Source organism: Azospirillum sp. UENF 211521, from assembly GCF_058780535.1.
In genome coordinates, this window is record NZ_JBSNCF010000001.1 from 905401 (window position 1) to 1018183 (window position 112783).

The 112783-nt window shown below is 68.2% G+C and carries 101 protein-coding genes, 1 tRNA gene and 4 pseudogenes (2 of these 106 running past the window's edge); 48 read left to right on the plus strand and 58 right to left on the minus strand.

Annotation, left to right across the window (positions count from 1 at the left end; translation table 11 throughout):
* Together ACWPN5_RS04175 and ACWPN5_RS04180 are read right to left on the minus strand one after the other, a co-directional pair.
* A protein-coding gene (locus tag ACWPN5_RS04175; RefSeq protein WP_145689013.1) for a bifunctional riboflavin kinase/FAD synthetase crosses the window boundary here: on the minus strand, nucleotides 1–669 show its 5' portion. It extends 288 nt beyond the left edge of the window; only the first 669 of its 957 coding nucleotides appear in the window; its start codon is at nucleotides 667–669; the stop codon falls past the left edge of the window.
* A gap of 179 nt (nucleotides 670–848) precedes the next feature.
* Nucleotides 849–1298, minus strand: coding sequence for a MaoC family dehydratase (locus tag ACWPN5_RS04180; protein WP_119509160.1), 450 nt, complete (start codon nucleotides 1296–1298; stop codon nucleotides 849–851).
* A gap of 376 nt (nucleotides 1299–1674) precedes the next feature.
* Here ACWPN5_RS04180 and ACWPN5_RS04185 point away from each other — a divergent pair, with 376 nt between their 5' ends.
* Nucleotides 1675–2496 carry an SDR family NAD(P)-dependent oxidoreductase gene (locus tag ACWPN5_RS04185; protein WP_186466165.1) on the plus strand — a complete coding sequence of 274 codons (822 nt, stop codon included), beginning with the start codon at nucleotides 1675–1677 and terminating at the stop codon, nucleotides 2494–2496.
* Here the strand turns inward: ACWPN5_RS04185 and ACWPN5_RS04190 are convergent.
* The gene (locus ACWPN5_RS04190; RefSeq protein WP_145689015.1) at nucleotides 2493–3110 is read right to left on the minus strand and encodes a septal ring lytic transglycosylase RlpA family protein; all 618 of its coding nucleotides are present in this window, start codon (nucleotides 3108–3110) and stop codon (nucleotides 2493–2495) included. The genes ACWPN5_RS04185 and ACWPN5_RS04190 overlap by 4 nt on opposite strands.
* 143 nt (nucleotides 3111–3253) lie before the next feature.
* Here ACWPN5_RS04190 and ACWPN5_RS04195 point away from each other — a divergent pair, with 143 nt between their 5' ends.
* From ACWPN5_RS04195 to ACWPN5_RS04205, 3 genes are all read left to right on the plus strand, one after another.
* Nucleotides 3254–4195, plus strand: coding sequence for an alpha/beta fold hydrolase (locus ACWPN5_RS04195; protein WP_145689016.1), 942 nt, complete (start codon nucleotides 3254–3256; stop codon nucleotides 4193–4195).
* 120 nt (nucleotides 4196–4315) lie between these two features.
* Nucleotides 4316–5329: a DUF6352 family protein gene (locus ACWPN5_RS04200; RefSeq protein ID WP_145689017.1), complete on the plus strand. Its 1014-nt coding sequence runs from the start codon at nucleotides 4316–4318 to the stop codon at nucleotides 5327–5329.
* 98 nt (nucleotides 5330–5427) lie between these two features.
* Nucleotides 5428–5892 (plus strand): bacteriohemerythrin, encoded by a 465-nt coding sequence (locus ACWPN5_RS04205; protein ID WP_492294418.1) that lies wholly within the window; start codon nucleotides 5428–5430, stop codon nucleotides 5890–5892.
* A 249-nt stretch (nucleotides 5893–6141) separates the two neighbouring features.
* On the opposite strand, the pseudogene ACWPN5_RS04210 reads toward ACWPN5_RS04205, so the two are convergent.
* Nucleotides 6142–6441: pseudogene (locus ACWPN5_RS04210) on the minus strand (PRC-barrel domain-containing protein); the annotation flags it as partial.
* 543 nt (nucleotides 6442–6984) lie between these two features.
* On the opposite strand from ACWPN5_RS04210, the gene ACWPN5_RS04215 reads away from it, so the two are divergent.
* A complete protein-coding gene (locus tag ACWPN5_RS04215; RefSeq protein WP_492294420.1) occupies nucleotides 6985–10704 on the plus strand; it encodes a vitamin B12-dependent ribonucleotide reductase in 3720 nt (1239 codons plus the stop codon).
* Nucleotides 10705–10827: 123 nt separating this feature from the next.
* On the opposite strand, the gene ACWPN5_RS04220 is transcribed toward ACWPN5_RS04215, so the two are convergent.
* Nucleotides 10828–11310: a bacteriohemerythrin gene (locus tag ACWPN5_RS04220; RefSeq protein ID WP_145689021.1), complete on the minus strand. Its 483-nt coding sequence runs from the start codon at nucleotides 11308–11310 to the stop codon at nucleotides 10828–10830.
* A gap of 199 nt (nucleotides 11311–11509) precedes the next feature.
* Here ACWPN5_RS04220 and ACWPN5_RS04225 point away from each other — a divergent pair, with 199 nt between their 5' ends.
* Entirely contained in the window at nucleotides 11510–13144 is a 1635-nt protein-coding gene (locus tag ACWPN5_RS04225) for a S10 family peptidase (protein ID WP_492294422.1), read from the plus strand.
* Between the two features lie 111 nt (nucleotides 13145–13255).
* Here the strand turns inward: ACWPN5_RS04225 and ACWPN5_RS04230 are convergent, their stop codons facing one another.
* The gene (locus ACWPN5_RS04230) at nucleotides 13256–15121 is read right to left on the minus strand and encodes a flagellin N-terminal helical domain-containing protein (protein WP_145689023.1); all 1866 of its coding nucleotides are present in this window, start codon (nucleotides 15119–15121) and stop codon (nucleotides 13256–13258) included.
* A gap of 411 nt (nucleotides 15122–15532) precedes the next feature.
* On the opposite strand from ACWPN5_RS04230, the gene ACWPN5_RS04235 reads away from it, so the two are divergent.
* Together ACWPN5_RS04235 and ACWPN5_RS04240 are read left to right on the plus strand one after the other, a co-directional pair.
* Nucleotides 15533–16000 (plus strand): RidA family protein, encoded by a 468-nt coding sequence (locus ACWPN5_RS04235; protein WP_492294424.1) that lies wholly within the window; start codon nucleotides 15533–15535, stop codon nucleotides 15998–16000.
* A 90-nt stretch (nucleotides 16001–16090) separates the two neighbouring features.
* Entirely contained in the window at nucleotides 16091–17290 is a 1200-nt protein-coding gene (locus ACWPN5_RS04240) for a GNAT family N-acetyltransferase (protein ID WP_492294426.1), read from the plus strand.
* A 10-nt stretch (nucleotides 17291–17300) separates the two neighbouring features.
* Here the strand turns inward: ACWPN5_RS04240 and ACWPN5_RS04245 are convergent, their stop codons facing one another.
* On the minus strand, nucleotides 17301–17777 hold the full coding sequence (locus ACWPN5_RS04245) for a nucleoside deaminase (RefSeq protein WP_145689026.1): 477 nt from the start codon (nucleotides 17775–17777) through the stop codon (nucleotides 17301–17303).
* 180 nt (nucleotides 17778–17957) lie between these two features.
* Here ACWPN5_RS04245 and ACWPN5_RS04250 point away from each other — a divergent pair, with 180 nt between their 5' ends.
* Nucleotides 17958–19271, plus strand: coding sequence for a pentapeptide repeat-containing protein (locus ACWPN5_RS04250; protein ID WP_349596266.1), 1314 nt, complete (start codon nucleotides 17958–17960; stop codon nucleotides 19269–19271).
* Between the two features lie 3 nt (nucleotides 19272–19274).
* On the opposite strand, the gene ACWPN5_RS04255 is transcribed toward ACWPN5_RS04250, so the two are convergent.
* The gene (locus ACWPN5_RS04255) at nucleotides 19275–20387 is read right to left on the minus strand and encodes a CaiB/BaiF CoA transferase family protein (RefSeq protein ID WP_492294429.1); all 1113 of its coding nucleotides are present in this window, start codon (nucleotides 20385–20387) and stop codon (nucleotides 19275–19277) included.
* Nucleotides 20388–20538: 151 nt separating this feature from the next.
* On the opposite strand from ACWPN5_RS04255, the gene ACWPN5_RS04260 reads away from it, so the two are divergent.
* Entirely contained in the window at nucleotides 20539–20730 is a 192-nt protein-coding gene (locus tag ACWPN5_RS04260) for a YegP family protein (protein ID WP_145689029.1), read from the plus strand.
* A 92-nt stretch (nucleotides 20731–20822) separates the two neighbouring features.
* Here ACWPN5_RS04260 and clpA read toward each other — a convergent pair whose 3' ends face one another.
* From clpA to ACWPN5_RS04280, 4 genes are all read right to left on the minus strand, one after another.
* Nucleotides 20823–23138, minus strand: coding sequence for an ATP-dependent Clp protease ATP-binding subunit ClpA (clpA, locus tag ACWPN5_RS04265; protein ID WP_137140099.1), 2316 nt, complete (start codon nucleotides 23136–23138; stop codon nucleotides 20823–20825).
* A gap of 8 nt (nucleotides 23139–23146) precedes the next feature.
* Entirely contained in the window at nucleotides 23147–23473 is a 327-nt protein-coding gene (gene clpS, locus ACWPN5_RS04270; protein ID WP_035672033.1) for an ATP-dependent Clp protease adapter ClpS, read from the minus strand.
* Between the two features lie 455 nt (nucleotides 23474–23928).
* Entirely contained in the window at nucleotides 23929–24414 is a 486-nt protein-coding gene (locus ACWPN5_RS04275; protein ID WP_145689030.1) for a phasin family protein, read from the minus strand.
* 268 nt (nucleotides 24415–24682) lie between these two features.
* Nucleotides 24683–25219 (minus strand): phasin family protein, encoded by a 537-nt coding sequence (locus tag ACWPN5_RS04280; protein WP_114859191.1) that lies wholly within the window; start codon nucleotides 25217–25219, stop codon nucleotides 24683–24685.
* 422 nt (nucleotides 25220–25641) lie between these two features.
* Here ACWPN5_RS04280 and ACWPN5_RS04285 point away from each other — a divergent pair, with 422 nt between their 5' ends.
* Nucleotides 25642–26403: a proteasome-type protease gene (locus ACWPN5_RS04285; protein WP_145689031.1), complete on the plus strand. Its 762-nt coding sequence runs from the start codon at nucleotides 25642–25644 to the stop codon at nucleotides 26401–26403.
* A 116-nt stretch (nucleotides 26404–26519) separates the two neighbouring features.
* Here the strand turns inward: ACWPN5_RS04285 and ACWPN5_RS04290 are convergent, their stop codons facing one another.
* Nucleotides 26520–27239 (minus strand): hypothetical protein, encoded by a 720-nt coding sequence (locus ACWPN5_RS04290; RefSeq protein WP_492296350.1) that lies wholly within the window; start codon nucleotides 27237–27239, stop codon nucleotides 26520–26522.
* A gap of 500 nt (nucleotides 27240–27739) precedes the next feature.
* Here ACWPN5_RS04290 and ACWPN5_RS04295 point away from each other — a divergent pair, with 500 nt between their 5' ends.
* On the plus strand, nucleotides 27740–28948 hold the full coding sequence (locus ACWPN5_RS04295; protein WP_247888435.1) for a D-alanyl-D-alanine carboxypeptidase family protein: 1209 nt from the start codon (nucleotides 27740–27742) through the stop codon (nucleotides 28946–28948).
* A 78-nt stretch (nucleotides 28949–29026) separates the two neighbouring features.
* Here the strand turns inward: ACWPN5_RS04295 and ACWPN5_RS04300 are convergent, their stop codons facing one another.
* Nucleotides 29027–29863, minus strand: a complete 837-nt coding sequence (locus ACWPN5_RS04300) for an ABC transporter substrate-binding protein (RefSeq protein ID WP_200477864.1) — start codon at nucleotides 29861–29863, stop codon at nucleotides 29027–29029.
* 106 nt (nucleotides 29864–29969) lie between these two features.
* On the minus strand, nucleotides 29970–30665 hold the full coding sequence (locus ACWPN5_RS04305; protein ID WP_145689035.1) for an ABC transporter permease: 696 nt from the start codon (nucleotides 30663–30665) through the stop codon (nucleotides 29970–29972).
* Nucleotides 30666–30784: 119 nt separating this feature from the next.
* Here ACWPN5_RS04305 and fdhD point away from each other — a divergent pair, with 119 nt between their 5' ends.
* The 13 genes from fdhD (at nucleotide 30785) to ACWPN5_RS04370 (ending at nucleotide 41950) form a co-directional block, all read left to right on the plus strand.
* Nucleotides 30785–31666 (plus strand): formate dehydrogenase accessory sulfurtransferase FdhD, encoded by an 882-nt coding sequence (gene fdhD, locus ACWPN5_RS04310; RefSeq protein ID WP_174441263.1) that lies wholly within the window; start codon nucleotides 30785–30787, stop codon nucleotides 31664–31666.
* Entirely contained in the window at nucleotides 31656–32282 is a 627-nt protein-coding gene (mobA, locus tag ACWPN5_RS04315; protein ID WP_492294434.1) for a molybdenum cofactor guanylyltransferase MobA, read from the plus strand. Before fdhD ends, mobA begins: the two co-directional genes overlap by 11 nt.
* The gene (locus ACWPN5_RS04320; protein WP_145689038.1) at nucleotides 32279–32773 is read left to right on the plus strand and encodes a DUF3305 domain-containing protein; all 495 of its coding nucleotides are present in this window, start codon (nucleotides 32279–32281) and stop codon (nucleotides 32771–32773) included. The genes mobA and ACWPN5_RS04320 overlap by 4 nt, the downstream gene beginning before the upstream one ends.
* 140 nt (nucleotides 32774–32913) lie before the next feature.
* Nucleotides 32914–33495, plus strand: a complete 582-nt coding sequence (locus ACWPN5_RS04325) for a DUF3306 domain-containing protein (RefSeq protein ID WP_492294436.1) — start codon at nucleotides 32914–32916, stop codon at nucleotides 33493–33495.
* A gap of 290 nt (nucleotides 33496–33785) precedes the next feature.
* Nucleotides 33786–34397, plus strand: coding sequence for a TorD/DmsD family molecular chaperone (locus tag ACWPN5_RS04330; RefSeq protein WP_492294438.1), 612 nt, complete (start codon nucleotides 33786–33788; stop codon nucleotides 34395–34397).
* Nucleotides 34398–34573: 176 nt separating this feature from the next.
* Nucleotides 34574–34774, plus strand: coding sequence for a hypothetical protein (locus tag ACWPN5_RS04335; RefSeq protein WP_038529100.1), 201 nt, complete (start codon nucleotides 34574–34576; stop codon nucleotides 34772–34774).
* 15 nt (nucleotides 34775–34789) lie between these two features.
* Nucleotides 34790–37678, plus strand: a complete 2889-nt coding sequence (locus ACWPN5_RS04340; protein ID WP_200479342.1) for a formate dehydrogenase subunit alpha — start codon at nucleotides 34790–34792, stop codon at nucleotides 37676–37678.
* 21 nt (nucleotides 37679–37699) lie between these two features.
* Nucleotides 37700–38296: a formate dehydrogenase FDH3 subunit beta gene (fdh3B, locus tag ACWPN5_RS04345; protein WP_014239715.1), complete on the plus strand. Its 597-nt coding sequence runs from the start codon at nucleotides 37700–37702 to the stop codon at nucleotides 38294–38296.
* Nucleotides 38293–38487: a hypothetical protein gene (locus tag ACWPN5_RS04350; protein ID WP_109068631.1), complete on the plus strand. Its 195-nt coding sequence runs from the start codon at nucleotides 38293–38295 to the stop codon at nucleotides 38485–38487. The genes fdh3B and ACWPN5_RS04350 overlap by 4 nt, the downstream gene beginning before the upstream one ends.
* Before the next feature lie 46 nt (nucleotides 38488–38533).
* Nucleotides 38534–39595: a formate dehydrogenase subunit gamma gene (locus ACWPN5_RS04355; protein ID WP_492294441.1), complete on the plus strand. Its 1062-nt coding sequence runs from the start codon at nucleotides 38534–38536 to the stop codon at nucleotides 39593–39595.
* An 11-nt stretch (nucleotides 39596–39606) separates the two neighbouring features.
* Nucleotides 39607–39996, plus strand: a complete 390-nt coding sequence (locus tag ACWPN5_RS04360) for a hypothetical protein (protein WP_492294443.1) — start codon at nucleotides 39607–39609, stop codon at nucleotides 39994–39996.
* Between the two features lie 100 nt (nucleotides 39997–40096).
* Nucleotides 40097–41101, plus strand: a complete 1005-nt coding sequence (locus tag ACWPN5_RS04365; RefSeq protein ID WP_492294445.1) for a WD40 repeat domain-containing protein — start codon at nucleotides 40097–40099, stop codon at nucleotides 41099–41101.
* A 150-nt stretch (nucleotides 41102–41251) separates the two neighbouring features.
* A complete protein-coding gene (locus tag ACWPN5_RS04370) occupies nucleotides 41252–41950 on the plus strand; it encodes a class II aldolase/adducin family protein (RefSeq protein WP_492294446.1) in 699 nt (232 codons plus the stop codon).
* Between the two features lie 26 nt (nucleotides 41951–41976).
* Here the strand turns inward: ACWPN5_RS04370 and ACWPN5_RS04375 are convergent, their stop codons facing one another.
* The 11 genes from ACWPN5_RS04375 to ACWPN5_RS04425 form a co-directional block, all read right to left on the minus strand.
* Nucleotides 41977–44064 (minus strand): sensor histidine kinase, encoded by a 2088-nt coding sequence (locus ACWPN5_RS04375; RefSeq protein ID WP_492294448.1) that lies wholly within the window; start codon nucleotides 44062–44064, stop codon nucleotides 41977–41979.
* A 192-nt stretch (nucleotides 44065–44256) separates the two neighbouring features.
* A complete protein-coding gene (locus ACWPN5_RS04380) occupies nucleotides 44257–45060 on the minus strand; it encodes a DODA-type extradiol aromatic ring-opening family dioxygenase (protein WP_492294450.1) in 804 nt (267 codons plus the stop codon).
* A gap of 97 nt (nucleotides 45061–45157) precedes the next feature.
* Nucleotides 45158–45637 (minus strand): F0F1 ATP synthase subunit B family protein, encoded by a 480-nt coding sequence (locus ACWPN5_RS04385; protein ID WP_038529084.1) that lies wholly within the window; start codon nucleotides 45635–45637, stop codon nucleotides 45158–45160.
* The gene (locus tag ACWPN5_RS04390) at nucleotides 45634–46284 is read right to left on the minus strand and encodes a F0F1 ATP synthase subunit B family protein (RefSeq protein ID WP_492294452.1); all 651 of its coding nucleotides are present in this window, start codon (nucleotides 46282–46284) and stop codon (nucleotides 45634–45636) included. Before ACWPN5_RS04390 ends, ACWPN5_RS04385 begins: the two co-directional genes overlap by 4 nt.
* 87 nt (nucleotides 46285–46371) lie before the next feature.
* Nucleotides 46372–46596: an ATP synthase subunit C family protein gene (locus ACWPN5_RS04395; RefSeq protein WP_014239727.1), complete on the minus strand. Its 225-nt coding sequence runs from the start codon at nucleotides 46594–46596 to the stop codon at nucleotides 46372–46374.
* Nucleotides 46597–46669: 73 nt separating this feature from the next.
* Nucleotides 46670–47413 (minus strand): F0F1 ATP synthase subunit A, encoded by a 744-nt coding sequence (locus ACWPN5_RS04400; RefSeq protein ID WP_492296351.1) that lies wholly within the window; start codon nucleotides 47411–47413, stop codon nucleotides 46670–46672.
* A gap of 12 nt (nucleotides 47414–47425) precedes the next feature.
* Nucleotides 47426–47788, minus strand: coding sequence for an AtpZ/AtpI family protein (locus tag ACWPN5_RS04405; protein ID WP_014239729.1), 363 nt, complete (start codon nucleotides 47786–47788; stop codon nucleotides 47426–47428).
* A gap of 176 nt (nucleotides 47789–47964) precedes the next feature.
* Nucleotides 47965–48528 carry an SCO family protein gene (locus ACWPN5_RS04410; RefSeq protein WP_492294454.1) on the minus strand — a complete coding sequence of 188 codons (564 nt, stop codon included), beginning with the start codon at nucleotides 48526–48528 and terminating at the stop codon, nucleotides 47965–47967.
* A gap of 112 nt (nucleotides 48529–48640) precedes the next feature.
* Nucleotides 48641–48886 carry a hypothetical protein gene (locus ACWPN5_RS04415; RefSeq protein WP_492294456.1) on the minus strand — a complete coding sequence of 82 codons (246 nt, stop codon included), beginning with the start codon at nucleotides 48884–48886 and terminating at the stop codon, nucleotides 48641–48643.
* A gap of 27 nt (nucleotides 48887–48913) precedes the next feature.
* On the minus strand, nucleotides 48914–51058 hold the full coding sequence (locus tag ACWPN5_RS04420) for a bacteriohemerythrin (protein WP_492294458.1): 2145 nt from the start codon (nucleotides 51056–51058) through the stop codon (nucleotides 48914–48916).
* A gap of 286 nt (nucleotides 51059–51344) precedes the next feature.
* Entirely contained in the window at nucleotides 51345–52082 is a 738-nt protein-coding gene (locus tag ACWPN5_RS04425) for a PhoH family protein (RefSeq protein WP_145679661.1), read from the minus strand.
* 740 nt (nucleotides 52083–52822) lie between these two features.
* Here ACWPN5_RS04425 and minC point away from each other — a divergent pair.
* The 10 genes from minC (at nucleotide 52823) to ACWPN5_RS04475 (ending at nucleotide 62838) form a co-directional block, all read left to right on the plus strand.
* The gene (gene minC / locus ACWPN5_RS04430; protein WP_247888436.1) at nucleotides 52823–53584 is read left to right on the plus strand and encodes a septum site-determining protein MinC; all 762 of its coding nucleotides are present in this window, start codon (nucleotides 52823–52825) and stop codon (nucleotides 53582–53584) included.
* 141 nt (nucleotides 53585–53725) lie between these two features.
* A complete protein-coding gene (gene minD, locus ACWPN5_RS04435) occupies nucleotides 53726–54541 on the plus strand; it encodes a septum site-determining protein MinD (protein WP_035672130.1) in 816 nt (271 codons plus the stop codon).
* Nucleotides 54538–54933 carry a cell division topological specificity factor MinE gene (gene minE, locus ACWPN5_RS04440; protein ID WP_035672133.1) on the plus strand — a complete coding sequence of 132 codons (396 nt, stop codon included), beginning with the start codon at nucleotides 54538–54540 and terminating at the stop codon, nucleotides 54931–54933. Before minD ends, minE begins: the two co-directional genes overlap by 4 nt.
* 241 nt (nucleotides 54934–55174) lie before the next feature.
* Nucleotides 55175–56590 (plus strand): CRTAC1 family protein, encoded by a 1416-nt coding sequence (locus tag ACWPN5_RS04445; protein ID WP_145689050.1) that lies wholly within the window; start codon nucleotides 55175–55177, stop codon nucleotides 56588–56590.
* Between the two features lie 213 nt (nucleotides 56591–56803).
* Entirely contained in the window at nucleotides 56804–57352 is a 549-nt protein-coding gene (locus ACWPN5_RS04450) for a PAS domain-containing protein (protein WP_492294461.1), read from the plus strand.
* Nucleotides 57327–58637 carry a methyl-accepting chemotaxis protein gene (locus ACWPN5_RS04455; RefSeq protein WP_492294463.1) on the plus strand — a complete coding sequence of 437 codons (1311 nt, stop codon included), beginning with the start codon at nucleotides 57327–57329 and terminating at the stop codon, nucleotides 58635–58637. The genes ACWPN5_RS04450 and ACWPN5_RS04455 overlap by 26 nt, the downstream gene beginning before the upstream one ends.
* Before the next feature lie 431 nt (nucleotides 58638–59068).
* Entirely contained in the window at nucleotides 59069–60181 is a 1113-nt protein-coding gene (locus ACWPN5_RS04460) for a methyl-accepting chemotaxis protein (RefSeq protein WP_145689053.1), read from the plus strand.
* Nucleotides 60182–60260: 79 nt separating this feature from the next.
* Nucleotides 60261–61259, plus strand: coding sequence for an N-acetyl-D-Glu racemase DgcA (dgcA, locus tag ACWPN5_RS04465; RefSeq protein WP_492294465.1), 999 nt, complete (start codon nucleotides 60261–60263; stop codon nucleotides 61257–61259).
* Entirely contained in the window at nucleotides 61256–61639 is a 384-nt protein-coding gene (locus tag ACWPN5_RS04470) for a cupin domain-containing protein (RefSeq protein WP_492294467.1), read from the plus strand. Before dgcA ends, ACWPN5_RS04470 begins: the two co-directional genes overlap by 4 nt.
* Nucleotides 61636–62838 (plus strand): aminotransferase class V-fold PLP-dependent enzyme, encoded by a 1203-nt coding sequence (locus ACWPN5_RS04475; RefSeq protein ID WP_492294469.1) that lies wholly within the window; start codon nucleotides 61636–61638, stop codon nucleotides 62836–62838. Before ACWPN5_RS04470 ends, ACWPN5_RS04475 begins: the two co-directional genes overlap by 4 nt.
* Nucleotides 62839–62841: 3 nt before the next feature.
* Here ACWPN5_RS04475 and ACWPN5_RS04480 read toward each other — a convergent pair whose 3' ends face one another.
* Together ACWPN5_RS04480 and ACWPN5_RS04485 are read right to left on the minus strand one after the other, a co-directional pair.
* Complete coding sequence (locus ACWPN5_RS04480) at nucleotides 62842–64026, minus strand: glycosyltransferase (RefSeq protein WP_492294471.1); 1185 nt, start codon at nucleotides 64024–64026, stop codon at nucleotides 62842–62844.
* Nucleotides 64027–64191: 165 nt separating this feature from the next.
* On the minus strand, nucleotides 64192–64593 hold the full coding sequence (locus ACWPN5_RS04485) for a 4a-hydroxytetrahydrobiopterin dehydratase (protein WP_492294473.1): 402 nt from the start codon (nucleotides 64591–64593) through the stop codon (nucleotides 64192–64194).
* A gap of 116 nt (nucleotides 64594–64709) precedes the next feature.
* On the opposite strand from ACWPN5_RS04485, the gene ACWPN5_RS04490 reads away from it, so the two are divergent.
* Nucleotides 64710–65303 carry a uracil-DNA glycosylase gene (locus ACWPN5_RS04490; RefSeq protein WP_492294475.1) on the plus strand — a complete coding sequence of 198 codons (594 nt, stop codon included), beginning with the start codon at nucleotides 64710–64712 and terminating at the stop codon, nucleotides 65301–65303.
* A gap of 6 nt (nucleotides 65304–65309) precedes the next feature.
* Here the strand turns inward: ACWPN5_RS04490 and glk are convergent, their stop codons facing one another.
* From glk to ACWPN5_RS04505, 3 genes are all read right to left on the minus strand, one after another.
* Entirely contained in the window at nucleotides 65310–66284 is a 975-nt protein-coding gene (glk, locus tag ACWPN5_RS04495; protein ID WP_492294477.1) for a glucokinase, read from the minus strand.
* A 10-nt stretch (nucleotides 66285–66294) separates the two neighbouring features.
* A complete protein-coding gene (gene otsA / locus ACWPN5_RS04500; protein ID WP_145689060.1) occupies nucleotides 66295–67692 on the minus strand; it encodes an alpha,alpha-trehalose-phosphate synthase (UDP-forming) in 1398 nt (465 codons plus the stop codon).
* Between the two features lie 463 nt (nucleotides 67693–68155).
* Nucleotides 68156–69034 carry an N-formylglutamate amidohydrolase gene (locus ACWPN5_RS04505; protein WP_492294479.1) on the minus strand — a complete coding sequence of 293 codons (879 nt, stop codon included), beginning with the start codon at nucleotides 69032–69034 and terminating at the stop codon, nucleotides 68156–68158.
* Nucleotides 69035–69266: 232 nt separating this feature from the next.
* Here ACWPN5_RS04505 and ACWPN5_RS04510 point away from each other — a divergent pair.
* Nucleotides 69267–69341 (plus strand) — tRNA-Val (locus ACWPN5_RS04510).
* A gap of 124 nt (nucleotides 69342–69465) precedes the next feature.
* On the opposite strand, the gene ACWPN5_RS04515 is transcribed toward ACWPN5_RS04510, so the two are convergent.
* Nucleotides 69466–71457 (minus strand): methyl-accepting chemotaxis protein, encoded by a 1992-nt coding sequence (locus tag ACWPN5_RS04515; protein ID WP_492294481.1) that lies wholly within the window; start codon nucleotides 71455–71457, stop codon nucleotides 69466–69468.
* A gap of 470 nt (nucleotides 71458–71927) precedes the next feature.
* Entirely contained in the window at nucleotides 71928–74099 is a 2172-nt protein-coding gene (locus tag ACWPN5_RS04520) for a malate synthase G (protein ID WP_492296352.1), read from the minus strand.
* 253 nt (nucleotides 74100–74352) lie between these two features.
* Between ACWPN5_RS04520 and recD2 the strand changes: the two are divergent.
* The 3 genes and pseudogenes from recD2 to ACWPN5_RS04535 all read left to right on the plus strand — a co-directional run.
* Nucleotides 74353–76065: pseudogene (gene recD2, locus ACWPN5_RS04525) on the plus strand (SF1B family DNA helicase RecD2); the annotation flags it as partial.
* A gap of 103 nt (nucleotides 76066–76168) precedes the next feature.
* Complete coding sequence (locus ACWPN5_RS04530; RefSeq protein ID WP_492294483.1) at nucleotides 76169–76552, plus strand: ATP-dependent DNA helicase; 384 nt, start codon at nucleotides 76169–76171, stop codon at nucleotides 76550–76552.
* Between the two features lie 351 nt (nucleotides 76553–76903).
* Nucleotides 76904–77509 (plus strand): cold-shock protein, encoded by a 606-nt coding sequence (locus ACWPN5_RS04535; protein ID WP_145689062.1) that lies wholly within the window; start codon nucleotides 76904–76906, stop codon nucleotides 77507–77509.
* Nucleotides 77510–77596: 87 nt separating this feature from the next.
* On the opposite strand, the pseudogene hcp reads toward ACWPN5_RS04535, so the two are convergent.
* A pseudogene (hcp, locus tag ACWPN5_RS04540) lies at nucleotides 77597–79229 on the minus strand (hydroxylamine reductase).
* Between the two features lie 178 nt (nucleotides 79230–79407).
* Here hcp and ACWPN5_RS04545 point away from each other — a divergent pair.
* The gene (locus ACWPN5_RS04545; protein WP_145689064.1) at nucleotides 79408–80130 is read left to right on the plus strand and encodes a Crp/Fnr family transcriptional regulator; all 723 of its coding nucleotides are present in this window, start codon (nucleotides 79408–79410) and stop codon (nucleotides 80128–80130) included.
* Nucleotides 80131–80275: 145 nt separating this feature from the next.
* Nucleotides 80276–83272, plus strand: coding sequence for a DUF3369 domain-containing protein (locus ACWPN5_RS04550; RefSeq protein WP_492294486.1), 2997 nt, complete (start codon nucleotides 80276–80278; stop codon nucleotides 83270–83272).
* A gap of 50 nt (nucleotides 83273–83322) precedes the next feature.
* Here the strand turns inward: ACWPN5_RS04550 and ACWPN5_RS04555 are convergent, their stop codons facing one another.
* From ACWPN5_RS04555 to ACWPN5_RS04610, 12 genes and pseudogenes are all read right to left on the minus strand, one after another.
* Nucleotides 83323–85314 (minus strand): methyl-accepting chemotaxis protein, encoded by a 1992-nt coding sequence (locus ACWPN5_RS04555; protein WP_492294488.1) that lies wholly within the window; start codon nucleotides 85312–85314, stop codon nucleotides 83323–83325.
* A gap of 214 nt (nucleotides 85315–85528) precedes the next feature.
* The gene (locus ACWPN5_RS04560) at nucleotides 85529–85828 is read right to left on the minus strand and encodes a hypothetical protein (protein WP_492294489.1); all 300 of its coding nucleotides are present in this window, start codon (nucleotides 85826–85828) and stop codon (nucleotides 85529–85531) included.
* A gap of 223 nt (nucleotides 85829–86051) precedes the next feature.
* Nucleotides 86052–86345, minus strand: a complete 294-nt coding sequence (locus ACWPN5_RS04565) for a ferredoxin family protein (protein WP_014239763.1) — start codon at nucleotides 86343–86345, stop codon at nucleotides 86052–86054.
* Entirely contained in the window at nucleotides 86342–87643 is a 1302-nt protein-coding gene (locus ACWPN5_RS04570) for an FAD-dependent oxidoreductase (protein ID WP_014239764.1), read from the minus strand. Before ACWPN5_RS04570 ends, ACWPN5_RS04565 begins: the two co-directional genes overlap by 4 nt.
* A 29-nt stretch (nucleotides 87644–87672) precedes the next feature.
* Nucleotides 87673–88752: an electron transfer flavoprotein subunit alpha/FixB family protein gene (locus ACWPN5_RS04575; protein WP_200479655.1), complete on the minus strand. Its 1080-nt coding sequence runs from the start codon at nucleotides 88750–88752 to the stop codon at nucleotides 87673–87675.
* Between the two features lie 39 nt (nucleotides 88753–88791).
* A complete protein-coding gene (locus ACWPN5_RS04580; RefSeq protein WP_492294492.1) occupies nucleotides 88792–89643 on the minus strand; it encodes an electron transfer flavoprotein subunit beta/FixA family protein in 852 nt (283 codons plus the stop codon).
* 346 nt (nucleotides 89644–89989) lie between these two features.
* Nucleotides 89990–90313 (minus strand): nitrogenase-stabilizing/protective protein NifW, encoded by a 324-nt coding sequence (gene nifW / locus ACWPN5_RS04585; RefSeq protein ID WP_145679128.1) that lies wholly within the window; start codon nucleotides 90311–90313, stop codon nucleotides 89990–89992.
* A 17-nt stretch (nucleotides 90314–90330) separates the two neighbouring features.
* Nucleotides 90331–91224, minus strand: coding sequence for a serine O-acetyltransferase (gene cysE, locus ACWPN5_RS04590; RefSeq protein WP_492294494.1), 894 nt, complete (start codon nucleotides 91222–91224; stop codon nucleotides 90331–90333).
* A 13-nt stretch (nucleotides 91225–91237) separates the two neighbouring features.
* Nucleotides 91238–92384: pseudogene (gene nifV, locus ACWPN5_RS04595) on the minus strand (homocitrate synthase).
* 245 nt (nucleotides 92385–92629) lie between these two features.
* Nucleotides 92630–93835, minus strand: a complete 1206-nt coding sequence (gene nifS, locus ACWPN5_RS04600; protein ID WP_145679125.1) for a cysteine desulfurase NifS — start codon at nucleotides 93833–93835, stop codon at nucleotides 92630–92632.
* Nucleotides 93836–93838: 3 nt separating this feature from the next.
* Nucleotides 93839–94756, minus strand: coding sequence for a Fe-S cluster assembly protein NifU (nifU, locus tag ACWPN5_RS04605; protein WP_137115835.1), 918 nt, complete (start codon nucleotides 94754–94756; stop codon nucleotides 93839–93841).
* 48 nt (nucleotides 94757–94804) lie between these two features.
* Nucleotides 94805–95185, minus strand: a complete 381-nt coding sequence (locus ACWPN5_RS04610) for a HesB/IscA family protein (protein WP_014239772.1) — start codon at nucleotides 95183–95185, stop codon at nucleotides 94805–94807.
* 281 nt (nucleotides 95186–95466) lie between these two features.
* Here ACWPN5_RS04610 and ACWPN5_RS04615 point away from each other — a divergent pair, with 281 nt between their 5' ends.
* Nucleotides 95467–95964 carry a hypothetical protein gene (locus ACWPN5_RS04615; RefSeq protein ID WP_492294497.1) on the plus strand — a complete coding sequence of 166 codons (498 nt, stop codon included), beginning with the start codon at nucleotides 95467–95469 and terminating at the stop codon, nucleotides 95962–95964.
* A gap of 34 nt (nucleotides 95965–95998) precedes the next feature.
* Here ACWPN5_RS04615 and ACWPN5_RS04620 read toward each other — a convergent pair whose 3' ends face one another.
* From ACWPN5_RS04620 to ACWPN5_RS04675, 12 genes are all read right to left on the minus strand, one after another.
* A complete protein-coding gene (locus tag ACWPN5_RS04620; RefSeq protein WP_145689074.1) occupies nucleotides 95999–96589 on the minus strand; it encodes a nitrogen fixation protein NifQ in 591 nt (196 codons plus the stop codon).
* A 68-nt stretch (nucleotides 96590–96657) separates the two neighbouring features.
* Nucleotides 96658–96951: a ferredoxin III, nif-specific gene (gene fdxB / locus ACWPN5_RS04625; protein WP_114860860.1), complete on the minus strand. Its 294-nt coding sequence runs from the start codon at nucleotides 96949–96951 to the stop codon at nucleotides 96658–96660.
* A 172-nt stretch (nucleotides 96952–97123) separates the two neighbouring features.
* Nucleotides 97124–97330 (minus strand): CCE_0567 family metalloprotein, encoded by a 207-nt coding sequence (locus ACWPN5_RS04630; RefSeq protein ID WP_035672275.1) that lies wholly within the window; start codon nucleotides 97328–97330, stop codon nucleotides 97124–97126.
* 10 nt (nucleotides 97331–97340) lie between these two features.
* Nucleotides 97341–97805, minus strand: a complete 465-nt coding sequence (locus tag ACWPN5_RS04635; RefSeq protein ID WP_137102565.1) for a NifX-associated nitrogen fixation protein — start codon at nucleotides 97803–97805, stop codon at nucleotides 97341–97343.
* Between the two features lie 4 nt (nucleotides 97806–97809).
* Nucleotides 97810–98211, minus strand: coding sequence for a nitrogen fixation protein NifX (nifX, locus tag ACWPN5_RS04640; protein ID WP_035672311.1), 402 nt, complete (start codon nucleotides 98209–98211; stop codon nucleotides 97810–97812).
* A 47-nt stretch (nucleotides 98212–98258) separates the two neighbouring features.
* A complete protein-coding gene (nifN, locus tag ACWPN5_RS04645; RefSeq protein ID WP_492294501.1) occupies nucleotides 98259–99659 on the minus strand; it encodes a nitrogenase iron-molybdenum cofactor biosynthesis protein NifN in 1401 nt (466 codons plus the stop codon).
* 5 nt (nucleotides 99660–99664) lie between these two features.
* Nucleotides 99665–101080, minus strand: a complete 1416-nt coding sequence (gene nifE / locus ACWPN5_RS04650; RefSeq protein WP_492294503.1) for a nitrogenase iron-molybdenum cofactor biosynthesis protein NifE — start codon at nucleotides 101078–101080, stop codon at nucleotides 99665–99667.
* Between the two features lie 190 nt (nucleotides 101081–101270).
* Entirely contained in the window at nucleotides 101271–102758 is a 1488-nt protein-coding gene (locus ACWPN5_RS04655) for a methyl-accepting chemotaxis protein (protein ID WP_145689077.1), read from the minus strand.
* A gap of 512 nt (nucleotides 102759–103270) precedes the next feature.
* A complete protein-coding gene (gene nifK, locus ACWPN5_RS04660) occupies nucleotides 103271–104830 on the minus strand; it encodes a nitrogenase molybdenum-iron protein subunit beta (protein WP_200477592.1) in 1560 nt (519 codons plus the stop codon).
* Between the two features lie 30 nt (nucleotides 104831–104860).
* The gene (nifD, locus tag ACWPN5_RS04665) at nucleotides 104861–106300 is read right to left on the minus strand and encodes a nitrogenase molybdenum-iron protein alpha chain (protein ID WP_014239785.1); all 1440 of its coding nucleotides are present in this window, start codon (nucleotides 106298–106300) and stop codon (nucleotides 104861–104863) included.
* A 139-nt stretch (nucleotides 106301–106439) separates the two neighbouring features.
* A complete protein-coding gene (nifH, locus tag ACWPN5_RS04670) occupies nucleotides 106440–107321 on the minus strand; it encodes a nitrogenase iron protein (protein ID WP_014239786.1) in 882 nt (293 codons plus the stop codon).
* A gap of 271 nt (nucleotides 107322–107592) precedes the next feature.
* The gene (locus ACWPN5_RS04675; RefSeq protein ID WP_247888748.1) at nucleotides 107593–108918 is read right to left on the minus strand and encodes a hypothetical protein; all 1326 of its coding nucleotides are present in this window, start codon (nucleotides 108916–108918) and stop codon (nucleotides 107593–107595) included.
* A 255-nt stretch (nucleotides 108919–109173) separates the two neighbouring features.
* On the opposite strand from ACWPN5_RS04675, the gene ACWPN5_RS04680 reads away from it, so the two are divergent.
* From ACWPN5_RS04680 to ACWPN5_RS04700, 5 genes are all read left to right on the plus strand, one after another.
* Nucleotides 109174–110061 (plus strand): NAD(+)--dinitrogen-reductase ADP-D-ribosyltransferase, encoded by an 888-nt coding sequence (locus tag ACWPN5_RS04680; RefSeq protein WP_492294506.1) that lies wholly within the window; start codon nucleotides 109174–109176, stop codon nucleotides 110059–110061.
* A 27-nt stretch (nucleotides 110062–110088) separates the two neighbouring features.
* A complete protein-coding gene (gene draG, locus ACWPN5_RS04685) occupies nucleotides 110089–110982 on the plus strand; it encodes an ADP-ribosyl-[dinitrogen reductase] hydrolase (RefSeq protein WP_200477594.1) in 894 nt (297 codons plus the stop codon).
* 8 nt (nucleotides 110983–110990) lie between these two features.
* Nucleotides 110991–111419 (plus strand): ArsC/Spx/MgsR family protein, encoded by a 429-nt coding sequence (locus ACWPN5_RS04690; protein WP_200477595.1) that lies wholly within the window; start codon nucleotides 110991–110993, stop codon nucleotides 111417–111419.
* A 75-nt stretch (nucleotides 111420–111494) separates the two neighbouring features.
* Nucleotides 111495–112262, plus strand: a complete 768-nt coding sequence (locus ACWPN5_RS04695; RefSeq protein WP_456522571.1) for a class II glutamine amidotransferase — start codon at nucleotides 111495–111497, stop codon at nucleotides 112260–112262.
* Between the two features lie 149 nt (nucleotides 112263–112411).
* A protein-coding gene (locus ACWPN5_RS04700; protein WP_014239794.1) for an FMN-dependent NADH-azoreductase crosses the window boundary here: on the plus strand, nucleotides 112412–112783 show its 5' portion. Its footprint extends 255 nt past the window's final position; only the first 372 of its 627 coding nucleotides appear in the window; it begins with the start codon at nucleotides 112412–112414; its stop codon lies beyond the right edge, outside the window.

A 112783-nucleotide genomic window follows, 5' to 3' on the forward strand; every position in this document is an offset into this window, starting at 1 on the left:
GCCGAAAGCGGGGCGCAGATAGTCGGCCAGCTCGACGTTGGCGGTCGGGAAGCCGATGGTGCGACCCTTGTGGTCGCCATGCTCCACGCGCCCCTCGATCTCCCAGGGGGCGCCGAGCAGCCGGGCGGCCTCGCGCGGGTCGCCGGCGATCAGGGCGTCGCGCACGCGGGTGGAGGAGTAGACGCCGTCCGCATCGTCGGCCACCGGCCCGACCTCGGTCACGCCGAAGCCGTGGGCCGCGCCGGCCTGCCGCAGCAGGGCGGGGTCGCCGCCGCGGCCGTGGCCGAACAGGAAGTCGTAGCCGCAGACGACGTGCCGGACGCCGAGCCCGGCCACCAGATCCTCCTGGATGAAGGCGTCGGCGGTCTTGTGCAGGAAGCTCTCGTCGAAATGGCAGACGAACAGCAGGTCGACCCCCAGCGCCTCGATGTGGCGGGCCTTGACGCGGAAGGGCGACAGGCGGAAGGGGGCGTCGTCCGGGCGGAAGACGGAGCGGGGGTGCGGCTCGAAGGTCATCACCGCCGACGGTGCGCCGAGATCGCGGGCGATCCGCTGGGCGGTGGCGATCACCGCCTGATGGCCGCGGTGCACCCCGTCGAAGTTGCCAAGGGCGACGACGGCCCCGCGGGCGTCCTCCGGCAGGTCGGCGGTGTGTCGGAACAATCGCATGCGTCACGCCCTGATGGTCTGCGGGCCGCGGACGGCCCCCGGAAACGATGGCGGCCCGCCGGGGCGGGCCATGCCATGGGCGTCTTATATAGACCGGTGCCGGCGCGTGGTCTACGCACCGGCGACCGGCACATCGTTTCGATCTGTACAGGCTTGCCCGCCTTGAGGGTTTGGCGGGGTCAGCCGCGCGACGGAACCATCAGCAGGGCCTCGCCCTCGATCACCACCGTCTCGCCGACGGTGCAGACCGTGCGGACGACGACGCGGCGCTTCTCCGGGATCACCTCGGTGACGGTGGCGCGGGCGGTCACCGTGTCGCCGGCGCGGACCGGCGCCTTGAAGCGCACGGTCTGGCTCATGTAGATGGCGCCCGGACCCGGCAGCTTGGTGCCGAGAACGGCGGAGATGAAGCTGACGCTCAGCATGCCGTGGGCGATGCGGCCCTGGAACATGGTGCCGCTGGCGTATTCCTGGTTCAGGTGGACCGGGTTGGTGTCGCCGGAGATGCCGGCGAACAGCACGATGTCCGCCTCGGTAACCGTCTTCGCGAAGGACGCCGTCATGCCGACGGTCAAATCCTCGATGCAGTGGCCCTCGTTGTCCTTCAGGACTTGGCGAACATCATCCATACCGCGGTTCCTTTTCATCAAGCACCGGCCGGAAGCGCCGGCCGTGCGGTGCGACAACACGTATGGTGCAATGCGATATATGCACTGCAACCACGTGATGGCAACACGACTCGCCTGAAAAAGTGAAAAAACCGCTAACCTCTTTCGAAAGAGGAGGCAGTCGACGCGCTCCGCCTATTTCCCACCTATTTCCTGGGTCTCGGCGATTTCAGTTCCGTGACAGTAAAAGTACGGGGCGGGCAGTTAATATGTGTACTGACAATTCGTCTTGCTGCGCCGCGGAATGCGCGGCGGCTCGGGGGCTGACGGCTTGACTTCGCGCCGCGGCGGCCAACCGTCACCTTTCATCCCCCCGAACCGCGATGGAACCCGACCCATGCCCCACCGCTTCGCGCTGGTCACCGGCGGCACCTCCGGCATCGGCGCCGGCTTCGCCCGCGCCCTGCCCACCGACACCGGCCTTCTGCTGGCCGCCCGCAACGCCGAGGCCCTCAACACCGCGAAGACGGAGCTGGAGTCCGCCGGGCGCCGGGTCGAGGTGCTGGCCACCGACCTGACCACCGACGCGGGGCGGGACGCGCTGATCCAGAAGGCCGAGACGCTGGAGATCGACCTGCTCATCAACAACGCCGGGTCCGGCGCCTTCGGACCGGTGCTCGACAACAGCCCGGAGGCGGAGCGGACGACGGTGGAGCTGAATGTGGTGGCGACCACGGTGCTGACCCGTGCGCTGCTGCCCGGCATGATCGAACGGGCGGCCCGCGACGGGCGGCGGGCCGGTCTGATCCTGCTGTCGAGCACGGCGGCCTTCCAGCCGATCCCGTTCCTCGGGACCTACTGCGCCAGCAAGAGCTTCGTCCTGGCCTATGGCGAGGCGTTGGCGACGGAGCTGAAGCGCAAGCCGGTGGATGTGCTGGTGCTGTGCCCCGGCGCCACCCGCACCGCCTTCGGCAAGCGGGCGGGCTTCGCCCTGAACGCGCTGCCGGGGGCCGCCGATCCGCTGGACGTGGCGCGGGAAGGGTTGCAGGCGCTGGGGCGCCGCACGGTGCATGTGCATGGCTTCGGCACCCGCAACATGCTGCGCCCCTTCCTGTGGTCGCGCCACGCGGCGTCGGACGGGCTGGGCGCGCTGCTGGCCGCCTTCGACCGGGGGCAGCGCGCCAGTCGGTCGGTCCGCACACCGCGAGAGGGGGCTTAGCGGTCGGACCCCGAACCGCTCTGCCGGTCGGCGGCGGACGAACCCGAGAGGGCGGCGCCGCTGCCCTTCTTCTGCGAGCCGGGCTGTTCCGCCACCTGCGTCTGGTCGGCCTTCTCGGCCTTGGCCTCGACCTTCTCCTTCACGGCCTCGGTCGGCTGTTCGGACGGCTTGGCCTCGACACGGACCGGGGCCACGCCGTCCTCGATCATGTCGAGCTGCTTGGCGGCCTTCTTCGACAGGTCGATGACCCGACCGTCCACATAGGGGCCGCGGTCGTTGATGATGACGTCGATGCTCTTGCCGTTGTCCTGGTTGGTCACGGTGACCTTGCTGCCCAGCGGCAGCTCGCGCGAGGCGGCGGTCGGCTTGTTCTGGTCGAAGCGCTCGCCGCTGGCCGTCTTCTTGCCATGGAACGAGCCGCCGTAGAAGGACGCCTCGCCCTCGTGGACGAGCACCGGCTCGCCTTCGTCCGTGCGCTCCACGGCGATCGGCGGCACCGACGCGTCCTTGGGGCTTTGCGCTTTTGAGGAAGGCTGGGCCTGGGCGGCGGCCATGGGGGACAGGGTCAGGGACAGGGCGCAAAGCGCCATGGACAGTGTACGCACCATGTGCATTCGAATGTACCTCCCAATGGACCTCGACAACACCTGGGGGAGGACGGGGGTTCCACTGGATGGCCGGCGGATGGCCGCCGGACGCTGGACCCGCGCCGTGCGTTGATGCTTCAATCGTCCCGTCAGCGAGGGAGAGCGCAGGAATGGCCGTGAGCGTGGCGGATCTGGGTGTGGAGCCACGGTTCGGCTGGGTGACAATGGCGGACGGGACGCGGCTGCGCACCGCCCATTGGACGGCCACCAAAGTCCCGCCGCGCGGCGCCGCGCTGCTGCTGACCGGCCGGGCGGAGTTCATCGAGAAATACGCCGAGACGGCGGGGGAGATGCTGGCGCGTGGCTTCGAGGTCTTCGCCTTCGACTGGCGCAACCAGGGCCTGTCCGACCGGCCTCTGCCCAACCGGCAGATCCATCACCTGGACAGCTTCGACACGCTGGCCGGCGATCTCCACGAGGTGGTGGAGCAGCTGGTGAGGCCGCGGCAGCGCGGGCCGCTGCTGCTGGTCGCCCACAGCATGGGCGGGCTGGTCGCCCTGATGGCCCTGCTGCGCGACCCGGCCCTGTGCGACGCGGCGGTGCTGACCGCGCCGATGTTCGACATCTTCACCGGCCCGGTGCCGCGCCGCATGGCGGTCTGGCTGGCCGAGCGCCTCTGCGCCCGCGGGCGGGCCGCCGAATACGCCTTCGGCCAGCACGACTACGATCCGGTGGAGGGGCTGTTCACCCCGGTCAACCCGATCACCTCCGACCCCCGCCGCTACGCCACCTACCACGACGCCTTCCGTGACCGGCCCGAGCTGCGGGTGGGCGGGGTCAGCTTCGGCTGGGTGCGGGCGGCCCTGCGCGCCTCCGACCACATCCGCTTCACCGCCCCGCTGGAGCGGGTGACGACTCCCATCCTGCTGCTCAGCGCCCCCGCCGACGCCGTGGTCCGCTCGGAGGCGCACCGGCTGGCCGCCGCCCGGCTGGGCAACGCCGTGCTCAAGGAGCATCCCGACGCCAAGCACGAGCTGCTGATGGAGCGCGACGACGTGCGAGACCGGGTGTGGGCGGATATCGACGCCTTCCTGGCGGCCCTCCATCTGTAAGTCGGGCATCCGTAAGCCGGGCTGTGCTAGGTCCTTGGTATGGGCGCCTGGGTATGGGCGTCCGCGCGCCCACATGAGGGACGCTTTGCGACCGCTTTTCTGTTCAAGGGTCTGCCTTCCATGTCCGATTTCTGGAAAGAGTCCGGTTTCCATCTGCTGACGCGCGACGCCGACGGTTGGCTGACGGTCACGCCGGACTTCCTGCGCGCCTATCTGATGCGGCCGGAGATGCGCCCGCCCGAGGACGCCTGCGAGACCGAGCACACGCTGTTCGCCGGCCTGCTCGACGATCCCGCCCGCCCCGTCCCGCCGGGCATGGTCGAGGCGCTGGCCGACGCGGACGCGCGGGAGAACTGGGCGGTTTGGCTGGGCTTCCGCGACCGGCTGCTCGCCGCCGGCACGGTCGAGGGCTGCTACCTCCGCCTGTTCCGCGAGGGCGCGCGGGGCGTGCCGGGGCTGTTCATCGACCAGATGGCCCACGTGATCCTGCGCAACCTGCTGGACGGCACGCCGTCGGGCCTGCGCGCGCGGGCGGGGGAACTGTTCTTCCGGCCCCAGACGGTGTCGGTGGACGATGGGCGCGTCCGGCTGGCCGACAGCGAGACGGTGGAGATGCTGGCCGCGACCGGCGGCTTCGGCAGCCTGGGGCGGCTGGTGGTGGAGGCCGGGACCGCCCCGCGCTCCGTCGATCTCGACATCCTCGACGAGACCAACCACCCCCACTATTGGGCGCGCGACTCGCGGCACGACACCGTGCTCGATGTGACCTTCGCCGCGGCCGGGCTGGACGCGCTGTGCCGCGTCCTGGAGGGCTGGGTGGCGCATTTCCTGGGGGTGGCGGTGTCGATCCATCCCGTGCAGCGGATCAGCGACGAGCGCTGGGTTTGGCATGTCGGGCTGGACGGGGAGGCCACGGCGATCCTCAACGACCTCTACAACGGAGCGGAGGTGGGGGAGGACCGGCTCGCCCGCATCCTGTCGCTGTTCCGGCTGGAGTTCGCCGATCCCGCGGCCATGCGCGCCGACATCGCCGGGCGGCCCGTGTATCTGGCCCTGGCGATGACCGCCGACCGCAAGCTGCGCCTGAAGCCGCAAAATCTGCTGGTCAACCTGCCGCTGGCCCAGATGAACTGACCGATAATCCTATAACCGTACTTTCGGTGTGACTATCTGCCGCCCCGGCTGCGGGTGGGCGACGGCTTATAAGGATGTTTCCTGAAGGGGGAAACGTCATGCAATTAAACACAACGCAGCCGAAGACGATGAAGCCGAACCTTGCCGACCCGCGCTGGCAGACGATGGAGTGGCAGAACGGCTTCGGAGTCGGGAACGCCGTGATCGACGCCGACCACAAGCGTCTGTTCGAATTGTTCAACGAATTCGTCACCGCGGTGAACGAGTTCCGCGCCGACAGCGAAATCCAGGATGTGCTGGGGGACCTGCTCGACTACACCGACACGCATTTCGACCGGGAAGAGACGCTGATGCGCGAGCACGGCTATCCCGATTACGCCGCCCACAAGGCGCTGCACGACAGCTTCGTCCGCCAGCTGCACGACGTGAACAGCGCTCTGGACGCGGGTGGGGAGAAGGGCGCCTTCGTGCTGGGCTTCCTCGCCAAGTGGCTGTCGGGCCACATCCTGGGCGTCGACATGAAACTGGGCGCCTACCTGCGCGAGCGCGGCGTGGAGGCGTAAAAGGCAAAGCCCCTCCCCCGGGGTGGGAGAGGGGCTTTGCCGCCTGATGGTTACTGCTTGTTCGAACTCGCCGCTGTGCTTCGGGCCGCGGTTCAGCGAAGTCATGCTGTCGTTGTACTGGAACTCCGGCATGTCGCGCACGCTCGCCTGGGTGACGTCGCGCAACGTGATCGGGCCGTTGCCCGGCAGCACGTCGGCCAGCGCGATGTCGGCCGCGATCTCCTTGCCGCCGATGCCGAGGAAGCCGCCGCTCTGGATCACCAGGAGCTGCGCGTTGCCGTCCGGGCCGAGAATGACGTCGGTCACCTTGCCGACCTTCTCGCCGTCCGCCCCGATCACCGTGCGGCTCATCAGATGCTCGACGCTGGCGCCGCCCGTGGCGTTGCCTGTGGGGCCGGCCGGCCGGGCGCTCTGGCCCTGGTCCATGATGACCGAGTTGGGGGCCTGGGAGCTCGGGGCCTGGGTGGAGCCGCCGGTGCCGGTCTGGGCCGCGGCGGCGCCGGTCATCAGCGCCAGGGCGGACAGGGTCGCGATCACCGTCTTGTGCATGGAAGCTCTCCTCGTTGCACGAAACCGACCCTTCCAACCGGGGAAGGCGGGAAAGGTCACGCGGGGAGCCCTGTGACATCCTGCGGCTGATATCGTGCGGCGACTCGGGACGCGCTTTGAGATGCCTCGCCACGGGGCCGGTCCAGCGGGCAAAAGTGGGTCTGCGGGTGTGGGAGCCGGAGAAGGGCGTACCGCCGATTCGCCCCCCGTGGCTCCTGCGGTCGGAGGGGGCCGGCGACCCCGCGAAAGTGACGGATTCCTTACAGAAATCGGGCGCCGGAGGCGTTCGGCGCGGGACTAGATGTGGGGGTGGGGTGATTTTTCCCGGGAACCGCCGGCGGCTTGGTCCGTTGACCTGACGCGCCATATCTAGGAGGTGGCCCCGCGTCAAGCACACAATATCTTGGGCCGGGCCTTGCTTGGTCCAAAGCTTGAGGCTAGGATGCGCACCAACATACAGGGTGTTGCGTTCGTCAGCCAGCGCGAGCTGCGCCGCACGGAGCGCGACACCTTTGTTCGCCAGCCAGAGGGAGCACGAGTCACATGCGGGTCCAGCGTCGTTTCACGAAAGAGGGTCAGGATGCTTACGCCGCTCTCGGCTTCCGCCGCACGACGAGCGAGATCCGCAACCCTGACGGCTCTGTGGTCTTCCAGCAGACGGACATCGAGGTTCCCGAGAATTACAGCCAGGTCGCCAGCGACATCCTGGCCCAGAAGTACTTCCGCAAGGCCGGCGTTCCGGTCGCCCTGAAGGCGGTCGAGGAGAACACCGTCCCGTCCTGGCTGTGGCGCAAGACCGCCGATGAATCGGCTCTGGCCGCCCTGCCGAAGGAGAAGCGCTATTCCGGCGAGAAGTCGGCCAAGCAGGTCTTCGACCGTCTGGCCGGCACCTGGACCTACTGGGGCTGGAAGGGCGGCTATTTCGACACCGAAGCCGACGCCCGCGCCTTCTTCGACGAGATGCGCTTCATGCTGGCCGCCCAGATGGCGGCCCCGAACAGCCCGCAGTGGTTCAACACCGGCCTGCACTGGGCCTACGGCATCGACGGCCCGAGCCAGGGCCACTTCTACGTCGATTTCAAGACCGGCCTGCTGACCTCGTCCGCCTCGGCCTACGAGCACCCGCAGCCGCACGCCTGCTTCATCCAGTCCGTCGCCGACGATCTGGTGAACGAGGGCGGCATCATGGACCTGTGGGTTCGCGAGGCGCGCCTGTTCAAGTACGGCTCGGGCACCGGCTCCAACTTCTCCCGCCTGCGCGGCGAGGGTGAGAAGCTGGCCGGCGGCGGCAAGTCGTCGGGCCTGATGAGCTTCCTGAAGATCGGCGACCGCGCGGCGGGCGCCATCAAGTCGGGCGGCACCACCCGCCGTGCCGCCAAGATGGTCACGGTGGACATGGACCACCCGGACATCGAGGCCTACATCGACTGGAAGGTGACCGAGGAGCAGAAGGTCGCCGCGCTCGTCACCGGCTCCAAGATCTGCCAGCAGCACCTGACCACGATCATGGCCGCCGCCCAGGACGGCCAGGACCCGAAGGTCAACAAGGAGCTGAAGAAGGCCATCGTCGCCGCCCGCAAGGCGCAGGTGCCGGAGAACTACGTCCAGCGCGTGATCCAGTTCGCCGGCCAGGGCTTCACCAGCCTCGAGTTCAAGACCTACAACACCGATTGGGATTCGGACGCCTACCTGACGGTGGCCGGCCAGAACTCGAACAACTCGGTGCGCATCTCCGACGACTTCATCCAGGCCGTCCTGAACGACGACGAGTGGAAGCTGATCCGCCGCACCGACGGCACGGTCCATCGCACGCTGCGCGCCCGCGACCTGTGGGACAAGGTCGGCTACGCCGCCTGGGCCTGCGCCGATCCGGGCGTGCAGTTCGACACCACGATCAACGACTGGCACACCTGCCCGGCCTCGGGGCGCATCAACGCCTCGAACCCGTGCTCGGAGTACATGTTCCTCGACGACACGGCCTGCAACCTCGCCTCGCTGAACCTGATGTCGTTCCGTCTGAAGGACGGTTCCTTCGACGTCGAGGCGTTCGAGCACGCCTGCCGCCTGTGGACCATGGTGCTGGAAATCTCCGTGCTGATGGCGCAGTTCCCGTCCAAGGAGATCGCCCAACTTTCCTACGAGTTCCGCACGCTGGGCCTGGGCTTCGCCAACCTCGGCGGCCTGCTGATGTCCTCCGGCCTGCCCTACGACTCGGCGGAAGGCCGCGCCTACTGCGCCGCCATCTCCGCGGTGATGACCGGCGTCGCCTACGCCACCTCCGCCGAGATGGCGCAGGAGCTGGGCGCCTTCCCGGCCTATGAGCAGAACCGCGACCACATGCTGCGGGTCATCCGCAACCACCGCCGCGCCGCCTGCGGCGAGATGGAGGGCTACGAGGGCCTGTCGGTCAAGCCGGTGCCCTTCGTCGCCGACGAGTGCCCGGAGCAGGAACTGGCGATGGCCGCCGTCCGCGCCTGGGACATGGCGCTGGAACTGGGCGAGCAGCACGGCTTCCGCAACGCCCAGGCCACGGTGGTCGCCCCGACCGGCACCATCGGTCTGGTCATGGATTGCGACACCACGGGCATCGAGCCGGACTTCGCGCTGGTGAAGTTCAAGAAGCTGGCCGGCGGCGGTTATTTCAAGATCGTCAACCGTCTGGTGCCGGAGGCCCTGCGCACGCTGGGCTACACCGCCGACGAGATCGCCGCGATCGAGCGCTACGCGGTCGGCCACGGCACGCTGAAGGGCGCCCCCGGCGTCAACCACGAGACCCTGGCCGCCAAGGGCTTCCCGGCCGAGGTGCTGGAGAAGCTGGAGGGCAACCTCGCCACCGCCTTCGACATCAAGTTCGCCTTCAACCGCTGGACGGTCGGCGCCGACGTCATCGTCGACACGCTGGGCATCCCCGCCGAGCAGATGGACGCCCCGGGCTTCGACCTGCTGACCGCTCTCGGCTTCACCAAGGCCGAGCTCGAGGCGGCGAACACCTTCTGCTGCGGCGCCATGACGCTGGAAGGCGCGCCCTTCCTGAAGGACGAGCATCTGCCGGTGTTCGACTGCGCCAACCCTTGCGGCCGCATCGGCAAGCGCTTCCTGTCCTGGGAATCGCACATCACCATGATGGCCGCCTCGCAGCCCTTCATCTCCGGCGCCATCTCCAAGACCATCAACATGCCGAACACGGCGACGGTCGAGGAGTGCAAGGACGCCTACCTGCTGTCCTGGCGCCTGGGCATCAAGGCCAACGCGCTGTACCGCGACGGCTCCAAGCTGAGCCAGCCGCTCTCCGCCGCCCTGCTGGACGACGAGGAGGACGCGGTCGAGGAAATCGTCGAGGCGGCGAACGCGGCCCGCACCCAGATGGTGTCCGAGCGCATCGTCGAGAAGGTTGTGGAGCGGATCATCGAGCGCAAGCGCACCGAGCGCGAGCGCCTGCCGCACCGCCGCAAGGGCTACACCCAGAAGGCGACCGTCGGCGGCCACAAGATCTACCTGCGCACCGGCGAGTATGAGGACGGCCGCATCGGCGAGATCTTCATCGACATGCACAAGGAGGGCGCCGCCTTCCGCTCGCTGATGAACAACTTCGCCATCGCGGTGTCGATCGGCCTGCAGTACGGCGTGCCGCTGGAAGAGTTCGTGGAGGCCTTCACCTTCACCCGCTTCGAGCCGTCGGGCATGGTGACCGGCAACGACACCATCAAGATGGCGACCTCGGTCATCGACTACATCTTCCGCGAGATCGCCATCTCCTACCTGGGCCGCACCGATCTGGCGCACGCCACGCCGGAGGATCTGGTGCCCTTCACGGTCGGCAGCGGCGACAAGCAGGGCGACCTGCCGGAGACCGGCGCGGTTCAGCCGTCGGACATCGTCCGCAAGGTCGCGTCCACCGGCTATGTCCGCAACAACCTGCGCGTCCTGAACGGCGGGCAGACCCAGCGGGTCTCGGCCGCGGCGGCCCTGGCCGCCACCGGCACCGCGGCCCAGGCCACGGCGTCCGCCGCCCACGCGGCGGTGGCCTCCAGCCCGGCGGTCGGCGCCGCGGTGGTCCATGCCGGCGGCACGGCCCCGGTCGGCGGCACCACCGGCACGGCTTACGGCGGCAGCAACAGCGACCAGCGCTACGACCGCATCCGCGAGGCCCGCGCCCGCGGCTACGAGGGGGATCAGTGCGGGGAGTGCGGCAACATGACGCTTGTCCGCAACGGCACCTGCCTGAAGTGCGACACCTGCGGCTCCACCACGGGCTGCAGCTGAGGCCAGCCGGTTCCATCCCCGGCATGGCGTGGAAAAGGGGAGGTCCTCGGACCTCCCCTTTTTTCATGCGCACTTCGATGCGGCCTTTTATGCGGGCTCCGGTGAGAGCGCGCTCCGGCGGGGTCAGACCGGGATGTTGGGGAAGACGCGGCCGGACAGTTGGGCGTCGGCCAGTTCCGCCGGGACGGCGTCGCGCTCCTTCAGCCAGCGGGCGAACTGGCGGTCGGCGGAGTTGATGTGCAGCATCAGCCATTGCGGCAGGAAGCTCGCCAGATACTCGGCGATGTTCTCCTCCGGCACGTTGCCGGTGGTGAAGGCGTGCAGCTGCTCCCAGGCCAGGGAATGCTGGACGAGATGGTCGGCCAGGAAGGGATAGCCGGCCTCCTCCATCACCTTCTGCTCGCTGGCGAAGTGAATCTCCGTATAGACCACCGCGTCGGCCAGTGTCCGATAGACTTCCTTGCGGGAGCGGCCCTCGGCGACGGCGGTGTGGAAGGCCTGGACCAGTTCGATCCACTGCTTGTGCTGCTCGTCGATGTCCTCGATGCCCAGCGCAAGATCCTCGCTCCAGACGAGATCCTGAAAATTCTCGGTGGGCATGTCCATGATCGAAATGACTCGGCTTAAGGTGGTGGGAGTTTGGGCATCATAGTCCGGGTCGTATGTGCATCAATGGTTTGAATTGAGATAAATTGTCGCGGTTTCGGCGGTGACCCGCGACGCGCGCCGAGGCTCCGCGTCCTTGCCGGAGGCCCGTTGCGGGTCAATATGCGGGCCAGTGACGACACAGCCGACGGGATGCGCCATGCGCCGTGCCATGAACCGCCGCCTCCGCCTTTTGCCGCTGCTCGCCGCGCTGGCGCTGCCGCCGCTCCACGCCGCGACGGCCCAGGACGCGGGGTCCCAGACCGCGCCCGCCCAGAATACGCCAGCCCAGAATGCCCCAGTCCAGAATGCCCCAGTCCAGACTGCGCCGAAGCCGGCGGAGCGGCCCGGCGGGTTCGACGCCCAGCGCAGCGAGACCAGGCACCAGCTGCCCCTGCCGTCCGGTCCGCTCGCCTACACGGCGGTGGCGGAGTTCCTGCCCCTGCGCGACGGCCAGCGCGACGAGGCGGCGGCCCGTGTCTTCACGGTCACCTACACACTGGACGGGGACGCACGGGAGGATGCGCCCCGCGGCCGGCGGCCGGTCGCCTTCGTCTTCAACGGCGGGCCGGGGGCGTCCTCGGCCTATCTGCATCTGGGCGCCCTGGGGCCGAAGGTGGTCGGCTTCAACGAGGACGGGTCGCTGACCCGCCCGCCGGCCCCGCTGCTCGACAACCCGGACAGCTGGCTGGCCTTCACCGATCTGGTCTTCGTCGATCCGGTCGGCACCGGCTACAGCCGGGGCATCCGGCGTGACGGTGGCAAGGAGGAGGGCGCGCGGCGGGAGGAGGATCCCGGCAAGCGTTTCTGGTCGGTCGACGCCGACAGCCGGGCCATGGCCGAGATCGTCCGCCTCTGGCTGACCCGCAACGGCCGTTGGGAGTCGCCGAAATTCCTGGTGGGGGAAAGCTACGGCGGCTTCCGCATCGCCAAGATGGCCAACCGCCTGATCGGCGACACCGGCATTGCGGTCAACGGGCTCATCATGGTGTCGCCGGTGGTCGATTTCGCCACCATCCGCGGCGGAGGCGGGCTTCTGGTGCCGGCGCTGCGGCTGCCCTCCTACGCCGCCTCGGCCGCCGCCAACGGTCTGGTGTCCGGCACCCCGGAGCAGGCGGCGGCGGCGGCGGAGCGCTACGCGCTCGGCGGTTATCTCACCGGGCTGGCCGGGCTTGACTACCGCCGGGCCGGCGCGGCGCAGGGCTTCTTCGCCGAGGTGGCGCGGACCACCGGCCTGCCGGAGGAACTGGTGACCCGCTTCCGCGGCGAGATCCCCACCGATGTCTTCGCCCGCGAGCTGCTGCGCGGGAAGGGGCGGGTGGCCAGCGTCTATGACGGCACCTTCACCGCCGCGGACCCCGACCCGTCGGCGGCGCGCCTTCCCTTCGATCCCTTCCTGAAGGGCACGGTGCCGACCTACACCACCGCCTTCGCAGCCTATGCCCACACGTGGCTGGGCGTGCGGACGGAGGTGCCGTTCGACCTGCTCAGCGACCGGGTGAACCGGGGCTGGGAGTGGCCACGCTCCGGCCAGCCCAGCGCGGTGGACGACCTCCAATCCGCCCTGACCCTGCAGCCGGCGCTGCGGGTGCTGATCGCCCATGGGCGCACCGACCTCATCACCCCCTACATGGCGTCGCGCTGGGTGGCGTCCCGTCTGGAGTTGCCGGAGGGGCAGGCCGACCGGGTCGCCGTGACGGTCTATGAGGGCGGGCACATGATGTACACCCGCGCGCCCGAGCGCGCGAAGCTGGCCGCCGACGCGCGGGCCCTGGTCGAGGCGGCGCTGCGGTAAGGTCGGCGGGCAGCCAATGGAATGTGACCAAAAGAAACAGGCGCCCCGGTCGGGGCGCCTGCTGCGCAATGCCTTTGCCTTGGCCTGTGGTCGCCGGCTGGACCTTTCCGGTTAGAACAGACGCAGGATCGACTGCTGCGACTGGTTGGCCAGCGAGAGGGCGATGGTGCCGAGCTGCTGACGGGTCTGCAGCATCAGCAGGCTCGCGCCTTCCTCGTTCTGGTCGGCCAGCGTCAGCTTGTTGGCGCCTTCGACCAGCACGTCGCTGAACTCCTTGGTGAAGGTCTCGCGGGTCGTGATGATGTTCAGGTTGGTCGACAGCGTCTGCGAGGCCGACCGCAGGGTCTGCTTCGCGTAGTCGATGCTGGAGACCGCCTTGTCGATGTCGGCGCGGTCGGTCCAATCGTTCTGCGCGTAGTCCAGACGCAGGCCCTGGCCGCTGGTGGTCAGGTTCTGGGACTGCACCGTGATCGCGTTGGTGTTGCGCTCGTTGAGCTGCACCGTCAGATCGTTCGAGGTGTTGGCGTCGGTCACCTGCACCGAGACCAGGTTGGCCGCGGAGTTGGCCGCCGCCGCCTGCTTGATGCTCTTCTGATCGACGTTGAAGCGCACCGTGCCGGTGTCGAACGCGAAGGAGTTCTCGCCTTCCGACAGCTTGCCCTCGCCGCGCTTGGACATGCCGTCGCGGGTCACCGTGGCGCCGTTCAGGTTGCTGACCTGTATCTGGATGTCGACCTTCTTCTCGATGACCGAGATGCCGTTGCCGTTGTTGGCGGCCTGCTCCAGAAGGTTGCGGTCCACCGTGAAGGACACGATGGTGCCCGACGCGAAGCTCTCGGAGATGCGCTTGGTCAGGGCGTTCTCGGCCGTCGCCTTGACGGTCATCTCGCGAGCGGCGTTGGTCGTCGTCGCGCCCGACAGCGTGATCGTGCCGGTCGAGCTGGTCGTGACGGTCTGGACGTCCTTGCCGCTGAGGCGGCCGTTGGCGCCCAGCGCGTTGTTGATCGACGCCTTCAGCTGGTTGGCGATGTTGATGCGGGCGGTCTGCCCGATCGACACGTCGCCGGCGGTGGCGGTGTAGGTGAAGGTCTGGTCTTCGACGGTGATGGTGAAGCTGTCGCCGGCCTCGATCGTGCCACCCATCGACACCTGGGTGATCTGCGCGGTGCCCGACTTGGCCGCGGTCGTCGTGTTGGCAGCCATGGTCTGGCTGTTGTCGAAGTAGGTGATCGTGCGCGACTCGTTGCCGTCCGTGATGATGAACGACCGCTCGCGGCCCTTGGCGCCGCGGACCTCGATCTGCACGTCGGAGAAGCTGCCGAGCGAGGTCGCCATCGTGCCGGAGAGCTTCAGGCCGACCAGGCCGTGGGCCATCTCAGCGCTGTTGATCTCGCCGGCCGCGCCCTCGATCGAGCCGTCGCCCTTGACGCGCACCGTGTAGGTGTCGGTCGACACGACGTTGGTGACGCGGGCGTTCTCGATGCCCTGGATGGTGTTGACGGCGCGGCGCGATTCGCTGGTGGAGTCCAGGCGCAGGCCGTTGCCGGCCAGCAGGTTCTTGCCGGCATAGCCGCTGTCGCCGGCCAGCTTGTCGATCTGCTCCTTCAGCGCGTTGAACTGGGCGGACAGCGTCTTGCGGGTGGCGACGGAGCCGGCGTCGGTGCCGAGCGCGGAATAGGCGGCGGTGGTCAGGCCGCGCGCCTGCTCGATCATGCTTTCGATCGCGGTCACGCCCTTGTCGGCGGCCTTGATGGTGCTGATCGACTGACCCATGGCGTCCTTCAACGACGACAGGTCACCGGCGCGCTGGGTCAGGCTCTTCGCTGCGAAGAACGAAGTCGGGCCGTCGAGCGCCGAGTTGATCTTGTTGCCGGTCGAGAGGATGTTCTGCTTGACACCGATCTTGTCGTTCACGCTCTGCAACTGCAGCAGATTCGTGCGCATTGACGCGGTGAGGGTGACGTCGTTGATGGCCATGGTTCCAAGTCTCCTTCTGAGGCTCGCCCCGCGGCTGGTGCTTGAAACCGAAGCGAGGCAACGTGCATTTGCGCGTTCCTCCCCTATCAAGACCCGTGCCAGTTCCTGAAAAACTCAATAAGCCATTGATTTTGCGTTGGTTAATTGCGGGTTGTGCGATGCCTCGGCGATGATCGGCCGGACATCCCTTCCCATGCCGGTGGAAAGTTTTGCCGGGCAGAAAGGGTGTTGCGCCCCGGAGTCCGGGACAAAACTACCCAGTTGGGGGAGGTGCCGCGGGCGCCGGTAAGCTCTTGGTGCCGGCCGGGGAGGGGGCTATCGTCGGGGTATGGCGCCCAGCGGGCGCCACCGATTGGGCCGCCAAGCATCGAAGTGTTCCCGGCGCCCGCAACAAAGACGGAGGGATGAAGCATGGCCGGACGCATCGAGGCGCGGCTTCAGGAGTTGGGGATCGAGCTGCCGCAGGCGGCGGCCCCGGTGGCGGCCTATGTGCCCTTCACCCTGTCGGGCAACACGCTCTACGTGTCGGGGCAGGTCACCGTGTGGAACGGCGAGCGCCGCTTCATCGGCAAGCTGGGCCAGGACTTCACGGTGGAGCAGGGCCAACAGGCGGCGCGGCTGTGCGCGCTGAACATCATCGCCCAGGCGAAGGCGGCCTGCGGCGGCAACCTCGACCGGGTGGCGCGCGTGCTGCGTCTGGGCGGCTTCGTCAACGGCACCCCGGACTTCCACGACCAGCCGCTGGTCATCAACGGCGCGTCGGAGTTGATGATGCAGGTCTTCGGCGACGCCGGGAAGCACGCCCGCGCCGCGGTCGGCGCCCCGTCGCTGCCCGGCAACGTGGCCGTCGAGGTGGACGCCATCCTCGAACTGGCCTGATCCAACCTTCGGATCGGGGGGAGGGGCGGGCCTCTTGCCGCGGCGCGGCAAAGCGCCCACCTCCCTCGGCGTACCCGCGAAGGAGAGAGCATGCCCGACGGCAAGGACACCGGCCCCGGCGCCGACCCGGAGGCCGGGGGGACGATCACCGTCAAGGTCCTGACCGGCATCGGCCAGGCCGATCCCCGGGAATGGGACGCCTGCGCCGGGCCGGACAACCCGTTCCTCAGCCACGCCTTCCTGCTGGCGCTGGAGGAATCGGGGTCGGCCATCGGCCGCACCGGCTGGCAGCCCAGCCACCTCGCCGCCCTCGACGGGGCGGGGCGGATCATCGGCGCGGTGCCGCTCTATCTGAAGAACCATTCCTACGGCGAGTATGTCTTCGACCACGCCTGGGCGCACGCCTATGAGCGGGCGGGCGGGCAGTATTACCCGAAGCTGCAATGCGCCGTGCCCTTCACCCCGGTTCCGGGGCCGCGCCTGCTCGTCCGGCAAGGGGCGGGGGAGGCGGTCGCCGGCGCCTTGATCCAGGGGATGGAGGAGGTGGCGCGGCGCTACGGCGTCTCCTCCGTCCATGTCACCTTTCCGGAGGAGGCCGACTGGCGCCGTCTCGGCGCGGCCGGCTGGCTGCTGCGGGAAGGCGTGCAGTATCATTGGGAGAACCGCGGCTACGCCAGCTTCGACGATTTCCTGGGAACGCTGAACAGCCGCAAGCGCAAGGCCATCCGCAAGGAGCGGCGCGAGGTGGCGGAGAGCAGCGTCCGGCTTCACAGCCTGACCGGCGCCGACCTGAAGCCGGAGCATTGGGACGCCTTCCACCGCTTCTATCTGGAGACCGCCGACCGGAAATGGGGCGGCGGCTATCTGAACCGTGCCTTCTTCCGGCTTCTGGGCGAGACCATGGCCGACCGGGTCATGCTGGTGATGTGCGAGGACAACGGGGAATGGGTGGCCGGCGCCCTGAACCTGATCGGGGCCGACGCCCTCTATGGCCGCAACTGGGGCTCCGACGGCAGCTACCGTTTCCTGCATTTCGAGGCGTGCTACTACCGCGCGCTGGACTTCGCCATCGAGCGCGGCCTCGGCCGGGTCGAGGCCGGCGCCCAGGGGGAGCACAAGATCCAGCGCGGCTATCTGCCGGTGCCGACCTACAGCGCCCACTGGGTGGCCGACCCCGGCTTCCACCGCGCCATCGCTGACTACCTGCGCCGCGAGCGGCCCGGCGTCGCGGCGGAGCGGGAGGCGCTGATGGAGCTGTCCCCCTACCGCCAGGATGGCGCATCGGAATGATTGCGGCGGATCAGTAGGGAACGCGGTCGGGCCGGGCGGCCCATTCGTCGAAGACCGCGCGCGCCTCGTCGGCCAGCAAACGCTGCATGGGGACCGCCCGCTGTTCCAGCGGCAGGGCGATTTCGGTGTAGAGGAAGGCGTCGTCGAAGCCGATGGCCGCCGCGTCGTCGCGTCCGTTGGCGTAGACGATGCGCCCGATCCGCGCCCAGTAGATGGCCGACAGGCACATCGGGCAGGGCTCGCAGCTCGTGTAGACGGTGGCGCCGGCGAGGCTGAAGCTGCCGAGGTCGCGGCAGGCGTTGCGGATGGCGACGACCTCGGCGTGCGCCGTCGGGTCGTTGCTGGAGGTCACGCAGTTCCAGCCCTCGCCGATGATCCGGCCGTCCCGCGCGATGACCGCGCCGAAGGGGCCGCCGGCGTTGCCCTGCATGTGTGTGCGGCTGAGCGCGATGGCGCGGCGCAGGCAATCGGTATCGAAACTCGTCATGATTTCCCTCTCCCAAGCCCCAACCGCGTTGTGGTTCAATCGTTTAGTGACTGTTCGACAGCCTCGGCCCGGCATGCGCACGGGGCATTGCAGGGGCGGCGGACGATTGGGGATTTCCCCTTTACTGCCCCTGCGCAAGGCGTAGTGTGGGCGGGACCAGCCGACCGACGGACCCGCCCGATGACCGACCGCACCATGGATTTCCTGAAGCAGGTGCGGGACCATCTATTCTATCTCAAACTGAAGCCGGGCGGGGTGCGCCTTCAGGCGAAGGGCGTCGATCTGTCGAGGCTGCGCCTGAAGGGCTTCAATCTGCAAACGGCCATCCTCACCCAGGGCAATTTCTCCGACGCCCAGCTCGAGGAGGTCAGCTTCGCCATGTCCGACCTGTTCGGGGCGAATTTCAGCCGGGCGAAGCTGGTGGGCTCCTCCTTCGCGCGGGCGGACCTGCGCGGGGCGAACTTTCTGAAGGCCGACCTGACCCGCACCGACTTCGAGGGGGCCGACCTGCGCCCCGGCCAGATCATGGTGCACCGCGTCGGGCGCGACGAGGATGAGGAGGAGCGGCGGCCGGCCAACCTGAAGGACGCGCGGCTGGACGGCGTCAGCTTCAAGGGCGCCGACCTCAGCCACGCCGAACTGGCCAACGCCTCGACGGCCGGCGGCGACTTCAGCAACGCCAACCTGTTCGCCGCCAATCTGGCCGGTGCCGACCTGACCGAGGCGAATTTCAGCGGGGCCAAGATGAAGCGCGCCGTGCTGAACGGCGCCAACCTGACCCGCGCCGTCCTGCGCAACGCCGACCTGCGCGAGGCGACCCTGCGCAACGTCGATCTGACCGTGGCGGACACCCACGGCGCCAACCTGAGCGGCGCCGTCTACATGCGCAACGCCGACGCCCTGCCGACGCCGGTGCGCGGCGTGCTGGACGCCCACATCCTGTGGATCAACAGCGGCGGCGGGGCCGGGCTGCGGGCGGACTTCACCGGGATGGACCTGCGCGGGCTGGATCTGACCGCCTGCGACCTGTCGGGTGGGGTGTTCCGCGACGCCAACCTGGACGAGGCCCGGCTGTCCAACGCCTCGCTCTCGCTGGCCGATTTCGGCGGGGCCAGCCTGCGCCGGGCGCGGCTCGACCAGGCGGTCATGACCGGGGCGAACCTGAGCGGCGCCGACCTGACCGGGGCGGACCTCCACGGCGCCGACCTCGGCATGGTGGACCTGCGCAACCCGGACGGCACGCCGACCGGGCGGAGCTGGCCGGCCAACCTGACCGGCGCCACCCTGACCGCCGCCGACCTGCGCGGCGCCCGGCTGACCGGAGCGAAGCTGGCCGGCGCCAGTTTCGAGATGGCCAACCTCGCCTCGGCCGACCTGCGCGGCTGCGACGATGCGGCGGCGAACCTGTCGAAGGCCAGCCTGATGGGCGCCCGTAGGGGCCCGCTGGAGACGCGGCCGCCGCGCGACGGCGGCGGCCCCCTCATCGCCCTGTAACCGTTACTTCCAGTCGGCGAGCACCGCGGCGGCGGTGGAATCGCGCAAGGGCGCGCGTTCGGGCGGGGTGCCGCCGTCGACGCGCAGGCCCATCAGGGTCTCCACCAACGGCTCCGGCCCCGGCGTGACGCGGATCTGGCCGCGGGCGGCGATGTGCGGGTGGTCCGGCATCTCCGCCAGCGTCGGCAGCGCCTCGAAGCAGCAGTCCACGGGGTCGAGCAACCCCTTCCAATCGGCGAGGCTGCGGCTGGCGAACAGGGCGTCCAGCTCCGCGATCAGGTCGCTCTGGGGCAACGGGTCACCCTGCCGGGCGGTCCAGTCGGGCCGTCCCACCGCCTCGCAGAAGCCTTGCCAGAACTTGGCCTCCAGCGCCGACAGGGTGGCGAAGCGGCCGTCGGCGGTGCGGTAGATGCGGTAGCAGGCGGCCCCGCCGGACAGCAGCGCCTCGCCGCGCCCCGGCACCTCTCCGCGGGCGTCGGCGGTCAGGTTGAAGCCCTGCCAGCCCAGCACAGTCTCCATGATCGACAGGTCGAGGAAGCAGCCTTCGCCGCTGCGCTGGCGCCCGAACAGGGCGGCGACCACCGCCAGCGCCGCCTGCTGGGCCGAGGCGAAGTCGGCGACCGGCGGGTGGCTGATCGAGGGGCGGTCGGGCGTGCCCGAGGAGTCCAGGCCGCCGCCGACCGCCATGTAGTTCAGGTCATGGCCGGCCCGCCGGGCGTAAGGACCGCCGCTGCCCCAGCCGGACAGGCTGGCGTGGACCAGCCCTGGGTTCAGCGCGCGCAGCCGGGCGTGGCCCACCCCCAGCTTGTCCAGCACGCCGGGGCGGTAGCTTTCCACCAGGGCGTCGGCCCCGACGATCAAGGTCTCGAAGGCGGCGCGGTCGCCCTCGTCCTTCAGGTTCAGGCGGATGACCGTCTTGCCGGCGTTCAGCAGCTTGTAGGCGGCGGTCGTGCCGTCGGCGTCGGTGGGACCCATCCGGCGCAGCGGGTCGCCGCTCGGCGGCTCCACCTTCACCACTTCGGCGCCGAGGTCGGCCAGCATCTGGGCGGCGTAGGGCCCCGGCAGATACTGGCCGAGGTCGATGACGCGCAGTCCGCTCAGGAAGGGCAGGGGCATGGTGCGTTTCCTTGTTCTTCGTTTTTGGGGGTCTGTCTGGTGGCGCCGCCGGGACGAGTGTCCGCGATGGGGCGTCAGGAATGCAACCGTCCGCCCTTCACATTCGTGCCGCCTCCACCGTCGATATCAGACCGATGGTGAGGAGGAAAACATGTCCACGGCCAAGGCTTCCAAGTACAAGGTCTACAAGGATCACCGCAACGAATGGCGCTGGACCTTCCACGCCGCCAACGGCGAAGTCATCGCCGTCAGCAGCGAGGGCTACACGGCCGAGCGCGATTGCCTGCACGGCATCGTCCTGATGAAGGCGTCCAACGACGCGGTCGTCGTGGTCGAGGAATGATGGTCGAGGAATAACCGCCCGGCGGCCCGCCGACCGGACAAAAAGAAAGGGGGCCTTGCGGCCCCCTTTTTCGCGTTCCGTGCGAGCCGGCGTCATTCCGCCAGTTCGTGCACGACCTCGTCCTCGTCCTCGTCGCCGGAGCGCCGCTTGCGCGACCCCTCGGTGTACTCGAAGGCGGGCTTGTCGTCCTTCACGGTGACCTTGACCAGACCGCCCTTGGCGAGCTTGCCGAACAGCAGCTCCTCCGCCAGCGGCTTCTTCAGGTGCTCCTGGATCACGCGGCCCAGCGGACGCGCGCCGTAGAGCGGGTCGTAGCCCTTCTTGCCCAGCCACTCGCGGGCCTGATCGTCGAGTTCGATCGTGACGCCGCGGTCCTCGAGCTGCGCCTCCATCTGCATGATGAACTTGTCCACCACGCGGTTGATGACCTCCTGGGTCAGCGGCGCGAAGGGGATGATCGCATCCAGACGGTTGCGGAACTCCGGCGTGAACAGCTTCTCGACCGCTTCCATGTCCTCGCCGACCCGACGCTCGCGCTCGAAGCCGATGGCCGGCTTGGCCATGTCCGAGGCGCCCGCGTTGGAGGTCATGATGAGGATGACGTTGCGGAAGTCCACCGTCTTGCCGTTGTGGTCGGTCAGCTTGCCGTGATCCATGATCTGCAACAGGATGTTGAACAGATCCGGATGGGCCTTCTCGATTTCATCGAGCAGCAGCACGCAATGCGGATGCTGGTCGATGGCGTCGGTCAGCAGGCCGCCCTGGTCGAACCCGACATAGCCCGGAGGGGCGCCGATCAGGCGGGAGACCGTGTGCCGCTCCATGTACTCCGACATGTCGAAGCGGGTCAGCTCGATGCCCAGCGTGAGGGAGAGCTGGCGGGCCACCTCGGTCTTGCCGACGCCGGTCGGGCCGGTGAACAGGTAGTTGCCGATCGGCTTCTCCGGTTCGCGCAGGCCGGCGCGGGCCAGCTTGATGGCGGAGACCAGCGCGTCGATGGCCTTGTTCTGGCCGAAGACCATGGTCTTCAGGTCGCGCTCCAGGTTGAGGAGCGTCTCCTTGTCGTCGCGGCTGACCGACTTCGGCGGGATGCGGGCGATCTTGGCGACCACCGCCTCCACGTCCTTGACGGAGATCTTCTTCTTCCGCTTGTTCTCCGGCAGCAGCATCTGCGCGGCGCCGACCTCGTCGATGATGTCGATGGCCTTGTCCGGCAGCTTGCGGTCGCCGATGTACTTCGCGGACAGCTCCACCGCCGAACGGATCGCGTCGTTGGTGTAGCTCACCCGGTGGTGCTTTTCGTAGTAGGTCTTGATCCCCTGGAGGATCTTGATCGCATCCTCGACCGTCGGCTCATTGACGTCGATCTTCTGGAAGCGCCGGACGAGCGCCCGGTCCTTCTCGAAATAGTTCCGGTATTCCTTGTAGGTCGTCGAACCGATGCAACGCAGCGAGCCGGAGGCGAGGGCCGGCTTCAGCAGGTTCGAGGCGTCCATCGCACCGCCCGAGGTCGCACCGGCGCCGATGACCGTGTGGATCTCGTCGATGAAGAGGACGGCACCTTCCGTGGCCTCCAGTTCGGAGACGACGGCCTTGAGGCGCTCTTCGAAGTCGCCGCGGTACCGCGTACCGGCGAGCAGGGAGCCCATGTCGAGCGCGAAGATGGTGGCGCCCTTCAGCACCTCCGGAACCTCGCCATGGACGATGCGGCGGGCCAGCCCCTCGGCGATGGCGGTCTTGCCGACACCAGGGTCACCGACATACAGCGGGTTGTTCTTCGACCGCCGGCACAGGATCTGGATGGTCCGTTCGACCTCCTGCTCCCGTCCGATCAGCGGATCGATCTTCCCGCTGGCCGCCTTCTTGTTCAGGTTGACGCAATAAGCCTCTAGGGCTTCGCTGCCTTTCTTCACGACCTTCTCCGCCGCCGCGTCCTCGTCGGCTCCGGTAACGCGCTTCGCTTCCGAGCGGCCCGGGGCCTTCGCGATTCCGTGAGAGATGTAGTTCACCGCGTCGAAACGGGTCATCTCCTGCTCCTGCAGGAAATAGACCGCGTGGCTTTCGCGTTCAGAGAACAGGGCGACGAGCACATTTGCTCCCGTCACCTCTTCACGCCCCGACGACTGGACGTGGATGGCCGCGCGTTGCAGCACCCGCTGGAAGCCAGCCGTCGGCTTGGCATCATCGGGCCTGTTCGTGATCAGGTTCGCAAGCTCGTTGTCGAGGTAATCCGAGAGTTCGGCGCGCAGTCGGTCCAGATCGACCCCACAAGCGCGCAAGACGGCCATGGCATCGGCATCCTCGGTCAATGCGAGCAGCAAGTGTTCGAGCGTCGCGTATTCGTGCCTGCGCTCGTTCGCATGGGCCAGGGCTCGGTGCAGCGTCTGTTCCAAGTTACGCGACAGCATCTGTGGCCTTAATCCTTTTCTAGCGTACATTGCAGCGGGTGCTGGTTCTGGCGCGCAAAGTCCATCACCTGCGTGACTTTCGTCTCCGCCACTTCGTAGGTGAACACGCCGCACAAGCCCACACCCCGCCGGTGCACATGCAGCATGATCCGCGTAGCCTCCTCGCGCGACTTGGCAAAGAAGCGCTCCAAGACATGAACGACGAATTCCATAGGTGTGTAGTCGTCGTTCAACATCAAGACCTTATACATCGAGGGCTTTTTAGTCTTAGGCTTGGTTTTGATAACCACGCCCGTGGTGGTGCCCTCGTCGCCGTGCTTGTCGTTTTCGGCCATGGTCTCAACAGGTCAACATCGCGATGTACGTCGCATGAATGATATGAGAACTCCGGGCGCGGTGGGAAGGGGCCGTTTTCGGTGAGTCCCCATTTGGGAGAGGCCCATTCGGAACAAGACCTGCCCGGCTACCCCGGAATTGGTGGATAAACCCGTGCGCTGCGGCGGAATGGCCGCACCGTCGTGCCATAAATGGCACGGCCGGCATCCTGTACATGTCCACCGCACCCAAAACAAACAAGCCCGGCGGTCGAAACCGCCGGGCTCACCCGGAACTTCACAATGCCGTGAGGCGGCAGGATTTAAAGCGGTACCGCCTTGCGCCGTCCGCACCCCCGGACGGTAGCGTCCCGGGGGCGACGGAGGTGGGAGCCGCCCCGGCCTCGCGGCCGGGTCTGTGGAATTGCTGGCTCCGGGACATTTTGTCTCAGGCTGACGTCTGGGACCGGCCGGGATCAGGCGGCCTTCGCCGCGACCGGCTTGGACAGCGTCTCGACCGTGACTTGGAGGCGGTCGTTGATCGGCGCGAAGGCGTCCTTGGCGGTCTTCAGCGACAGCTCCTGCAGCTTGGCGCTCTCCTTGACGAAGGTCTCGAAGCTCGCCTTGGCGAAGCTGCTCTGCAGCTCGACCAGCTCCTGGACGGTCTTGACGGCCAGCAGGGCCTTGCCGGTGGCGGCGCTCTTCTCCAGCGAGGACTGGGTGAAGGAGGCGACCTGCTTGCCGGCTTCCTCGGCGCCCTTGGCGACGATGGTGCCCGACTTCACGACGGCGTCGACGTTGCCCTTGGTCAGGGCGGTCAGCTCGTCGAAGCCCTTGAGGAGCTGGGCGGAGGCCTTCTCGAACTGCTCCTGCTGGGCCTTGACCAGGCCGTCCACGTTCTGCTTGGCGGCGGAGACGGCGTCTTCGAAGGTCTTGGTGGCGGCGGCGAACTTGTCGGTCATGGAACGGCTCCTCGAATTTCATCGGGTTGACCCGCGCCGGACCCACCGATTGGCGACCGCGCGGATGATCCGACCAGCGACCCCGTGGTTTCGGGCGTCGGGTCGATGCTGCAATGCAACATGACTAAACTTAGGGCAGGCGCTTGCGCTTGTCAACGGGATTTTGTGCGGTGCACAAAAACTTTGGCGCGTCCCGGAGGCCCCCTTTGCGCGCGGAGCCCGGCCGTCGGGGGACGGCCGGGCTCCGTGGTGTCGCCGTGCCGGCGGATCAGGCCGCGATCGGCTTGGACAGGGTGCTGACGGTGACCGACACGCGGTCCTTCAGCGGGGTCAGGGCCGCCGTGGCGACGCGGGTGCCGATGCCCTGGAGGCGGGAGGACTCCGCGACGAAGGCGTCGAAGCTGGCCTTCACATACTCGCTCTGGAGATCGACGACCTCCTTCAGCGACTTGGCGGTCAGCAGGGCCTTGCCGGTGGTGACCGACTTGTCGAAGGAGGCCTGGGCGTAGGCGGTCACCTCGCGGGTCAGCTCCTCCGCGCCCTGGGTGGCGATGCTGCCGCTCTGGATCAGCGCCTCGACGTTGGCCTTGTTCAGGGCCTGCAGCTCGGAGGAGATCTTCAGGAGCTGCGCGGACAGCTTCTCGACCTGCTCCTTGGTGGCGGAGGCGGTCTGCTCGAACGTCTTCGCGGCCTGCTCCTGGCCGGCCTTGACGAAGCCCTCGACCTGCTCCTTGGCCTGGGCGGCGGCGTTCTCGAACGCCTGGGTGGGGGCGGGGGCCGGCTTGGCCTTCGTCACGGTCGTCATGCCTTGCGTTCCTTCCTTCGTCGAAGCCCGGCGCGCAATACCCGGACCGGCGGACCGTCCGCCAGCGGGGCGCAGACCGGCTGCGTTGGGTGTGGTCCGGAGCGATGCCGGACCGGAAAAATGCTGCACTGCAGCAATGGCTAAACTATGGGCAGATGTCCGTGGAGTCAACAAAGAATCTTGTGCGTCGCACAATATATCAGTTGAGCCCGGTCCCTTTGCTTGGTCGGTACGGCGACAGCTCCACCGTTCCGCCCCTTGGGAAATCCGATCCACTTCGGCTCGACTGGGCGGAGCCTTTACGAAAGCTTTACCGCCGATCCTGCCCAATCATACTCTGCCCGCCGAAGGGACGCGCTTCGGCCAAAGGTCAGACCAACCGCGGCGGAACGTCGCAGCTTTCAGTTCGGGAACGTTCTTTCATGACCTATTGCCTCGGCATCAAGACCCGCGACGGCCTGATCGGCCTGTCCGACGGGCGCATCACCAGCGGCTCGCAGCTCTCGTCCGCGCGCAAGGTGACCATGGTGGGCAGCGGCGGCGACCGCTTCTTCATCCTGAATTCGGGCCTGCGCAGCGTGCGCGACAAGACGCTGGCCTACCTGCGTCGCGACATGTCCCGCCGCCGCGGCGAGACCTACCCGACCATGCTGGACGCGCTGTCGGCCTTCACCGCCTGCCTGCGCCAGGTGGCGGCGGAGGACAAGGAGGCGCTGGAGGCGTCCAAGCTGGCCTTCAACCTGCACGCCATCATCGGCGGACAGCTCGCCGAGGACCGCGAGCCCTACATGTTCCTGGTCTATCCGGAAGGCAACTGGATCGAGGTGGACGAGCGCACGCCCTACCTGTCGATCGGCGCCACCGCCTACGGCAAGCCGATCCTGGACCGCGCGCTGTCCTACAGCACGGACATGCAGACGGCGCTGAAGATCGCCTACCTGTCGTTCGACAGCACGCGCTTCTCGTCCAACGATGTCGGCTTCCCCATCGACATGGTGACCTTCAACGCCCAGGAGCGGCTGTGGCGCCAGTCGAACTTCGACTACGACGATCTGGTCGAGCAGCGCCTGTGGTGGAACCGCAACATCACCGAGTTGGCCCGGCGCATGCCGGACGGTCCGTGGGTGGACACGCTGCTGGCCGCCGGCGCGCGTGCGGATGTCGCTGAGGAAGAGGTGGTCTGAGGTGTGAAGCCTTGCCCCCTCCCTAACCCTCCCCCGCTATCGCAGGGGAGGGGACTGATCTCCCTCTCCCACGCAGCGGGGGAGGGCCGGGGAGGGGGCGATGTCAGCCCTGCCCGCTACTTCCCGGCGAACAGCCACGTCCCGAAGGGAGCGGTCGGCCCGATCAGCCCGTCGCGGCCCACCTGCACTTCGAACACCACGCCGGCGCTGTCCACCTGCCCGCCGGTCGGCAGGGTTCGCGGCGCGTCCTGCGGGCGCGGCAGGGCGGGGTAGGGCACGCCGGTCCCCTGCGCGCTGCCGTCCAGCTCCTTCAGCGGCCCGTCGAAGCGGATGTCGGAGAAGCGGTCGGACGGGTAAGGGTAGGCGTTGAAGAACCAGCTTCCCCGCCGGCAGCCGTTGATCAGCCAATAGACGCCGTTGGACGGCAGGCGCACCCCGCTCGGCGCCGGCTCGAAGGCGCCGCTCTCGTAGAGGCGCAGGACGAACAGGGCGAACTGGCGCGGCGAGAGCTGGGCCTTGGCGACCGGGCCGCGGGCGACCGCCGCCGGGTCGTCCAGGTCGATGCGGGCGAGGTCGGTGGCCTCCAGGACGCGCGCCTCGACCAGCGCGCCGCCGGTGCCGCGGTCGCCGACGATGTCGTAGGTCCGCACATGCTTCTGGTAATCGGCGTTGAAGACCAACCGGTAGCGGTCGGTCTCCCCCTTGGTGCAGGCGGCGCGCAGGTCGTCGCCGTTGAGGTAGCTGACCCAGGTGAGCTTGCGCGCCACCGGGTTGTCGGTCGGCCCGACCGAGGCGCAGCCGGCGAGAAGAACCGCAGCGGCCACCCCCAGCCCCATCACCGTCGCAATCCGTCCTCTACGTCCGTCCCGTGGGGCAGCGCGCGGAGTCGTCGGGCGTCGCTCGGGCGGGCGGGTCATGAGGTGCCTCGCGTCCAGTCGGGAGGGGGAAAAGGTCCTGCGCTTCCGGGAAGATGGATCGGCGGTCGCGCTCCTTCAACGCGGTTCGCCCCCGACGGGTCCACGCCTCATCCAATTTCGTCACAGCGCCACCGAAGAAATCAAAGCGGCAAATTAACGAATTGTCGCTAGACACTGATTTCCATGGAATTTACCATTGCGCCAAACAGCAAGTATTAGCCTTTGGCGGGGGCATCATGAACGTAACGGGCCAGACCGTTCGAAGCCTGCTTTTGGCGTTCGCTTGGAGCGGGCGCGAAACGGAGGGGGAACAGGCCACAGAACGTTTGGCGAATGGACGTTCGACTCTGAGAAGTGCCTTCAGCATTACCCCTTTCGTTCGGGGTCTGTGCGGCCGGGGGCTGTGCGGTGCCCTGGCGGTGCTGGCGGTGTCCGTCCTGGCGCCGCTGCCGGCGCTGGCCGCGAAATACGCGGCGATCGTCGTCGACGCGCGCACGGGTGAGGTGCTGCACGAGGAGAACGCCGACACCCTGACCTACCCGGCGTCGCTGACCAAGATGATGACGCTGTACCTGACCTTCGACGCGCTCGACGAGGGGCGGCTGCGGCTGGATCAGGCGCTGCCGGTCTCGGCCTGGGCGGAGGCGCAGTCGCCGACCAAGCTCGGGCTGCGCGCCGGCAAGACGCTGCGGGTGGAGCAGGCGATCCTCGGGCTGGTCACCAAATCGGCCAACGACGCCTCGGTCGTGCTGGCGGAGGCGCTGGGCGGCAGCGAGGCGAAGTTCGCCGAGATGATGACCCGCAAGGCCCGCGAACTGGGGATGCGCAACACCGTGTTTCGCAACTCCAACGGCCTGCCGAACATGCAGCAGGTGACCACCGCGCGCGACTTTTCGATCCTGTCGCGGGCCATGCTGTCCGACCACTCCCGCTACTATCCCTATTTCAGCCGCCGGGCCTTCGTCTATGGCGGGCGCAGTCTGAACAACCACAACCGGCTGATGTCGCGCTACGAGGGCATGGACGGCATCAAGACCGGCTACACGGTGGCCAGCGGCTTCAACCTCGCGGCGTCGGCGGTGCGCGACGGGCGCCGGCTGGTCGCCGTGGTGCTGGGCGGCAAGTCGGCGGCCTCGCGCGACGCCCGCATGGAGGCAATCCTCGACAAGGCGTTCGACAAGCCGAGTCGCGGCTCCGAGGCGCCGGTCGTCGCCCGCGCCGGGGACGAGGACGCGCCGCGCGCCACCGCCAAGGGCAGGCCGTCGGCCAAGCCGGAGACCATCGCGCAGCTCGCCTCCACCGTCTCGACCCCCGCCGCCGTCCGTCCGCCGGCCCGCGCCCGCGACGAGGACGCCGACACGAAAGTCGACGGGTCGAAGTGGGGCGTGCAGGTCGGCGCCTTCTCGACGCGGGAGGCCAGCAAGCGGGCGCTCTCCCAGGCGACCAAGCAGGCGCCCTTCCTGCTGCGCGCCGCCAAGCCGGCGGTGACCCCGGTGAAGGCGAACGGCGCCACCGTCTACCGCGCCCGCATGGTCGGGCTGGACGAGGGGACCGCCCGCAAGGTCTGCTCGGAACTGACCCGCAGCGGCCACCGCTGCGTCCCGGTGTCGCCGAACGAGAAGCTGTAAGCCGTCTCTTTTCCGCCACATGAAAAAGGCGCAGCCGTGAGGCTGCGCCTTTTTTCGTGTCCGTGAAGTGGAGGCCGGTCAGGCGCCCGGCTCGTTGGCGTTCGGGAAGAACAGCGAGTTGCCGTTGATCTTGTAGTCCGCGATGGCCTGCTGGCCCTCGGCGGAGACCAGCCAATCGACGAAGGCCTGCCCGTCGGCGGCCTTGACGTGGCTGAACTTGGCCGGGTTCACCAGCATCACGCCATACTGGTTGAACAGGCGCTTGTCGCCCTCCACCAGGATGTCGAGGTCGCCGCGATTCTTGAAGCTGAGCCAGGTGGCCCGGTCGGTCATGGCGTAGCCGTTCACCGCGGCGGCGGTGTTCAGCGTGGCGCCCATGCCCTGACCGATGGCGCGGTACCAGCCGTCACCCGTTGTGGGATCGACGCCGGCGGTCTTCCACAGCGCCTGCTCCGACTTGTGGGTGCCGCTGTCGTCGCCGCGCGACACGAAGGGGGCCTTGGCGGCGGCGATGCTCTTCAGCGCGGCGGACACGTCCTTGCTGCCGCCGACCTTGGCCGGGTCGGCCTTCGGCCCGACGATCACGAAGTCGTTGTACATGACCGGCTTGCGCTCGGTGCTGAAGCCCTCGGCGACGAACTTGTCCTCCGACGGCTTGTGATGGACGAACAGCACGTCGGCGTCGCCGCGCTTGGCGATGTCGATGGCCTGGCCGGTGCCCTTGGCGACCACGCGGACCTCGATCCCGGTCTTCTCGGTAAACTTCGGCAGGATCGACTTGAACAGCCCCGAATCCTCGGTCGAGGTGGTGGAGGCCACGGTGATGAAGCGGTCGGCGGCGGTGGTCGGCTGAACGGAGCCGAGCAGCAGAGCCGCCGCGGCGGCGCATCCCAGCACGAAAGAACGGCGCAGCATCGGACTATCCCTCTCCAGATTCTCGCCCGCCTTGGTTGCGGGCTGTGGCGGCGACTATGGGAAAGTTCGAATGGCTTTGCAAATTTTCCAGAATCGTGGCGGCGGCTCAGGCCCGCCGCGTCTCCCGCACCATGGCGGCGGCGAAGTTCACCGACAGCGACAGCGTCATCAGGATGACCCCGAGGCCGAGCGCCAGCGGCAGGTCGCCCTTGCTGGTCTCCAGCGCGATGGAGGTGGTCATGACGCGGGTCACCCGGTCGATGTTGCCGCCGACGATCATCACCGCCCCGACCTCGGCCGAGGCCCGGCCGAAGCCGGCCAGCACGATGGTCAGCAGGCTCCAGCGCGCCTCCGACAGCAGGGTGAACAGGGTGGTCACCGGCCCGGTCCCCATCACCCTAAGCAGGTCGCCATACTCCACCAGCAGATCCTCGACGATCTGGCGGGTCAGGGCGGCGACGATGGGGACGATCAGCAGGGTCTGGGCAACGATCATCGCGGTCGGGGTGAACAGCAGCCCCAGCACGCCCAGCGGGCCGGAGCGCGACAGGATCAGATAGACGATCAGCCCCACCACCACCGGCGGCAGCCCCATCGCTGTGTTCAGGAACAGGGTCACCGCGCGCCGTCCGGGAAAGCGGAAGGCGGCGACGGCGGCGCCCAGCGGCAGGCCGATCAGGGCCGACAGCAGAACGGCGGTCAGGCTGACGCGCAGCGACAGGCCGACGATCCCCACCAGACCGGGGTCGAAATCGGCGATCAGGTGGAAGGCGGTGACGAAGGCCAGACCGAACTCATGCATAAGGATACTCGTGCATACCAAGCGCTCGCGCGTCAAATCGGGGCCGCATCGCTTCCGTCTTGCGGGAGGCGATCATCCGCCGCTTGCCCCGGCGCGCAATCTTCCCCACTCTTCCGGTCATGGACCTCTCGGAATTCACCATAAGGCCGGACCCGGCGAATCCCAAGCTGACGGAGCGCGTTTCCGGGCTGGATCAGGACGGGCGCCCGGTGGAGGCGTCGGTCACCGTGGAACGGCCGCTGACGCTGTACCTGAACGGGCAGGAGATCGTCACCATGATGACGATCGCCGACTACCCCGATTATCTGGCGGTGGGCTATCTGCTCAACCAGAACATGCTGAAGCGCGACGACCGGATCACCGGCATCGACTACGACGAGGAGATTGACACCGTCGTCGTCCGCACCGAGCGCGCCACGAACTACGAGCAGAAGCTCAAGAAGAAGACGCTGACCTCCGGTTGCGCCCAGGGCACCGCCTTCGGCGACGTGATGGAGACCTTCGAGTCGGTGCGGCTGAACCCCGACGCGCGGCTGAAGACCTCTTGGATCTACGCCCTGTCGAAGAAGATCAACCTGACCCCCAGCCTGTATCTGGAGGCCGGGGCGATCCACGGCTGCGTGCTCTGCCAGGACGACCGCCCCCTCGTCTACATGGAGGACGTCGGGCGGCACAACGCGGTGGACAAGGTGGCGGGCTACATGCACCTGCACGGCGTGCCGGCGCACGACAAGATCTTCTACACGACCGGGCGCCTGACCTCGGAGATGGTCATCAAGACGGTGCAGATGGGCATCCCGATCCTGATCTCCCGCTCCGGCTTCACCGCCTGGGGGGTGGAGCTTGGGCGGCAGGCCAATCTGACCATGGTCGGGCGGGCCAAGGGCAAGCGCTTCCTCGCCCTGGCCGGCACCGACCGGCTGGACTTCGACGCCGACCCGGCGTCGGTCGGCGACGAGGGCGGGCGCCACCAGCGCAAGGGGAGCCGCGATGACGAGTGAGGGCATTGCCGGCGTGCTGCTGGCCGGCGGCCTGTCGCGGCGCATGGGCGGCGGCGACAAGAGCCTGCGCACGCTCGGCGGGCGGAGCATCCTGGAGCGCATCGTCGCCACCGTACGCCCGCAGGTCGGGCCGCTGGTGCTGAACGCCAACGGCGACCCGGCGCGCTTCGCCGCCTTTGGCCTGCCGGTGGCGGCGGACGTGGTGGAGGGCTTCGCCGGGCCGCTGGCCGGTGTGCTGACCGGGATGGAATGGGCGCGGGCCAACGCGCCGGACTGCCGCTGGCTGGCCAGCTTCGCCACGGATGCGCCTTTCATCCCCAACGATTTGGTCGCGCGTCTGGCGGCGGCGGTGGAGCGCGAGGGCGCCGACCTCGCCTGCGCCCGCTCCGACGGGCAGGAGCATCCGGTCTTCGGGCTGTGGCGGGTGGACCTCGCCGACGACCTTCGCCGCGCCATGGTGGAGGAGGACATGCGCAAGGTGGACGCCTGGACCGCCCGATACCGTCTGGCGGTTGCCGACTTCGCCACCGATCCGGTAGACCCCTTCTTCAACACCAACCGTCCCGACGATCTGGCAGAGGCGGAACGGCTGATGGCGGCGGGACTGGTCCGATGAGTGAAGCGCTGAACAGAACCGAGACGATGGCCCTGGGCATCGTGCTGGAGCGCCGCAAGGGCACCAGCGCCTGGGCGGAGTGGGCGTGGCGCCCAGTCTCGGTGATCCCCGGCGCCCCGCCGGTCGATGGTCCCTGGCGGTTGCTGCGCGAGGGGGAGGGCTGGGCGCACTTCCACGCCGCGACCCTGCCGCTAGAGCTGTTCCGCAGCGACACCGAAGGCTACAAGCTGAACCTGTCGCAGGAGCCGCCGCGCCTCTGGGTCGTGCTGCGCCCGGACGAGACGGGCGAGCCGGGGGGCGTCGTGCCCTTCGTCGTCACCGCCTCCGCCCACGAATGCGAGGCCTATCAGGTCAGCGGCGTGGAGATGGTGGAGACGGTGCCGATGCCGCCGGAGGTCACGGCCCTGGTCCGCGACTTCACCGAGCAGCACCATGTGGATGTCCCCTTCGTGAAGCGCGAGCGCAAGCGGCACTTCCCGAAGCAGGGGTGATGAATTCTTGATGGGGCTCCGGCGCCGCGCCCTCCTCCCGGCCTCCCCCGCTTCGCAGGGGGAGGAGCTGATTCCCTCCCCCGCCCAGCGGGGGAGGGTTGGGTGGGGGCAAGGTCTGGCAATCCCCGAGACACACCGACATGACCGACGAATCCTTCCTCTCCCGCTGGTCCCGCCTGAAGCGGCAGCCCGTCGCCCCCGCCCCGGAACCGGCCCTGGAGCCTGTGCCGTCGCCGCTGGCCGAGGAACCGGCCGCGCAACTCCCGGTGGACGCAACGGCCGAGCCGGCCGAGACCGCGCCGGAGTCCGATGACCCGCTGAAGGACCTTCCCCCCGTGGAGGAACTGACGCTGGAGTCCGACTTCACGCCCTTCCTGCGGGCGGAAGTCCCGGACGACCTGCACCGGCAGGCGCTGCGCAAGCTGTGGACCTCCGACCCGGTTTTCGCCAACGATGACGGGTTGAAGGACTACGCCGACGACTACGCCAGCCTGTTCACCGGGTCCTCGCCGGTGAAGACGCTCTACCGCGTCGGCAAGGGCTTCCTCGACGCCGCGGAAGAGGCGGCCGAGAAGGCGGAGCAAGGAGCCGGCGGGGCGGCCGAGGACGGCAACGTCGATGAAGACGGGAAAGAAATCGTGGCGCTTTCCGAAGGTGCGGAGCCCGAGCAGGTCCCCTCTGCTTCGCAGGAACCGGGTATCGATATGATAAAAAGAGCATAGCGCCAGTCCAGTCCAAGTCGCGGTAAGCACACTTCTGAGTCAACCTTTGTTGACAAACACCGCGAATCTGCCCTTTAATAGCCCGATCCTGAACGTTAAGCCCCTGATATGGCGAGGCTTTTCGCAGGTGCAATATGAGGTTGTCGGTCCAGGGCGTCTCGGGCGCCGGCCCATGACGCCGTGAGCCTGCAACGGGCGAGCCAATGCGCCGCCGTTGTCGCGACGGGTGGGGCCGGGTGCCGGAGTTTTGCCGATCTGGTCCTTTCGTCGTGTCGGGAGGGATGAACGCCGTGTCCGTGACCGGTGAACACGATCCGTCGGCCCTGCCGCCGGAAGAGATGCAGCGGGCGCAGCTCTACGCGCTGCTGGCGCATCTGCTTGCCCGCCCGCCCGGCGGGGAGTTCCTGGCCGCTCTGTCGGCGTTGGACGGCGACGCGAGCCCCCTCGGGCAGGCGCTGCGCGGTCTGGCCGAGGCCGCCCGCGGCACGGACGCCGCCGCGGTGGAGGAGGAGTTCAACACCCTCTTCATCGGCGTCGGCGGCGGCATCCTGTCCCCCTACGGGTCCTACTATCTCACGGGTTTCCTTCACGAAAAGCCGCTGGCCGAGCTGCGCGGCGACATGGCGCTGCTGGGCATCGCCCGTGCCGACGACGTGAAGGAACCCGAAGACCACATCGCCGCCCTGGCCGAGATGATGGCGGGTCTGATCACCGGAGCCTTCGACGCCCCGGCCGATCTGGAGGCGCAGCGCCGCTTCTTCGACCGCCACATCGGCTCCTGGGCCGGCCGGTTCTTCACCGATCTGGAATCCACGCCGTCCGCCGCCTTCTACCGCGCGGTGGGCACGCTGGGTCACCGGTATCTGGAGGTCGAGGGCAAGGCCTTCGACATGGCGGCATGATCGGGCGGCGTGACGGGGCGGCCTGACCGCACACCGGCACCGCCGCCGAACAGACAGCCAAACAACGAGACCGGTCCACGACAAGGCCGGTCCGGAAACGCTCAAAACAAGGCCCGGAAACCGGGCGTCCCATCGGTCTTCAGTCTCGGGGAAGCCGCGAAGAATAGGGTGAAGCTATGACGGACAAGAAGGAAAAGACCACGCTGGCGCGGCGCGACCTGTTCCGCGCGGCTGGATTGGGCGTCGGCGCGCTGGGCGCCGCCGCCGTGGGCGCCGTGGCGGGTGCGGAGCCGGTGCAGGCCGCCGAGCCCGCCCCCGCCCAGGGCTACCGCGAGACCGACCATGTCCGGACGGTCTACGAACTGAGCCGCTTCTAAGAAGGACCGCCGCACATGCTGACAAAGAAGAAGGCGGCTGCTTCCGGCGGCCGTTCGCTGGCGAAGATGGTTTCCGGCTTGACCGGCAACACCGTCGACCGTCGTTCGTTCCTCCGCACCTCGGGCATCGCCGCCGGTGGCGCCGCCATCGCCGCCACCATGCCCTTCGGCATGGTGAAGAAGGCCGAGGCGGTGACTGCCACCCCCGCCGCGGGCGCGCCGGTCAAGCTGGTCAAGAACGTCTGCACCCACTGCTCGGTCGGCTGCACGGTCACCGCCGAGGTGCAGAACGGCGTGTGGATCGGCCAGGAGCCGAGCTTCGACAGCCCGATCAACCTGGGCGCCCACTGCGCCAAGGGTGCGGCGGTGCGCGAGCACGCCCACGGCGATCGCCGCCTGCGCTACCCGATGAAGATGGTGGACGGCAAGTGGACCCGGATCTCCTGGGACCAGGCCATCCAGGAGGTCGGCGACAAGCTGCTGGCGATCCGCGAGAAGTCCGGCCCGGATTCGGTCTTCTGGCTCGGCTCGGCCAAGCACAGCAACGAGCAGGCCTACCTGATCCGCAAGTTCGCCGCCTTTTGGGGCACGAACAACGTCGACCATCAGGCCCGCATCTGCCATTCCACCACCGTCGCCGGCGTGGCGAACGTGTGGGGCTATGGCGCCATGACGAACTCGTACAACGACATCCAGAAGTCGCGCGCGATGTTCTTCATCGGCTCCAACGCCGCGGAGGCCCACCCGGTCTCCATGCTCCACGTCCTGAAGGGCAAGGAGCAGAACAACGCCCCGCTGATCGTCGCCGATCCGCGCTTCACCCGCACCGCGGCCAAGGCCGACGAGTACATCCGCTTCCGCCCCGGCACCGACGTCGGCCTGATCTGGGGCATCCTCTGGCACATCTTCGAGAATGGCTGGGAGGACAAGGAGTACATCGCCAAGCGCGTCTACGGCATGGACGAGATCCGCGCCGAGGTCGCCAAGTGGACTCCGGAAGAGGTCGAGAAGGTCACCGGCGTTCCGGGCTCGCAGCTGAAGCGCGTCGCCCGCACGCTGGCCTCCAACCGTCCGGGCACGCTCGTCTGGTGCATGGGCGGCACGCAGCACCACATCGGCAACAACAACACCCGCGCCTACTGCGTGCTCCAGCTCGCACTCGGCAACGTCGGCGTGACGGGCGGCGGCACCAACATCTTCCGCGGCCACGACAACGTGCAGGGCGCCACCGACTTCGGCGTCACCTCGGACTCGCTGCCCGGCTACTACGGCTTGGCGGAGGGCGCGTGGCGCCACTGGGCGCGCGTCTGGGACGTCCCGTATGAGGAGGTCCTGGCCCGCTTCAAGGACAAGAAGCTGATGGAGGCCACCGGCATCCCGGTGTCCCGCTGGTTCGACGGCGTCCTGGAAGCCAAGGAGAACATGGACCAGCCCGAGAGCATCAAGGGCATGGTCTTCTGGGGTCACGCGCCGAACAGCCAGGTCCGCCTTCCGGACATGAAGAAGGCGATGGAGAAGCTGGAGCTGCTCGTCGTTGTCGATCCGTTCCCGACGATGACCGCCGTCCTGTCCGACCGCAAGGACAACTTCTACCTGCTGCCCGCCGCCACCCAGTTCGAGACGGTCGGGTCGCGCACCGCGTCCAACCGCTCGGTCCAGTGGTGCGACAAGATCATGGAGCCGCTCTTCGAGGCGAAGACGGACCATGAGATCATGTACCTGTTCGCCAAGAAGTTCGGCTTCGCCGAGCCGATGTTCAAGAACATCAAGCTCCACGGAAACGAGCCGGACATCGAGGACACGACGCGGGAGTGGAACCGCGGCATGTGGTCGGTCGGCTACACCGGCCAGTCGCCGGAGCGGCTGAAGCTGCACATGCAGCATCAGGCGACCTTCGACAAGACCACGCTGCGCGCCAACGGCGGCCCGTGCGACGGCGACTATTACGGCCTGCCGTGGCCCTGCTGGGGCACGCCGGAGATGAAGCATCCGGGCACCGCCAACCTCTACGACACCTCCCTGCCGGTCGCCGAGGGCGGCGGCGCCTTCCGCGCGCGCTTCGGCGTCGAGCGCAACGGCGTCACGCTGCTGGCCGAGGGCTCCTACCCGGTCGGGTCGGAGATCAAGGACGGCTACCCGGAAGTCACCTACGCCATGCTCGACAAGCTGGGCTGGACCGGGGAGCTGACCGAGGCCGAGATGGCCGTGATCAAGAAGATCGGCGGCGAGAAGATCGGCGCCGTGTCCTGGACCACTGACCTGTCGGGCGGCATCCAGCGCGTGGCGATCAAGCACGGCCTGAACCCGCCGGGCAACGCCAAGGCCCGCTGCGTCGCCTGGAACTTCCCGGACCCGGTGCCGGTGCACCGCGAGCCGCTCTACACGCCGCGCCGCGATCTGGTCGCCGAATACCCGACCTACAAGGACACCAAGTCCTGGCGTCTGCCGACGCTCTACAAGTCGATCCAGGACCGCGACGTGTCGAAGGAGTACCCGATCATCCTCACCTCCGGCCGTCTGGTCGAGTATGAGGGCGGCGGCGACGAGACCCGGTCGAACCCCTGGCTGGCCGAGCTGCAGCAGGACATGTTCGTCGAGATCAATCCGTTCGATGCCAACAACGCCGGCATCAAGGACGGCCAGATGGTCTGGGTCGAGGGTGCGGAGCAGGGCAAGGTGAAGGTCAAGGCCATGCTGACCGAGCGTGTCGGCCGCGGCGTCGCCTTCATGCCCTTCCACTTCGGCGGCCATTACCAGGGCCAGGATCTGCGCGCCAAGTACCCGCAGGGCGCCGACCCGATCGTGCTGGGCGAGGCGGCGAACACCGCCACGACCTACGGCTACGACTCGGTCACGCAGATGCAGGAAACCAAGACCACCCTCTGCCGGATCTCGGCGGCCTGAAGACGCTAGGAGTTCATCACCATGGCCCGCATGAAATTCCTCTGCGACGCGGACCGCTGCATCGAATGCAACGCCTGCGTCACCGCCTGCAAGAACGAGCACGAGGTGCCCTGGGGCATCAACCGCCGCCGCGTCGTCACCATCAACGACGGCAAGCCGGGTGAGCGGTCGATCTCGGTCGCCTGCATGCATTGCTCCGACGCGCCCTGCAAGGCGGTCTGCCCGGTCGACTGCTTCTACCAGACCGAGCAGGGCGTGGTCCTGCACAACAAGGACCTGTGCATCGGCTGCGGCTACTGCTTCTACGCCTGCCCGTTCGGCGCCCCGCAGTACCCGCAGGCCGGCAACTTCGGCACCCGCGGCAAGATGGACAAGTGCACCTTCTGCGCCGGCGGCCCGGAGGCCGACAACACGGACGCGGAGTACAAGAAGTACGGCCGCAACCGTCTGGCCGAAGGCAAGCTGCCGCTCTGTGCCGAGATGTGCTCGACCAAGGCCCTGCTCGCCGGCGACGGCGACAAGGTGTCGGACATCTACCGCGAGCGCGTGGTCGCCCGCGGCTTCGGGTCCGGCGCCTGGGGCTGGGGCACCGCCTATCAGATGAAGGCGGGGTCGTGACCGTGATCCGCCGCACCGTCTGTGCGATGGCGCTCCTTCTCGTCACCCCGCTTCTGGCGGGGTGCAACGAGGAGGAGCAGGCGCGCCCGATCCATCTGGAGAAGGGCGTCTACCGCGGCGCCGCGGACAGTCCTCTGTCCGCGGATCAGGTCCAGGCGCTCCAGCAGCGCTCGGCCGGCCAGCGTTTCTGAGAGGGCGTTTCCGATGGGCGCTGTTCTCAAGGGAAGGGCTGACGCAATGACGTCGAATCATTCCAAGGGCGGGCCGGCCAGGGGCTGGCTCCGGTCGCCGTTCCAGATCGTGCTTCTGGGTGTCGTCATGCTGGCGCTGACCCTGGTCATGGCCAACGTCTCGGCCGCGTCGGCGGCGGAGGCGTTCCCGCCGGTCGCCAGCCAGCCGGCCGACGGCACCTCCAAGACCGACATGTGGCGGGGGATCCGCTCCGGCGAGCAGGGCTATGTCTCCATCCCCAACAAGAGCGCCGGCGTGCTGGTGCAGTCGGAAGGGGAGCTGTGGCGTTCGGTCCGCAACGGCCCGCTGTCCACCTACGGTGGCTGGGTGCTGGGCGGCATGATCGGGCTGCTCGTCCTTTTCTTCCTGGTGCGTGGGCGCATCCGGATCGACGGCCAGAAGACCGGCCGGACCATCCAGCGCTTCAACGCCTTCGAGCGGGGTGTGCACTGGCTGACCGCCGGCAGCTTCGTCATCCTGGCCTTCACCGGGCTGAACGTGCTGTACGGGCGCTACACCGTGCTGCCGCTGCTGGGGCCGGAGGCGTTCGCCACGATGACCCAGTACGGCAAGTTCGCCCACAACTACCTGGGCTTCGCCTTCATGCTGGGCATCCTCCTCATCTTCGTGATGTGGGTGAAGCACAACATCCCGGAGCGCAACGACATCACCTGGGCGCTGAAGGCCGGCGGCCTGTTCAGCAAGGGCGTGCATCCGGCGGCGAAGAAGTTCAACGCCGGCCAGAAGGTGATCTTCTGGGCGACGGTGCTGGGCGGCGCGGCGCTGGGCTTCACGGGCGTGCAGCTCCTGTGGCCCTTCTCCTTCGCTTCGCTGGCCGACCTGCAGCTCTATCAGCTGATCCACGCCGCGGTGGCGGTGGTGCTGACCGCGGTCATCATCGCGCACATCTACATCGGCTCGGTCGGCATGGAAGGCGCCTTCGACGCCATGGGCACGGGCGACGTCGAACTCCAGTGGGCGCGCGAGCACCATTCGCTGTGGGTTCAGGAGGTGACGGGAGAGACTCCGCGTTCGCACCACGGCCGCCACCGCGCGCCCGCCGAGTGAGGACACCAACCATGCGTTCCTTCCTGATCGGCCTGCTGCTGGCCGGGGCGCTCGCCGCTCCGGCCGCCGCCCAGCCCTCCGACCAGACCTCTCCGGCGGCCAAGCCGGCGGACGAGGTGAAGCGGATCGTCGAGCAGACCTACAACGTGCAGGTCCTGCGCGTGACCGAGGCGGCGCTGGAGGACGGCACCGCCGTCTACAAGGTCGCCGCCATGATGCCGGGGACCGCCGGCAATGCCGCCTTCATGGTCAACACCCTGACCGTGGACGCGGCGACCGGCCTCGCGCTTCCGCCCTTCCGCCACCACGCGGCGGGCTACAGCCTGCCCCAGGGCGGCAGCTACGAGCCGAACCGGACCTCCAACAACCCCGCGGTCGCCCGCGGGCACACCTGGCGCTGAGATTGCCGGGCGCCGAGAACGTCCCGCGTTGACACCTGTTACCCCCTGACCGGTGGCTGCGAGGCCGCCGGTCTTTTCCTTTTCGGGAGGCGGTTTGGGCATGGTGAGAGGGCGTCATCCGGGGAATCCACCGTGCCGCACCCGCCGCCGGCTGCTCGCGCTGGCCGCCGCCGCTCCCGTCCTTGCCACCCCTCTGCTGTCCCGCGCTGCCGACCTGATCGGCCATGGCGCCATGGTCAACGCCGTCGCGGTGTCGTCTGACGGAACCCGCGTCCTGACGGGGAGCTGGGATTATTCGGCCATCCTCTGGGACCTCGCCTCCGGTTCCCAGATCGCCTCCTTCCACGAGCACGCCGCCGGCGTCACCGCGGTGGCCTTCCTGCCGGACGGCACGCGCGCCCTGACCGGCAGCCGCGACGCCGCCATCATCCTTTGGGACCTGGAGAGCGGGCGGCCGCTGCGCCGCTTCGAGGGGCACACCGGCACCGTGGCCGATCTGGCGGTAGCGCCGGACGGCCGCAGTTTCGCCTCCGCGGGCTGGGACTTCGTCATCCGCGTCTGGGATCTGGAAAGCGGAGCCGCGCTGCGGGTGCTGGAGGGGCATGGCGCCAATGTGAACGCCGTGGCCTACACCCCGGACGGCGGCCGGCTGGTCTCCGCCGGCTACGACTTCCAGATCCGCGTTTGGGACGCCGCGACCGATCAGGAGAAAGCGGTTCTGGAAGGGCATGAGGGCAGCGTGAACGGTCTGGCCCTGTCCCCAGACGGACGGCTGGCGGCCACGGCGTCCAGCGACGAGACGGTGCGGCTGTGGGACCTTGAGGCCGGCATCCTCCTGCGCACGCTCTATGGGCACAGCGGCTTCGTCACCTCCGTCGCGGTCTCGCCCGATGGCAGGACCCTGCTGTCCGGCGGTGGAGGCGACCGGCGCGTCCGGTTGTGGGACACCGCCACCGGGCGGCAGCTCGCTTCCTTCCGCGGCCATGAGAAGCCGGTTCTGGCGGTCGCCTTCACCCCGGACGGGCAGGGCGCCCTGTCCGCCGGCTACGATGCGGTGGTCCGCCATTGGGACTTGGTGAGCAAGGCCGACGCCGAGCGCCCATGATCCTCTTTCGGATGGCATGATTAGCCCTCTCCCCGGAGGGGAGAGGGGAATTGGAACATGCCTCAGTTCCCCCACCGAGCGTCCTTGACAGGCACCGTTCACCCATGGCCCGTTCGGCACTCCGTCGTTCCGGAATCGAGACCACCGCCCATGACCAGCCTGTCCCACCCGGCGCCGCGCCGCGCCATCATCGAGACCTGCCTTGCCATGAACGGGGCGGGCGTCAACCAGGGAGCCTCGGGCAACCTGTCGGTGCGGGTGGAGGGCGGCTTCCTGATCACGCCCAGCAGCCTGCCCTACGACGAGACGGCGCCAGAGGACATCGTGGAGATGGGCTTCGACGGGACCTATGTGGGCCGGCGGCGGCCCTCGTCGGAATGGCGCTTCCACCGCGACATCCTGAAGGCGCGGCCCGACGTCGATGTGGTGCTGCACGCCCATTCGACCTTCGCGACGGCGTTGGCCGTCCATGGCCGGGGCATCCCCAGCTTCCATTACATGGTGGCTCTGGCCGGCGGCGATTCGATCCGCTGCGCGCCCTACGCCACCTTCGGGACGCAGGAGCTGTCCGACCACGCCGTCGCGGCGCTGGAGGGGCGGCTGGCCTGCCTGCTGGCCAACCACGGCATAATCGTGCTGGGAAAGACGGTGAAAGGCGCGCTGGCGCTGGCGGTGGAGGTGGAGACTCTGGCCCGCCAGTATCTCCACGCCCACCTGCTGGGCGAGCCGGTCATACTACCGCCCGAGGAGATCGCGCGCGTCGCCGAGAAGATGCGCCGCATGAAGTATGGCCTGCCGCCCGACGAGGGTGCAGCGCTGGAGGACACCGCCCGCCCGCGCGAGGCCTGACGGCTGACGGCTGACGGCTCCCGGCGTCAGGAGGCCAGCTGGGCGACGGGGCGCAAGGGGGCGACGGTGACCAGCGGGCGCTTGGCCGCCCCGGCGGTGCCGACCTGGAGCGGGCGGTCCTCCGCCGGGGGCTGGTAGTAGGCGGGCAGCGCCACCGTGACGCGGGTGCCCTGACCGGGCTCGCTCGCCACCTCGATGTCGCCGCCGAGCATGGCGGCGTAATGGCCGACCAGCGTCAGGCCGAGCCCGGCGCCGCGCCGCTTGGCGCCGCTGCCGCCCTGGCCCGCTCCACCTTGCACGAAGGGCTGGAACAGCCGGGCGGTCTGGCTGGTGGCGAAGCCGCTGCCGCTGTCGCTCACGGTGAAGCGCAGCCAGGGCTCGCCGTCACGCTCGACCCGCTCGGCGGCCAGCCGGACGGCGCCGCCCTGGGTGAATTTGCAGGCGTTGTCCAGCAGGTTGAGGAGCGTCTGCCGGACCTTGCCGAAATCCGAATACATCTGGCCGAGCGCCGCAACCTCGGCCTGGAGCGTCACCTCGTTGCCGTTGAGGTCGGCGGCGGGCAGCGTGCGCTCCCGCGCCTCGATCAGCAGCCGGTGCACGTCGAAATCCTGAAGCACGACGTCCATGTTGCCGGCCTCGATGCGGGCGTAATCGAGAATCGCGTCGACCAGGGTGAGCATCTGCTCGCCGGTCCACTGGATCTGCTCAATATCGGTCGCCAGTTCCCCGGCGCCCAGCCGGTGCAGCTCGCCCATCAGGGACTGGCTGGAGGCGACGATCGCGTTGAGCGGGGCGTGAAGCTCCTGACCGATGTTGACCAGAAAATGGGTCTTCGCCTCGTTGGCGGCGTCGGCGCGCTCCTTGTCGCGCAGCAGCTGGCCGTGCCGGTCGGCGGCTTCCTGGCGCTGACGCTCCATCTCTGCCGTGTTGTCGCGCAGGATGCGGACGGCGCGGGCCATGGCGGCCACCTCGTCGGCCCCGTCGTCCAGTGGCAGGGCGACGTCGGTCCGCCCGGCGGCGAGCGAGGTCATCGCGGCGGCCATGCCGGCGACCGGACGGGCGACCCGGCGGTTGACGAACCAGACCATCGCCAGACCGGCCAGCGTGACGGCCAACGCCGCCCACAGAGCAATGCGCAGCGTGCGCCAGGACTGGTCGGCCAGACCGCCGCGCAGTTCCGCCGCGACGGCATCGTTGCGCTGGCGGATCTCCGCCGCGTGGGCGGCGACGGCGGCGGCGTTGGGCGTCAACCGCTCGGCGCGCAGCCTGTCCTCGTCGGCCAGGGAGGCCTCGATGCTGTCCAGCACCCCGTCGATGCCGGCCAGCGCCGCCTCCACCTCGTCGATGGTCTGGCGGGTGCCGGGGACCCAGAGGTAGCGGTTCATCTCCGCCAGCTTGGCGCGGGCGTTGCCCAGCTCGGCGCGCATGCGCAGCGAGTCGCGGTCGTCGCGCCGCGCGACGTAACGGCCGAGATGGTCCTGCATCATCAGGATGGCGACGGTCGCGTCGCCGGCCAGCGCCGCCGAATCGACGCCGCCCGCGTCCTTCAGCCGGCCCAGCCCGGCGCGGATCTGGGAAATCTGCGGCTCCAGCACCGACTCGGTCAGGCGGGCGCGCTCGCCGCGCAGGGCGACCAGCGCCTCGAAACCGCTCCAATAGGCGTCCAACGCCGCGCGCGCGCCCTCCACCGAACGGCGGTCGGCAGCGTCCTGCGCCATCCCGGCCAAGGCGCTCAACCGTTCCAGCAGGCCGTCGCGGCGCAGCCCGGCGTCGAGCAGGCTCTGCTGCTCGCCCTCGGCCAGATGGTCGCGGACCGAGACCTCCAGGTCGCGCAGGCCGATGTCCAGGTCGGCGGCGGTCTGGGAGGCGTCGGCGTAGCCGGAGAAGGTGCCGACCTCGCGGCTGACTCCGTAGAGCGAGGCCACACCGATCAGCGCCAGCAGAAGGACCAGGGCCAGGACCACGCCGAAGCCCAGCCCGACGCGCGCGGCGAGCGTCAGCTCGTCCAGGCGGCGCAGGAGGCCGAGCCCCGGGTGGGAGCGCGCGAGGCGGGCCGGGGCACCGGGGGAGGAGGGGGCGTCGCCGGACCGGGGCAGGGTTCCGTTCCGCGTCACGCCACGTCCCGTACGCGCTGTCGTTGGTAAGCCACGAGATCCGGCCGAAGGTTGCGGGCGGGAAAAGCCCGGCGTTGTCAGAAACCCCTCCGTGTGCACGGACGGATGGCGCGGATTGTAGCTTGGCGCGGCAGCGGCGCAAACAGACAAGTGCGTAAGGTTCAGCCCCCTTTAAACATCTCCCGCAGGGCGTCAGGCCGCGCCGTGGAAGGCGTAGGCTTGCATGCCGATGCTGCCATGCTCGAACCCGGTGTGAAGCCGCTCCGTTCGCACCGCGTCCCCGGCGGCCCCGAAGGCCACGGGCAGCGGCAGGAAATGCTCGTCGGTGGGATGCGCCGCCTTGGCCTGCGGGCAGAGCGTCTTCCAGCCGGCCAGCGACGCCTCGTCGCCCGCCGTCAGCACCCCGTCGAGCCAGCCGGCGAACTCCTCCGCCCAATCGGCCACGTCACTCTGGCCGAAGCGGAAGTCGCCGAGATTGTGGACGGCGCCGCCGCTGCCGAGAATCAGAACGCCCTCTTTCCGCAGGGGCGCCAGGGCGCGGCCGAGCGCGATGTGGTCGGCCGCAGTGGCGCCGGGCTGGACGGAGAACTGGGCGACCGGGATGTCGGCCTCCGGATACATCAGCATCATCGGGACCCAGGCGCCGTGGTCGAGCCCCTGGCTCGGGTCCACGGTGGCGCCGGTCAGCGCCCGCACGCGGTCGGCCAGCGCCGGGGCGCCGGGGGGCGCGTAGCGCATCGCGTAGAGGGCGCGGGGGAAGCCGTAGAAATCGTGGATGGTGTCCGGCTGCGTGGCGCCGCTGATCGCCGGGCTGCGGGTCGTCCAGTGCGCCGACACCGCGATCACCGCGCTCGGGCGGCCCAGCCGCTTGCCCAGACCGGCCAGGAAATGGCGGCCCGGCGAATCCTCGATGATCAGGGTGGGGGCGCCGTGCGAGACGAAGACGCTGGGGAAGGCGGACGAGGGCAGGGCGGTGGCCGGCTGGGTCGTGGTCATGAAAGGGGCTCCGGGTTGCCGGACCATTCGACCAAAGAAAAACCCCGGCGCCTAGGCCGGGGTTTTTCGAAAGACTGTTGCCGGTGGGGCAACGATCTCAGTGCAGGTGCTTCGGCAGCTCGGCGATCGACTGTTCGATCAGCTTGTCCGCCTGGGCCGGCTGGATGCCGGTTTCCAGGATGCGGCGGCTGGCGTCCATGGCGATGTCGACGGTCAGGTTGCGGACCTCGGCCAGCGCCCCGGCTTCCGCCTGGGCGATGCGGTCCATGGCCTGAGCCTCGCGGCGCTTCAGCGACGCTTCGAGATCGGCGCCGGCCTGCGAGCGGAGACGGTCGGCCTCCTCGCGGGCGTGGGCGATGATGGCCTCGGCCTCCTTCAGCGCGTCGCGCTGACGGCGCTGGTAGTTGGCGAGCAGCGCCTGGGCGTCTTCACGCAGGCGCTGGGCCTCGTCCAGCTCCGCACGGATCTTCTCGGCGCGGGCGTCGAGAAGGCCGGTGATCGCGCCGGACGCCTTCTTCCACACCAGGGCGGCGAAGATGATGAAGGCGATGGCGACCCACATTTCAGGCGTGTTCATGACCGGCGCTCCTCGATCACGGCGGCGACCGCCGCATCGGCCTGGGCCGCGTCGACGTTCAGCCCGGCCAGACGGCCGGCGACGTCGCGGGCGATGTCGGCGGAGATGGCGCGGACGTTGGCGATCGCCTGCTCCTTGGCCGTGGCGATGTTCGCCTCGGCGCTGCGCAGACGCTCGGCGTTCTCGGCGTTCAACTGGGCCTGACGGGCGTGGTTGTTCGCGTCGATCTCGGCGGCCACCTGGGCGATCAGGGCCTGGGCTTCGGAACGGGCCCCGGCGAGGGACTGATCGACCTGGGCCATGGCGGCCTCGGCCTCTTCCTTGAGCGAAGCGGCCTTGCTCAGGTCGCGCGAAATGCGCTCCTGGCGCTCCTCCAGAACCTCGGCCACGCGCGGCAGCGCTTTCTTGGACAGGAGGTAGTAGAGGGTGATGAAGGTCAGCGCCAGCCAGAAGATCTGGGTGGGGAAGGTGGCGGGATTGAGCTGCGGCAGGCCGCCGGCGGCGTGCTCGCCGCCATGGGCGGCTTCCGGCGCGTGCTCCGCCGCCGCCGCCAGGACGTTACCGGCAAGCACGGTCAGAGTGGCGAGCGAGGCGCCCGCAGCACCCGACCAGCGGACCAGCCGTCGCTTGGCCAACAGGTTCGGCATGGATCGGTCCCCCTAGGCAAGAATGCGGCGCCGAAACTTCGAGAGCCCGGCGCCGCGTCAGAGCGAAATTGAAAGTTCGCTCCGGCCTTAGGCGAACAGGATCAGGAAGGCGATCAGCAGGGCGAACAGCGCGACGGCTTCCGTCAGCGCGAAGCCCAGAATGCCGATCGGGAAGACCTTCGGCTGGACGGCCGGGTTGCGGGCGATCGAACCGATCAGGGTCGAGAAGATGTTGCCGATACCCAGGCCGACGCCGGCGAGGGCGATAACGGCCAGACCGGCACCGACGTACTTGGCGGCTTCAGCTTCCATGGTACTCATTCCTCTAGGTAAGGGTGAACTGTGGTGGAAAAGGTAACGAGGTGATCCGGGTTGGCGCTGGTGCTCAGTGCAGTTCCAGCGCGTCGCGGATGTAGAGGCAGGTCAGGATCGAGAAGACGTAGGCTTGCAGGAACGCGACCAGGAACTCGAAGCCGGTCAGCGCGATGTTGAGGGCCAGCGGGACGAGGCCGGCGAGGAAGCCGACGGCGCCCAGGCCGCTGATCATCATAACCGTGAAACCCGCGAACACCTTCAGCATGGTGTGACCGGCCATCATGTTGGCGAACAGTCGGATCGACAGGCTGACGGGGCGCATCAGGTAGGAGATCACCTCGATCGGGATCAGGATCGGGGCGAGCGCCAGCGGCGCGCCGTGCGGCATGAAGAAGCTGAAGAAATGCAGGCCGTGCTTCATCAGGGCCAGGACGGTCACGAACACGAACACCGTCGCCGCCAGCGTGAAGGTCACGATGATGTGGCTGGTGAAGGTGAAGGTGAACGGGATCATGCCGACGAGGTTGCCGAACAGCACGAACATGAAGATCGCGAAGACGAACGGGAAGTAGGGGCGGGCGTCATGCCCGGCGTTGTCCCGAACCATGTTCGCGACGAATTCGTAGAAGATCTCGGCCAGCGACTGCAGGCGGCCCGGAACCAGGGCGCGGCCAGACATGCCGAAGACGAGCAGCGCGTAGATCAGCGCGACCGCCACGACCATGAAGAAAGCCGAGTTCGTGAAGGACACGTCATACCCGGCGATCACGATCTGGAGGATCGGGTTGATCTGGAACTGGTGCAGCGGATCCAAGGTCGTCCTCACTCAGTGTGCGTCGCCGTTGGGGCGCTCGTTGTCATCCTCACGGGCCCGGCGGTAGCCGGGGGCTAATCCGAGCCCGGTGATGGCCCGGTAGACATTCAGAATTCCGGCCGCCGCGCCGAGGAAGAACATGACGATCAATCCCCAGGGCGCCGTTCCGAGCCAGCGGTCGAGCAGAAGCCCGCCACCGACGCCAACGATCATGGCTGCGACCAGCTCGGTTCCGATTCGAAAGGCGATGCCGAGAGGACTTTGCGGCAGCCGGTGATATTTCCCCGGACCGCTCTGCGATTCCTTCCCTTCACGCGCCTTCTTCAGTCGGGCGTCAAGCTCTGCCAGAGACGGCGGGGGCTTTTCGTCGCTCATGTCGCTTCGTTGTCCCCGTTGTCTCGCAGCCACGCGAAAGCGGCGAGACCATACGGACAGGGCACAACCCTGTCAAGTCGCAAAACCCTTAATACAAGTGCTTGAAAACCCAACAAAACCGCGCCGAAACCTTGGTATTACCGGGTCAAAGGGCGCGGCTCCGCTCATGTTTTCCGTCAGCCGGCAATGCGGGTGCCCAGATCCTGGGCCACGCGGTCGGCGGTGGTGCCGGCCGGATACACCCCGAGGAAGCGTCCGTCGGGGCCCATCAGGTAAAGAAAACTGGAGTGATCCATCAAGTAATCCTCCGGCTTTCCGCCTTCCTGAGGCGCCTTGGCGTAATAGACCCGGTAGGCCTTGGCCGCCGCCTTCACCTGCTCCGGCGTGCCGGTCAGCCCGACCAGATTGGGGTGGAACAGGCCGACATAGTCCTTCAGATGCGCCACCGTGTCGCGCTCCGGGTCGACCGAGATGAACATCGGCTGCACCTTGTCCGCCTGCACGCCCAGCAGGTCCATGGCGCGGGCCATCGTGCCCAGCTCCGTCGGGCAGACGTCGGGGCAGTAGGTGTAGCCGAAATAGATCAGCAGATATTTGCCGCGATAGTCGGCGTCGGTGACCGTCTTGCCGTCCTGGTCGGTCAGGGTGAAGGGGCCGCCGATGGGCACGCTGCTCTGCACCGTGCTGGAGGCGTTGTCGACCTGCCACCAGGCGATGCCGGCGGCGATCACGAGCCCCACGACGGAGGCGGCGGCGATGCGGATGAGTTCGGGCTTTCATGACCGACTGGAATGGGGCGGCGCACGGTTCAGGTCAAGAGGACAATCTGCCCAAGGAGCGAGCGCCGCGCGCTCACCAGAGGCGCCGCGCGGCCCAGCGCAGCGCCAGCGCCGCGGGGGCCGCCGCCAGCGCGATCAGCGCTAGGGTGGTCACGGTCAAGGTGCCGGTGGCGGCATAGACCGCGGCGGCAGCGATGCCGCCCGGCAGCAAAGCGAGGAGCAGCCAGGCCAGGCGGGGTTTCCAGACGGCGAAGTCGACCGTGCCCTTGGCCATCAGCCAGGCGACTCCCTCGAGAAGAGCATCGATGATCATGTCCATCGGGACTGCGGCCTCGTGTCCGGTTGCTCACGCCGCCTTGCGCGCCGGTTCGCCCGGGTGGGCCAGATGATGTCCGATCCGCTTGTCGAAGCGCTGGATGTGGCCGGTCAGCCAGTCGCGGAAGAGGGCCAGCAGGTCGTCGCCGACCCGCGGCTCCCCGGCCTCGAAGCGCTGCTTCAGCTCGGCCACGCGCTTGCGCAGGGCGTCGTGCTGCGCCTTGTGCTGAACGAAGTCGGGATAGCCCGACCGCTGCATCACCCGCTCCTCCTCCTCGAAATGCAGGACGGTGTAGGCGACGAGCTGGTCGATGGCCGAGCCGATGGCCTGCGGCACTTCGCCACCCCGGATGCGCCGGGCCGCCCGGTTGATCAGCGCCACCAGGATCATGTGGTCGTTGTCGATGTCCTCCTGCCCGACGGCCAGCGTGTCGTTCCAGGGCATGAAGACCTCCTCGCCGGCGGGGGCGAAGAGGGTGGCCAACTCCGCGCTGTTGATCGCCTCCACATTGACCAGGAAGGCGTCCACCAGGGCGCGCAGGGCACCGGCCTGCTGCGCCAGGCTCTCGGCGGCGTCGAGCAGGCCGTTGGCCGCTTTCTCCGTTTCCAGCGCGGAGACCGAGACCTCGTCGATGCTGGTGGAGACCTGCCGCGTGCCCTGCGCCGCCTCTCCCGCGCTGCGGGCGATCTCGCCGGTCGCCGCGCCCTGCTGCTGGACCGCGGCGGCGATGGAGGTGCCGATCTCGTCGCTGCGGGCGATGATCCCGGCGATCTCGCGGATGGCGGTGACGGCGCCCTGCGAGGCGTGCTGGACCTCGCTGATCTGGGCGGCGATCTCCTCGGTCGCCTTGGCGGTCTGGCCGGCGAGGTTCTTCACCTCGCCCGCCACCACGGCGAAGCCCTTGCCCATCTCGCCGGCCCGCGCGGCTTCGATGGTGGCGTTCAGCGCCAGCAGGTTGGTCTGGCTGGCGATGCTGGTGATGAGGTCGGCGACCTCGTTGATCTTCTGCGCGGCGTGGCCCAGCCCGTCGATGCGCTCGCTCGCCTGGCGGGAGGCGGTCACCGCCTGCATGGAGATGTGCGATGAGGTGGCGACCTGGGTGCCGATCTCGGCGATGGCGCTGCTCAGCTCCTCGGCGGCGGCGGCGACGGTCTGCACGTTCACCGAGGCCTGCTGCGACGCCCCGGCGACCGACGCCGCCTCGCGCATGTTGCGGTCGGCGGTGTCGGACAGCGAGCGCGCCGTGTTCTCCAGCGCCTGCACCGCCAGTCCGACCGCCCCGACCATGGCGGAAACCGTGGCGTCGAACCGCTCGGTCAGCCGCTCCAGGGCGCGGGCGCGCTGCCCGGTCACCCGGTGCTCCACCTGCTGACGCTCCCAATGGCGCCGCAGGTCGATCTGGTTGTTGCGGAAGACCTCCAGGGTGCGGGCCATCACGCCGATCTCGTCGCCGCGCCGCGTGCCGGACACCGTCACCGCGGTGTCGCCGCCGGCCAGCGTCTGCATCACCCCGGTCATCGCGTGCAGCGGGCGGACGATGGCCCGGCTGACCAGCAGGGCGATGCCCGTCGCCGCCAGGGCGATCAGCAGCCCCAGCCCGCCGAGGAACAGGGCGGCCTCGCGGAAGGCGGCGGCCACGTCGTCCACATAGATGCCGGACCCGATCAGCCAGCCCCAGGGTTCGAACCCGCGCACGTAGGAGATCTTCGGCACCGGCTCCGCCTGACCGGGTTTCGGCCACAGATAGTCGACGAAGCCGCCCTCCGCCGCGACGCCGACGCGGGTCATCTCGACGAACAGCAGCTTGCCGTTCGGGTCGGCGGTGCGCGACTGGTCCTGCCCGTCCATCTCCGGGCGGATCGGGTGCATGATCATGCGCTGCGCACGGTCGATGACAAAGAAATACTCCGAGCCGGCGTAGCGCAGCCGGCGCAGCGCGTCCTTGGCCGCCGCCTGGGCGGCGTCGCGGGTCAGCGCGCCCTTGCGCTCCATCGCCTCGTAATGGGCGACGAGGCTGTGGGCGACCTCCACCACGCTGCGCGTCTTGTCCTGGCGGTCCTTCATCATCTCGGCCCGCAGGCCGAACAGGCTGACGGCGGCGATCAGGGCGAGCCCGACGGCCGCGACGCCCAGGATGACGGAGATCTTACCCTTGATGCTGATGCGCTCGAACACCTGACGATCCTCCGGAATTTTCTTGTTTCGGCGCGCGCGCCGGGTCCGGACGGGGCGGAAACCGTCCGGTAATTCTGCTAAATTTTTTGTTACTTTTGCTCCGGGGTCCTGATCGTCGTCAAGACGCATCAACCCAGGGTGAGAAAAGGTCGCGGCCATCCCGTCAAGCGTTCGAAAAGACAGGCATTCTGCGCCGCAAAAATGGAAAGGGAGGCCCGCAGGCCTCCCTCAGTTGTGCGCGGCACACCGATGGCGATGCATCGGGGGCCTTCGTTTGCCGGCGTCTTCAGAGCACGGTCAGCATGCTGGCGACCAGGGGATGGCGGACGATGTCGGTGTCGCTCAGCCGGACGACGGCGATGCCCTCCACCGCCTCCAGCCGGCGCGCGATGTCGGCCAGACCCGACAGGTTGTCCAGAAGGTCCGTCTGGTCGGGGTCGCCGGTCAGGACCATGGTGGAGTGCCAGCCCAGCCGGGTCAGCAGCATCTTGATCTGGGCGTAGGTGCAATTCTGCGCCTCGTCGATCACCACGAAGGCGTTGTTCAGGGTGCGTCCGCGCATGAAGCCGACCGGCGCGATCTCGATGGTGCCGTCGGCCATCAGCGCGCGCAGGCGCTTGGCGCCCAGCCGCTCGCTCAGCGCGTCGTAGAGCGGGCGCAGGAAGGGAGCCATCTTCTCGTGCATGTCGCCCGGCAGATAGCCGATGCTCTCGCCCGCCTCGATGGCCGGGCGGGAGAGCACGATGCGGTCGACCTTGCCCTCCTCCAGCGCCTCCACCGCGGAGGAGATCGCCAGATAGGTCTTGCCGGTGCCGGCGGGGCCGAGCGCCACAACGAGGTTATGGTCCTTGATCGCCTCCATCAGCCTCTTCTGGTTGGGGCTCTGGGGCTTGACCTTGCGGAGATAGCTCTGGTCGCGGCGGTCGTCGCCGCCCACGGGGTCCCAGCCGGCGGCGGGGAACAGTGGGTGGACCGTCGACTCGGACGCTGAAACGGCGCTGCCTTTGGTCTGGCGTTTGGCCATATCGCTCTCCTAACGTCACGTTGGTGGGCGGCGGCTCCGGGCACAAAAAAACCTCCCGCGAGCGGGAGGTCGTCGATGCTGCTGTGCAGCAAGGTGGCCGGAGTCTGGCTTGCCGGTGCGAGGCGTGCGTCCCGTCGGCTGCGCCCGTCATGGGGTGCCGGCGACAATCGGACACTCGGGAACGAAGCAGGATGCAAGCGGACCTCTTCGTCTGAATAGGAACCTCACATCACAAACATAGGTCGCGCGGCGGCGAAGGTCAGTCGAAATTGCGGGCATCGCAAAAGATTCACACAAGATGTTGTGGATGAGCCTCAGAGAGCGGCGGGGCGGCGACGGGCTACCGCCAGAGGCCGAGGGAACCCGGAGCGGCCGCGACGAAGGGATGTGCCGGTCGATCGCAAACCATCTCTGCGGGTGTCGCGGCGAGGGAAAGATGCCGCAGCGCGAAAAGGGCATAGTTCCGCAAAACCCTTTGCCCGGCGAATCGAGTTCCATTACCATACTTTGTGGTGAGACCTTTCGCTGACGCAACACATGGACCTCCAGCCCGGACGGGGATGCCCTGTTCCGGCCCGTGGCGCGTGTGTCCGGCGGTTGTCACTCCATCGGCGCCGGGAAAGGCTTGAACGGATGGGGTCCGCGCCGCTAGAACCCGGGTGGTTGACCCTTCCGCCCTGGTGCCTGGCCGATGGCCCCAGACATGCGGACGACACGGATTCGGCAGGAACACAAGCAGGATGGCAGCGGTGAGCAGCGCCAGGCAGGGTGCCGATCGGGACGGTCCGTTCCAGTTGCGGGGCAATTCCTTCACCATGATGGTGCTGAAGGTGAATGATCCGGCGTCGCCGGACTTCTTCACCCAGCTCGCCGTCAAGGTCCGACAGGCGCCCAATTTCTTCCGCAACGCCCCCGTCGTCCTCGATTTCGAGGAGCTGACGGAGGACACCCCGCGCTTCGACATCGCCGCCCTGGTGACCAACCTGCGCGCGCTGTACCTGCTGCCGGTCGGCTTCCGGGGCGGCCCGCGCGCGGTCCACGAGGGGGCGCTCGCCGCCGGGCTGACCCCGATGCCCGCCGGGCGCGCCGCCAAGCTGGAGTCCGCCGCGCCCCCCGCCGCCGACCCGCAGGCCGGCGCCGCCGCGATCCCGGCCCCGCCGCCCGAACCGATCTACCGCCCGGCGCTGCTGGTGACCGAGCCGGTGCGCTCCGGCCAGCAGATCTATGCCGAGAAGACGGATCTGGTCATCACCGCCCCGGTCTCCCCCGGCGCGGAGGTGGTGGCCGACGGCAACATCCATGTCTACGGCGCGCTGCGCGGGCGGGCGCTGGCCGGCGTGTCCGGCGACACCAACGCGCGCATCTTCTGTCACAGCCTGGAGGCCGAGGTCGTCTCGGTGGCCGGGCTGTACCGCGTCAGCGAGGATTTCGGGAACGACGTGCTGAAGAAGCCGGTGCAGATCTTCCTGCGCGACGGCTATCTTCACATGGAGCCCCAGTGATGACGCTTTTGAGCGCTTTCGGTCGAACGGCCCTCTGTGCGAGGACGGTGTCACGCAAAGCGTGCCCGGCACAGACCCCGATCTGCGTAACCCGGTAACCGGACCTTGGCGGCAACATTTAGGAACGTGGGAGAAGCTCCGTTGGGCAAGATCATCGTCATGACTTCCGGCAAGGGCGGCGTCGGCAAGACGACCTCCTCCGCCGCTTTCGCGACCGGACTCGCCTTGCGCGGCTTCAAGACGGTCGTCATCGATTTCGACGTCGGGCTGCGCAACCTCGACCTCATCATGGGCTGCGAGCGGCGCGTGGTGTTCGACTTCATCAACGTCATCAACGGCGAAGCGAAGCTGAGCCAGGCGCTGATCAAGGACAAGCGCATCGACAACCTGTCGATCCTGCCGACCTCGCAGACCCGCGACAAGGACGCCCTGACCCGCGAAGGCGTGGAAAAGGTCCTGAACGAACTGTCCAAGGACTTCGACTACATCGTCTGCGACAGCCCGGCGGGCATCGAGCGGGGCGCCTTGATGGCGCTGTACTTTGCCGACCACGCGGTGATCGTGACCAACCCGGAAGTCTCGTCGGTGCGCGACAGCGACCGCATCCTCGGCGTGCTGGCCTCGCGCTCGCGCCGGGCGGAGCAGGGGCTGGAGCCGGTGACCCAGCAGCTCCTCCTCACCCGCTACGACCCGGAGCGGGTGGAGCGCGGCGAGATGCTGAAGGTCGACGACGTTCTGGAGATCCTGGCGATCCAGCTGCTCGGCGTGATCCCGGAGAGCCAGGCCGTGCTGCGCGCCTCCAACGTCGGCATGCCGGTCATCCTCGACGAGGCGTCCAACGCCGGCCAGGCCTACCTGGACGCGGTTTCCCGCTTCCTGGGCGAGGATGTCGAGCACCGCTTCGTCACGCCGCAGAAGAAGGGCCTGTTCAGCCGCCTCCTCCGGAGGTCCGCATGAGCATCTTCAGCTTTTTCCGGTCAGCCCCGCGCGCGTCAGCCGTCCAGGCCAAGGAGCGTCTCCAGATCGTCATGGCGCACGAGCGCGCCGGGCGGACGGGGCCGGACTATCTGCCGATGCTCCAGCAGGAGCTGCTGGCGGTCATCGCCAAGTACATCGACATCGACCAGAACAAGGTCGAGGTGAAGCTGGACCGCGGCGGCGATTGCTCGACCCTGGAGCTGAACATCGAGCTGCCGGCCCGCGAGGCCGCCGCCAAGGCGCTGAAGGAAAGCGCCAAGCTGGCGGTGGCCGGCAACCGCCCGGCGGCCAAGGACGGCGACGAGTCCGACGCGGTCAAGCTGGCCGCCGGTGGCTCCCTGACCAACGGCGGCGTCAAGAAGCGCCGCTGAACGTCCCGTGTGTCCGGTGAATCGATCCCGCCGCAGCCGGCCCGCTGCGGCGGGATTTTTCATGCCCTCCGGGAGGGTCGCCGCGCGGTCATAGGCCGCAGCTCCCGGCCGGGCTGGACTTCCGTGCGGGTTTACCTCCGCCGTTCGAAGAGGTATCAACGGATGAGAGCCCGTCAGGGACCGGCCCTCACCGGCCAAACCCTCACCGGGCAGCGTTGCGGCAGTGAGGGAGTGGCGGCCGATGTTCTTCGAATGCTCGCGGCTGATCGACGGCAACCAGCCGCGCCTGTCCAACGGCATCACCGTGACCGACGTCGACGGTGACGGGGCATTCGAGCTGGTGGTCACGGGCTACGCCACCAACAACCTCATTCTCAAATGGGACGGCTCCCGGCTGGTCGACATTGCCGGGCCGCTGCTGGCCGACCCGTCGGGCTGCGCGGTGGCCATCGCCGCCGCCGACGTGGACGGCGACGGGCGGGAGGAGCTGTATGTCCTGAACTCCGACCGGGCGAGCGGCCCGAAGGAGATGGGCGACCGGCTGTTCGCCTGCTTCGGCAAGCACTGGCTCGACCTGCTGGCCCAGCCGGAGAACGCCGGCATGGCGAACCGCGTCGCCGGACGCTCGGTGATCGCCATGGACCGGCACGGCCATGGCCGCTACGGATTCGTCGTGGCGGCCGACGGCGGTCCCTTCCGCCTGTTCGAACTGAGCCGCCGCGGGCGGCTGGAGGATGCGGCGGAGGACGCGGGCATCGACCTGATCGGCGCCGGGCGCGGGCTGCTCGCCCTGCCGTTCCTGTCCGACCGCGTCGACCTGTTCGCCTGCAACGAGGGTGGGCCGAACTTCCTGTTCCGCAATCTCGGCGACGGCACCTACGAGGAGATCGCCGAGGAGCGCGGCGTCGCCGATTCGCGTTTTGCCGGGCGGGCGGTGACCGCGGTGGACGGGCCGGGCTATGGCGGGTTCGGGCTGCTGGTCGGCGCCTGGGAAGGGCCGCAGCGCCTGTTCGTCCAGCGCTCCGGCGGTGGCTTCGTCGACGAGGCCGATCCCGAGATGTCCTTTCCGGGCCGGGTGTCCAGCGTGATCGCCGCCGATTTCGACAACGACGGCTACGAGGAGCTGTTCTTCAACCTGCACGGCGAGCCCAACCGCCTGTTCGCGTGGCGCGACGACCGCTGGCAGTCCATCGACCTCGGCGACGCGGCGGAGCCCAAGGGGCTGGGCACCGGGGCGGCGGTGGCCGACATCGACGGCGACGGGCGGCTGGAACTGCTCGTGGCCCACGGCAACGGGATCGGCGCCGGGCACGGTGGGGGGCATGGCGGCGGGCATGGCGGCGGATCGCCGCAGCCCCTGTCGCTCTACCGCACGGCGGCGAACCACAACGGGTGGCTGCGCGTGCTGCCCCTGACCCCCTACGGCGCGCCGGCGCGCGGCGCCGTGGTCACCTGCACGGCCAACGGGCGGCGGCAGGTGCGCTCCGTCTGCGCCGGGTCGGGCTATCTCTGCCAGATGGAGCCGGTGGCCCATTTCGGGCTGGGCAGCGCCCGCGGGGTGGAGCGGCTGGAGGTGCGCTGGCCCGACGGCATGACGGCCATCGTCGAGAATCCGCCCATCGGCCGGCTGCTGACCGTTCCCTATCCGCCGGAGTGAGCGGGCGGCGCCGATGGTGCGTCCGGGAAGCGGTTGAGCTGAATTATATTTCCGTCCGGCAATAAATTTAATCTTTTGTATAACTCGTCGGGTCTTTACTTTGCGGCGTCCGCCAGGGCCCGACGGGAACGCGCGGACGGGGAGATGTACGCCCTGTAACCGACCGCGAACCAATAAGGGGGCGCCGGGCTCTCGGCCCGCGACCGCAGGCACATGGCACACAGCGACGTTCTCAGCCCCGGCCCCCGCGACCGGACGCTGACCGGGGTCGAGCGGTTCTTCGACACCGACGAGGTCATCGTTTCCAAGACCGACCTGAAGGGCCGGATCACCTACGCCAACCGGGTGTTCCAGCGCGTCGCCGGCTACAGCGAGGCGGAGCTGATGGGGGCGCCGCATTCCATCGTCCGCCATCCGGACATGCCGCGCTGCGTGTTCAAGCTGCTGTGGGACACGCTGGGGGCGGGGCAGGAGATCTTCGCCTATGTCGTGAACCGGGCGCGCAACGGCGACCATTACTGGGTCTTCGCCCACGTCACCCCCAGCTGCGACGTCAACGGCCGGCTCGTCGGCTACCACTCGTCGCGCCGGGTGCCGGACCGCAGCGCCATCGACAAGGTGGTGCCGCTCTACCGCACGCTTCTGGACATCGAAAACCGCCACGAAGACCGCAAGCAGGGCATGAACGAGGCCTTCGCCACCGTTGTCGGGCTGCTGACGGAGAAGGGGATCGGGTATGACGAATTCGTCTTCTCTCTCTAAGGCGTTCGGCCTGGGGGCGGTCGCCGCGCTGTTCGTCGCAGCGCTGTTGGTGACCGATGCGCTGGACGTCGGCGGCGCGCCGCTGCGCCTCGCGATCGGGGCCGCGGCGTTGGCCGCGCTGGTCGGCGTCATGCTGTGCATGGTGCGCGCCCGCGCCGCGGTGGGGCAGGCGGTGGCCGTCTGCCAGGCGGTGTCGCGCGGCGACTTCGAGGCGCGGGTCGTCAATGTCCGGGAGAAGGGCGACCTCGGCGAGCTGATGCACGCCCTGAACGACTCGATCGACCGCACCGACGCCTTCATCCGCGAGGCCACCGCCTCGATGAGCTACGTGTCGGCCAACAAGTATTTCCGGCGGATCGTGCTGAAGGGCATGCAGGGCAACTTCCTGCACGCCTCGCGCACCATCAACACCGCCACCGACGCCATCGCCGCCAAAGTGAAGGGCTTCGCCGGGGTGACCGACCGCTTCGAGACGCAGATCCGCGCGGTGTGCGAGCAGGTGTCCGGCACCGCCCACCAGCTGGAGATGTCGGCCCGCACCATGGAGACCGACGCCCAGACAGCCACCGGCAAGGCGTCCTCGGTCGCCGCCGCCGCGTCGCAGACCGGTTCCTCGGTCGGCAGCGTTGCCGCCGCGACGGAGGAGCTGTCCGCCTCCATCCGCGAGATTGCCCGCCAGGTCGAGGAGGTCGCCAAGGTCGCCGCCAACGCGGCGGGCGAGGCCGAGCGCTCCAACGCCCTGATCGCCGATCTGTCGGGCGCCGCCAAGACGGTGGGCGAGGTGGTCACCCTGATCAACGACATCGCCAGCCAGACCAACCTCCTGGCGCTCAACGCGACCATCGAGGCGGCCCGCGCCGGCGAGGCCGGCAAGGGCTTCGCCGTGGTGGCGCAGGAGGTCAAGCGGCTGGCCGACCAGACCGCCAAGGCCACCGGCGACATCGCCGGCCAGATCGCCGGCATCCAGTCCTCCACCGACGTGGCGGTCGCCTCCATCGTCGGCATCGGCCACACCATCCAGGACATCAACCAGATCGCCGGCGGCATCGCCGCGGGCATCGGGCAGCAGGGCTCGGCGATCCAGTCGATCGTCAGCAACATGGATCAGGCCGCCGCCGGCACCCGCGCCGTCACCGAGGACATCCAGGACGTCACCACCGCCGCCGAACGGACCAGCGGCACCGCCCACGAGGTGTTCGCCGCGTCGGAGCGGATGACCGTCCAGGCCGACCGCTTGACCCGCGAGGTGCAGCTTTTCCTGGACGAGATGCACAAGGTCGCGTGACGCTTTTTTGTGCAATGTCCCATTGTTTGTCCGAAAAATTGCACTTGCTTATAAGGTAGGCATTGATTAGCGACCCGGCATTTGCTTGTATGCTAAGCAGTGTCGGGGCGGCGCAATGGGTCCATGCGACCTTTTGCCTCATTTTTTAGGAGAAACCGGTGTTTTTGTTGCGGCGCACGCGGTGCGCGGGGTGCGGTGCGGCAGGGCCGGTGCCGCGTGTGATTGTTCGGACTCCATTATGACGCCGAATTCATCACAATTTCGAAACTGACATCTCGAAAACGTTGAGGCCAATCCCGGGAGTTTGCGTGAAAACGCAGGCTTTCCAGGGCTTTGCGCGTCCTGATGGTTTCAAAAGGGCGGTTGGCACAGCGTTTGATGGTTAGACGTCTAAAAAAGATATCCCACCCAAACTCACAGAGGTGCTCGGGATGAGTGTGGCCGGAAACGAACTGTTCGAGCTTTCCCGGGGCGTCCTGGATGTCGCCTCCCGGAAGGTGTCTTTGATCGAAGACATCACCCGCCGCACCAAGATGCTGGCGATGAACGCCCTGATCGAAGCGTCGCGGGCGGGCGACGCCGGGCGGGGCTTCGCAGTGGTGGCGAACGAAGTCTCCGAGATTTCCAAGCAGGTGAACACCATCACCAAGGAGCTGCGGTCGGAGATCGTCTCCCGCGTCGATCACCTGACCACCACGGGCAGCGCCATGGTGCAGGAGATGCACGGGCGGCGTCTGGCCGACCTGTCGCTGAACATGATCGAGATCATCGACCGGAACCTGTACGAGCGGTCCTGCGACGTGCGCTGGTGGGCGACCGACAGCGCCGTGGTGGACTGCGCCGCCGACCCGACGGAGGTGAACCGCCAGCACGCCTCCCACCGTCTGAGCGTCATCCTGGAGTCCTACACCGTCTATCTCGACCTGTGGATCGCCGACCTGAAGGGCGAGGTGATCGCCACCGGCCGCCCCGGCCGCTACCCCGGTGCCCAGGGCGCCCGCGTGGGGGATGAGGGGTGGTTCCGTCAGGCGCTGGCCACGCGCAACGGCGGCGAGTTCACGGTGGGCGACGTGTCGCGCAACGGCCGCCTGGAGGACCGTGTGGTCGCCACCTACGCCACCGCGATCCGGCGCGGCGGCGAGGCGGACGGCGATCCCATCGGCGTGCTGGGCATCTTCTTCGACTGGGAGCCGCAGGCCGCGGCCGTCGTCCAGGGCGTGCGGCTGGAGGATGAGGAGCGCTCCCGTTCGCGCTGCCTTCTGCTCGACGCCCGGCACCGGGTGATCGCCTCCTCCGACGGGCGCGGCATCCTCAGCGAGACCGTCCAGCTCCGCCGCAGCGGGGAGAGCATGGGCCATTACGCCGACGGGACCGGACGCACCTACGGCTATGCCCTGACGCCGGGCTACGAGACCTACAAGGGGCTGGGCTGGTACGGGGTGATCGTGCAGGACCCGGACCCGCGCCAGCAACAGACGCCCGGGCCGGCAACCGCAGGTATGAATGGACGGATGGGAATGAACGGGGCCGGGCTTCACGGGTAAGGCTGGCATTCCCACCCTGCTCTGGTCATCGCGGCGGGTTTGCTTACACTTCGGGTCCGCCGCGTTGCTGGAGAGTTTCATGTCGTCCACCGCCCGCCGTCTTTACGTCCGCCGCGATACCTTCCCCATCGCGGGGACCTTCCGCATATCGCGCGGCGCCAAGACCGAGGCCGAGGTCGTGGTCGCCGAGGTGGTCGAATCCTGCAAGCGGGGCCGTGGGGAGTGCGTGCCCTACGCCCGCTACGGGGAATCGCTGGACGAGACGGTCAAGACGCTGGAGTCCCTGGCCGGGGCGGTGGCGGACGGGCTGGACCGCGAGCGGCTGCGCGCCCTCCTGCCGCCGGGGGCCGCGCGCAACGCGCTGGACTGCGCGCTGTGGGACCTGGAGGCCAAACAGGCGGGCAAACCGGCGTGGCGGCTCGCCGGGATGCCCGACGCGCCGAAGAAGCTGACCACCTGCTACACGCTGAGCGTGGACGAGCCCGCGGCGATGGCCGCCTCCGCCAAGGCGCGGGCGGCGGACCATCCGCTGCTCAAAATGAAGCTGACCGGGGAGGGCGACCTCGACCGCGTGCGCGCGGTGCGCGAGGCCGCCCCGGCCACCCGCCTGATCGTCGACGCCAACGAGGCCTGGACGCTGGAGATGCTCCGCCGCTTCGCCCCGGTGCTGGCCGATCTGGGGGTGGAGTTGATCGAGCAGCCGCTGCCCGCCGGCGAGGACGAGGCGCTGCGCGGCATCGATTGCCCGGTGGCGCTGGGCGCCGACGAATCCTGCCACGGGCTGGACTCGCTCAGCCGGTTGAAGGGCATCTACCGGGTGGTGAACATCAAGCTGGACAAGACCGGCGGTCTGACCGAGGCGTTGCTGCTGAAGCAGGCGGCGCAGGAGTCCGGCTTCGACATCATGGTCGGCTGCATGGTCGCCACCTCGCTCGCCATGGCGCCCGCTGTGCTGCTGGCCCAGGGCGCGCGCTACGTCGATCTCGATGGCCCGCTGTTGCTGGCCGAGGACCGCACGCCGGCCCTGCATTATGACGGCGGCACGCTGTGCCCGCCAGCCCCCGAACTCTGGGGATGAGCGTCCCGGCCGGCAACCTGCTGGCGGGCCTGCCGGACACTTCGCTTCCGGACGAACTTTTCACGACCCTGGCGGAAACCGCCGCGTCCTCCGGGGCGGTGCGCATCGAGCGCATCCTGTCCACCGGTCAGGCGACCCCCGACGGATTCTGGTACGATCAGGACTGGGACGAGTTCGTGCTCGTCGTCCAGGGCGCGGCCCGGCTGCAGCTCGACGGCGAGGCGGAGCGCGCTCTTGGCCCCGGCGACTGGATGATGATCCCCGCCGGGCGGCGGCACCGCGTGGCCTGGACCGATCCGACGGCCCCGACCGTCTGGCTGGCGGTGCACATCGGCGAGAAACAACCACCGGAAACACCGGGGCAGGGGGAGAACGCATGACCATCGACATCGCGCGCGCCCGCGCGGAGACGCCGGGCACCCGGCACGTCGTCCACTTCAACAACGCCGGGGCCGCCCTGCCGCCGCAACCGGTGCTGGACGCCGTGACCGCGCATCTGGCGCTGGAGGCCACCATCGGCGGCTACGAGGCGGCCGAGCACGCCAACGGCCGGCTGGAGGGCGTCTACGACTCCGTGGCCCGCCTGCTCGCCTGCTCGCGGGAGGAGGTGGCCCTGGCGGAGAACGCGACCGTGGCCTGGGGCATGGCCTTCAACGCGCTGGCCGCCCTGCCGGGGGACGGTTTCCGGCCCGGCGACCGCATCCTGACGGCGCGCGCCGAATACGCCGCCAACCTGATCCCCTTTCTGCAAGCCTCACGCCGCACCGGCGTGACGGTCGAGGTGATCCCCAGCGACGAGACCGGCCAGACCTCCGTCGCGGCGCTGGAGGCGATGATCGGGGAGCCGGGGAAGGGCCCGGTCCGGTTGATCGCCATCACCCACATCCCGACCAACGGCGGGCTGGTCAATCCGGCCGCCGCCATCGGGCGGGTGGCGCGGCGGCACGGCATCCCCTATCTGCTCGACGCCTGCCAGACGGTGGGCCAGATGCCGGTGGACGTCGAGGAGCTGGGCTGCGACTTCCTGTCGGCGACCGGGCGCAAGTTCCTGCGCGCGCCGCGGGGCACCGGCTTCCTCTACGTCCGCAAGGACTGGCTCGATCGCATCGAGCCGTACACGCTCGACCACAGCGGCGGCGCGCTGGCCGGGCCGGACCGCTACACCATGCGCCCCGACGCCCGCCGCTTCGAGATGTGGGAGAGCAACACCGCAGCCCGGCTCGGTCTGGGGGCGGCGGTGGATTACGCGCTGTCCTGGGGGCTGGAGGCGATCCGCGACCGCGCCTTCGCGCTGGCGGACAGGCTGCGGCACGGTCTGGGCGCGCTTCCCGGCGTGACGGTGCGCGATCTCGGGGCGGAGCGCTGCGCCATCGTCACCTTCACGGTGGATGGCCATGAGCCGCGGGCGATCAAGGCCGCTCTGCGCGGGCAGGGGATCAACCTCTCGGTGTCCTCCGCACCCTCGACCCCCTTCGACATGGAGGCCCGCGGCCTGACCGAGGTCGTCCGCGCCTCCCCCCACTACTACAACGACGAGGCGGAGGTGGAACGGTTGCTGGCGGCGGTGAAGGCGCTGTAGGCGCTACAGCACCGACTCCACGACGTCGGCCACCCCGTCCGCGTAGCGGTCCCAGGTCAGTCCGGCCAGGAAGGCGGCGCCCGCCCGCCCGATGGCCGCGGCGCGGGCGCGGTCGGCCCACAGACCCTCCAGCGCCGCGACGATCTCGTCCACGTCGCTCTCGCCCCAGCCGTCAGCGCCGAAATCGGTCCGGATGGTGCCTTGCCGGGTCAGCGGGACGCAGCGGTCCGCCCCGATCAGGTCGAGGTGCCCGGTGTTGGCCGACAGGATGGCGGGGATGCCGCAGGCCATGCATTCCATGGCGACGAGGTTGGTCCCACCCTCGCCGCGGTTGGGGAACAGGCCGACGTCGACCTCGCGCAGGATGCGGGCCATGTCGGCGTTGGGCACCGGGCCGAGGTCCATCACCTGATCGGGCGGCACGCCGTTGGCGACCGCCCAGCCCGCGCCGTCGAACTGCCCGTTGTCGTGGAAGGGCACCGGCGCCACGGCGGGGTTGGCCTCCAGCGAACGGGCGCTTTCCGGCCAGGGGTTGTGCCACGCCGTCAGCAGCAGCGCCTCGGGATGGCGCTCGGCGAAGGCGCGGAAGCCGAGCAGGGCGAGGTCCTGCCCCTTGCGGAACTCCGGCTTGCCGCCGGAGAAGACGACGAAGCGGTCCTTGAACCAGCCGATCTTGGGAGCCGGGTGGAAATGGGTGGGATCGACGCCCTGCAGCACCGTCCGCACCCGCCCGATCCCGGCGCCGGTCAGCACCCGCTCGACGAAGCTCGACCCGGCGACGATGGCCGCGCAGTGCTCCGCCCGCGCCCGGCCTTCCGCGTCGATGGCGCTGTCCTCCAGATAGCAGACGCCGACGGTGGGCTGGCCCTTCACCGTCACCCCCTCCACCGACCGGCTGCCGACGAGGTTGTTGCCGAGCCCGCGCAGCACCGGCACCGACACGCCGATCTCCTGCCCGGCGTGGGGCGCGATCTGCCGGCACAGCGCTTCGGATTCGCGGACGAAGCCGGCCATGCGCCGCCATTCCAGAGGGGACAGCGCGATGTCCTCCAGCCGCAACGGCAGCGAGCAGACCGGCACCAGCCGCCCGCTGCGCGTCCAGCTCAGCGCCAGTTGCAGCCCATTGACGCCCCAGCCGCTGTAGCTGGACAGGCCCCATTGGATGACGGTGGGCTGCGCGTTGGGCATGGGGCGTGCTCCGGGTTGGTGTTCCCTCTCCCCTCCGGGGAGAGGGTGGCCCGAAGGGCCGGTGAGGGGGATGCGCCTGGGCCGGACGTACCGCCACGCGCACCCCCTCACCCTAACCCTCTCCCCGGAGGGGAGAGGGGAAAAAGTTGAGGGGAGAGAGGAAAATCACCCGCGCCGTGCGGTGGGGGAGACGTCGCCTATGGATTCCGACACCGGGGCGTAGGGTTCGTCCATCAGCCCCTCGACCTTGGCGGCCATGATGAAGTCGTTCTCGTGCAGGCCCTTGATCTTGTGCGTCCAGAAGGTGACGGTGCAGTGGCCCCAGCCATAGAGGATCTCGGCGTGGTGGCCCTCCGCCTCGCACAGGTCGCCGACGCGCATCGCGAAGTGCTGCGCCTCGCGGAAGTTGGCGAAGCGGTAGTCGCGCTCCAGCCGGTCGGGGTCCGGCCTGATCGACCAGCCGGGGACCTGCACCAGATAATTTTCCGCCATGGCGCGGTCCATCGGGGGAATGCCGCCGCGGCAGGGTTCGCAGCTCTTTCCCGCCAGCTCCTGGTGTGTCGCCATCTCGCGTCCTCCGGTGTTGTTGGTCTGGACTCCTCGTTTTGAACAATGCTGGGGCCAAAGCCTCCCAAGGACAAGCCTCCCGGCGGCAAGCCTCACGACCAGCAAGGGACGCGCGCATGACGGACCTGCCCTTCGCCGATTACCAGCAGCCCACCAAGACCAGCGCCGGGCCGCGCCTCGCCATCGTGGGGGAGGCGCCGGGGGCGGAGGAGGCGCGGCGGGGCGTGCCCTTCGTCGGGCGCAGCGGCCAGCTCCTCGACGAGACGCTGAAGGCGGCGGGGGTGGAGCGGGCGGAATGCCTCGTCGCCAACGTCTTCCGCCACCAGCCGCCGGGCAACAAGGTCGGGCATTTCTTCGCCTCGCGCACCCGTGCCAGGAAGGAGGGGCGGGCGCTGGACGAGCGCTGGGGGCCGTTCGGCACCTCCGACTGGGTGCTGGCGGAGTTCTCCGGAGAGATCGAGCATCTGCAGCGGACGCTGGAGGGCTTCGCCCCCCGCGTCATCGTCGCGCTCGGCCGCACGCCGCTGTGGGCGCTGACCGGGCTGAACGGGATCATGCAGCTGCGCGGCACCGTCCAGCCGTGCCGCCTCGTGCCGGGGGCGGAGGTGGTGGCGACCTTCCACCCCAGCTACATCCTGCGCGGCCAGCTCGCCGAGCAGCCGACCTTCCTGGCCGACCTGAAACTGGCCGCCTCGCGGCTGACGGCCTGAGCGCCGTTACGCCCGCTCCGCGGCCTCGGCCAGACCGAGGAAGGCGGGAAGCTCGTGGATGATGACGTAGGTCGGGATGGGGGCCAGGAAGTCGCGCATCCGGCCCTTCTCCATGAAGCGCTTGCGGAAGCGGGAGTGGGTGAACAGGGTGCCCAGTTTCGGCACGATGCCGCCCGCGATGTAGATGCCGCCCCGTGCCCCCAGCGTCAAAGCGAGGTTGCCCGCCACGGTGCCGAGCATCGCGCAGAACATCTCCACCGCCTCCACGCAATGCGGGTTGGTGTTGGCGGTCGCGGCGTCGGACACCTGGGCCGGGGTGAAGGGTTCCGGCTCCTGGTGGTCGAGGACGCACAGCGCCTGATAGAGGTTGACCAGCCCCGGCCCGGACAGCACCCGCTCCGCCGACACATGGTCGAAGCTCTTGCGGAGCTGGGCCAGCACGGCGCTCTCGCGGTCGCTGACCGGCGCCATGGTGACATGGCCGCCCTCCGCGGCCAGCGCGGTCCAGCCTTCGGGACCGGGAACCAGCCCCGACACGCCCAGCCCGCTGCCCGGCCCGACCACGCCGACGACGCGGCCCGGCACCGGCGCTCCCTCGCCCACCTGACGGACGTCGGCGGCGGTGAGGCGGGGCACCGACAGGGCGACGGCGGTGAAGTCGTTGATGACGGCCAGCCGCTCCAACCCCAGCTTGCCGCGCACCTCGGCCGTGGAGAAGGACCAGCCGCGGTTGGTCATCAGCACCTCGTCGCCGGTCACCGGGCCGGCGATGGCGAAGGCGCCGCGGCTGGGCCGGGCGTCCGGCGGCATGCCGCCGAGATAGGCCAGCGCCGCCGCCTCCAGCGAGGGGAAGTCGGCGCAGCGCAGAACGCGCGAACCGTGGATGCCCGTGCCGTCGATCAGGCCGAAGCGGGCGTTGGTGGCGCCGATGTCGGCGACCAGGGTGACGGGGCCGGAAACGGCATTGCTGTCTGTGGTCATAGAATCAGTTTCACCCGTACGGCGCGCGCGTCAAGGCATCGACGTAGCTTTCCCGCCACCAGCCGATGTCGTGGCTGCGCAGGATGCGCATCATCGCGGCGTGGCGCTCCTTGCGCTCGGGCAGCGACATGGTCAGGGCGCGCTGCAGGGCGTCGGCCACCGCCTCGATGTCGAAGGGATTGACGATCAGCGCCGAATCGAGCTCCCGCGCCGCCCCGGCGAAGCTGGACAGCACCAGCACGCCGGGGTCGTCGGCGTCCTGGCAGGCGACATACTCCTTGGCGACGAGGTTCATGCCGTCGCGCAGCGGGGTGACCAGCCCGACATGGGCGGTGCGGTAGAAGCCGGCCAGCACGCGCCGCCCGAAGCTCTTGTTCAGGTAGCGGATCGGCACCCAGTCGAACTCGGCGAAGCGCCCGTTGATGCGGCCCGACAGCTCCGACAGCTCGCGCTTGATGGCGATGTATTCCGGCACGTCCTCGCGGCTCGGCGGGGCCACCTGGAGGAAGGAGACGCGGTTGCAATGCTCCGGATAGGTCGCCAGGAGCTGTTCGAAGGCCTGGAAGCGCTGCGGCAGGCCCTTCGAATAGTCCAGCCGGTCGACCCCGATGATCAGACGCCGCCCGACGAGGCTTTCCTTCAGCCGCTGGGTGTGGCGGGAACGCACGGCGGTCTCGGCGATGCCCACCAGATTCTCGGTGTCGATGCTGATGGGGAAGGCGCGGGCCAGCAGCGTGCGGCCGAAGGCGTGGATCAGCATGCCGCCCTCGGGGCCGCGGTCCTCGACCTCGCCGTCCAGCTCCTGCCGGATGTAGTCGGCGAAACCGCGCAGATCCACATGGGTGTGGAAGCCGACGAGGTCGTAGGCGCACAGCTCGCGGATCAGCTCCCTGTGATTCGGCAGGGCCACCAGGATTTCCGGGGCGGGGAAAGGCGTATGCAGGAAGAAGCCCATGCGCTGGGTGCAGCCGCGCTGGCGCAATTCCTCGCCGAAGGGGATCAGGTGATAGTCGTGGACCCACACCATGTCGTCGGGGCTGAGCAGCGGGACCAGCTTTTCCGCGAAATAGCCGTTGACCCGCTTGTAGCCTTCGCGCGTGCGGCGGCTGACCTCGATCAGGCCGACACGGTAGTGGAACAGCGGCCACAGAGTCTGGTTGGCGAAGCCGTTGTAATATTCCTCGAAGTCGCGGCGGCTGAGGTCCAGCGTCGCGTAGGTCAGGCGCCCGACGTCGGTGCGCCGGGGCTCGCTCTGCGACTCCTCCTCGACCACCGTGCCGCTCCAGCCGAACCAGATGCCTCCGGTCTTCTTCAGCGCGGCCAGCACGGCCACGGCGAGGCCCCCGGCGGCTTGCTTGCCTTCATCAATGGGGGCGACGCGGTTGGATACGACGACCAGTCTGCTCACGTGGGTGGTTCTCCGGTGCCGGACGGCCGCGTGGTTGGGCGGCCGAATGGCGCGTGTCGGGGCGCACCCCGGGACGCGCAGGGACAAAACGACCGTGTGGGGGGTTGGTTCCCTATCGGTCGAATGGGTTATGCCGAAGGGCCGGGGTGGGTTGGCGGACGCGCCGCCAGCCCCAGATTGTGCGGGAGCAGGACCGGGATTCTGTGTGCAATGCAGCATAAGCGGCTGTTTGCGCCACGACGAAGCTTTGTCTTAACTTTGGTTAAACCATTGAATGACATGCAAAAACATTTTCCCTCTTGATCCCTGAGCGGGACGTCATCATATTGTGCAGTGCGGCATTGATCGTGTCTGCGACACGGGCGGTGCCGTAACGCACTTCTTGGGCGTTTCCTCCCTAAACTCGGGCCGGGGCCTTTGCCCCGGCCTTTTTTTGTGCGCCGTCCAGGGCGGGGAAGGTTGGTCAGCGCGGCGCAAGGGGGCCGGGCGGCAGATGGGCGATGTTGTCGACCAACTCGTGCATGTGGCGGGTCAGCACGGTCAGGAAGGGCAGGCGCGACAGCGTCGCCTCGTCCATGTAGAGGTCGCGGCTGATCTCGATCTGGAGCGCGTGGATGCCCTGGCGCGGGCGCCCGTAATGGCGGGTGGTGTAGCCGCCGGCGTAGGGCGCGTTGCGGCTGACCGTATAGCCCAGGCCGCGCAGGAAGCGCTCCGCCGTCTCGGTGACCGCGGGTGCGCAGGAATTGCCGAAACAATCCCCCAGCACGATGTCGCTGCGCCGGTTGTCGCGGTCGCCCAACCCGGGGGAGGGCATGGAATGGCAGTCGACCAGCACCGCGTGGCCGAAGTGGGCGCGGGTGTCCTCGACCAGCCGGCGCAGCGCGGTGTGGTAGGGGGTGTAGCATTGCTCCACCCGGCGCACCGCTTCGGAAAAGCGCAGCTTGCCGCGGTAGATGTCCTCGCCGTTGGCGACCACCCGCGCGATGGTGCCCAGCCCGGCGGCGACGCGCGGCGAGCGCGTGTTGACGTAGGGCGGCAGGGCGTCCGCGAACATCTCCGGGTCCAGCTCGTAGGCCTCGCGGTTGACGTCCAGGAAGGCGCGGGGGAACAGCGCGCGGATCAGCGGAATGCCCAGCGCCGGGGCGCCCGCGAAGATCTCGTCGACGAAGCAGTCTTCCGACTTGCGCAACGCGCGCGGGTCGAGCCGCGCCGCCGCCAGGAACTCGGCCGGGTAGCGGTTGCCGCTGTGCGGCGAGGCCAGCACCAGCGGCTTGGTCTGTTCGTCCGGGGCCAGAAGCTCGAAGGCCGGCTCCGGTGTGGCGGCGTCGACGGATGCATCCATGGCATGTGATGTAGTGGACCCGGACGGCTCTGTCACGCACCGTCCCGCTCACGCCCCAACAGAGGGAGGGGCGGAGCGTCCCGTTGGCGGAAAAATACGACGGGTCCGTCGCCGGGCGGCAAAAAAGTGAAAACGAGGCTTGCCAGACCCCCGGGATGATGGTACACCCCACGCCCACGCCGGACGGGACGCAAGACGGATGCCGAACCCCGAACCGACCGGCGGCACGGATGGGCGCGTAGCTCAGCGGGAGAGCACTACGTTGACATCGTAGGGGTCACAGGTTCAATCCCTGTCGCGCCCACCATCCTCGAAGGCCGGAACCCAGACGGGTTTCCGGCCTTCGCCATATCCGGGCCTTGCCATTCCGCCGGGCCTCGCCATTCTTCTGGGCGGACGGCCCCCGCCCCGCCGGGCGAGGGCCTTGCCCGTCACGCCGCGTTGCGGTGCGGCGCCAAGCCGCGCGCCAGGGCCGCCAGATCACGCTCCAGCACCGACTGGTCGGCCTCCGGCAGGCTGAACTTCACGTGCAGCTGTCCCGGCTCGCAGGACTTCACCAGGAAGGGCACGGGGCGGGACAGGCCGGAGGCCCGCAGGGTGCCGGGCGTGCCAACCGTCATCATGGGCGCGTCCAGGATCATCGCACCGCCGGACGACAGGTTGACGATCCGCGCCGCCTTTCCCGTGCCGGCGCCGGCGCCGTCAATGGTGCAGGGCAGGTCGACCCGCAGGCGCGGCTTGTGGCGGCGGTCGACGTCGCTGGTCGCGGTTCGCACCACGCGAACCAGGACGCTTTGCAGGTCGTCGATGCTCCGCGCCACGTCGTCGGCGACGGCGCGCATGCCGCCGGCCCGCTCGCCGGTCTGGTTGGCCTCCTCCGACACCAGAGCGATCCGGCTGGACACCTCCTGGGCGGCGTGGCTGGTCTCGTTGACGGTGCGGGCGATTTCCCGGGTGGCGGCGTCCTGCTCCTCGACCGCCGCGGCGATGGAAGAGGAGATGTCCGACACCTGATCGATGCTCGCGGCGACCTCGCTCACCCGATCCACCGCCTGCCGGGTGACCGACTGCACGTCGGTGATCAGCGCCGCGATCTCCTCGGTGGAACGCGCGGTCTGGCTGGCCAGGTTCTTTACCTCCCCGGCGACGACGGCGAAGCCCTTGCCGGCCTCGCCGGCGCGCGCCGCCTCGATGGTGGCGTTCAGCGCCAGCAGGTTGGTCTGGCTGGCGATGTCGCCGATCAGCCGGGCGACGGCGCCAATGCGCTCCACCGCCGTCGACAGATGCGCGATGATCGCGCTGGCGGAGCCGGCCTTCTCCACGGCGCTCCCGGTCACCGCCACCGAGGCGGTCACCTGCCGGCCGATTTCCTGGATCGAGGCGGACAGCTCGTTGGCGGCGGCGGCGACCGTCTGGGCGTTGGCCAGGGCCTGGCTCGCCGCGGCCGCGACGGTCTGGGAGTTGTCGCTGACCATCCCGGCGGAGGCGGCCATCGCCTCGGCGTTGCCGGCCATCTCTCCGGCGTGCCGGGCCACCTGCTCAACGGCGGCGCGGGTCTCACGCTCCACCGTGTCGGCCATGGCGGCCAGCGCCTGGCGCCGCTCCTCCTCGCCGGCCTCGCGGGCGCGCTCCTGTTCGGCGCGCAGGCGCTCGTTCTCCAGGCCGGCTTCGCGGAAGACGCGCACGGCATCGGCCATCTGGCCGATCTCGTCGCGGCGCCCCTCGAATCCGACTTCCGCCCTCAGGTTGCCGGCGGCCATGCCGGTCATGGTCAGCCGCATCCGGTCGATCGGGCCGATCACCGCCCGGCGCAGGAAGACGATGGAGGCGACGATCAGGAGCAGCGCCGCGGCGGCGGCGGCGATCAGCAGGGTTTCCAGCGTGGCCGTGGCGGACTCGATGTCGGTCACCGCCGCATCGAGGCCGCCCAGACGCTCCTCGCGGACCTGCTCCATGGTGGAAAGGAGCCGCTCCATCTCCTTGTCCATGCTCTCGGCGACCGCGTCAAACTGTCCCATCATGGCGTTCCCCGCCGACGGGCCGCCCTCCACGTAGGTTTGGGACATGCGCCGGCCCAGCTCGTAGAAGGGCGGAAAGGCGTCGCGGGTGGCGGCGATGCTCCGCACCATGTCCGTCAAATCCAGTTCCTGGGCGATGGCGTGGGCGTTCTCGGCGTGCTGGGTGAAAGCCTTTGCGAACTCCTCGGCCTTGGCGGGCCCGTCATCCAGACCGTCCAGCCCGCGGGTCGCCGACACGTCCGTCAACCACTGCTGAACCTGCGCCACATCGTAACGGATGTTGGCGATCGACTCGCTCAGCGGCACGATCTTGCGGCTCACCGCGTCGACGGTCTGGCGGACGTGGGAGAGATGGCGCTCCTGCAGCGATGTTTCTTTCCCGACAAAGAACGTTGCGATCGCCATGACGGAAAAAACGAACACAGAGGTCAGCGTTGCCTTTCGTCTGATGGTCATGGCGTGCAAGACATTCATAACAATGCTCCATTCCATATATTGCCGAGTTCTGCCTGCGGGCGACGGCTGTTTCGATGGGACAATTCATTCAATCATGCATGAAATCAAGTTTATCGTTGTTCCTATTACGAACACAAGGGATGCGCTTTCCATATGATCGAGTCTTAAAACTGGCATGATGTGCTGGTTCTTGGTAATTGGACGCTCGACGGATGATGTTCGTTCAGGAAAATATTATTTGGTGTCATTGTTTTTTTTGTTTGTCGTTCAATGATCGGTATTTCCCGTCTGTGAGGCCTCATTTCATGTCTCGCCCCCGGTCATTCCGTTGCTGGCGCGCAAAGAAAAAGGCCCTCCCCCGCGAACGGGGAAGGGCCTCCGGAAAAGGGCCTGCGATGCGCGCCGGTTGACGCGCCGGCTTAGCCGGTGGTCTTCGCCTTGGCCTCGATGCGGCGGCGGTGCAGCACCGGTTCGGTGTAGCCGTTCGGCTGCTCGCGGCCCTTGAAGACGAGGTCGCAGGCGGCCTGGAAGGCGACGCTGCCGTCGAAGTCGGCGGCCATCGGGCGGTAGAGCGGATCGCCGGCGTTCTGCTTGTCCACCACGGCGGCCATGCGCTTCATCGTCTCCATGACCTGCGCCTCGCTGGTGATGCCGTGGAGCAGCCAGTTGGCGATGTGCTGGCTGGAGATGCGCAGGGTGGCGCGGTCCTCCATCAGCCCGACGTTGTTGATGTCCGGCACCTTGGAGCAGCCGACGCCCTGGTCGATCCAGCGCACCACGTAGCCGAGGATGCCCTGGGCGTTGTTGTCCAGCTCCTGCTGGATTTCCTCTTCCGACCAGTTGGGGCGGTCGGCCAGCGGGATGGTCAGGATGGCGTCCAGGCTGGCGCGCTCGCGGCGGGCCAGCTCCTCCTGGCGGGCGGCGACGTTGACCTGATGGTAGTGCAGGGCGTGCAGCGTGGCCGCGGTGGGCGAGGGCACCCAGGCGGTGTTGGCGCCGGCCTGCGGGTGGACGATCTTGGCGGCCAGCATGTCGGCCATGCGGTCGGGCATCGCCCACATGCCCTTGCCGATCTGGGCGTGGCCCTTCAGCCCGCAGAGCAGGCCGGTGTCGACGTTCCAGTCCTCATAGGCCTTGATCCAGGCGGACGACTTCATGTCGTTCTTGCGGATCATCGGGCCGGCTTCCATGGCGGTGTGCATCTCGTCGCCGGTGCGGTCGAGGAAGCCGGTGTTGATGAACACCACGCGCGCCGCCGCGGCCCGGATGCACTCCTTGAGGTTCACCGTGGTGCGGCGCTCCTCGTCCATGATGCCCATCTTCAGCGTGTTGCGCGCGATGCCCAGCGCGTCCTCGACGCGGGCGAACAGCTCGTCCGCGAAGGCGACCTCCTCCGGCCCGTGCATCTTCGGCTTCACGATGTAGACGGAGCCGGCGCGGCTGTTGAGGCGGGGGCCCTTGACGTCGTGCAGCGCGATCAGCGAGGTGATCATGCCGTCGAGGATGCCTTCCGGCGCCTCGCTGCCGTCGTTGAGCAGGACCGCGCTGTTGGTCATCAGGTGACCGACGTTGCGGATCAGCATCAGGCTGCGGCCGGGCAGGGTGATCGTCTCGCCGTTGCGGCTGGTGTAGCTGCGGTCGGGGTTCAGCCGGCGCTCCACCGTGCCGCTGCCCTTGGGGAAGCTGGCGGTCAGGCTGCCGGTCATCAGGCCCAGCCAGTTGCGGTAGGCCAGCACCTTGTCCTCGGCATCCACGGCGGCGACGGAGTCCTCGCAGTCCTGGATGGTGGTCAGGGCGGATTCGAGCACGAGGTCGGCGACGCCCGCCGCGTCGGTCTTGCCGATCGGGTGGCTGCGGTCGATGCGGATTTCCATGTGCAGGCCGTTGTCGGCCAGCAGGATGGCGGTCGGGGCGGACGGCGCGCCGTTGTAGCCGACCAGACGCTCCGGCTCGGCCAGGCCCGTGCTGCGGCCGTCCTTCAGCGCGACGACGAGGCGGCCGTTGTCCACCGTGTAGCCGGCGGCGTCGGCGTGCGACCCGTCGGACAGCGGGGCGGCGCGGTCCAGCACGTCGCGGGCGAAGGCGATGACCTTCTCGCCGCGCTTCGGGTTGTAGCCGGCGGTGCGCTCCGCCCCGTCCGTGTCGGGGATGGCGTCGGTGCCGTAGAGCGCGTCGTACAGGCTGCCCCAGCGGGCGTTGGCGGCGTTCAGCGCGTAGCGGGCGTTCATCACCGGCACGACGAGCTGCGGGCCGGCGGTCGTGGAGATCTCCGGGTCGACATTCTCGGTCGTCACGGCGAAGTCCGGGCCTTCCGGCAGGAGATAGCCGATCTCCTTGAGGAATTCGGTGTGGGCGGCGCGGTCCAGCGGCTGGCCGCGGCGGCTGCGGTACCACTCGTCGATCTGGGCCTGCAGCGCGTCCCGCTTGGCCAGCAGCGCGCGGTTGCGCGGGGCCAGATCGTGGAGGATCGCGTCAAGGCCCGACCAGAATTGCTCCGGCGTCACGCCGGTGCCCGGCAGGGCTTCGTTCTCGATGAAGCGGTGAAGCTCCGTGGCAACTTGCAAGCCGCCAACCTGAATGCGTTCCGTCACCATTGCTGCTCTTTCCTTCCGAAGTCGTAGACACCGCGGTTTTTCGGTTTGTCGTTCTTTGGCTGACGTTTTTTTCACCGCAATCCCGCTCCGGCGCGGTCCGTTCGGTCCGGTGTCCGGCGCGGGATTCGCGCGACAAGGTACACATTCGCGGCGTCGCGGTCTTCCCCGGAATTGACTTGGCGAATTGCCGCGCTACGGCGGTTGCGCGGGGAACTCCCCCAAAGGCCTGCCAGCACCTATGTTGGGTGGCATGAGCATATCCGGCCATGCACCCCCGGCGGCGGGCACGCCCGCGCGGGAGCCGCTGTCGGGGCTGGTGGAGCGGGTGACCTTCCACAGCCCGGAGACGGGATTCTGCGTGCTGCGGCTGAAGGTGCGCGGGCAGCGCGACCTCGTCACGCTGGTCGGCCACGCCGCCACCATCGGCGCGGGGGAGTTCGTGCAGGCCAGCGGCGTCTGGGTGAACGACCGCAACCACGGGCTTCAGTTCAAGGCCGACTTCCTGCGCGCCACCCCGCCGACCACGGTGGAGGGCATCGAGAAGTATCTCGGCTCCGGCCTGATCCGCGGCATCGGGCCGGTCTACGCGAAGAAGATGGTCAAGGCCTTCGGCGAGGCGGTGTTCGACGTGATCGAGCAGGAGCCGGACCGGCTGCGGCAGGTCACCGGCATCGGGCCGAAGCGGGCGCAGCGCATCATCGCCGGCTGGGCCGACCAGAAGGTGATCCGCGAGATCATGATCTTCCTGCACAGCCACGGGGTCGGCACCTCGCGGGCGGTGCGCATCTTCAAGACCTACGGGCCGGACGCCATCCGGCTGATCACCGAGAACCCGTACCGGCTCGCCCGCGACATCCGCGGCATCGGCTTCAAGACGGCGGACGCGGTGGCCGCAAGGCTGGGCATCGAGAAGACCGCGATGATCCGGGCGCGGGCCGGCATCGGCTACGCCCTGGCCGAGGCGACCGACCAGGGCCATTGCGGCGTGCCGGTGGCCGAGCTGATCCCCATGGCGGTGAAGCTGCTGGAGATCGACGCCTCGATTCTGGAAACGGCGGCGGAACTGGAGCGGCAGGACGGCGCGGTGGTCGCCGACAGCCTGGGCGGCGAGCCCTGCCTGTTCCTGGCGAGCCTGCACCGGGCGGAACAGGCCATCGCCGACCGGCTGCGCCGTCTGGCCGGCGGTCCGCTGCCCTGGCCGGAGATCGACGCGGAGAAGGCCATTCCCTGGGTCGAGGCGAAGGCCGGGATCACGCTGGCCGAAGGGCAGCGCGAGGCGCTGCGCCAGGCGGCGACGTCGAAGCTGCTGGTCATCACCGGCGGTCCGGGGGTCGGCAAGACGACGCTGGTGAACAGCATCCTGACCATGCTGAAGGCCAAGAACGTGTCGATCGCGCTGGCCGCCCCGACGGGGCGTGCCGCCAAGCGGCTGAGCGAGAGCACCGGCATGGAGGCGCGGACCATCCACCGCCTGCTGGAGACCGACCCGCAGGCCGGCGGCTTCAAGCGCGACGAGACCAACCCGCTGGACTGCGACCTGCTGGTGGTGGACGAGACCAGCATGGTCGACGTGCCGCTGATGAACGCCCTGCTGCGCGCCGTGCCGGGGCGGGCCGCCCTTCTGCTGGTCGGCGACGTGGACCAGCTGCCCTCGGTCGGGCCGGGGCAGGTGCTGGGAGACGTGATCGGCTCCGGCGCGGTGCCGGTGGTCCGGCTGACCGAGATCTTCCGGCAGGCGGCGACCAGCCGCATCATCGTCAACGCCCACCGCATCAACGCCGGCCAGATGCCGGAGATGCCGAAGGCCGGGGAGGACAGCGACTTCTACTTCGTCGAGGCGGCGACTCCGGAGACCGGGGTGGCGAAGCTGATCGAGATGGTCCGCGACCGCATTCCCCGCCGCTTCGGCGCCGACCCGGTGCGCGACGTGCAGATCCTCTGCCCGATGAACCGCGGCGGCCTCGGCGCGCGGTCGCTGAACATCGAACTGCAGAGGGTGCTGAACCCGCCGGGCGAGTCCCGAGTTCGAGCGATTCGGCTGGACCTTCGGCCCTGGCGACAAGGTCATGCAGGTCGAGAACAACTACGACAAGGAGGTCTACAACGGCGACCTCGGCATCGTATCCGCCGTCGATACCGAAGAAGGGACGCTGACCGCCACCTTCGATGGCCGTCCGGTGACCTATGATTTCGGAGAATTGGACGAGATCGTCCTCGCCTACGCGACGACGATCCATAAGAGCCAGGGGTCCGAATACCCGGTGGTCGTGATCCCGGTGGTGACCCAGCATTACACGATGCTTCACCGCAACCTGATCTATACCGGCGTGACGCGGGGCAAGCGGTTGGTGATCATGCTCGGCCAGCGCCGCGCGCTTGCCATGGCGGTGCGTGGGACGCTGGGGCGGCGGCGCTGGACGAAGCTGGGGGAATGGCTGTCGCCTCTATGACTCTTGGCGGAAGACAACCATGTCGGGATTTTGTCACAGGCGTATGCGCGCGGGGTTTGCGGCGCCTGCCCCGGTGTGCGGAGCATCCGTCGTCGCGCGCTGTGGAAAATTTCCTAAGCTGTTCAATTGACGAAAGAAACCGCCGTCTTTCCGAGGGCGGGGCAGGCGCGCGCGTCCAGGGTCCGCCGGGCGTGGCACCGGGCGCCTTCGGGACCGGTACCCCTTCCGAACGGACGGAGTTCCCCCTGGCCGAATGTCGCAGGAAAGGGCGTCTGGCCTTTGGCGTGCTTGACGGACGGCTCGTACCCTGTGACAAAGATAATTCGGCATCCTCTATGAGCTTGAAGACACATGTTCGACCGCCCGCCCCGCCAGGGCTACCGCGCTCCCGAGATCACCAAGGCCAACGTCACCGCCACTGTGAAGTGGTTCAACCCCACCAAGGGGTTCGGCTTCGTGTCACCCGAGGACGGTTCGCCCGACGCCTTCCTGCACGTCTCCGCGGTCCAGGCCGCCGGCTATGACGCGCTCGACGAAGGCGCGACCATCGTTTGCGACCTCGCCCGCGGCCCGAAGGGTCCGCAGGTTGCTTCCATCCAATCCGTGGACACCTCCACCGCGTCCCGTTCGGCCCGTCCGGCCCGTCCGGGCGGCGCCGGTGGCTTTGGCGGCGGCGGTTATGACCGTGGCGGCTACGGCGGCGGCGGCGGTTACGACCGCGGCGGCTGGGGCAACGACGCCGGCGGCGGCGAAGAGGTCGACGGCACCGTCAAGTGGTTCAACGCCGACAAGGGTTTCGGCTTCATCACGCCGAGCACCGGTGGCAAGGACGTCTTCGTCCATGTGAACGTTCTGCGTCGCTCCGGCATGCAGACGCTCCAGGAAGGCGATCAGGTGCGCGTGACCGTCCGCCAGGGCCAGAAGGGTCCTGAGGCCGGCAAGGTCGAGTACCGCTAAGCCCGTCTTCAGCCTCTGAAGAACGGACTTTGAAGACCGGCCGGGGCGCTTCCGCAGGGAGGCGCCCCGGTTCGTTTCCAGGGTCCTCTACGCGGCCAGACCCATGGCCTTCAGGTCATCCTCCACCGTGCCGATCGGCATGATGTTGTAGGCGTCGACCAGAACCTTCAGCACCGCCGGCGTGACGAAGGCCGGCAGCTTGGGGCCGAGGCGGATGTTCTTCACCCCGAGGTGCAGCAGCGCCAGCAGGACGGCCACCGCCTTCTGCTCGTACCAGGAAATCACCAGCGACAGCGGCAGCTCGTTGACGCCAACGCCGAAGGCGTCGGCCAGCGCCTGGGCGACCTTCACCGCGGAATAGGCGTCGTTGCACTGGCCCATGTCGAGCAGGCGCGGCAGACCGGCGACGGTGCCGAGGTCCTGATCGATCACCCGGAATTTGCCGCAGCCCAGCGTCAGCACGACCAAGTCCCGGGGGAGGGCGGCGGCCATGTCGGTGTAGTAGCTGCGGGCGCTCTCCGCGCCGTCGCAGCCGCCGATCAGGGTGAAGTGGCGGATGGCGCCGCTCTTCACCGCCTCGACCACCGGACCGGCGACTCCCAGCACGGCGTCGTGATGGAAGCCGACGGTGTGGTGGCGCTCCGGCGAACTCGTCGCCGAAGCCCTCGGCCGCCAGCGCCGCCGCGATGACGGGCGCGTAGTCGTGCCCCGCGATGTGGGTGACGCCCGGCCAGGCGACGAGGCCGGAGGTGAAGATGCGGTCGGCGTAGCCCGGCGCCGGCTGCTGGATGCAGTTGGTGGTCATCAGGATGGCGCCGGGGAAGGCGTCGAACTCGCCGCGCTGGCGCTGCCACGCGCCGCCGTAATGGCCGGCCAGATGCGGGTGCGCCTTGAGCGCCGGATAGCCGTGGGCGGGCAGCATCTCGCCGTGGGTGTAGACGTTGATGCCGGTGCCGGCGGTCTGCTTCAGCAGCTCCTCCAGGTCCTTCAGGTCGTGACCCGACACCAGGATGGCCTTGCCCCTGACGTGGCCCATCCGCACGGGGGTCGGCACCGGGTGCCCGTAGGTCCCGGTGTTGGCGCCGTCCAGCAGGGCCAGAACCGACACGCTCATCGCCCCGGTGCGCAGCGATAGCTCCAGCAGCCCCTCGACGGTCGGCGCGTCCTCGGCCAGGGCGGTCAGCGCCTCCGTCATGAAGGCGTAAACGCCTGGGTCCTCGCGGCCGAGCAGGCGGGCGTGGCAGGCGTAGGCGGCGGCTCCCTTCAGCCCGTACAGCACCAGCTCCTGCAGGCCGGCGAGGTCGGGGCCGTGCGCCGCGATCCGGCGGTCGATGGAAACCTCCCGGCCCTGGGCGATCAGTCCCTCCAGATCGGCGGCGGGCGCCCAGGCGGCGGGGCCGTCCAGCGTCCCGGGACAGCGCTCGGCGTGCAGAGCGCGCAGCTCGTCGCGCAGGGCCGCGGCGCTGCGCAGCAGCGTCTCCAGCCGGGCCGGGTCGAAGTTGACGTTGGTCACCGTGGTGAACAGGGCGTCCAGAACGAAGGCGTCCGCGTCGTTCCGGTGAATCCCCATCTTGCCCAAACGGTGCGCATACTGCGAGATTGCCTGGGCGGCGTGGACCAGCAGGTCCTGTAAAGCGGCGGTGTCGGGGGTCTTGCCGCAGGCCCCCTGGACGGTGCAGGCGGTGCCCCGCGTGGTCTGTTCGCACTGGTAGCAAAACATTCGGATGTCTCCCGCTGGGTGCGTGTCTCTGTTCGTTGAGCATCCTTGGGGGCGTCGGTGCGGGAGGGCTTGACCACGGTCAAGCCGGACGGCGCGGAACGGCAACCGCTGGTGCGGCGGAATGTCCTGTCCATCGGGAGACGGCACCGAGGGGAGGTTTGACGAGGTGAGGGAAGGCATGAGGAACGATCCGCCGGGCTTCCGGCCCCAGGACGCCGCGACGCTGCGGTCCAACGCGCTGTTCGGGCGGCTGCCCGACCGGTCGCTGGAGCTTCTCGTCAGCACCGCCCAGGTGCGCACGGTGCCGCGCGGCACCACCCTGTTCGTCCAGGACGAGGAGGCCGACCGTTTCTTCGCGCTGCTCGACGGCTGGGTGAAGCTCTACCGCCTGACCCGCGACGGGGCGGAGGCGGTGGTGACCATCGTCGCCCCCGGCGAGACCTTCGCCGAGGCCGCCATGTTCGCCAGCGGCAAGTTCCCGGTCTGCGCGGAGGCGGTCGCCGACTCGCGCGTCATGACCCTGACGGCGGAGGGCTTCGCCCGCTGCCTGCGCGAGGACGACCAGATCGCCTTCGCCATGCTGGGGTCGCTGTCGGTGCGGCTGCGCCACCTCGTCCAGCAGATCGAGCAGCTGCAGGTCCAGCCGACCGCCCAGCGGGTCGGCAGCTTCCTGCTGCGCTTCTGTCCGGAGGGTGGCGGCGCCACCAGCTTCGCTCTGCCCTTCGACAAGGCGCTGGTCGCGCGGCGCCTCGGCATGCAGCCGGAAACCTTCTCCCGCGCTCTGGCGAAGCTGCGCGGCGTCGGGGTTGAGACGCAAGGGGGAACGGTGTCCGTCGCCGATCTGGACGCGCTGCGCCGCTTCTGCAACGCCGAATCCGGCGGTGGCGACCACTGCGGCTGACGGCCGGGGCGCAGTCCTGGGTTGTCGGTGACGGCGGCGTCCCGCCGATGAAGGGTTGTGGCGGGCCGCAGGAGCATGTTCACGCGCGGCGGCGCTGTGATATCCTCCCGCGACCGAAGGCTGTCGGCGGTGCGGAGTGAGTTCGATGAGCGACGAGTTTCTTTTCGCCGACGACGAGCCGGGTATCGAGGCCGAGACGGCGAAGGAAACGGCGCCGGAGCCCGCCGACCCCTGGATCATCCTGATCGTCGACGACGATCCGGCGATCCACGCCACCACCAAGATGGTCCTGCGCGGCTTCACCTTCGAAGGCCGCCCGGCGCAGTTCCTCTCCGCCGGTACCGCGGCCGAGGCGCGCAGCCTGCTGGAGCAGAACCCGGCCATCGCCGTGGTGCTGCTGGACGTGGTGATGGAATCGGACGACGCAGGCCTGCGGCTGGTGCGCATGATCCGCAGCGAGCTGAACAACCGGCGCGTGCGCATCATCCTGCGCACCGGCCAGCCGGGGCAGGCGCCGGAACGCGACGTCATCCTGAACTACGACATCAACGACTACAAATCGAAGACGGAGCTGACGGCGCAGAAGCTGTTCACCTCGGTCGTCGCCGCCCTGCGCGGCTATCAGGACATCACCGCCATCGAGGACCACCGCCGGGGGCTGGAGCGAATCCTGGACGCCTCCTCCGCCCTGCTGGACAAGCGGACCATGGCGGAGTTCGTCCGCGGCGCGGTGTCGAAGATCGCCGAGATCTGCCCGCCCTGCGACGGCATCGCCCTGTGCAGCCGCTGGACGGAGGAGGAAACCGGCGGCGCCGCGCGCGATCCGCTGGTGCTGGGGGCCGGCGGCATCCACGCGGCGGCGGAGGGCAAGCCGGTGCGCGCCGCCCTGCCGGCGGAGGCGGCGGAGGCGGTGACCCAGGCGCTGGCCGACGGACGCAACCGCTACGAACGGGAGCGCAGCCTGCTGGTCTTCCGTTCCACCTCGCGGCACCACGACACGGTGTTCCACATCAGCCACCGGCGTCCCCTGACCGAGGACGAGCGACGGCTGCTGGAGGTCTTCTGCTCCAAGATCGCGGTCGGCTTCGACAACGTGCATCTCTACGAGGAGCTGAGCGCGCTCAACCGCAACCTGGAAAGCCAGGTGGCCGACCGCACCCGCGAACTGGTCGCCGCGACCGAGGCGGCCGAGGCGGCGAGGGCGGAGGCGGAGGCGGCCAACCAGGCCAAGTCGCTGTTCCTGGCGACGATGAGCCACGAGATCCGCACACCGATGAACGGCGTCCAGGGCATGCTGGAGCTGCTGGAATACACGCCGCTGACCCCCGAGCAGCAGGAACTGGTCGCCGTCGTGCGCGATTCGGCGGGGGCGCTGCTGACCATCATCAACGACATTCTGGACTTCTCGAAGATCGAGGCCGGGCGGCTCGACCTGGAACGGGCCCCGGTGTCGCTGTCCGCGGTGGTGGAGGGCGTGGCCGAGACGCTGGCCCCGGCGGCGCGGCAGAAAGACCTGACCCTGCTCACCTACGTCGATCCCGACCTGCCGCCGCTGGTCATGGGCGATTCGGTGCGCATCCGGCAGGTGCTGTTCAACATCGCCGGCAACGCCGTGAAGTTCACCCCTTCCGGCTCGGTGCGCATCCGGGCCGAGCTGGCGCGTTTCGAGGAGGGACGGGCGACCATCCGGATCACCGTGACCGACACCGGCATCGGCATCGCCAGGGAGGCGCAGGCGCAGCTCTTCCGCCCCTTCACCCAGGCGGAGGCCTCGACCACCCGGCGCTTCGGCGGGACCGGGCTGGGGCTGTCGATCTGCCGCCGTCTGGCCGAGCTGATGGGCGGCGCGGTGGGGGTGGCGAGCGAGCCGGGCCGCGGCTCCGCCTTCTGGTTCACCTTCACCGCCGATCTCGCCCCGGACAGCGACGCCGTGGGTGTCGCCGCTCCGCCGCTGGCCGGGCTGTCGGTGCTGCTCCTGGCCGCCGACGCGGAGGAGCGGCAGTGCCTTGCCCGCTACCTGAGCACCGATGGCGCGGTGCTGCTGGACGCGCCGGACGCGGCGGCGGGGGGGCGGGCCCTGCCGCCCGGCACGCCTTGCGACGTCGTGCTCACCACCGCCGAGACCGATCTGCCGGTGCTGGACACCGCGGCGCCGGGGCTGGGGCGCGGGCGGGTGCTGCTGGGCGGGCGCGGCGCCTTGATCGACGCGGTCGCTCTGGCGCGCCCGGTGCGCCGCGGCCATCTGGTGCGCGCCGTGCTGGCCGCCGCGGGCCGTGGTCCGGCGGTCGAGGCCGAGGCGGGGCATCCCGGACCGGTCACGGCGTCCCTGATCGCGGAGGGTGACGCGCGGTCCCCCCGCATCCTGGTGGCCGAGGACCACCCGACCAACCGGCAGGTCATCCAGCGGCAGCTCGCCCTGCTCGGCCAGACGGCGGATTTGGCCGAGGACGGCGTCCAGGCGCTGGCCCTGTGGCGCGAGGGCGATTACGCGCTGCTGCTGACCGACTGCCAGATGCCGGAGATGGACGGCTTCGAGCTGACCCGCCTGATCCGCGCCGAGGAGGCGGCGAACGGGGGTTCCCGCCTGCCCATCATCGCGGTCACCGCCAACGCCATGGCCGGCGAGGCGCAGCGCTGCCTGTCCGCGGGGATGGACGACGCCCTGTCGAAGCCGGTGGAGATCGGCCAGCTGCGCCGCCTGCTGGACCGCCATCTGCCGTCCCGCCCCGCCGCCGCACCAGCGCCGGTTGCGCCCCCGCCCGCCGTGGTGGGGAACTCCGATTCCGACGCCCTGCCTATCAGTGCGCCGCCCATCGATGTGGGAGTCCTGGCGACTCTGTTCGACGGCGACATGGAGTTCGTCGGGCAGTTGCTTCAGGAGTTCATCGTTTCCAACAGCGCCAGCCGCGACCGTCTGGTTGCCGCCCACGCCGCGGAGGATTGGGACGGCGTGCGGCAGGCCGCCCACAAGCTGGCCGGATCGTCCCGCACGGTGGGCGCGCGCGAGCTTGCGGCGGCGAGCGACGCCATCGAGCTGGCCTGCGTGGACCGCCGGCTGGACGGCATCGGCGCGCTGGTGACCCGCGTCGACCATGAGCTTGGCCGCGCCGCCGCTTTCATTCATGGCATGGCGCCGGCTTAGCGAGCCGTCGCCATGCCCTTCGGTCGATCAGGCGGTTCCCGAACGGTTCCTCAAGCGGCCATCGGCCGAAGGGCTCGGTCGCGGACCAGCGCATTGAACCGCTGTTCGAACACGGCCTTCGCCTCGTCCGGCAACTCGAAACGGACGTGGCAGCTCTCGGCCCCGACCGTCACAACGGTGAAGGGCAGGGGCATGCCGAAGCCGTCGATGTGCAGCGTGCCGCGCGAACCGCTCATGGCGCCGTCCCAGACCTGCAGCGCCGCGCCGCTGGAGGACAGGTTGTGCAGGCGGCAGATCCGGTTGCCGGCGGGGGTGTCGGCGTGGGCGGGCAGATCCACCGAGTAGCGGGCCTCGCGGCGGCGGTCCACCTCGCTCATCGAGGTGCGGACGACACGGACCAGGATGCCGCGCAGTTCCTCGATGCTTCCCGAGACGTCGTCGGCGATGACGCGCACGTCGGCGGCGTGGTCACCGGTGGCCTTCGCCTCGCTCGACACCTCGGCAATGCGGCGGGAAACCTCGCGCGCGGCTTCGGCGGTCTGGTTGACGCTGCGGCTGATCTCCTGGGTCGCGGCAGCCTGCTCCTCCATCGCGGCCGCGATCGCTCCGGCCACCTGATCCACTTCGCCGATGCTGCCGGTGATGGTGGAGACGGCGGCCACGGCGCCGCTGGTCGCCGCCTGGATCTCGCCGATCTGCTGGGCGATGTCCTCGGTCGCCTGTGCGGTCTGGCTTGCCAGATTCTTCACCTCGCTGGCCACCACGGCGAATCCCTTGCCGGCCTCGCCGGCCCTTGCGGCCTCGATGGTGGCGTTCAGCGCCAACAGATTGGTCTGGCTCGCGATGTTCTGGATAAGCTGGGCGACATCGCCGATCCTCTGCACCGCGTTGGACAGCGACTGGATGGTGCCGCGCGCCAGATCGCCGTTCTCCACGGCAATTCGGGTGATGCTGCTGGCCTGCGCCACCTGGGTGCCGATCTCGCGGATCGAGGCGGCCAACTCCTCCGAGGCGGCGGCGACGGTCTGGGCGTTGCGCAGGGCCTGCTCCGCCGCGGTGGCCACGGACTGGCTGTTCGCCCCGACCGCGCTCGCCGACTGGGCCATGGCAGCGGCGTTGCGTTCCATCCGCTCGGTGCGTTCGGACACTTGATCCACGGCGTTGCGGGTTTCGCGCTCCACCGTTTGCGCCATGTTCTCCAGCGCGTCGCGCTTGGCGATCTCGGCCTGCTCGCGTTGGCGCTCCTGCTCCCGGCGCATGCGCTGGTTCTCCAGCCCGTTGGCCTTGAACACCTCCACCGCTTGGGCCATCGCGCCGATCTCGTCGCGCCCGCCGGTCGCCGGCACGATGGTGTCATAGTCACCGCCGACGATGCGCCGCATCGTCTCGGTGAGCCGCGCCACCGGCCGTACGACGCGGAGCACCACCACCGCCATGCCCAGGATCACCATCACAGCGCCGATCCCCAGGAGCACCAGGGAGGTTACATTGGCGGTGGCGTGGGTGGCTTGAGCCTCCGCGTAGCGCTCCCCGGCGACGCGCACCTGAAGGTCGATGAGTTGGCTGATGCCGTCGGTGACGGGGTCAATCGTCTGGTACAGTTCGTTCTTCACGTAGGCGTCGAGGGCAGCGGCGTCCCGACCCGACAGGACGCCGATCAGCCGTTCCACCGCCGCGTCGGCTTTGGCCATTTCCGGCTTGATCCCATTCACCAGCGCCGTCTCTTCCTGGTCGAGGTTGGTGCCGAGATAGGCGTTCCAGCGCTCGCGAATGTCATCCTTGGCCTTGCGGATGGAAGACAGGCTTTCGTTCCAGGTGAAGTTGCCATTGCGCGCCTTGTGCGAGGCATCGACGATGAAGACGGCATAGGCGTCGGAGATGATCTTGAGGTCTCGCAAGGGCAGAACGCGCTCATCGTGGACCGTGCGGAGATTCCCGTTCGCCACGTTGAGCGCGCGCAACCCTGCCAGATCGCTCAGCGCCAGCAGGGCGCCCAGCAGGCTGAGAACCGAGAGCAAAATGAATTTGATGGTGAATCTCATGAAGCGCTCCCTTTGTGCAGCGGATTCGGATCCGCCTGCGTCCGTTTCTTTTCGAGCGCCAATGTGAGCTTCAATAAGTAAATAAATTCAAAAGGCCGCCGCCATTCCTTCGTTGTAAGCGGTCATGTGTTGGGCATCAAGCGGCGGCCTTTTTGATATCTATCCTGCGTTATGCTTTGTATTGGTCTTTGTCATAGGAAGGGTTTGGAAAATTTCAGTGAACCTTTATTTCGTTGCCGCGGTCCCGGCGATAAATGTGCACATGGTAGGCGGCCATCGGATTGCCCCGGACATATTCGACCAGCCGCCGCTCCGTGTCCGGCGTGGCGTTGCGGATCAGCATCTGCCAAGCTGGCTCCATGGTGGCGCGCTGCGTCTCGTTGTGCGGCAGCATGATGAAGCCTGCCCATTCCGGCCGGAAGTCAGCGAGATAGCTTTCGGCATAATGCCGCATCATGGATGCGTCATTGACGTTGACCGACTTCATGTTCTCGAAGCAGACACGAAGCTGCATGTTCCGTCTCCCTCGTTTCGCGAGTCTCGATACAACGGATATGTGCAGTGTTCGTCCCTTCCGCACCCATCCGACGGCTGAAAATTCGGGTGGGACCTGCCGCGCTCCCGCCATGAAGAAAACCCCTCCCCGCGGAGCGGGAAGGGGTTTCAGTCATGGCGGATAGGAGAGGGAGACGACCGGCGGAGCAGCGGCGAAAGCCGTAGGACCGCCGGTGCGTTCCTCAACCAAACTTATAACTGATGCCGTAGCCGCCCCGTGGGTAGTCCCACTGAATATTTTCCTTGTCCTGGCAGACCACGCGGCAGGTGCCGCATTCCAGGCAGCCATCGGTGGCCAGCGTCACGCTGCCCGTCTCGTTCTTGCTGTAGCAGGCGGCCGGGCAGCAGACGGTGCAGGCCTGGGACTCGCAGGACTTGCAGACCGCATCGTTGCGGATCTGGATGTGCGGCCGGCTTTCGTCGACGATGTAGCGGTTCTGGTACAGCTTCTCTTCGATCTTGACCACGATGCTCATCGCACGGCCCTCACCAGCTTGATTGCGTCGCCGACCAGACCCATGATCGAGCGCTTCTTGACGAAGGACTTCATGATCTCCTTCTCCTTCGTCCTCTTGTCGACGCTGTCCACGGTGAACCAGCTGTGGGCCGCGGCGGTCAGCGTGTCGGGATAGGCGCCGAAGAACTGCTTGTTCTCGTGCATGATGCCCGGCAGGTTCCGGTACTTCTTCAGGTCCTTCATGATGAAGCTGTCGTCCAGCTTCTTCTTGTAGGCGGCGAGGTTGGCGGCGTTGAAGGGCTTGCCGGCCTGCTTCAGCTCGATCACCGTCTCCGCCGCCATGCGGCCCGACGCCATGGCGAGGTTGGAGCCCTCGCGGTGGGCGGCGTTGTTGAAGTGGGCGGCGTCGCCGACCACCATCCAGCCGTCGCCGTAGAGCTGCGGCACCGCCTTGTAGCCGCCCTCCGGGATCATGTGGGCGGCGTATTCCTTCATCTCCGCCCCTTCGATCAGCGGCTTGATGACGGGGTGGTTCTTCAGGTCCTCCAGCATCTTGTAGGGCGGGATGGCGCCCTCCTTGAAGTCGGAGATCAGGCAGCCGATGCCGATCGTCAGCGATTCCTTGTTGGTGTAGAGGAACGCCGTGCCGACCATGCCCTTGGTCACCTTGCCCATGATCTCGATGACCACGCCCTCTTCGTCCTTCAGGCCGAAGCGCTGCTGGATCAGTTCGGGATCGATGAACAGGATTTCCTTGACGGCCAGCGCGACGTTCTGCGGTGCCAGCTCCTGCTGGAAGCCGGTGCGGCGGGCGAGCAGGGCGTTCACGCCGTCGGCCATGATGACCACGTCGGCGTGGATCTCGCCGCCCTCGCGGTCGGTGCGCACGCCGATGACCTTGCCCGAGGCGTCGCGGATCAGCTCCGTCACCGTGGTCTCGCAGATTTGCAGGCCGCCGGCCTCGCGGATCTTTTCGGAGAACCACTTGTCGATGTTGGCGCGGATGATCGTGTAGCGGTTCGGCTTGTCGCTGTTGAAAGCCTCCGACCGGTAGTTGGTGCCGATGTAGTTGTCGTCGCCGAGCAGCCAGACGCGCTGTTCGATGATGTGGCGCTCGGTCGGGCAATCCTCGCGGAAGTCCGGGATGATCTTCTCCAGCTCGGCGGCGTACATGATGCCGCCCTGGACGTTCTTGGCGCCGGGATACTCCCCGCGCTCGAGCTGAAGAACGTTGAGGCCCTGCTTGGCCAGCGTGTAGGCCGCCGCGTTGCCGGACGGGCCGGCACCGATGACGATGGCGTCGAACTTTTCGACCATGTCCTGTTGGCTCCTTATCGTCCGGTTGCTTAGCCGGCCAGCCGGTTGACCGACAGGCGCTTGCCGAAGGCGTCGGTCAGGGCCGGCAGGATGGTCAGCGCGTCGCCGACCAGCCCGAGATGGGCGAAGTCGAAGATCGGCGCGTTGGGATCGGTGTTGATGGCCAGGATCAGGTCGGACTTCTCCATGCCGACCCGGTGCTGGATGGCGCCGGAGATGCCGGCGGCGATGTAGAGCTTCGGGCGCACCGTCTTGCCGGTCTGCCCGACCTGACGGTCGAAGCCGGTCCAGCCGGCCTGGACCAGCGGACGGGTCACCCCGACCTCGCCGCCCAGAACCTTGGCGAGGTCGAAGACCAGCTTCAGATTCTCCGGCTTGCCGAGCCCCTTGCCCGCCGCGACGATGATGTCGGCGAAGGCGAGCTGCGCTTCGTTCTGCTCGCGGTCGGCGATGAAGCTCAGCACCTTGGTGATGACGTCAGTCTCGCGCAGCGCCGGGAACACCTCGACCACGCGGCCGGTGCGGTTGTCGTCGCGGTCGGGCATCGACATCACGCGCGGCCGCACCGTGGCCATCTGCGGCCGGTAGGCCAGCGTCTGGATGGTGCAGAGCAGCGTGCCGCCGAAGGTCGGGCGGGTGGCCGCTAGCGACCGGTTGTCCATGTAGATGTCCAGCTCGGTGCAGTCGGCGGTCAGGCCGGTGGCGAGCGTGGTGGCGATGGCGCCGGCGAGGTCGCGGCCCAGCGTGGTGGCGCCCAGCAGCACGATCTCCGGCTTGTAGGTGTTGACCACGTCGGTCATCACCCGGGTGTAGGGATCGGTGCGGTAGTCGGCCAGGACCGGGTCGGTCACCTTGTAGACGACGTCGGCGCCGTAGGTGAAGGCGTCGCCGCAGATGGCGTTCAGCTCCGGGCTGTCGGCGCCCAGGACCACGGCCCCCACCTCGACCCCCAGCTTGTCGGCGAGCTTGCGGGCCTCGCCCACCAGCTCCCACGACACGGAATGGACGGAGCCGCGCTCCTGCTCCACGATCACCCAGATGCCCTTGTATTCCTTCAGGTGCTCGGGCAGTTGGAACTTGCGTCCCTGCGGCTTGCTTGGTTCGCTCATCGGGATGTCTCCGGCGGAGGATTCGTCAGGAACGGCGCGTCACAGCCCAGCGGCGGCGCGGGCGAGCAGCTCGTCGGCGAGTTTCGGCTGGGCGCCGAAGATGGCTTCGACCGCGGCGGCGGCCTGGGCCTCGGCGGTGGGGGCCTCGGCCTCGACCATCGTCGCCTTCTGGGCGCGCGGCTTGGGCACGAAGACCTTCGACACGACGGTGGGTGAGCCCTTCAGCCCGACCTTCGTCTCCTCGGCGCCGGTGGTGTCCTTGCTCCAGGTCTTCAGGCCGTAGCGGGCGGCGCGGAACATGTCGTCCATCTTGCCGAAGCGGATGGTGTTCGTGCCTTCCAGCATGGTGATCATGCAGGGCAGGGCGGTCTTCAGCACCTGCACGCCGCCTTCGGAGCGGCGGTGCACGACGATCTCCCGGGCGCCCTGGTCGATCGATTCGATCTTCGTGATGTAGGTGAGCTGCTGGAAGCCCAGCCGCGTGGCGATGCCCGGACCGACCTGCGCGGTGTCGCCGTCGACCGTCTGCTTGCCGCAGAAGACCAGATCGACCTGTTCTTCTTCCGACAGCTTCTTGATGGCGGAGGTCAGCGCGTAGGAGGTCGCCAGCGTGTCCGACCCGGCGAACTTGCGGTCGGTCAGCAGCACCGCGTCGTCGGCGCCCAGCGACAGCGCCTTGCGCAGCGAGGTTTCGGCCATCGGCGGCCCCATGGTCAGGACGGTGACGCGGGCGCCGACCTTGTCCTTGATCCGCAGCGCCTCCTCCAGCGAGAAGAGGTCGAAGGGGTTGATGATGGCCGGGACGCCCTGACGCATGATCGTGTTCGTCACGGGGTGGATGCGGATCTGGGCGCTGTCGGGCACCTGTTTGATACAGACAACGATGTGCATCCCGGTCTCCTTGACATTCCGCCGCCTGTCGCGCGGCGTGGCTACGGCCCTATCAGCAAGCGGCGTGCCAGTTCCGATGATCTTGATTAAGTTACTGGTTTTCATAGATTTTATGGCTGTTGAGAGATTGTCGCAAAAACGACAAAGGGCCGACGTGTCGGCTTCTCAACAGGGGTGTACGCCGCGGCCCGACGCGATCCCGGAGCCCCGTCCGCCCTCTGTCGCCTACCGGACAAACCCGACAACGGCCGCCCGTGGCGGGGACGGCCGGAAAACAGAACGGCCCACGGACGCTCGCCGGTGGGCGGGTCCGCGGGCCGTTCCGGACACGAAGGACGAAAGGGGGTCAGGTCGGCAGCAGGGAGTCCAGCGGCACGAAACGGTCGGCCATCCGCTTGGCCTCGTCCTGGTGGACCTTGAAGGTCTTTTCGGCGATGGCGTTGGACACCACGAAGTCCTGGTAGGCGCGCTGCAGATGGGCGCCGTAACGGGCGGCCATGCCCTCGTCGTCCAGACCCTCCATGCCGGTGTCGGCGGACAGATAGTCGTGGAAGCGCTGCAGGATGTGCAGACGGTTCACGTTGACCACGCGCTGTTCGTAGCTGACGCCGAGGAAGCGCAGGAAGTCCTCCGCGGTCTCCAGATCCTCCAGATCGTCCTTGAAGCTCATGGCGGGGTCCTTTCCGTTCAGATGACGTAGTGATCGGCGCGCGCGCCGGTGTCGGAAGAATGAGGGTCGGGGTGTTCGTGATGGCGGTCGCCGCAGGCGTCCTGGTCGCACAGGTTGCCGCAGCTCCGGCAGACGATGCCGTCGAGCGGCAGATCGTCCAGCCGGATCGCGCTCAGCGGCGGGGCGGGGTGGAGCGGGGCGGGGCGCGTGGCCTCCTCCGCCGCGTGGGCCTCCAGCCGGGCCTCGATGCGGTTGATGTGGTCGATCAGGCAGGCGATGGCCTTGCCGACCGGGTCGGGCATCAGGTGGTGGTCGAGGTCGATGCCGTGGGCGGCCAGCCGGCGCTGGGTGTCGGGGCGGACGACGCGGCCGGGGATGCCGACCACCGTCATGCCCTCCGGCACGTCCTTGGTCACCACGGAGTTGGCGCCGACGCGGCACTGGGCGCCGACGGTGATCGGCCCCAGGATCTTGGCGCCGGAGCCGACCAGCACGCCGTCGCCCAGCGTCGGGTGCCGCTTGCCCTTGGTCCAGGAGGTGCCGCCGAGAGTCACGCCGTGGTAGAGCGTCACATCATCGCCGACCTCCGCCGTTTCGCCGATGACGACGCCGGCCCCGTGGTCGATGAAGAAGCGGCGGCCAATGGTGGCGCCGGGGTGGATGTCGATGTTGGTCAGGGCGCGGGCCAGATAGGACAGGAAACGCGCCGGCCAGCGCAGCCCCCGCCGCCACGCCGCGTTGGACAGCCGGTGGCACACCAGCGCGTGGATGCCAGGGTAGCAGGTCAGCACGTCGAGGACGTTGCGCGCCGCCGGGTCGCGGTCGAAGACGCAAGCGACGTCCTCGCGCAGCAGCCGCCATAGGCTGGTCTCATTCATGGCGAGGTCCGGGTGGGCGTCGATCGCGGCCATGGGGTCCTCCGCATCACGAGGAGACGACGCTCCAGCGGGTGGCATCGTCGTGGAAGGCGCGCAGTTCCTCCGCCGTCGGGGCGCGCTTGGCGCGGGTGGCGAGCGCGCGGACCCGCGGCAGCACCGCCTGGGCGGTGGCGTCGTCGCAGGCGATGCCGAGCTGGCCGTAGGCCATCTTCACCCCGGCCGTGCCGGAATGCTTGCCCAGCACGATGCGGTGCTCGCGCCCCACCTCGGCGGGGTCGAAATTCTGGTAGGTGGCGCGGTCGCGCAGCAGCCCGTCGACGTGGATGCCGGCCTCGTGCGTGAAGACGGCGTCGCCGACGATGGACTTGTTGACCGCCACCGGCCGGTTGGAGGCGCGCTCCACGAGGTCGGAGATCGCCCCCAGCGTGCGGGTGTCCACCCCGCAGTCCTGCCCGTAGAGCACCTTCAGCGACACCACCACCTCCTCCAGCGGGGCGTTGCCGGCGCGCTCGCCCAGCCCGTTGACGGTGGTGTTGACGTGGGTCGCCCCGCCGAGCACGGCGGCCAGCGAGTTGGCGTTGGCGAGGCCGAGGTCGTCGTGGGCGTGGATCTCGATTTCCAGGTCGGTGGCCCGGCGCAGCCGTTCGATGCAGGCGCGCGTCTGGAAGGGGTCGAGCACGCCCAGCGTGTCGGCGAAGCGGAAGCGGCGGGCGCCGGCCTCCTGCGCCACGGTCGCGGCGGCGATCAGGAAATCCATGTCGGCGCGCGAGGAGTTCCTCGCCGCCCAGGCTGACCTCCAGCCCGTGGTCGCGGGCCGTCTTGACCTTGCGTTCGATTTCCGACAAGGCCCAGGCCCGGCTGCGCTTCAGCTTCTTGGTGATGTGGATGTCGGAGACGGGCATCGACAGGTTGACGGTGCCGACGTTGCAGTCCAGCGCCGCCTTCAGGTCGGTGTCGTGCATGCGGCACCAGACCATCAGCCGGGCCTTCAGCCCCAGCGCGGCGACGGCGCGGATGCCTTCGCGCTCCTCCGGACCCATGGCGGGGATGCCTATTTCCAGTTCCGGAACGCCGGCCTCGTCAAGCGCGCGGGCGATGGCGATCTTCTCGTCGAGCGTGAAGGCGACCCCCGCCGTCTGCTCCCCGTCGCGCAGCGTCGTGTCGTTGATGATGGTGGAACCGGCCATCGGCATTCGGTCACATCCTCAATCTGCTGAGCTTAAACAGCGGTGGGTCTTGCCCCCTCCCTAACCCTCCCCCGCTTCGCGGGAGAGGGGACTGGCGCCGCTCTGCCCCCTCCACCGCGACAGCGGGGGAGGGATGGGGAGGGGGCCGGGAGGTGTGTTGTGTCGCAGACCGGGCCGGGGAACCGCGTCCCGGCGGGTGTCGTCGGGCGGGTTGCCGGGGCGCGGGTCCGGCCCGGCCTGCGATCTCGGTGTTACGAATAGACCGGTGCGAACTCCTTCGGCGCGCCCGCCTGCGACCAGTAGGGCGACAGCGAGCGCAGCTTCGCGATGATGCCGGGGACCACCGCGATCACCCGGTCGATCTCCTCCTCGGTCGTTTCGCGCGACAGGGAGAAGCGGGTGGCGCCGTGGGCGGCGGTGTAGGGCACGCCCATCGCCCGCATCACGTGGCTCGGCTCCAGCGACCCGGAGGTGCAGGCCGACCCCGACGAGGCGGCGATGCCGGCCTCGTTCAGCAGCAGGAGGATCGCCTCGCCCTCGATGTACTCGAAGGCGACGTTGCAGGTGTTGGGCAGGCGGTTGGCCGGGTTGCCGGTGACGAAGCAGTTGGGAACGGCGGCCAGGATGGCCTGCTCCAGCTTGTCGCGCAGCGCCTTCACCCGCGTGTTCTCGTCGGTCATGTGCATGAGCGCGAGCTGTGCCGCCGCCCCCAGTCCGACGATGCCCGGCGCGTTCTCCGTGCCGGCGCGGCGCGAGCGCTCCTGGTGGCCGCCGCGCAGCATCGGGCGGAAGCGCAGGCCGCGCTTGACGTAGAGCGCGCCGATGCCCTTGGGCGCGTGCAGCTTGTGGCCGGACAGCGACAGCATGTCCACAGCGCTGGTGGCGAGCGTCATCGGGATCTTGCCGACCGCCTGCACGGCGTCGGTGTGGAACACCGCCCCCGCCGCCTTGGCGAGCTGGGCCAGCTCCTCGATCGGGAAGATCGTCCCGGTCTCGTTGTTCGCCCACATGATCGAGACGATGGCGACGTCCGGCCCCAGCGCCGCCTTGTAGGCGTCGAGGTCCAGGTTGCCCCGGTTGTCCACGCCGATGCGGTGGACGGTGTAGCCGCGCTTCTTCTCCAGATAGTCGCACAGCGCCAGGACGGCGGGATGCTCGACCACGCTGGTGACGATGCTCTTCTTCTTCGGATAGGCCTCCAGCACCGACAGGATGGCGGTGTTGTCGCTCTCCGTCCCGCCGGAGGTGAAGACGATCTCGCTGTCATGGGCGGCGCCGAGGAGCGCCTGCACCTGCTTGCGCGCCCATTCGATCTTGCCGCCCACCGCGGCGCCGAAACCGTGCATGGAGGAGGGGTTGCCGAACTGCTCGGTGAACAGCGGCAGCATCTCCGCCAGCACTTCCGGGTCGACGCGGGTGGTGGCGTTGTTGTCGAGGTAAATACCCTGTGCGGTCATGGCTCAGGCCCCCACCGGCAGGAGGGAGGCGGGCTTGACGCGGACGAACTCGCCCAGCGCCTCGACCAGCTTGGCCTGCACGCCCATCATGGTGCCGGCGGACTGCGAACAGCCGGAGCAGGCGCCGGTCAGCCGGACGTAGATGTCCTTGCCGTCGATGTCCACCAGCTCCACGTCGCCGCCGTCGCGCTGGATCTGCGGGCGCAGCTCCTCGATGGCAAACATGATCTTCTGCATGCGCTGCACGTTGGTGAGCTTCGCCGGGGCGGCCTCGGCCTTCGGGGCCAGCGGCTTGATGGCGTCCAGCCCGACCGTGCCGGGAGCGTGGGACTTGGGCGGGGCCAGCGCGCCGGTCTTGGCGAGCACGGCCTCCAGCACCTCCTCGATCTTCTCGTGGCAGGTCTGGCAGGAGCCGCCGGCCTTGGTGTAGTGGGTGACCTCCTCCAGCGTGGTCAGGCTGTTGACGGTCACCGCGCGCTCGATCATCGCCGCGTCGATGCCGAAGCACTTGCAGACCAGCTCGCCTTCCTCGTGGTCGTCGACCCACTCCTCGCCCTTGAAGTTGGCGATGGCGGCGCGGAGCGCCTCGGCACCCATGACCGAACAGTGCATCTTCTCCGGCGGCAGGCCGCCCAGATACTCGGCGATGTCGCGGTTGGTGACGGCCAGCGCCTCGTCCACCGTCTTGCCGATGATCATCTCCGTCAGCGCCGACGAGGACGCGATGGCCGAGCCGCAGCCGAAGGTCTGGAACTTCGCGTCCTCGATGACCTGGCTGTCGGGGTTGACCTTCATCATCAGCTTCAGGGCGTCGCCGCAGGTGATCGACCCGACCTCGCCCACGGCGTTCGCCTCATCCAGCGCGCCGGCGTTCTTCGGGTTGAAGAAGTGTTCCTTGACCTTGTCGGTGTAGTTCCACATGACGCCTTGCCTTTCCCGCGTTACCGGGTGGGGGGAGAGTGTTCGGGGTTAGTGGGCGGTGCCGCAGCCGCCGGCCGCCGGCGCGGAGGAGCAGCTGCCCCCCGGACCCGCCGAGAAGGACTTGCCGCAGCCGCAGCTGCCCGTCGCGTTCGGGTTGTCGAACTTGAAGCCCGCGCCCTCGACCCCTTCGACGAAATCGACCACCACGCCGGTCAGGAAGGGCTGGCTGGTCGGATCGACGAAGATCGTCACCGGGCCGAAGGTCAGCACGGCGTCTTCGTCGCCCGCCGTGGCCTCCAGCCCCATCTGGTACTTCATGCCGGCGCAGCCGCCGTCGGCCACCGCGATGCGCAGGCCGGCCGCGGCGCCGCCGGACTTCGCCAGCACGCGCTCCAGGGTGTTCACCGCCGCATCCGTCAGGGTCACCATGTCTGCCGCCTCCAAATGCTCCGTCGGGCATGCCGACCGTTCCTGGTCATAGGCTCAGCAAGCGGCGTGCCAAATTTTAAGTCATTGATTTTGATGGATTGTCAGGTCGGACGGCTGGTGTCTTCCCGACAATTGTCGGGTCGGGGCCATGTCGGCTTTGCGACATCCTGCGACGAAAGGACGCACAATTTGATTGTGGGCTTTTGCGAAACCGGCTTGCGGCCCATACAGGATTGTCGGACGGGCGCACGGTTCTGCGAAACAACGGAAGGGGACGGGTGATGGAGCGGCCGGTCGAATTGCGGATGTCCAACGGGCGGATGGCCTTCGGCGAGGTGCCCGAGCACATCGACGAGAAACTGCAGGAGGCGGTGAACGCCCGCCCCGACGCCGCGGCCTGCGAGGCCCTGCTGTGGGAGGCCCACCGGATGGGGCCGCGCGTCCTGCCGGTCTTCTACGCGCTCTACAAATTCTACTTCAACCGCAAGCGCTTCGCGGACGCGGAGCGGGTGGCGATGATCGGGCTGGACGCGGCGGCGCGCGAGGGCGGCTATGCCGGCGACTGGCGGAGCCTGCGCGTGGACAGCGTGGATTGGACGAGGGAAGGGCCACCGCGCTTTACCCTGTTCACCCTGAAGGCGCTGGCCTTCATCAGCTTGCGCAGCGAGCGGGTGGAGGAGGCGAAGGCGATCCTCGCCAAGCTGACGGACATCGATCCGCAGGACCGGGTCGGCTACGGCGTCATCGCCGCACTGGCGAAGGGCCTGGGGGAGGAATGACTTGGGAAGAGGGGTGATTGACGGATCGGTTCCGTCAGTCACCCGACCCGAAGCACACGGCCTCCGCGCCGCAATCGCGGCAGACCGGGGCGCCGCAGGGGATCAGACCGTCCCGCGCGCAGAGGAAACGGTAGAGAAAAGCCTTCCAGCGGGTGCCGGCGGCGTTCAGCAGGGCCAGCGAGTCGAAATGACGCTCCATCAGCGCCGCGAGATGGCTCGGTCCGGCCAGACCGAGATCCCGCCACAGCTCACCCTCGTCGAGCATGGCCCGCGCCAGGATCGCGGCGAGCCAGTCCTCCTCCTCGATGCCCAGCGAGCGGTGGGCGAGCAGAAGGGCGGCGATGTCGTCCGCCTCGCTCCGGAGAAGCGGCGGCAGGGGGGTGGGCGAGCTGTCGGGAACCGGCAAGCCGGCCGCGAAGGCGCCGGGGAAATAGCGGTCGAGCAGCTGGGCGAGCGCCCGCTCGTCGAGACCCAGGGCGCCCGGGCCCGCCGGCCAACGGCGGGACAGGATGCAGGCGAACAGATGCGCGTCGAAGACGTTGCAGCGTCCCTGGCGGTCGGTCAGCCAGCGGTACAGCCGCGTGGTGTCGCCCACCCCCGGCGGGGCGGCGTGCAGGATGCCCATGGCTCCGTTCTCCGGGGGCGGGCGGCCGTCAGGCCGCTTCAGACAGGTTCAGGTGAGGTGGGCGACCCTCAGGCCGCCTGGGGCAAGTGGGTGATGCAGCTCTTGGAGCAGACCTTGCCGCAGCTCTCGCAGCCGATGCAGTTGCCGGCGTTCTTGACGCTCATGACCTTCTTCTCGGCCTCGTCGTCGAAGGCGTCGACGATGTCGCCGTCCTCGGTGATGCCGATCAGCTCCAGCACGTCGCGGCCGCAGACCTTGAAGCAGCGGCCGCAGCCGATGCACATCTTCTGGTCGACGCTTTCCACGAATTTCGGCGTCCAGGCGGCGCCGCCGCGGGTGGTGCCGGTCACGAACTCAGCCATCGTCTGCTCCTCAATCGGGCTTGTTGTTGGGGTTTTTGGTGGGAATGGGCGTTGCCGTTGCCCCCTCCCTAACCCTCCCCCGCCTTTGGCGGTGGAGGGGACTGCCGCCGCTTCGCAAACGGCACCCTCTCCCGCGAGAGCGGGGGAGGGTCGGGGAGGGGGCAAGGTGTGTTCAGGCGGACGCCGTCTCCAGCGCCTTCAGCGCGGCGCGCTTCTCGGTCAGGGTCTTGTAGGCATCGTAGGTCTCCTGGGCGACCTGGAGGATGGATTGCCAGTTCTGCGGCAACTCCTCCGACAGGTCGTGCAGGTCCATCTTCTTCTGGGTCGCGCGGGCGTTGAGCTTCTTGACCTCGTCCTTCAGGGCGTCGATGTCGGACATGGCGGAACCCTCACAGATCGGCGACGTCGGGATATTTGCGGATCAGCGTCACAGCCTCTTCCACGACCTTCGCGCCGTCGGCGGCCAGCTTCTCCAACGACGGGAAGCCGAAGCGGTGGACGTCGCGCAGATGCTTCGACACCACGACCAGCCGGCCCGTGGTCAGCACCATGCGGCCGAAGCCCTCGTGGCTCATCTTCATGATGGGGGAGGCGATGTGGCCGGTCTGCTTCTCGACCGTGATGCCGACGGCCTTGTAGAACAGCTCCAGCCGCCACAGCGTGTCGGGGTCCGGGTCGCCCATGATCGGAATGGCGGCGCGGGCCTCCTTGTCGAGGATGAAGGGCGCGAGGATCGTCTCGTCGCTCTTGCCTTCCCAGGCGCCGTAGCTGTCTTCGGCGCGGAACAGCATGACCAGGGTCTTCAGAAAGGCCTCGGCGAGATCGCTCCCGGCGGCCACGGTGGTGTCGGTCATGCTCTCAATCCTCCTCGTCGAAAGCCAGCTCCTGCGGCTGGCCGGCGTTCAGGGCCTTGCGCAGCCAGGGCGGCGGGTTGCCGTTGATGGTTTCGACCAGACGGTCGAGCAGGGCGGTGATGGTCTCCGTGGCCTCCACCTTCACGGGGTGGATCTTCTTCGCCACCACGCGGGCGGCGGCGGAGGCGCCAATGGCCGACAGGTAGACGATGGCGCAGTCGGCCAGCGCGTCGAGCTTCGGGATCAGCTTGTCCTCGTTGCCGTCCTCGAACATCGAGCCGCCGAACTGGCAGGTCTCGACCATCGTGTAGCCGGCCTTGTCCACCTCGTAGACCACGATGTTCTTGGCCCACCCGAAATGCGCGTCGACGTGCTGCATGTCCTGGGTGCAGAAAGCGACCTTCATGGAACCTCCTTTGCGGGGCCGGCCCTCCTCGGCCTGGCCCACCACACTCAGCCGGCGCTGCATCCGCATGATCCGCTCCCGCAGTGCTGGCCGTGTTCATGCCCGTCCCCGTGAGGATGACCGTGAGCGTGGCCGTGCTCGTCGTGGTCCATCTCCCGGGACAGGAACAGGTTGCCGATCTCGAACAGAAGCTCGCGGGTGCCGCGGTAGCCGACATGGACCTTCAGCCCGGCGCCCAGCCGGTCGAACATCGGGAGGCCCATGCGGTGCAGCGGCACGCCGATGCGCGCCGCCCCCTGCCGCCCGTGCGAGTTCGAGACGATCAGATCGGCGTCGCGGGCCAGAGTCTCCACGTCGGAATGGTCGCCGACCATGACGGTCGCGGCCTTCAGCTTCTCCAACACGGCGGTCTGGGTGGGGGAGACGGCGGCGATCACCTCCGCCCCCATGTCCGCCAGGAAGCTGGTGACGGCGTAGAGCAGGTCCGGCTCCAGCGCCACGGCGATCCGCTTGCGGCTGTAGAAGAAATGCCCGTCCAGCATGCCGTCGACCAGCGTCTCGCGCTGGCGGCGCAGCTTCGCCGGTACCGGGCGGCCCGACAGCTCCGACAGGGTGCGGACGAGGCGGTCCGACGCCTCCAGCCCGGTCAGCCGGTCGAAGAAGACGCTGCGCACGTCGGTCTTCAGCTCCAGCGCGGCGGCGGCGACGCGCATGTGCTCGCCCACTACCAGCGTGAGTTCCGACGCGCCCATGGACGCGATCTGCTCCACCGTCACGCCGCCCAGCGAGGTCGCCGTGAAGTCGTCGGGCTGGCGGCCCGACATGGACAGCGACAGGTCGGGCAGGAAGATCGGCGACAGGCCGAAGCTTTCGATGATGTCGCGCAGTTCCTCGACGTCGCCCGGCGACAGGTGGCAGCCGGCCAGCACATTGATCTGGCCCTTCACCGTGGTTTCCGACGGCTGGACCACCTCCTCGACGATGCCGGTCACCGCGGCGGAGAAGCCGTCCTCAAACCCGCCGGAAAAGTCCGGGGTGTTGGCAAAGACCAGCTTCAGGCCGGCCAGGGCGGGGTTGCGCTGGCGGAACAGCGAATACTGGCCGGCCATGTCTTCGCCCTTGGTCTCGGTCACGCCGGTGGTGGCGACGCCGATCAGGGCGGGCGCGTTGCGCTCGTGGATGGTGCGGACGGCCTGCTCCAGATTCTCGTAGCCGCCGAGGATGGTCGAGACCTGATCCATCGCCGTGGTCTGGAGCGGAATGGCCTCGCGGAAATGGCGGACCAGCAGGACCAGCCCGAAGGCGGTGCAGCCCTGGCTGCCGTGGAACAGCGGCATGCAGCGGTCCACGCCGAGGAAGGCGAGCGCCGCGCCCAGCGGCTGGCTCATCTTCAGTGGGTTGGTGGAGGCTGCCTTGGCGGAATGGGGGAAGCGCTGGATGTTGCCCATGGCGGTTACGCTCCCACCGGCCGGGAGTCCGGCTTGGCGTCCGGTTTCAAGTCCCAGGGGGCGGCCAGACGCACCTGCCGCCAGATCGGGTTGGACAGGGTCTTGTCGATTTCCTCACACAGGTTGACGATGCCGTCATAGCCCGCGTAGGGGGTGTGGCGCTCCTGGTTCAGGTCGAGCCACGGCACCTTGGCCTTCAGCGCGATGAACTGCGACCGGCCGCCCGACATCATGATGTCGGCCTCGCTGTCGCGCAGCATCTTGTAGATGTCGCGGGGCTTCAGGTCGTCCCACTGGTGGAACTCCTCCCCCTTCATCTTCTTGATGCGCTCCTTGTCCTCCTTGGTGGACTTCTTGGTGGAGGTGCCGACGATGGTCAGCCCGGCGCCCTCCAGCGCGGTGACCATCGACCAGCTCTTCACGCCGCCGGTGAACAGCAGGACGCGCTTGCCGTCGAAGCGCGGCTTGTAGGGTTCCAGGCGCCGCCAGACGCGGCTTTCCTCGCGGGCGATGACGCCCTCGGTGCGGTCGATGATCGCCTTGTCGGCGCCGCGCTCCACCAGCATGCGGGCCATGGTGCGCAGCGTGTCCGACATGTCCGACACGCCGTAGAAGGAGCCTTCGAAATAGGGGATGCCCCAGCGCTCCTGCATCTTGCGCCCGACATTCACCAGCGCCTGCGAGCAGACCACCATGGTCAGCCGCGCCCGGTGGGCCTGCGCCACCTCGTTGTAGCGCCCGTCGCCGGAGATGCAGGACAGGATGCGGATGCCGATCTCGTCGAGCAGAGGCTTCACCAGCCACAGCTCGCCGGCCAGATTGTATTCGCCGACGATGCAGATGTCGGTCGGGGTCGTGACCTCCGGCTCCACCGTGCCGATGACGTGGTCGAGCAGAGTCTCGCCGGCCAGCTTGTTGCCCAGGTTCTTCGAGCCCACGAAGCCCGGCGCCATCACCGGGATCACCGGCTTGCCCAGCTTCTTCGCGGCGAATTTGCAGACCGCCTCGATGTCGTCGCCGATCATGGCGGGGACGCAGGTCTGATAGACGAAGACGGCCGGCGGATCGTACTGCTGCACGATCTCCTTGATCGCCCGGTAGAGCTTCTTCTCGCCGCCATGGATGATGTCGAGTTCCGACATGTCCGTGGTGAAGCCGGTGCGGTAGAGCTGCGAGCCCGACGATTTGGTGCCGCGGTTGTCCCAGGAGTTGCCGAGGCAGGCGATCGGCCCGTGCACGAGGTGGGCGGCGTCGGCGATCGGCTGGAGCGCGATCATCGCGCCGTCATAGGCGCAGCCGCCGGCGGCCGCTCCGGGCTTCAGCGCCTTCGAGCAACCCTTCTTCCGCTCCTTCTCCGACTTGGCTTGGTTGGTGGAGCAACCGGGCTCGTTGAAGACGTCCTGGAGCTTTTCCTGGAGCATGACCTTCTCCCGCCATTGGCCGACATCGGCGCCTGTGAGCCGGTCATATGCAGGAGGTGTGCCAGACAGTGAATTGTTTATATTCAATAAGTTGTGGCAAGTGGCCCCGTGTGCGATACCCGACAATGGCGGACTTTGTCGGGTATCGCACAGCTTGGAGCGAGGAGGGGGCCGCGTAAGGCGGACGCCCTCAACGGGCCAGGACCTTGGCGGCTTCCTTGGTTTCCGAGACGGCCGCGGCGATCTGGGTGATCGCGGCGTTGATGGCGCCGATGTTGTGGTCGACGGCGTTGACCGAGGCCGAGGCGTTCTGCATGTTGGTCGACATGTCGCCGGTGACCGCGCTCTGCTCCTCCACCGCCCCGGCGGAGACGGTGACGAACTCCATCAGGTTGCCGGTCGCCTGACGGATGTTGCCCAGCGACGCGACCACGTCGGACGAGACGGCCTGCATCCCCTCGATCTCCTTGGTGATCTGGGCGGTCGCGCTGGCCGACTGGTTGGCGAGATTCTTGACCTCGTTGGCGACCACCGCGAAGCCGCGCCCGGCCTCGCCGGCCCGCGCCGCCTCGATGGTGGCGTTGAGCGCCAGCAGGTTGATCTGGCTGGCGATCGAGCTGATCAGGTCGACAATGCCGCCCATCGCCTTGGCGACCTCGGCCAGCCGCGCCGCCGCGCGGTCAGCGTTCTCCGTCTCATCCATCGCCGTGCTCGCCGCCTGGCGGGAGCGGATCATGCTGTCGGCGATCTCGCGGGCCGACGCGGCCAGCTCCTCCGCGCTCGCGGCGACGGTCTGGACGGTGCCCTGGGTCGCGCCCGACCGCTGGGCGGCGTCCTCGGCCTGCCGGCCGGCGGCGGAGAGCGCGGTGTCGATCTCGGTGAAGTTGTTGTCGATCAGGGACTTGAGCTGGTCCAGCAACTGCACCTGCTGGGTGATGTCGGTGGCGAACTTGACGATCTTGCTCAGCCGGTTGCTGCTGTCGAACACCGGGTTGTAGGAGGCCTGGATCCACACGACCCGCCCGCCCTTGCCGATCCGCTTGTACTGGGCGGCCTGGAAGCGGCCCTGCCGCAGGCTTTCCCAGAAGGCACGGTAGTCCGCGCCGCCGTGCTCGGCCGGATCGACGAAGGTGCTGTGGTGGCGCCCGGCGATCTCCGGCAACGTGTAGCCGAGCAGGGACAGGAAATTCTCGTTGGCGGTGATGACCGTGCCGTCCGGGGTGAACTCGATCACCGCCTGCGACTTCGAGATGGCCTCCGCCTTGCCGCGCAGATCGAGGTGCTCCCGGTGGCGCTCGGTGACGTCGGTGCAGACCTTCACCACCTTGTGGGTGACGCCCTGGCGGTTCTTGATCGGGTTGTAGGAGGCCTCGATCCAGACTTCCCGCCCGCCCTTGCCGATGCGCTTGTAGAGGGAGGACTGGAACTCGCCGCGACGCAGCCGCTCCCAGAAATCCTTGTATTCCGGGCCGTCCTGGAGGCTCGTCTCGACGAAGATGCGATGATGCTTCCCTTTGATCTCCTCGAAGCTGTATCCCATGCATCGGAGAAATTGGTCATTTGCCGACAATATGTTGCCAGATGTGTCAAAGGTGATTATGCCATTAGATTTGTCTAATGCGTCCGTGATCTCGGACGCCTCAGTATTTTTCGACTTTAGAAAGGCTTTAAAGGGCATGCCGATTATCCTTGACGCTTAAGACGGGAAAGATTTTTTGAGGCTATGGGGAGCTTGGATAAAAAATAATTAATTACTCTTGGTGTTGCGCTGCATCGCCCTGGTGGTGAAAGTAATCGCGAGCGCATATATTTTAAAAGATGTCGAACGATTGCAATTTTTTGTTGATGTTGTGGATATTCAGTGGGTGGTGATCGCTGGGAGCTCGTGGCTTTCATGCGCCCCGGCCATTCAACCCGTGGGAAATCGGCGCAGGAAACGGAGAGCGGTCGGGTATCGCCGCGCCGGACGCCCTTCGTCATGAAGCTGTGTGGAGGGGCGGGGTGCAGCGATCGCTGGGGGTGGGGCCGCACCCTTTCCACCAGGGGTGATGGCTCCGCCGGCCCGCTGTCAGGCCCCGCAAGACCACGGATCGGAAAAAGGAAAAGCCGGAGCCCACCTCGCGGTGGGCTCCGGCTCTCCGGGGAAGCGGCCGGGCAGGGGGATGGAGGCCCCGCGCCGGCCGGGGGAGGTCAGCGCACCAGATCGAACGAGTAGTCGGTCTCGCCGACGATGTTCGTGTTGGCGTCCATATCCTCGAAGATCCGATCCAGGATGCGCACCAGAACGTTCAGAGCGCCCTGGTAGCCCCAGGTCGGGTAACGGTGATGGTGGTGGCGGTCGAAGATCGGGTAGGTCAGGCGGATGAGCGGGATCTTGGTGTCGCGCTCCAGATACTTGCCGTAGCTGTTGCCGATGATGTAGTCGACCTTGTCGGTGAACAGCAGCGAGCGCAGGTGCCAGAGGTCCTTGCCGCCGTAGGCCTTGCCGGACTTGCCGAACGGCGAGGCGTCGAGCACCTTCTGAACCTGCTTCTCCCACTTCTTCGAGCCGGAGGTGGACAGGATGTGCACCGGCTCGGCACCCAGCTCCATCAGGAACTTCGACATGCCCAGGCAGAAGTCCGGGTCGCCGTACACGGCGAAGCGCTTGCCGTGCAGGTGGGTGTGGCTGTCGGCGATGGCGTCGACGAGACGGCCGCGCTCCAGCTTCAGCTCCGCCGGGACCGGCTTGCCGGACAGCTCGGCCAGCTTCAGCAGAAGCTCGTCGGTGCCGGTGACGCCCATCGGGTAGTTGTACTTGGCGACCTGCTGGCCCTTCTCCTTGATGAACTGCAGGGACTGCGGGGTGCAGTATTCCTGCATGGAGATGGTGGCCTTGGCGTGGACGGCCTCCTTCGTGGCCTCCAGCGGGGTGCCGCCGTCATACATGCGGTACTCGCCGTCGGCCGGGGTGTCGAAGTTGTCCGACACGTCCGACAGGATCGTCAGGTCGATGCCGAACAGGCCGGCGATGCGCTTCAGCTCGCGGTTGTTGCCGACCGCGAAGCCGTCGAAGCCCGGGATCAGGTTGATCGTCTCGTTCTTCGGGGTGTCGAAGTTCTCCGACGTGCCCCAGAAGTGGGTCAGAACACCCTTGATCATGTTGTCGTAGCCGACGATGTGGCTGCCGACGAAGGCCGGGGTGTGGGCGAAGGGAACCGGGAAATCCGCCGGGACGCTTTCCTTGTTCTTCGCGTTGTTGATGAAGCCAGAGAGGTCGTCGCCGATGACTTCCGCCATGCAGGTGGTCAGCACGGCGATCATCTTCGGCTTGTACAGCGCGTAGGCGTTGGCCAGGCCGTCGATCATGTTGTTCAGGCCGCCGAACACCGCCGCGTCTTCCGTCATCGACGAGGAGACCGCTGAGTTCGGCTCCTTGAAGTGGCGGGTGAGGTGCGTGCGGTAGTAGGCGACGCAGCCCTGCGAACCATGGACGAAGGGCAGGGTGCCCTCGAAGCCCTGGGCCGCGAACATCGCGCCGATCGGCTGGCAGGCCTTCGTCGGGTTGATGACGACCGCCTCACGGGCGAAGTTCTTTTCCTTGTACTCTTCCGTCTTGGTCCACGCGGAAACCCGGGCGACCTCTTCGTCGGAGTGGCCGTACTCGAACTCCGTCTTCTTGCGCTCGAGCAGCTCCTTGTATTCGGGCTGACGGAAGAGCGTGAAGTGGTCGATGACCTTGTCGGCGCTCTGGGAAACGGGGTGGGACATGCTCATTACTCCTATCTTCCAGAGGCCGCTTTAGAACGGAGCCTTCATGATGCCCCAGACGGGGTTGTTGATGGCCAGATCCATGTCGCGGGCGAAGATCGCGAAGCCGTCGTAGCCGTGATACGGACCCGAGTAATCCCAGGAGTGCATCTGGCGGAAGGGCAGGCCCATCTTCTGGAAGACGTACTTTTCCTTGATGCCCGAGGCGACGAGGTCCGGACGCATCACCTCGACGAACTTCTCCAGCTCGAAGGCGGTGACGTCGTCGTAGATCAGCGTGCCTTCCTTCACGTAGTGCTGGGTGCGCTGATAGTCGTCGTTGTGGGCGAACTCGTAACCCGTGCCGACGATCTCCATGCCCAGGTCATGGTAGGCGTCGACCACGTGGCGCGGACGCAGGCCGCCGACGTAGATCATCACCTTCTTGCCTTCGAGCCGCGGCTTGAACTTGGCGATGACGGCGTCGACCATCGGCTGGTACTTGGCGATGACCTTCTCCGCGTTCTCCTTGATGGTGTCATCGAAGAGAGCGGCGATCTTGCGCAGGGACTCGGCGATCTGCGACGGGCCGAAGAAGTTGTACTCCATCCACGGAATACCGAACTTCTCTTCCATGTGGCGCGCGATGTAGTTCATCGAGCGGTAGCAGTGGATGAGGTTCACCTTCGCCTTCGGCGTGTTCTCCAGCTCGGCGAGCGTGCCGTCGCCCGACCACTGGGCGATCACGCGCAGGCCGATCTCTTCCAGCAGGATGCGGCTGGCCCAGGCGTCGCCACCGATGTTGTAGTCACCGATGATGGTGACGTCGTACGGGGTGGAGACGAAGCCTTCCTTCGGCTCGGTCTTCTCGAAGATCCAGTCGCGGATGACGTCGTTGGCGATGTGGTGGCCCAGCGACTGGGAGACGCCGCGGAAGCCTTCGCAACGGACCGGAACGACCGGCTTGCCCAGCTCCTCGGACTTGGCGCGGGCGACCGCCTCGATGTCGTCGCCGATCAGGCCGATCGGGCACTCGGACTGGATGGAGATGCCGTTGACGAGCGGGAACAGCTCGTTGATCTCCTCGATCACCTTGTGCAGCTTCTTGTCGCCGCCGAAGACGATGTCCTTCTCCTGGAAGTCGGAGGTGAAGTGCATCGTGCCCCAGCTGTCCACGCCGGTGTCGCCGACATAGTAGTTGCGGCGGCCGGACCAGGAGTAGTAGCCGCAGCCGACCGGGCCGTGGGAGATGTGGATCATGTCCTTGATCGGACCCCACACCACGCCCTTGGAACCGGCGTAGGCGCAACCACGGATGGTCATCACACCGGGGATCGACTTGATGTTCGACTTGACGCCGCAGTCCTTCGCCTCGGCTTCCAGCACGTTCAGGTGCTTGGCGCGGCGCTTGCGGGACTTCTCGGGATACGCTTCGAGAACCTTGTCGACGAGACCCTTGACGTCGACGCCTTCGTTCACGGACAGGCTCATGGTGCCAGTCTCCTGCATGCTCTCATTGTCCGCGCCACTTCAGCGCGGGACCGAGCCCCCTCTCCCACCCCGCGCGGATTGGCGGGGTGGGCTGGGGAGGGGGCCAGTTCAGACCTGTGCCCCGTCAGGGATCCAGGTGTCAGGCCTTGGCGGCTTCCTTGGCCTGGAGCTCGGCGAGCTGCTGCTCCTCCGACTTCATGATGCCGAAGTCCATCAGCATCTCTTCCAGCTCTTCCATCGTGATCGGGGTCGGGATGGTGCCCTTGCCCTTGTTCGCGTGGACCTTGTTGGCGAGCTGGCGGTATTCCTGGGCCTGCTGGCTGTCCGGCGCGTACTCGATCACGGTCATGCGGCGCAGCTCGGCGTGCTGCACGATGTTGTCGCGCGGCACGAAGTGGATGAGCTGGGTGCCGAGGCGGGCGGCCAGGGCCGAGGCGAGGTCGATTTCCTTGTCGGTCTGGCGCTCGTTGCAGATCAGGCCGCCGAGGCGCACGCCGCCGCTGTGCGCGTACTTCAGGATGCCCTTGGCGATGTTGTTGGCGGCGTAGAGCGCCATCATCTCACCGGACATGACGATGTAGATTTCCTGGGCCTTGTTCTCGCGGATGGGCATGGCGAAACCGCCGCACACCACGTCGCCCAGCACGTCGTAGGACACATAGTCCACGTCGTCGTACGCGCCGTTCTCTTCGAGGAAGTTGATCGAGGTGATCACGCCGCGGCCGGCGCAGCCGACCCCCGGCTCCGGACCGCCGGACTCGACGCACTTGATGCCCTTGTAGCCGATCTTGAGAACGTCCTCGAGCTCCAGATCCTCGACCGAGCCGGCTTCGGCGGCGAGGTGCAGCACGGTGTCCTGCGCCTTGGCGTGCAGGATCAGGCGGGTCGAGTCGGCCTTCGGATCGCAGCCGACGATCAGGATCTTCTGATCCAGCTCGACCAGCGCGGCCAGGGTGTTCTGGGAGGTGGTGGACTTGCCGATACCGCCCTTACCGTAGAACGCAATCTGGCGCAAAGACATGGGAGGTTACTCCTTTGCTTGGGTCTACAGGGTGTCTTCAATTCCGGGGCGGCCTGCCCAGCGGCCGCTTCGACCCCTTCTCTGCATCCCCCGTGCCAGTTCGCCGAAAAATTTTAAGTTATTGAAATTGAACAGTAAATTTGATTACGGACAAGCGCGGTCCGCTTTGTCGGGCCTGTGACATACCCGACAAAGCCCGACATTTTGTCGGGTCTCTCGCAATGAATTGGAAGGGATGGTGGAATGGCGCCCGATCGGCGCCTTCGCGCCGTCAGGCGGCGGCGTGGTTCAGCGCGTCGCGGGCGACGACGAGGCGCAGCGCCAGCGCCTCCAACTCGTCGCCGTCCTGGCCCATGTCATAGAGAAGCTGGGCCAGCGACTGGCCGCGGGCGAGCAGGCGGCGCGCCTTGGCCGGGTCGGCGGGACGGGCCAGCAGGATACCGACGAGGCGCTCACCGGCGATGCCGGCCAGCGCGCGGCTGCGCTCGGCCAGACGGCGCTCCAGCGTGTCGAGCACCGGCGGGCGCCCGGCATGGTCGAGGTCGGTGCAGAACTGGTGCAGGGAGCGGAGCTGGCGCAGCAGCGCCTCGAACAGCAGCTCGTCCAGGTCGCCGCCGTTGGCGGCCTTTCCGACAAGATCGAACAGCGTGTCGGAAAGCCGCCACGCCGCCGACAGACAATCGTTCATCGCCTTGCGGTCGGCGGGCTCGACAAACGCGTTGGCCTCCTCGCGGTGCTCCTCCTGGTCGTCGAGGTTCCGCATCGCGACGACGAGCAACCCGTCCACCGAGGCCAGCGTGGCGAGGCTGGCGTGCAGCGCCTTGATGCCGCGGTCGGCGCCGAAGCCGTCCATGGCCTCCGCCGCCCGACGCAGGGCGTGGCGGGTCAGGCGGCGCGACTGATAGACGACGTCGCGCAGGGCGATGGTGGCGCCCAGCGTCTCCAGCATCAGCCGCCGCGCCTCGAAGCGCAGCAGGGCGTGGGCGAGGCTGTCCATGGCGCCGGCGGTGGCGCCCGCCGCGTCGTCCTCCGCGCCCATCGCCGGCGCCTCGCCGCGGACCAGCCGGTCGGCGTCGGCGCGGGCGGCCGCCTCGATGGCCGAGACCACCGACAGCACGGCGCCGCGCCCGGCGCCGCGCAGCAGGGCGACCAGGGCGCGCAGGGCGGTGGCCACCTCCAGCGCGCCGGGCAGCCCGTCCTCGGCGCCACCCTTGTTGTGGACGACGCGGTCGATCAGATGGTCGCGCAGGCGGGGCAGCAGGACGTCCAGGATGATCGGCGCCGTGGGGCGCAGCAGCGCCTCCAGCAGTCGGCCCTGCGGCTGGCCGAGCATGGCGGCGAGCGGGTTGACCGGCTTTGGCACCAGACGCGGGCGGTGGGGCTCCAGCAGGGCCAGCACCTCGTCGCCGCGCAGCGGGGTGATGGTGCCGCGCAGCAGCCGGACGAGCGTCACGGCGTCGCGGGCCTCCTTGGCGCCGCGCAGCGGAACCGGCGCCCGGCCCGCGCGCATCGGCATCTTTTCCGAGACGGCGGAAGGAAGAAGAACGCGCGGGGGCTGTGCCGCCCGGTTGCGCGTCTCCTGTTCCTTTCGCTTCATCGGCCACATGGCCTTGCCTCGTCTTGCGGTGCTCTGAAACCTGTTTGATCAACTATGGTGTGGTTCAGTCACTCGTTCAAACGGATATTTTTAAGATATTTGGAGTAAGCCAAAAGTTACTGTGGTTGTTTAATAGAATTGTTTTTGAATTCGAAATGTATTGCGGAGTTGATGGCCGCGCCCCGCGGTGACGCGGCCCTTGGCGGACGCACCGGTTCGCGGTATCCATGAAAGAATTGTGGATTTGAGAGCGCGATGGCGGACGGTTCGGCGAGCGGTGGCTTGAGGGATGCGCGGGGGCGGCTGATCGATCCGGATTCGCCGCTCGCGCTGAAGGCGCACCGCACCAATCTGTTGAACGTGACGGCGGAAGCGCTGTGCGCGGAGGCTTTCAACGACGAGCCGCGGCGTCTGCGCATCGGCGGCACCCGCAGCGAGCACGCCGTGCTGTTCGAGGCGCTCGACGAGAGCCCGAACAGCCTGATCGCCGCCGACGTCTTCCAGCACTACATGGCCTTCACCTTCGGGCTGAACCCGGACTTTTCCGGGGCCGAGGGCGCGGACGGGCGGCGGCGCTACCGCGCCAGCTACCTGCGCCTGCTGAAGGGCTGGCTGTTCGACAGCAACAACGCCGAGGGCGCGGTTCTGAAGGGCTGGGTGGAGAGCCGGTTCGGCCTGCTGCCCACCTATCACAAGGAACCGATCCTCCGTTTCGCCTCCGACGCGTGGCGGATCTACGGCGAGGAGAAGGTCGCCACCCGCTTCCACAACAACAACATCAACCTGCAGCTCGACCTGCTGTACGAATATTGCCAGTGGTGGATGCGCCGCGGCTGGCCGGACGCGCCGATGCCGTCCCGCGCCAGCCACATCCGGCTCTACCGCGGCGTCAACGACTTCGAGGAGCACCACATCGTCGCGCGCCCCGACAAGCGCACGGCGGTTCTGCGCCTCAACAACCTCAGCTCCTTTTCCATCGAGCGCGACATCGCCGGCCAGTTCGGGGACTACATCCTCGAAACCTGGGTGCCGCTCACCAAGGTGGTCTTCTTCCGCGACATCCTGCCCCGTTACCCTTTCAAGGGGGAGGGCGAATATCTGGTCGTCGGCGGGGACTACAGGGTGGGGGTGTCGCTTCTCTGACAACCGATCACGGGACAGATCCGGCCCATGACTGACCATTCCATCCGCTCGCGCGCGCTGGGCGCCTATCTCGGGCTGGCCTGCGGCGACGCGCTGGGCGCTACCGTCGAGTTTCTGACAAAGGGCGAGATCGCCCACCAATACGGCGTGCACAAGCACATCAAGGGCGGCGGCTGGCTGAAGCTGGCCGCCGGGCAGGTGACCGACGACACCGAGATGTCGATCCATCTCGGCCGCGCCATCCTGGCCGCCCCGGAGTGGGACGCCCGCCGCGCCGCGGAGGAGTTCGCCGTCTGGCTGAAGGGCGTTCCCGTCGATGTCGGGGACACGACACGGCGCGGCATCCGCCGCTTCATCATGAACGGCACCCTCTCGGAGGCGGAGAGCGAGTATCACGCCGGCAACGGGGCGGCGATGCGCAACCTGCCGGTCGCCCTGGCGACGCTGGGCGACGACGACGCCTTCGAGCGTTGGACGGTGGAGCAGGCGCACATCACCCATTGCAACGCCATGTCCGACGCGGCGACCCTGACGCTCGGCCACATGGTGCGCCGTCTGGTGCTGGGCGGCGATGTGCGCGACGTGCGCGACGAGTCGAACAAGCTCATCGCGAAGCACCGGCAGTTCAAGTTCCAGCCCTACCGGGGCCTCGCCACCGCCTACATCGTCGATACGATGCAGACGGTCATGCATTACTATTTCCAGACCGATTCCGTGGAGTCCTGCGTCGTCGAGACCGTCAACCAGGGCGGCGACGCCGACACCACCGGCGCCATCGCCGGCATGCTGGCCGGCGCCACCTACGGGGTGGAGACCATCCCGCCGCGTTGGCTGCGCAAGCTCGACCGCGCCGTCTACAACGAAATCTGCGCCCAGGTGGACGGGCTGCTCGCCCGCTCCCCAGCGCTCAAGCAGGGGTGATTGCGACCATGGCCGACGTGATCTTCTTCGAAAAGCCCGGCTGCGCCGGCAACAACCGCCAGAAGGCGCTGCTGGCGGAGGCCGGGCACACCGTCCACGCCCGCGACCTGCTGTCGGAGCCCTGGACGGCGGCCAGTCTGCGCCCCTTCTTCGGCGACCGCCCGGTGGCCGAGTGGTTCAACCGCGCCGCCCCGGCCGTGAAGAGCGGGGAGGTCGATCCGGACGCGCTGGACGAGGCCTCGGCCCTGGCGCTGATGCTGACGACGCCGCTGTTGATCCGCCGCCCGCTGATGCAGGTGGGCGACCGCCGCGACTGCGGCTTCGAGGCGGAGCGGGTGGACGCCTGGATCGGGCTGGCCGCCGGGGCGCCGGAGGGCAAGCTGGAAGGCTGCGCCCGCGCCGGGATGCCGCCCTGCCCACCACCCGCAAAGGGGTGACGGGACAACCCGGACTGTCGTAGGTTTGCCCCCGTCCTGTCTGATACCCGACAATCCTGCGATGGGGGCCGATCCATGTGCGAACTCCTGGGCATGAGCGCCAACGTGCCCACGGACATCTGCTTCAGCTTTCGCGGCCTGATGCGCCGCGGCGGGCAGACCGGTCCGCACCGCGACGGCTGGGGCATCGCCTTCTACGAGGGGAAGGGCTGCCGCGCCTTCCACGACCCGGCGCCGAGCTGCGAGTCGGAGATCGCGCGGCTGGTCAGCAGCTATTCGATCAAGTCCTGCGTGGTGATCTCCCACATCCGGCGCGCCAACCGCGGCCGGGTGTCGCTGGAGAACACCCACCCCTTCACGCGGGAGCTGTGGGGCCGCGTCTGGACCTTCGCCCACAACGGCCAGCTCAAGGGCATCAAGGAGCGGACGCTGACCTTCTACGAGCCGGTCGGGACGACGGACAGCGAGCACGCCTTCTGCTGGCTGCTCGACCAGATCCGCATGCAGTATCCGGAACCGCCCAAGAGCAGCGGCGCCCTGATGCGGCTGATCCGCGACCTCGCCACCGACCTCGGCACGCTGGGCGTCTTCAACATGCTGCTCAGCGACGGGCGGTACCTGTGGTGCCATTGCGCGACCAACCTCGCCTGGCTGACGCGGAAGGCCCCCTTCGGCCCGGCGACGCTGATCGACGAGGACATGAGCGTCGATTTTGCCAAGGAGACGACGCCCGACGACGTGGTGACGGTGGTCGCCACCCGTCCCCTGACCCGCGACGAGGATTGGACCGTCATGAAGGGCGGCGAGATGGTCGTGTTCAAGGGCGGCAATCGGGTGCGCTGACCGGGGATTGTTCTGATCCATGCAACGAAGATTGGCAAAATCGAGGCTCAATCGATTGGCGTAAGCGGGCTTATGGTCACTTCCGAGACAAACCGAAGCGGTGACGGTGCCGGACCGGCGCCCCGCTTCCCGGACAGGAAGACGTGACCATGAAGATCCTTCGCATCGACTCCAGCCCGCTGGGCGACGCCTCCGTTTCGCGCCAGCTCACCGCCTCCATCGTCGCGGCGCTGCGCCAGGCGACGCCGGACGCCGAGGTGTCCGTCCGCGACCTGACCGTCGCCCCGCCGGACCACCTGACCGGCGAACTGATGCAGGTGGTGAAGTTCCGCAACCTGGAGGGCCTGACCGCCCGCCAGCAGGAGGAGCTGGCCCTGACCGACGCGCTGGTCGATGAGTTCCTGGCCGCCGATGTCGTGGTGATCGGCGCCCCGATGTACAACTTCACGGTCCCGACCCAGCTCAAGGCCTGGATCGACCGCATCGCCCAGGCGGGCCGCACCTTCCGCTACACCGAGACG

Coding starts and splice junctions, on each gene's coding strand:
- ACWPN5_RS04180 (WP_119509160.1), bottom strand. CDS start 1,298: ATGGATGATGTTCGCCAAGTCCTGAAGGACAACGAGGGCCACTGCATC.
- ACWPN5_RS04185 (WP_186466165.1), top strand. CDS start 1,675: ATGCCCCACCGCTTCGCGCTGGTCACCGGCGGCACCTCCGGCATCGGC.
- ACWPN5_RS04190 (WP_145689015.1), bottom strand. CDS start 3,110: ATGCACATGGTGCGTACACTGTCCATGGCGCTTTGCGCCCTGTCCCTG.
- ACWPN5_RS04195 (WP_145689016.1), top strand. CDS start 3,254: ATGGCCGTGAGCGTGGCGGATCTGGGTGTGGAGCCACGGTTCGGCTGG.
- ACWPN5_RS04200 (WP_145689017.1), top strand. CDS start 4,316: ATGTCCGATTTCTGGAAAGAGTCCGGTTTCCATCTGCTGACGCGCGAC.
- ACWPN5_RS04205 (WP_492294418.1), top strand. CDS start 5,428: ATGCAATTAAACACAACGCAGCCGAAGACGATGAAGCCGAACCTTGCC.
- ACWPN5_RS04215 (WP_492294420.1), top strand. CDS start 6,985: ATGCGGGTCCAGCGTCGTTTCACGAAAGAGGGTCAGGATGCTTACGCC.
- ACWPN5_RS04220 (WP_145689021.1), bottom strand. CDS start 11,310: ATGGACATGCCCACCGAGAATTTTCAGGATCTCGTCTGGAGCGAGGAT.
- ACWPN5_RS04225 (WP_492294422.1), top strand. CDS start 11,510: ATGCGCCGTGCCATGAACCGCCGCCTCCGCCTTTTGCCGCTGCTCGCC.
- ACWPN5_RS04230 (WP_145689023.1), bottom strand. CDS start 15,121: ATGGCCATCAACGACGTCACCCTCACCGCGTCAATGCGCACGAATCTG.
- ACWPN5_RS04235 (WP_492294424.1), top strand. CDS start 15,533: ATGGCCGGACGCATCGAGGCGCGGCTTCAGGAGTTGGGGATCGAGCTG.
- ACWPN5_RS04240 (WP_492294426.1), top strand. CDS start 16,091: ATGCCCGACGGCAAGGACACCGGCCCCGGCGCCGACCCGGAGGCCGGG.
- ACWPN5_RS04245 (WP_145689026.1), bottom strand. CDS start 17,777: ATGACGAGTTTCGATACCGATTGCCTGCGCCGCGCCATCGCGCTCAGC.
- ACWPN5_RS04250 (WP_349596266.1), top strand. CDS start 17,958: ATGACCGACCGCACCATGGATTTCCTGAAGCAGGTGCGGGACCATCTA.
- ACWPN5_RS04255 (WP_492294429.1), bottom strand. CDS start 20,387: ATGCCCCTGCCCTTCCTGAGCGGACTGCGCGTCATCGACCTCGGCCAG.
- ACWPN5_RS04260 (WP_145689029.1), top strand. CDS start 20,539: ATGTCCACGGCCAAGGCTTCCAAGTACAAGGTCTACAAGGATCACCGC.
- clpA (WP_137140099.1), bottom strand. CDS start 23,138: ATGCTGTCGCGTAACTTGGAACAGACGCTGCACCGAGCCCTGGCCCAT.
- clpS (WP_035672033.1), bottom strand. CDS start 23,473: ATGGCCGAAAACGACAAGCACGGCGACGAGGGCACCACCACGGGCGTG.
- ACWPN5_RS04275 (WP_145689030.1), bottom strand. CDS start 24,414: ATGACCGACAAGTTCGCCGCCGCCACCAAGACCTTCGAAGACGCCGTC.
- ACWPN5_RS04280 (WP_114859191.1), bottom strand. CDS start 25,219: ATGACGACCGTGACGAAGGCCAAGCCGGCCCCCGCCCCCACCCAGGCG.
- ACWPN5_RS04285 (WP_145689031.1), top strand. CDS start 25,642: ATGACCTATTGCCTCGGCATCAAGACCCGCGACGGCCTGATCGGCCTG.
- ACWPN5_RS04290 (WP_492296350.1), bottom strand. CDS start 27,239: ATGGGGCTGGGGGTGGCCGCTGCGGTTCTTCTCGCCGGCTGCGCCTCG.
- ACWPN5_RS04300 (WP_200477864.1), bottom strand. CDS start 29,863: ATGCTGCGCCGTTCTTTCGTGCTGGGATGCGCCGCCGCGGCGGCTCTG.
- ACWPN5_RS04305 (WP_145689035.1), bottom strand. CDS start 30,665: ATGCATGAGTTCGGTCTGGCCTTCGTCACCGCCTTCCACCTGATCGCC.
- fdhD (WP_174441263.1), top strand. CDS start 30,785: ATGGACCTCTCGGAATTCACCATAAGGCCGGACCCGGCGAATCCCAAG.
- mobA (WP_492294434.1), top strand. CDS start 31,656: ATGACGAGTGAGGGCATTGCCGGCGTGCTGCTGGCCGGCGGCCTGTCG.
- ACWPN5_RS04320 (WP_145689038.1), top strand. CDS start 32,279: ATGAGTGAAGCGCTGAACAGAACCGAGACGATGGCCCTGGGCATCGTG.
- ACWPN5_RS04325 (WP_492294436.1), top strand. CDS start 32,914: ATGACCGACGAATCCTTCCTCTCCCGCTGGTCCCGCCTGAAGCGGCAG.
- ACWPN5_RS04335 (WP_038529100.1), top strand. CDS start 34,574: ATGACGGACAAGAAGGAAAAGACCACGCTGGCGCGGCGCGACCTGTTC.
- ACWPN5_RS04340 (WP_200479342.1), top strand. CDS start 34,790: ATGCTGACAAAGAAGAAGGCGGCTGCTTCCGGCGGCCGTTCGCTGGCG.
- fdh3B (WP_014239715.1), top strand. CDS start 37,700: ATGGCCCGCATGAAATTCCTCTGCGACGCGGACCGCTGCATCGAATGC.
- ACWPN5_RS04355 (WP_492294441.1), top strand. CDS start 38,534: ATGACGTCGAATCATTCCAAGGGCGGGCCGGCCAGGGGCTGGCTCCGG.
- ACWPN5_RS04360 (WP_492294443.1), top strand. CDS start 39,607: ATGCGTTCCTTCCTGATCGGCCTGCTGCTGGCCGGGGCGCTCGCCGCT.
- ACWPN5_RS04365 (WP_492294445.1), top strand. CDS start 40,097: ATGGTGAGAGGGCGTCATCCGGGGAATCCACCGTGCCGCACCCGCCGC.
- ACWPN5_RS04370 (WP_492294446.1), top strand. CDS start 41,252: ATGACCAGCCTGTCCCACCCGGCGCCGCGCCGCGCCATCATCGAGACC.
- ACWPN5_RS04380 (WP_492294450.1), bottom strand. CDS start 45,060: ATGACCACGACCCAGCCGGCCACCGCCCTGCCCTCGTCCGCCTTCCCC.
- ACWPN5_RS04385 (WP_038529084.1), bottom strand. CDS start 45,637: ATGAACACGCCTGAAATGTGGGTCGCCATCGCCTTCATCATCTTCGCC.
- ACWPN5_RS04390 (WP_492294452.1), bottom strand. CDS start 46,284: ATGCCGAACCTGTTGGCCAAGCGACGGCTGGTCCGCTGGTCGGGTGCT.
- ACWPN5_RS04395 (WP_014239727.1), bottom strand. CDS start 46,596: ATGGAAGCTGAAGCCGCCAAGTACGTCGGTGCCGGTCTGGCCGTTATC.
- ACWPN5_RS04405 (WP_014239729.1), bottom strand. CDS start 47,788: ATGAGCGACGAAAAGCCCCCGCCGTCTCTGGCAGAGCTTGACGCCCGA.
- ACWPN5_RS04415 (WP_492294456.1), bottom strand. CDS start 48,886: ATGGACATGATCATCGATGCTCTTCTCGAGGGAGTCGCCTGGCTGATG.
- ACWPN5_RS04425 (WP_145679661.1), bottom strand. CDS start 52,082: ATGGCCAAACGCCAGACCAAAGGCAGCGCCGTTTCAGCGTCCGAGTCG.
- minC (WP_247888436.1), top strand. CDS start 52,823: ATGGCAGCGGTGAGCAGCGCCAGGCAGGGTGCCGATCGGGACGGTCCG.
- minE (WP_035672133.1), top strand. CDS start 54,538: ATGAGCATCTTCAGCTTTTTCCGGTCAGCCCCGCGCGCGTCAGCCGTC.
- ACWPN5_RS04445 (WP_145689050.1), top strand. CDS start 55,175: ATGTTCTTCGAATGCTCGCGGCTGATCGACGGCAACCAGCCGCGCCTG.
- ACWPN5_RS04450 (WP_492294461.1), top strand. CDS start 56,804: ATGGCACACAGCGACGTTCTCAGCCCCGGCCCCCGCGACCGGACGCTG.
- ACWPN5_RS04455 (WP_492294463.1), top strand. CDS start 57,327: ATGACGAATTCGTCTTCTCTCTCTAAGGCGTTCGGCCTGGGGGCGGTC.
- ACWPN5_RS04460 (WP_145689053.1), top strand. CDS start 59,069: ATGAGTGTGGCCGGAAACGAACTGTTCGAGCTTTCCCGGGGCGTCCTG.
- dgcA (WP_492294465.1), top strand. CDS start 60,261: ATGTCGTCCACCGCCCGCCGTCTTTACGTCCGCCGCGATACCTTCCCC.
- ACWPN5_RS04470 (WP_492294467.1), top strand. CDS start 61,256: ATGAGCGTCCCGGCCGGCAACCTGCTGGCGGGCCTGCCGGACACTTCG.
- ACWPN5_RS04475 (WP_492294469.1), top strand. CDS start 61,636: ATGACCATCGACATCGCGCGCGCCCGCGCGGAGACGCCGGGCACCCGG.
- ACWPN5_RS04480 (WP_492294471.1), bottom strand. CDS start 64,026: ATGCCCAACGCGCAGCCCACCGTCATCCAATGGGGCCTGTCCAGCTAC.
- ACWPN5_RS04485 (WP_492294473.1), bottom strand. CDS start 64,593: ATGGCGACACACCAGGAGCTGGCGGGAAAGAGCTGCGAACCCTGCCGC.
- ACWPN5_RS04490 (WP_492294475.1), top strand. CDS start 64,710: ATGACGGACCTGCCCTTCGCCGATTACCAGCAGCCCACCAAGACCAGC.
- glk (WP_492294477.1), bottom strand. CDS start 66,284: ATGACCACAGACAGCAATGCCGTTTCCGGCCCCGTCACCCTGGTCGCC.
- ACWPN5_RS04505 (WP_492294479.1), bottom strand. CDS start 69,034: ATGGATGCATCCGTCGACGCCGCCACACCGGAGCCGGCCTTCGAGCTT.
- ACWPN5_RS04515 (WP_492294481.1), bottom strand. CDS start 71,457: ATGGCGATCGCAACGTTCTTTGTCGGGAAAGAAACATCGCTGCAGGAG.
- ACWPN5_RS04530 (WP_492294483.1), top strand. CDS start 76,169: ATGCAGGTCGAGAACAACTACGACAAGGAGGTCTACAACGGCGACCTC.
- ACWPN5_RS04535 (WP_145689062.1), top strand. CDS start 76,904: ATGTTCGACCGCCCGCCCCGCCAGGGCTACCGCGCTCCCGAGATCACC.
- ACWPN5_RS04545 (WP_145689064.1), top strand. CDS start 79,408: ATGAGGAACGATCCGCCGGGCTTCCGGCCCCAGGACGCCGCGACGCTG.
- ACWPN5_RS04550 (WP_492294486.1), top strand. CDS start 80,276: ATGAGCGACGAGTTTCTTTTCGCCGACGACGAGCCGGGTATCGAGGCC.
- ACWPN5_RS04555 (WP_492294488.1), bottom strand. CDS start 85,314: ATGAGATTCACCATCAAATTCATTTTGCTCTCGGTTCTCAGCCTGCTG.
- ACWPN5_RS04560 (WP_492294489.1), bottom strand. CDS start 85,828: ATGCAGCTTCGTGTCTGCTTCGAGAACATGAAGTCGGTCAACGTCAAT.
- ACWPN5_RS04565 (WP_014239763.1), bottom strand. CDS start 86,345: ATGAGCATCGTGGTCAAGATCGAAGAGAAGCTGTACCAGAACCGCTAC.
- ACWPN5_RS04570 (WP_014239764.1), bottom strand. CDS start 87,643: ATGGTCGAAAAGTTCGACGCCATCGTCATCGGTGCCGGCCCGTCCGGC.
- ACWPN5_RS04575 (WP_200479655.1), bottom strand. CDS start 88,752: ATGAGCGAACCAAGCAAGCCGCAGGGACGCAAGTTCCAACTGCCCGAG.
- ACWPN5_RS04580 (WP_492294492.1), bottom strand. CDS start 89,643: ATGCACATCGTTGTCTGTATCAAACAGGTGCCCGACAGCGCCCAGATC.
- nifW (WP_145679128.1), bottom strand. CDS start 90,313: ATGAGCTTCAAGGACGATCTGGAGGATCTGGAGACCGCGGAGGACTTC.
- cysE (WP_492294494.1), bottom strand. CDS start 91,224: ATGGCCGCGATCGACGCCCACCCGGACCTCGCCATGAATGAGACCAGC.
- nifS (WP_145679125.1), bottom strand. CDS start 93,835: ATGACCGCACAGGGTATTTACCTCGACAACAACGCCACCACCCGCGTC.
- nifU (WP_137115835.1), bottom strand. CDS start 94,756: ATGTGGAACTACACCGACAAGGTCAAGGAACACTTCTTCAACCCGAAG.
- ACWPN5_RS04610 (WP_014239772.1), bottom strand. CDS start 95,185: ATGGTGACCCTGACGGATGCGGCGGTGAACACCCTGGAGCGCGTGCTG.
- ACWPN5_RS04615 (WP_492294497.1), top strand. CDS start 95,467: ATGGAGCGGCCGGTCGAATTGCGGATGTCCAACGGGCGGATGGCCTTC.
- ACWPN5_RS04620 (WP_145689074.1), bottom strand. CDS start 96,589: ATGGGCATCCTGCACGCCGCCCCGCCGGGGGTGGGCGACACCACGCGG.
- fdxB (WP_114860860.1), bottom strand. CDS start 96,951: ATGGCTGAGTTCGTGACCGGCACCACCCGCGGCGGCGCCGCCTGGACG.
- ACWPN5_RS04630 (WP_035672275.1), bottom strand. CDS start 97,330: ATGTCCGACATCGACGCCCTGAAGGACGAGGTCAAGAAGCTCAACGCC.
- ACWPN5_RS04635 (WP_137102565.1), bottom strand. CDS start 97,805: ATGACCGACACCACCGTGGCCGCCGGGAGCGATCTCGCCGAGGCCTTT.
- nifX (WP_035672311.1), bottom strand. CDS start 98,211: ATGAAGGTCGCTTTCTGCACCCAGGACATGCAGCACGTCGACGCGCAT.
- nifN (WP_492294501.1), bottom strand. CDS start 99,659: ATGGGCAACATCCAGCGCTTCCCCCATTCCGCCAAGGCAGCCTCCACC.
- nifE (WP_492294503.1), bottom strand. CDS start 101,080: ATGCTCCAGGAAAAGCTCCAGGACGTCTTCAACGAGCCCGGTTGCTCC.
- ACWPN5_RS04655 (WP_145689077.1), bottom strand. CDS start 102,758: ATGCCCTTTAAAGCCTTTCTAAAGTCGAAAAATACTGAGGCGTCCGAG.
- nifK (WP_200477592.1), bottom strand. CDS start 104,830: ATGTCCCACCCCGTTTCCCAGAGCGCCGACAAGGTCATCGACCACTTC.
- nifD (WP_014239785.1), bottom strand. CDS start 106,300: ATGAGCCTGTCCGTGAACGAAGGCGTCGACGTCAAGGGTCTCGTCGAC.
- nifH (WP_014239786.1), bottom strand. CDS start 107,321: ATGTCTTTGCGCCAGATTGCGTTCTACGGTAAGGGCGGTATCGGCAAG.
- ACWPN5_RS04675 (WP_247888748.1), bottom strand. CDS start 108,918: ATGAAGCGAAAGGAACAGGAGACGCGCAACCGGGCGGCACAGCCCCCG.
- ACWPN5_RS04680 (WP_492294506.1), top strand. CDS start 109,174: ATGGCGGACGGTTCGGCGAGCGGTGGCTTGAGGGATGCGCGGGGGCGG.
- draG (WP_200477594.1), top strand. CDS start 110,089: ATGACTGACCATTCCATCCGCTCGCGCGCGCTGGGCGCCTATCTCGGG.
- ACWPN5_RS04690 (WP_200477595.1), top strand. CDS start 110,991: ATGGCCGACGTGATCTTCTTCGAAAAGCCCGGCTGCGCCGGCAACAAC.
- ACWPN5_RS04695 (WP_456522571.1), top strand. CDS start 111,495: ATGTGCGAACTCCTGGGCATGAGCGCCAACGTGCCCACGGACATCTGC.